The 115,343-nt window shown below is 71.2% G+C and carries 86 protein-coding genes (2 of these 86 only partly in view); 44 read left to right on the plus strand and 42 right to left on the minus strand.

The window, feature by feature from the left end; genetic code table 11:
• Positions 1-1,041: the 5' portion of an aminotransferase class I/II-fold pyridoxal phosphate-dependent enzyme gene (locus G569_RS53405; protein ID WP_169542290.1), read on the minus strand. 432 nt of this gene lie to the left of the window's left edge; only the first 1,041 of its 1,473 coding nucleotides appear in the window; it begins with the start codon at positions 1,039-1,041; its stop codon lies off the left edge, out of view.
• Between the two features lie 27 nt (positions 1,042-1,068).
• Here G569_RS53405 and G569_RS0132280 point away from each other — a divergent pair, with 27 nt between their 5' ends.
• The 3 genes from G569_RS0132280 to G569_RS59450 are packed head-to-tail and all read left to right on the plus strand — an operon-like array spanning position 1,069 to position 7,674.
• Complete coding sequence (locus G569_RS0132280) at positions 1,069-1,788, plus strand: dienelactone hydrolase family protein (protein ID WP_028066476.1); 720 nt, start codon at positions 1,069-1,071, stop codon at positions 1,786-1,788.
• Complete coding sequence (locus tag G569_RS0132285; protein WP_028066477.1) at positions 1,785-2,396, plus strand: glutathione S-transferase family protein; 612 nt, start codon at positions 1,785-1,787, stop codon at positions 2,394-2,396. Before G569_RS0132280 ends, G569_RS0132285 begins: the two co-directional genes overlap by 4 nt.
• A 40-nt stretch (positions 2,397-2,436) precedes the next feature.
• The gene (locus tag G569_RS59450; RefSeq protein WP_084285888.1) at positions 2,437-7,674 is read left to right on the plus strand and encodes a M36 family metallopeptidase; all 5,238 of its coding nucleotides are present in this window, start codon (positions 2,437-2,439) and stop codon (positions 7,672-7,674) included.
• Here the strand turns inward: G569_RS59450 and G569_RS0132295 are convergent.
• Genes G569_RS0132295 through gabT form a run of 3 tightly spaced genes read right to left on the minus strand, consistent with a single transcriptional unit; the run spans position 7,661 to position 11,638 of the window.
• Complete coding sequence (locus tag G569_RS0132295) at positions 7,661-8,494, minus strand: SGNH hydrolase domain-containing protein (protein ID WP_028066478.1); 834 nt, start codon at positions 8,492-8,494, stop codon at positions 7,661-7,663. The two genes, G569_RS59450 and G569_RS0132295, sit on opposite strands and share 14 nt — an antisense overlap.
• Positions 8,494-10,350: a primary-amine oxidase gene (locus G569_RS0132300; protein WP_028066479.1), complete on the minus strand. Its 1,857-nt coding sequence runs from the start codon at positions 10,348-10,350 to the stop codon at positions 8,494-8,496. Before G569_RS0132300 ends, G569_RS0132295 begins: the two co-directional genes overlap by 1 nt.
• 10 nt (positions 10,351-10,360) lie before the next feature.
• A complete protein-coding gene (gene gabT / locus G569_RS0132305; RefSeq protein ID WP_028066480.1) occupies positions 10,361-11,638 on the minus strand; it encodes a 4-aminobutyrate--2-oxoglutarate transaminase in 1,278 nt (425 codons plus the stop codon).
• 119 nt (positions 11,639-11,757) lie between these two features.
• On the opposite strand from gabT, the gene G569_RS53415 reads away from it, so the two are divergent.
• From G569_RS53415 to G569_RS0132330, 5 genes are all read left to right on the plus strand, one after another.
• The gene (locus G569_RS53415; protein WP_037500445.1) at positions 11,758-13,056 is read left to right on the plus strand and encodes an amidase; all 1,299 of its coding nucleotides are present in this window, start codon (positions 11,758-11,760) and stop codon (positions 13,054-13,056) included.
• Positions 13,037-14,464: a biotin carboxylase gene (locus G569_RS53420; protein ID WP_037500448.1), complete on the plus strand. Its 1,428-nt coding sequence runs from the start codon at positions 13,037-13,039 to the stop codon at positions 14,462-14,464. The genes G569_RS53415 and G569_RS53420 overlap by 20 nt, the downstream gene beginning before the upstream one ends.
• A 59-nt stretch (positions 14,465-14,523) precedes the next feature.
• Positions 14,524-15,462: a C45 family autoproteolytic acyltransferase/hydrolase gene (locus G569_RS53425; protein WP_037500451.1), complete on the plus strand. Its 939-nt coding sequence runs from the start codon at positions 14,524-14,526 to the stop codon at positions 15,460-15,462.
• Positions 15,428-16,858 (plus strand): PucR family transcriptional regulator, encoded by a 1,431-nt coding sequence (locus G569_RS0132325; RefSeq protein ID WP_028066481.1) that lies wholly within the window; start codon positions 15,428-15,430, stop codon positions 16,856-16,858. The genes G569_RS53425 and G569_RS0132325 overlap by 35 nt, the downstream gene beginning before the upstream one ends.
• Before the next feature lie 87 nt (positions 16,859-16,945).
• Positions 16,946-17,974, plus strand: a complete 1,029-nt coding sequence (locus tag G569_RS0132330; RefSeq protein ID WP_028066482.1) for a S1 family peptidase — start codon at positions 16,946-16,948, stop codon at positions 17,972-17,974.
• On the opposite strand, the gene G569_RS53430 is transcribed toward G569_RS0132330, so the two are convergent.
• Entirely contained in the window at positions 17,918-19,420 is a 1,503-nt protein-coding gene (locus tag G569_RS53430) for an APC family permease (RefSeq protein ID WP_064750495.1), read from the minus strand. The genes G569_RS0132330 and G569_RS53430 overlap by 57 nt on opposite strands.
• 179 nt (positions 19,421-19,599) lie before the next feature.
• On the opposite strand from G569_RS53430, the gene G569_RS0132340 reads away from it, so the two are divergent.
• Genes G569_RS0132340 through G569_RS53435 form a run of 3 tightly spaced genes read left to right on the plus strand, consistent with a single transcriptional unit; the run spans position 19,600 to position 24,244 of the window.
• Positions 19,600-22,050: a hypothetical protein gene (locus tag G569_RS0132340; RefSeq protein ID WP_157592461.1), complete on the plus strand. Its 2,451-nt coding sequence runs from the start codon at positions 19,600-19,602 to the stop codon at positions 22,048-22,050.
• Positions 22,047-23,591, plus strand: coding sequence for a peroxidase family protein (locus tag G569_RS0132345; RefSeq protein WP_028066484.1), 1,545 nt, complete (start codon positions 22,047-22,049; stop codon positions 23,589-23,591). Before G569_RS0132340 ends, G569_RS0132345 begins: the two co-directional genes overlap by 4 nt.
• Positions 23,576-24,244, plus strand: a complete 669-nt coding sequence (locus G569_RS53435; RefSeq protein ID WP_053227303.1) for a class I SAM-dependent methyltransferase — start codon at positions 23,576-23,578, stop codon at positions 24,242-24,244. The genes G569_RS0132345 and G569_RS53435 overlap by 16 nt, the downstream gene beginning before the upstream one ends.
• Here the strand turns inward: G569_RS53435 and G569_RS64870 are convergent.
• Entirely contained in the window at positions 24,217-25,962 is a 1,746-nt protein-coding gene (locus tag G569_RS64870) for an FG-GAP-like repeat-containing protein (RefSeq protein ID WP_028066485.1), read from the minus strand. The genes G569_RS53435 and G569_RS64870 overlap by 28 nt on opposite strands.
• 121 nt (positions 25,963-26,083) lie before the next feature.
• On the opposite strand from G569_RS64870, the gene G569_RS0132360 reads away from it, so the two are divergent.
• Complete coding sequence (locus G569_RS0132360) at positions 26,084-27,028, plus strand: lysylphosphatidylglycerol synthase domain-containing protein (protein WP_028066486.1); 945 nt, start codon at positions 26,084-26,086, stop codon at positions 27,026-27,028.
• On the opposite strand, the gene G569_RS0132365 is transcribed toward G569_RS0132360, so the two are convergent.
• The 6 genes from G569_RS0132365 to G569_RS59455 form a co-directional block, all read right to left on the minus strand.
• Entirely contained in the window at positions 26,944-27,723 is a 780-nt protein-coding gene (locus G569_RS0132365; protein WP_028066487.1) for a phosphatase PAP2 family protein, read from the minus strand. The genes G569_RS0132360 and G569_RS0132365 overlap by 85 nt on opposite strands.
• A gap of 235 nt (positions 27,724-27,958) precedes the next feature.
• Positions 27,959-30,457 carry a CocE/NonD family hydrolase gene (locus G569_RS53440; protein WP_169542291.1) on the minus strand — a complete coding sequence of 833 codons (2,499 nt, stop codon included), beginning with the start codon at positions 30,455-30,457 and terminating at the stop codon, positions 27,959-27,961.
• Positions 30,458-30,670: 213 nt separating this feature from the next.
• Positions 30,671-33,325: a CocE/NonD family hydrolase gene (locus tag G569_RS64875; protein WP_084285896.1), complete on the minus strand. Its 2,655-nt coding sequence runs from the start codon at positions 33,323-33,325 to the stop codon at positions 30,671-30,673.
• 150 nt (positions 33,326-33,475) lie between these two features.
• Complete coding sequence (locus G569_RS53450; protein WP_053227306.1) at positions 33,476-35,875, minus strand: CocE/NonD family hydrolase; 2,400 nt, start codon at positions 35,873-35,875, stop codon at positions 33,476-33,478.
• Positions 35,876-35,986: 111 nt separating this feature from the next.
• Positions 35,987-36,631 carry a hypothetical protein gene (locus G569_RS0132385; RefSeq protein ID WP_157592462.1) on the minus strand — a complete coding sequence of 215 codons (645 nt, stop codon included), beginning with the start codon at positions 36,629-36,631 and terminating at the stop codon, positions 35,987-35,989.
• Positions 36,632-36,636: 5 nt separating this feature from the next.
• A complete protein-coding gene (locus G569_RS59455; RefSeq protein ID WP_084285899.1) occupies positions 36,637-40,158 on the minus strand; it encodes a LamG-like jellyroll fold domain-containing protein in 3,522 nt (1,173 codons plus the stop codon).
• Between the two features lie 131 nt (positions 40,159-40,289).
• Here G569_RS59455 and G569_RS0132395 point away from each other — a divergent pair, with 131 nt between their 5' ends.
• Positions 40,290-40,868: an HAD family hydrolase gene (locus G569_RS0132395; RefSeq protein ID WP_028066489.1), complete on the plus strand. Its 579-nt coding sequence runs from the start codon at positions 40,290-40,292 to the stop codon at positions 40,866-40,868.
• Entirely contained in the window at positions 40,868-41,509 is a 642-nt protein-coding gene (locus G569_RS0132400) for a GntR family transcriptional regulator (RefSeq protein WP_028066490.1), read from the plus strand. The genes G569_RS0132395 and G569_RS0132400 overlap by 1 nt, the downstream gene beginning before the upstream one ends.
• Here G569_RS0132400 and G569_RS0132405 read toward each other — a convergent pair.
• The 4 genes from G569_RS0132405 to G569_RS0132420 are packed head-to-tail and all read right to left on the minus strand — an operon-like array spanning position 41,506 to position 45,457.
• A complete protein-coding gene (locus G569_RS0132405; protein ID WP_028066491.1) occupies positions 41,506-42,708 on the minus strand; it encodes an iron-containing alcohol dehydrogenase in 1,203 nt (400 codons plus the stop codon). The genes G569_RS0132400 and G569_RS0132405 overlap by 4 nt on opposite strands.
• The gene (locus tag G569_RS53460) at positions 42,705-43,442 is read right to left on the minus strand and encodes an alpha/beta fold hydrolase (protein WP_037500454.1); all 738 of its coding nucleotides are present in this window, start codon (positions 43,440-43,442) and stop codon (positions 42,705-42,707) included. Before G569_RS53460 ends, G569_RS0132405 begins: the two co-directional genes overlap by 4 nt.
• A gap of 10 nt (positions 43,443-43,452) precedes the next feature.
• Positions 43,453-44,025 carry a DJ-1/PfpI family protein gene (locus tag G569_RS0132415; RefSeq protein WP_028066492.1) on the minus strand — a complete coding sequence of 191 codons (573 nt, stop codon included), beginning with the start codon at positions 44,023-44,025 and terminating at the stop codon, positions 43,453-43,455.
• Positions 44,026-44,062: 37 nt separating this feature from the next.
• Complete coding sequence (locus G569_RS0132420) at positions 44,063-45,457, minus strand: NAD-dependent succinate-semialdehyde dehydrogenase (protein WP_157592463.1); 1,395 nt, start codon at positions 45,455-45,457, stop codon at positions 44,063-44,065.
• A gap of 299 nt (positions 45,458-45,756) precedes the next feature.
• On the opposite strand from G569_RS0132420, the gene G569_RS0132425 reads away from it, so the two are divergent.
• The 6 genes from G569_RS0132425 (at position 45,757) to G569_RS0132450 (ending at position 51,882) form a co-directional block, all read left to right on the plus strand.
• Positions 45,757-46,989: an extracellular solute-binding protein gene (locus G569_RS0132425; RefSeq protein WP_211233146.1), complete on the plus strand. Its 1,233-nt coding sequence runs from the start codon at positions 45,757-45,759 to the stop codon at positions 46,987-46,989.
• A 76-nt stretch (positions 46,990-47,065) separates the two neighbouring features.
• Positions 47,066-48,019 (plus strand): carbohydrate ABC transporter permease, encoded by a 954-nt coding sequence (locus G569_RS0132430; protein ID WP_028066495.1) that lies wholly within the window; start codon positions 47,066-47,068, stop codon positions 48,017-48,019.
• Positions 48,020-48,021: 2 nt separating this feature from the next.
• Positions 48,022-48,933 carry a carbohydrate ABC transporter permease gene (locus G569_RS0132435; RefSeq protein ID WP_084285900.1) on the plus strand — a complete coding sequence of 304 codons (912 nt, stop codon included), beginning with the start codon at positions 48,022-48,024 and terminating at the stop codon, positions 48,931-48,933.
• The gene (locus G569_RS0132440) at positions 48,933-49,994 is read left to right on the plus strand and encodes an ABC transporter ATP-binding protein (protein WP_028066497.1); all 1,062 of its coding nucleotides are present in this window, start codon (positions 48,933-48,935) and stop codon (positions 49,992-49,994) included. The genes G569_RS0132435 and G569_RS0132440 overlap by 1 nt, the downstream gene beginning before the upstream one ends.
• The gene (locus tag G569_RS0132445) at positions 49,991-51,061 is read left to right on the plus strand and encodes an ABC transporter ATP-binding protein (protein ID WP_028066498.1); all 1,071 of its coding nucleotides are present in this window, start codon (positions 49,991-49,993) and stop codon (positions 51,059-51,061) included. The genes G569_RS0132440 and G569_RS0132445 overlap by 4 nt, the downstream gene beginning before the upstream one ends.
• Positions 51,058-51,882, plus strand: coding sequence for a DeoR/GlpR family DNA-binding transcription regulator (locus G569_RS0132450; protein WP_028066499.1), 825 nt, complete (start codon positions 51,058-51,060; stop codon positions 51,880-51,882). Before G569_RS0132445 ends, G569_RS0132450 begins: the two co-directional genes overlap by 4 nt.
• On the opposite strand, the gene G569_RS53465 is transcribed toward G569_RS0132450, so the two are convergent.
• The gene (locus G569_RS53465) at positions 51,879-52,214 is read right to left on the minus strand and encodes an STAS domain-containing protein (protein WP_053227308.1); all 336 of its coding nucleotides are present in this window, start codon (positions 52,212-52,214) and stop codon (positions 51,879-51,881) included. The two genes, G569_RS0132450 and G569_RS53465, sit on opposite strands and share 4 nt — an antisense overlap.
• A 21-nt stretch (positions 52,215-52,235) precedes the next feature.
• Here G569_RS53465 and G569_RS0132460 point away from each other — a divergent pair, with 21 nt between their 5' ends.
• Positions 52,236-53,459, plus strand: a complete 1,224-nt coding sequence (locus G569_RS0132460) for an MFS transporter (protein WP_028066500.1) — start codon at positions 52,236-52,238, stop codon at positions 53,457-53,459.
• 46 nt (positions 53,460-53,505) lie between these two features.
• Positions 53,506-55,680: an MMPL family transporter gene (locus G569_RS0132465; RefSeq protein WP_028066501.1), complete on the plus strand. Its 2,175-nt coding sequence runs from the start codon at positions 53,506-53,508 to the stop codon at positions 55,678-55,680.
• Here the strand turns inward: G569_RS0132465 and G569_RS0132470 are convergent.
• From G569_RS0132470 to G569_RS0132495, 6 genes are all read right to left on the minus strand, one after another.
• Entirely contained in the window at positions 55,677-56,360 is a 684-nt protein-coding gene (locus tag G569_RS0132470; RefSeq protein ID WP_028066502.1) for a response regulator, read from the minus strand. The two genes, G569_RS0132465 and G569_RS0132470, sit on opposite strands and share 4 nt — an antisense overlap.
• Positions 56,354-56,749: a cupin domain-containing protein gene (locus G569_RS59460; RefSeq protein WP_028066503.1), complete on the minus strand. Its 396-nt coding sequence runs from the start codon at positions 56,747-56,749 to the stop codon at positions 56,354-56,356. Before G569_RS59460 ends, G569_RS0132470 begins: the two co-directional genes overlap by 7 nt.
• Positions 56,750-56,834: 85 nt before the next feature.
• Positions 56,835-59,705, minus strand: a complete 2,871-nt coding sequence (locus tag G569_RS0132480) for a helix-turn-helix transcriptional regulator (protein ID WP_028066504.1) — start codon at positions 59,703-59,705, stop codon at positions 56,835-56,837.
• 73 nt (positions 59,706-59,778) lie between these two features.
• Positions 59,779-60,501: an Ig-like domain-containing protein gene (locus G569_RS0132485; RefSeq protein ID WP_028066505.1), complete on the minus strand. Its 723-nt coding sequence runs from the start codon at positions 60,499-60,501 to the stop codon at positions 59,779-59,781.
• Positions 60,498-61,985 (minus strand): multicopper oxidase family protein, encoded by a 1,488-nt coding sequence (locus tag G569_RS53475; protein WP_053227309.1) that lies wholly within the window; start codon positions 61,983-61,985, stop codon positions 60,498-60,500. The genes G569_RS0132485 and G569_RS53475 overlap by 4 nt, the downstream gene beginning before the upstream one ends.
• Positions 61,982-62,857, minus strand: a complete 876-nt coding sequence (locus tag G569_RS0132495; RefSeq protein ID WP_084285903.1) for a cupredoxin domain-containing protein — start codon at positions 62,855-62,857, stop codon at positions 61,982-61,984. Before G569_RS0132495 ends, G569_RS53475 begins: the two co-directional genes overlap by 4 nt.
• Positions 62,858-62,974: 117 nt before the next feature.
• Between G569_RS0132495 and G569_RS59465 the strand changes: the two genes are divergently transcribed.
• Genes G569_RS59465 through G569_RS0132510 form a run of 3 tightly spaced genes read left to right on the plus strand, consistent with a single transcriptional unit; the run spans position 62,975 to position 72,911 of the window.
• Positions 62,975-66,754, plus strand: coding sequence for an OmpL47-type beta-barrel domain-containing protein (locus G569_RS59465; RefSeq protein WP_169542292.1), 3,780 nt, complete (start codon positions 62,975-62,977; stop codon positions 66,752-66,754).
• Between the two features lie 17 nt (positions 66,755-66,771).
• A complete protein-coding gene (locus tag G569_RS66155; RefSeq protein WP_053227311.1) occupies positions 66,772-72,186 on the plus strand; it encodes an OmpL47-type beta-barrel domain-containing protein in 5,415 nt (1,804 codons plus the stop codon).
• An 11-nt stretch (positions 72,187-72,197) separates the two neighbouring features.
• Positions 72,198-72,911 (plus strand): SDR family NAD(P)-dependent oxidoreductase, encoded by a 714-nt coding sequence (locus G569_RS0132510; protein WP_028066507.1) that lies wholly within the window; start codon positions 72,198-72,200, stop codon positions 72,909-72,911.
• On the opposite strand, the gene G569_RS0132515 is transcribed toward G569_RS0132510, so the two are convergent.
• The 3 genes from G569_RS0132515 to G569_RS0132525 all read right to left on the minus strand — a co-directional run bounded on the left by G569_RS0132515 (position 72,908) and on the right by G569_RS0132525 (position 75,626).
• Positions 72,908-73,336, minus strand: coding sequence for a PIN domain-containing protein (locus G569_RS0132515; protein ID WP_028066508.1), 429 nt, complete (start codon positions 73,334-73,336; stop codon positions 72,908-72,910). The two genes, G569_RS0132510 and G569_RS0132515, sit on opposite strands and share 4 nt — an antisense overlap.
• Before the next feature lie 85 nt (positions 73,337-73,421).
• Complete coding sequence (locus tag G569_RS0132520) at positions 73,422-73,640, minus strand: hypothetical protein (protein WP_028066509.1); 219 nt, start codon at positions 73,638-73,640, stop codon at positions 73,422-73,424.
• A gap of 123 nt (positions 73,641-73,763) precedes the next feature.
• Positions 73,764-75,626, minus strand: a complete 1,863-nt coding sequence (locus G569_RS0132525; protein WP_157592464.1) for a sugar phosphate isomerase/epimerase family protein — start codon at positions 75,624-75,626, stop codon at positions 73,764-73,766.
• 132 nt (positions 75,627-75,758) lie between these two features.
• On the opposite strand from G569_RS0132525, the gene G569_RS53490 reads away from it, so the two are divergent.
• Both G569_RS53490 and G569_RS53495 read left to right on the plus strand, forming a co-directional pair.
• A complete protein-coding gene (locus G569_RS53490) occupies positions 75,759-76,826 on the plus strand; it encodes a M4 family metallopeptidase (RefSeq protein ID WP_053227312.1) in 1,068 nt (355 codons plus the stop codon).
• Positions 76,827-76,828: 2 nt separating this feature from the next.
• Entirely contained in the window at positions 76,829-77,125 is a 297-nt protein-coding gene (locus G569_RS53495; RefSeq protein WP_037500457.1) for a protealysin inhibitor emfourin, read from the plus strand.
• On the opposite strand, the gene G569_RS0132540 is transcribed toward G569_RS53495, so the two are convergent.
• Positions 77,122-77,919, minus strand: coding sequence for a sulfurtransferase (locus tag G569_RS0132540; protein WP_028066511.1), 798 nt, complete (start codon positions 77,917-77,919; stop codon positions 77,122-77,124). The two genes, G569_RS53495 and G569_RS0132540, sit on opposite strands and share 4 nt — an antisense overlap.
• Positions 77,920-77,994: 75 nt before the next feature.
• On the opposite strand from G569_RS0132540, the gene G569_RS0132545 reads away from it, so the two are divergent.
• The 4 genes from G569_RS0132545 to G569_RS0132560 all read left to right on the plus strand — a co-directional run bounded on the left by G569_RS0132545 (position 77,995) and on the right by G569_RS0132560 (position 81,756).
• Positions 77,995-78,432, plus strand: coding sequence for an RICIN domain-containing protein (locus G569_RS0132545; RefSeq protein ID WP_028066512.1), 438 nt, complete (start codon positions 77,995-77,997; stop codon positions 78,430-78,432).
• Between the two features lie 160 nt (positions 78,433-78,592).
• Positions 78,593-79,552, plus strand: coding sequence for a DUF8225 domain-containing protein (locus G569_RS53500; RefSeq protein ID WP_053227314.1), 960 nt, complete (start codon positions 78,593-78,595; stop codon positions 79,550-79,552).
• Entirely contained in the window at positions 79,549-81,066 is a 1,518-nt protein-coding gene (locus G569_RS0132555; protein ID WP_157592465.1) for a Dyp-type peroxidase, read from the plus strand. The genes G569_RS53500 and G569_RS0132555 overlap by 4 nt, the downstream gene beginning before the upstream one ends.
• Positions 81,067-81,153: 87 nt before the next feature.
• Positions 81,154-81,756: an RNA polymerase sigma factor gene (locus G569_RS0132560; protein ID WP_028066514.1), complete on the plus strand. Its 603-nt coding sequence runs from the start codon at positions 81,154-81,156 to the stop codon at positions 81,754-81,756.
• On the opposite strand, the gene G569_RS0132565 is transcribed toward G569_RS0132560, so the two are convergent.
• Together G569_RS0132565 and G569_RS53505 are read right to left on the minus strand one after the other, a co-directional pair.
• Positions 81,734-82,003 carry a protealysin inhibitor emfourin gene (locus G569_RS0132565; protein WP_028066515.1) on the minus strand — a complete coding sequence of 90 codons (270 nt, stop codon included), beginning with the start codon at positions 82,001-82,003 and terminating at the stop codon, positions 81,734-81,736. The two genes, G569_RS0132560 and G569_RS0132565, sit on opposite strands and share 23 nt — an antisense overlap.
• Entirely contained in the window at positions 81,996-83,366 is a 1,371-nt protein-coding gene (locus G569_RS53505; protein WP_053227315.1) for a gluzincin family metallopeptidase, read from the minus strand. The genes G569_RS0132565 and G569_RS53505 overlap by 8 nt, the downstream gene beginning before the upstream one ends.
• Positions 83,367-83,520: 154 nt before the next feature.
• Here G569_RS53505 and G569_RS53510 point away from each other — a divergent pair, with 154 nt between their 5' ends.
• From G569_RS53510 to G569_RS0132590, 4 genes are all read left to right on the plus strand, one after another.
• Positions 83,521-84,162, plus strand: coding sequence for a B3/B4 domain-containing protein (locus G569_RS53510; protein WP_211233147.1), 642 nt, complete (start codon positions 83,521-83,523; stop codon positions 84,160-84,162).
• On the plus strand, positions 84,163-85,092 hold the full coding sequence (locus G569_RS59475) for a lytic transglycosylase domain-containing protein (protein WP_053227316.1): 930 nt from the start codon (positions 84,163-84,165) through the stop codon (positions 85,090-85,092).
• A 2-nt stretch (positions 85,093-85,094) separates the two neighbouring features.
• On the plus strand, positions 85,095-86,453 hold the full coding sequence (locus G569_RS0132585; RefSeq protein WP_028066516.1) for an adenylate/guanylate cyclase domain-containing protein: 1,359 nt from the start codon (positions 85,095-85,097) through the stop codon (positions 86,451-86,453).
• Between the two features lie 82 nt (positions 86,454-86,535).
• On the plus strand, positions 86,536-86,751 hold the full coding sequence (locus G569_RS0132590) for a hypothetical protein (RefSeq protein ID WP_157592466.1): 216 nt from the start codon (positions 86,536-86,538) through the stop codon (positions 86,749-86,751).
• A gap of 72 nt (positions 86,752-86,823) precedes the next feature.
• On the opposite strand, the gene G569_RS0132595 is transcribed toward G569_RS0132590, so the two are convergent.
• The 3 genes from G569_RS0132595 to G569_RS0132605 form a co-directional block, all read right to left on the minus strand.
• Positions 86,824-87,063, minus strand: a complete 240-nt coding sequence (locus G569_RS0132595; protein ID WP_028066518.1) for a hypothetical protein — start codon at positions 87,061-87,063, stop codon at positions 86,824-86,826.
• Positions 87,064-87,610: 547 nt separating this feature from the next.
• Positions 87,611-91,243 (minus strand): amidase family protein, encoded by a 3,633-nt coding sequence (locus tag G569_RS0132600; protein WP_028066519.1) that lies wholly within the window; start codon positions 91,241-91,243, stop codon positions 87,611-87,613.
• Between the two features lie 96 nt (positions 91,244-91,339).
• Positions 91,340-92,329, minus strand: a complete 990-nt coding sequence (locus G569_RS0132605; protein WP_028066520.1) for a hypothetical protein — start codon at positions 92,327-92,329, stop codon at positions 91,340-91,342.
• Positions 92,330-92,451: 122 nt separating this feature from the next.
• Between G569_RS0132605 and G569_RS64880 the strand changes: the two genes are divergently transcribed.
• Genes G569_RS64880 through G569_RS0132620 form a run of 3 tightly spaced genes read left to right on the plus strand, consistent with a single transcriptional unit; the run spans position 92,452 to position 94,840 of the window.
• A complete protein-coding gene (locus G569_RS64880; protein WP_028066521.1) occupies positions 92,452-93,315 on the plus strand; it encodes an immunoglobulin domain-containing protein in 864 nt (287 codons plus the stop codon).
• Entirely contained in the window at positions 93,312-93,797 is a 486-nt protein-coding gene (locus tag G569_RS0132615; RefSeq protein ID WP_157592467.1) for a hypothetical protein, read from the plus strand. The genes G569_RS64880 and G569_RS0132615 overlap by 4 nt, the downstream gene beginning before the upstream one ends.
• Complete coding sequence (locus tag G569_RS0132620) at positions 93,794-94,840, plus strand: hypothetical protein (RefSeq protein ID WP_157592468.1); 1,047 nt, start codon at positions 93,794-93,796, stop codon at positions 94,838-94,840. Before G569_RS0132615 ends, G569_RS0132620 begins: the two co-directional genes overlap by 4 nt.
• On the opposite strand, the gene G569_RS53520 is transcribed toward G569_RS0132620, so the two are convergent.
• From G569_RS53520 to gadC, 7 genes are all read right to left on the minus strand, one after another.
• Positions 94,815-97,595, minus strand: coding sequence for an amidase family protein (locus tag G569_RS53520; RefSeq protein WP_157592469.1), 2,781 nt, complete (start codon positions 97,593-97,595; stop codon positions 94,815-94,817). The two genes, G569_RS0132620 and G569_RS53520, sit on opposite strands and share 26 nt — an antisense overlap.
• Before the next feature lie 104 nt (positions 97,596-97,699).
• The gene (locus G569_RS53525) at positions 97,700-98,140 is read right to left on the minus strand and encodes a BLUF domain-containing protein (protein ID WP_169542293.1); all 441 of its coding nucleotides are present in this window, start codon (positions 98,138-98,140) and stop codon (positions 97,700-97,702) included.
• 181 nt (positions 98,141-98,321) lie between these two features.
• Positions 98,322-99,434, minus strand: coding sequence for an aminopeptidase P family protein (locus tag G569_RS0132635; protein ID WP_037500466.1), 1,113 nt, complete (start codon positions 99,432-99,434; stop codon positions 98,322-98,324).
• On the minus strand, positions 99,431-100,747 hold the full coding sequence (locus G569_RS0132640; protein ID WP_053227319.1) for a dipeptidase: 1,317 nt from the start codon (positions 100,745-100,747) through the stop codon (positions 99,431-99,433). Before G569_RS0132640 ends, G569_RS0132635 begins: the two co-directional genes overlap by 4 nt.
• A 54-nt stretch (positions 100,748-100,801) precedes the next feature.
• Complete coding sequence (locus G569_RS0132645) at positions 100,802-102,319, minus strand: MFS transporter (RefSeq protein ID WP_028066526.1); 1,518 nt, start codon at positions 102,317-102,319, stop codon at positions 100,802-100,804.
• Positions 102,319-102,777, minus strand: a complete 459-nt coding sequence (locus tag G569_RS0132650; protein ID WP_053227320.1) for a hypothetical protein — start codon at positions 102,775-102,777, stop codon at positions 102,319-102,321. Before G569_RS0132650 ends, G569_RS0132645 begins: the two co-directional genes overlap by 1 nt.
• Positions 102,774-104,237 (minus strand): glutamate/gamma-aminobutyrate antiporter GadC, encoded by a 1,464-nt coding sequence (gadC, locus tag G569_RS0132655; protein ID WP_028066528.1) that lies wholly within the window; start codon positions 104,235-104,237, stop codon positions 102,774-102,776. The genes G569_RS0132650 and gadC overlap by 4 nt, the downstream gene beginning before the upstream one ends.
• 113 nt (positions 104,238-104,350) lie before the next feature.
• Between gadC and G569_RS0132660 the strand changes: the two genes are divergently transcribed.
• Complete coding sequence (locus tag G569_RS0132660) at positions 104,351-105,592, plus strand: threonine/serine exporter family protein (RefSeq protein WP_028066529.1); 1,242 nt, start codon at positions 104,351-104,353, stop codon at positions 105,590-105,592.
• A gap of 37 nt (positions 105,593-105,629) precedes the next feature.
• A complete protein-coding gene (locus tag G569_RS0132665) occupies positions 105,630-108,374 on the plus strand; it encodes a helix-turn-helix transcriptional regulator (protein ID WP_028066530.1) in 2,745 nt (914 codons plus the stop codon).
• Between the two features lie 33 nt (positions 108,375-108,407).
• On the opposite strand, the gene G569_RS64160 is transcribed toward G569_RS0132665, so the two are convergent.
• Complete coding sequence (locus tag G569_RS64160; RefSeq protein WP_028066531.1) at positions 108,408-110,276, minus strand: methyl-accepting chemotaxis protein; 1,869 nt, start codon at positions 110,274-110,276, stop codon at positions 108,408-108,410.
• Between the two features lie 126 nt (positions 110,277-110,402).
• On the opposite strand from G569_RS64160, the gene G569_RS0132675 reads away from it, so the two are divergent.
• From G569_RS0132675 to G569_RS0132690, 4 genes are read left to right on the plus strand one after another with little or no spacing between them, the layout of a single operon-like run.
• The gene (locus G569_RS0132675; protein ID WP_037500468.1) at positions 110,403-110,936 is read left to right on the plus strand and encodes an RNA polymerase sigma factor; all 534 of its coding nucleotides are present in this window, start codon (positions 110,403-110,405) and stop codon (positions 110,934-110,936) included.
• Complete coding sequence (locus G569_RS0132680) at positions 110,933-111,817, plus strand: SecDF P1 head subdomain-containing protein (protein ID WP_028066533.1); 885 nt, start codon at positions 110,933-110,935, stop codon at positions 111,815-111,817. Before G569_RS0132675 ends, G569_RS0132680 begins: the two co-directional genes overlap by 4 nt.
• A gap of 49 nt (positions 111,818-111,866) precedes the next feature.
• The gene (locus tag G569_RS0132685) at positions 111,867-112,115 is read left to right on the plus strand and encodes a hypothetical protein (RefSeq protein WP_028066534.1); all 249 of its coding nucleotides are present in this window, start codon (positions 111,867-111,869) and stop codon (positions 112,113-112,115) included.
• The gene (locus tag G569_RS0132690; RefSeq protein ID WP_028066535.1) at positions 112,112-112,723 is read left to right on the plus strand and encodes a hypothetical protein; all 612 of its coding nucleotides are present in this window, start codon (positions 112,112-112,114) and stop codon (positions 112,721-112,723) included. The genes G569_RS0132685 and G569_RS0132690 overlap by 4 nt, the downstream gene beginning before the upstream one ends.
• Here the strand turns inward: G569_RS0132690 and G569_RS53530 are convergent.
• Together G569_RS53530 and G569_RS59480 are read right to left on the minus strand one after the other, a co-directional pair.
• A complete protein-coding gene (locus tag G569_RS53530) occupies positions 112,720-113,754 on the minus strand; it encodes a fatty acid desaturase (RefSeq protein ID WP_053227321.1) in 1,035 nt (344 codons plus the stop codon). The genes G569_RS0132690 and G569_RS53530 overlap by 4 nt on opposite strands.
• A 33-nt stretch (positions 113,755-113,787) precedes the next feature.
• Positions 113,788-115,343: the 3' portion of a CHASE2 domain-containing protein gene (locus G569_RS59480; protein WP_053227322.1), read on the minus strand. Its footprint extends 142 nt past the window's final position; only the last 1,556 of its 1,698 coding nucleotides appear in the window; its start codon lies beyond the right edge, outside the window — the gene reads right to left on this strand; it ends in the stop codon at positions 113,788-113,790.

The raw sequence follows: 115,343 nt of genomic DNA on the forward strand, positions 1-115,343 counted from the left end.
CAGCGCGGCGGCCATCTCGTAGCCCGTCGCGCCGGTGCCGCGCACGTCGATCACGAGCCGGAGGGGATCTCGTGCGGCGACGCCCGGCCGGCCGATCTCCTCGTCGCCGACGACGCGGCAACCGGGGATCTGGTCGATCGCCTCGGCGGTCCGGCGGGACGCGGCGATGGTGCCGCTCAAGAGCGCCTCCCCGTGGAGGACCAGCTGGCGGCGCGCGCCGTCGAGCGACAGCATCAGCAGCGAGGACGGCGAGGTCGAGCGCATCAGCCGCAGCGTGCGTGCGATCGCGTCGGGGTTGATCCGTCCGCTGTCGCCGACGTGCAGCAGCGCCGACTGCGTCAGCGAGCCCGCGATCTTGTGCACCGAGGTGAGCATCGCGTCCGCGCCGACGCTGAGCGCGTTGGGCGGGAGCTCGGAGTGGAAGCCGAAGTGCGGGCCCCAGGACTGGTCGACGACGAGCGGCACGCCGAACGAGTGCGCCACGTCCGCGCAGCCGGCGACGTCGGCGGCCATGCCGTAGTACGTCGGGGAGACGATGAACGCGGCCCGCGCTCCCGGCGTCGCCTCCAGCGCCGCGCGCAGCGAGTCGGGGGTGACCCCGTGGGCCATGCCGAGCTCGGGCTCGTACTCGGGCGCGACCCACGTCGGGAGGCCGCCGCTCAGCACGAGGCCGTCGATCACCGACGCGTGCGCGTTGCGCTGCGCGACGACGGGCGCGCCCAGCGGCGCCAGCGCCAGGCAGAGCGCGTGGTTGCCCTGCGTGGCGCCGTTGGTCAGGAACCACGACCGGGCGGCGCCGTAGGCCTCGGCCGCCAGCTGCTCCGCCCGCTCGTACGGCGTCGGCGACTCGCCCAGGTCGACGCCGTGGATGTCCTGCGGGATGTCGAGCTTGAGCGTCTGCCAGCCGATCGCTGTGCGCACACCGAGGTCGGCGCCGTTGCCCGCCTTGTGGCCGGGCACGTGGAAGCGGGTGGAGCCGCGGAACCCGTACGCGACGACGGCGTTCAGATACGGCGCCTGCGGCTGGTCGGGGGAGGCCATGTCGCGGAGCATGGCAGGATTCCCGCCGTGGTCCTCACACGCGAATACGTCGACGTGCCGGTGGGCGAGCGGGCGATGCGCACCTTCGTGGCCAAGCCCACGGCGCCCGGGTCCTATCCCGGCATCGTCTTCTACACCGACATCTTCCAGCTGACCGAGTCCAGCCTGCGCTGGGCGGTCCGGCTGGCCGGCTACGGCTTCCTGGTCGCGGTCCCGGAGATCTACCACCGCGTCGAGCCCGCGGGAACGGTGCTGGGATTCGACGACCCGGGCAAGGCGCGCGGGCAGGCGGACGCGGAGGCGATCACGACCGCCGAGTTCGACGAGGACATCGCCGCGGCGCTGGACTGGCTGGCGTCCGTGTGCCCCAGCGTCGGCGCCGCCGGCCACTGCACGGGCGGGCATCTCGGGTTCCGTGCCGCGTTCGACCCCCGCGTCCGTGGCAGCGCGCTGTGGTACCCGACGGGCCTGCACGACGGCAAGCTCGGCAAGGACAAGACCGACTCGCTGGAGCGCGTCGCGGACATCTCCGGCGAGCTGCTGTTGATCTTCGGTTCGCGCGATCCGCACACGCCGTCCGCGGCGCGCGAGACCGTGCGAGCCGCGCTCGACGGCGGGCCGGCGTTCCGCTGGCTCGAGTTCGACGCCGAGCACGCGTTCGGGCGCGACATCGGTCCGCGGTTCGACCCCGAGGCCACCGACCTGGCGTTCGCCGAGACGGTCGCGTTCTTGAGGAGGACGCTGTGATCCTCTACGACCACCCGGTCTCCGCGAACTGCCTGAAGGTCCGCATCCTGCTCGCCCACCTGGGGCTGTCGTATGAGCGCGTCACGGTCGATCTGTTCGCCGGCGAGACCCGCCGTCCCGAGCACCTCGCGCGCAACCCCGACGGACGCGTCCCGGTGCTCGAGCTCGACTCGGGCGAGCTGCTGCCGGAGTCGGCGGCGATCCTGCTCTATCTGGCCGAGGGGACGCCGTACCTGCCGGACGACCGGCTGGCGCGCTTCCGCGTGCACCAGTGGCTGTTCTTCGAGCAGAACCAGATCGAGCCGGGGATCGCGGTCGCGCGCTTCATGGCCGCGGTCGGGCGGGTGAAGAAGCACCCGGAGGTCTTCGGCGAGCGGCTGCGCCAGGGGCGGCGCGGCATGGAGACGCTCGAGCGCGGGCTCGTCGCCGACTTCATCGCGGGGGATTACAGCGTCGCCGACATGGCGTTGTATGGCTACGTGCACTGCGCCGACGAGGCGGGCGCGGACCTGAGCGAGTATCCGCGGATCAACGCCTGGATCGAGCGTGTCGAAGCGCAGCCGGGCTTCGTCAATGACCTTCAGCCGATCACGTGGACGGATAGCTGATCGCGGCACCGGGGCGCAGCGTCGATAGTTCGTGGCTCGAATGGGAGGAAGGTGCGCGCTAGGGGTCGCGCTCGCCCTCCTGGCCTTCCCCTTGGCCGGGGTCGCGCAGGCCAGGGAGCGGGCGGATCGCACGGAGTGGCAGAAGCGGCTCGGCCGCCAGGGCGTGATCGACCTGGACCGGCGCACGGGTACGCCGCGGGTGCTCGCGCGCCTGGACGGGACGCTGACCGGTGCGTCGGCGCGCTCGCCTGAGTCGGTCGCTTCGTCGTATGTGCGCGCGAATCTCGCGTCGTTGGGTCTGAGCGCCGGGGACGTCGTCGGTCCCCCCGTCATCGAGTCCCAGCCGGGCGGCGTGACGTCGATCGAGTGGCGCCAGACGGTCGACGGGATCCCCGCGGCCGACCACGCGTTGCGGGTGAACGTAGGGCGCGACGGGCGGGTGCTGAACGTGCTCGGATCGCCCGCACATGACTTGACGGTGCCGACGACGACGCCGTCCGTGGACGCGGGCGAGGCGGTCCGGGCCGTCCAGGACGACGTCGGCTCGCACCGGTCGCTGGTGCGTCTCGGCGCGCCCCGGGGTGCGCGGCGCACGACGTCGTACGGGCGGGACACGTCGGCGTCGCTCGTCACATTCGACGGGCGCCTGGCGTGGCGCGTCCAGTACCGCGCCGACGCCGACGCGGTCTACGACGCGACGGTCGACGCACGCACCGGGAAGGTGCTGCGGCGGGTGAACATGGTGTTCAGCGACTCGCCCGCGTCGGTCTGGGAGCGCTTCCCGGGCAGCGGGGCCGGCGGGACCGCGAGGACCGTCGATCTGGAACCCTGGCTGGCCGCGTCGGCCACCACCCTCGACGGCTCGAACGTGCATGCGTACAGCGACCTCGACGACAACGATGTCGCGTCCGCCTCGGAGGAGGTCACGCGGGTGGGCGGCGGGTTCAACTTCCCGCTGCAGGCGGTCGGCGGGACGGGCTGCGACGCGGCGCACCTGTGTGCCTGGAGCTCCGCCTCGGATCGGACTTTGAATCGACAGCAGGACGCGGTCCAGGCCTTCTACTTCGCCAACCGCTTCCACGATCACCTGGCGTCGCTCGGCTTCACCGGCTCGATGGGCGCGTTCGAGGGCGCCGACGACCTGCTGCTGGAGACGATGGACGGCGCGAGCACGGGCCCGGACGGCAACCACCTCAACAACGCGAACATGTTCACGCCGCCCAACGGCTCGCACCCGCGGATGCAGATGTACCTGTGGAGCTCGCCGTTCCGGCGCATCTCCAGCGGCAGCGACGCCGCGATCGTCTACCACGAGTACACCCACGGGCTCTCGAACCGGCTCGTCCACGACGCCGACGGCTACGGCGCGGTCAACTCCGCGCAGGCGGGGGCGATGGGGGAGGCCTGGAGCGACTTCTACGCGATGGACTTCATCGTCGACCAGTTCCCGGGATTGGACACGGGCGCGGTGGGCGAGGTCGTGATGGGCGCCTACACCGACCTGCCCGGCTCCTCGTCGAAGCTGCGCTTCTCACCCCTGGACTGCCCGCCGGTCGGCGCCGATCCGGTCGCCTGCCCGGGGCGCCCGGTTCTCGGCTCGGGCGGGTTCACGTACGGCGACTTCGGGCGGATCGCCGGCGGCGCGGAGGTCCACGCCGACGGCGAGATCTGGGCGCAGACCCTCTGGGACCTGCGCACCGCGGTGGGGCCCGCGAAGGCCCGGGCGCTGGTGACGACGGGGATGTCGTTGCTGGCGCCCGAGCCGTCCTTCCTGGACGCGCGCAACGCGATCTTCCTCGCCGACCAGACGCTGTACGGCGGCGCCGACGCTTTGACGCTGTGGGCGGTGTTCGCGGGGCGGGGGATGGGTTTCTACGCCGCCGCGTTGAACGGCGACGACACCGCGCCGGCCGAGAGCTTCGCCCTGCCGCCCGCGGCCGGTGGGGCGGTCGGGACGATCACCGGGCGGGTGACGAACGCGATCGGCGGGGCGGGCGTGGCGGGCGTGACCGTCGGACTTGCGGGCGGCCTCGGCACCGTGAGCGCGGTGACGGGCGCGGACGGCCGCTACACGATCGCCGACGTGCCGGCCGGCTCCTATCTGAAGGTCACCGCCGGTGGCAGCGGGTGGGAGGGACCGGTCACCGCGCTGTCGCTCGGGGCGGGCGCGACCTTGACCTACGACGCCGTCGTCAAGCGCGACTGGGCCGCGAGCAAGGGCGGCGCGACGATCACCGGCTCCAACGGCCGCGAGTGGTCCGACTACGGCTGCGGCCCCAACGCCGCCGTCGACCAGTCCCAGGTGCTCGGCTGGTCGACGACCGCGGGTTCTGACAAGAACCTGATCGTCCAGTTGCCGGACACGATCAATGTCACCCAGTTCGGGCTCGACCCCACCGAGACCTGCGGCGACGGCGCCGATGCCGCCACCGCCGGCTACCGCGTCGAGACCTCGGCCAACGGCACGACCTGGACCGTCGCCGCGACCGGAACCTTCACCAGCGCGAACCGCCGCACGCTGAACCTGGTCGCGCCCTCCGCGGGCGCGAGCGGCGTCCGCTACGCCCGCCTGACGCTGCTCTCCTCCCAGGGCGCGGGCGCCCAGTTCAAGGACCTCTCCGAGTTCGCCGTCTACGGCACACCGTTCACGCCTGCCGACACGACCCCGCCCGACACGACGATCGAGTCGGGCCCGTCGCCGTTCGTGTTCTCGTCTGACGACCCCGCGGCGACGTTCGAGTGCAAGGTCGATGGCGGCGCGTATGCGGCGTGCACGTCGCCGGACGCGCGGACGTTCGCCGACGGCACGCACACCTTCTTTGTCCGTGCGAAGGACCCGGCGGGCAACGTCGACCCGACGCCCGCGTCGAGGACCTTCACGGTCGACACGACGCCGCCGGAGACGACGTTGGCCGCGGGCGGGCCGCCGTTCGCGTTCAGCTCCAATGAGCCGGGGAGCTTCGAGTGCAAGCTCGACGATGGCGACTTCGCGACCTGCACGTCGCCGTTTGCGCCGACGGTCGCCGACGGCGCGCACACCTTCTCCGTCCGCGCACGTGACGCGGCCGGCAACGTCGATGCCACCCCGGAGACGCGGGCGTTCACCGTCGACACGACGCCGCCGGAGACGGAGATCACGAGCGGGCCGGCGGGTGCGACGAGTGACGCGTCCCCGTCGTTCGGCTTCGCGTCGGAGGCGGGTGCGACGTTCGAGTGCAAGCTCGACGGCCCGGGCTCGACGACCGGGACGTACGCGAGTTGCACCTCGCCGCGGGCCTATAGCGCGCTGGCCGACGGCACGTACGTGTTCTCGGTCCGGGCGACGGATGCCGTGGGCAATGTCGATGCGACGCCGGCGACCCGGTCGTTCACGGTCGAGACGACGGCGCCGGACACGGGCATCACGAGCGGGCCCACGGGGCTCACGAACGGGGCGTCGCCGTCGTTCGCGTTCACCTCGACGGAGGCCGGATCGACGTTCGAGTGCAAGCTCGACGGGCCGGGCGCGGCGACGGGCACGTACGCGGCGTGCACGTCGCCGCGCGCGTACGCGTCGCTGGAGGACGGCGACTACACGTTCTCGGTGCGGGCGACCGACAGCCTGGGGACGCCTGACGCCTCGCCGGCCACGCGCACGTTCACCGTCGACACGACGCCGCCGGACACGACGATCGACTCCGGGCCGAACCCGTTCCGGTTCTCGTCGCCGGAGGCGGGCGTGACGTTCGAGTGCAAGGCCGACACCGGCGCGTACGCCGCGTGCGCGTCGCCGCACGTGGTGATGTGGACGGAAGGGACGCACACCTTCGCGGTGCGGGCGAAGGACCCCGCGGGGAACGTCGACCCGACGCCCGCGACACAGACGTTCACGGTCGACACCACAGGGCCGTCGATCACCGGCCTGGTCGGCCCGGCGAACCGCACGAAGAACACGACGCCGACGTTCACGTTCGGCGCCGACGAGGCGGGCGCGACGTTCGAGTGCAAGCTCGAGGCGCTCGAGGTGCCCGGGGCGTTCGAGCCCTGCACGTCCCCGTTCACCTACCCGGCGCTGGAGCAGGACGCGCGCTACACGTTCACGGTCCGCGCCCGCGACGCCGCCGGGAACGTCGGGGCGGACGCCACGTGGGCGTTCACGCTCTTCACCACGGCACCGGAGACCGGGATCAGCAGCGGCCCGGAGGGAGTGACCCGCAACGCGACTCCGGTGGTCGAGTTCGCCTCCTCGCCGCCCGGCGCGACCTTCACCTGCACGCTCGACGGCGAGCCGATCGTGCCGTGCACGAGCCCGCTCACGCTTCACCCGCGCGCGGACGGCGAGCACACGTTCAGCGTCGCCGCCACCGACGACCTCGGCAACGTCGACGCGACGCCGGCGGTGCGGCGCTTCACCCTCGACACGACGGCGCCGGACACGTTCCTCGACGCGACGCCGCCCGCGACCGTGCACGCAGGACTGTTGACGTTTGCCGTGCGCGCGAGCGACGGGACGGTCGCCTGCGCGCTCGATGACAGTGAGTACGGCTCGTGCGCGATGATCATCCGGGCCGAGGCGCTGACGCCGGGCGAGCACGTCTTCCGCGCCCGCGCCGAGGACGCGGCGGGCAACATCGACGCGACGCCGGCCGAGTTCCGCTTCACGGTCGTCAACGGCGCGCCCACGGCGACGCTGGCCTTCGATGTCACCAGCGGCCCCGCGCCGCTCGCCGCCCAACCGACGATCGGCGGCACCGATCCCGACGACGACCCGCTGACCTACACGCTCGACTTCGGCGACGGCCAGGTCGCGCGCGGCACGCTGCCGAGGCCGCTCCTCCCGCACCGCTATGAAGTGGCGGGCGTGTACACGGTGCGCCTGACCGTCAGCGACGGCCGCGTCACCGCGCACGCCGAGCAGGAGGTCGTCGTCACGACGCTGCAGGGCGTCACGCCCGCATCGCTTGCGCTCGAGCTCAGCGCCCGGCGCGTCGACCTCGGCACGTTCATCCCGGGCGTCGCGCGGGACTACACGGCGGGTCTGACCGCGACGACGACCGGCAGGGGAACGCTGACCGTTGCCGACACGGGCGCGGAGGCCGGCTACCTCCTCGGCCCCGCGGGTGCGTTGACGCAGCCGCTCACGGTCCGCGCGACGAACGGCGCGTTCACGGCATTGACCACCCCGGTCGTGGTCCCGAACGCCGTCGAGTTCCGCCAGTCGATCGCCGCGGACGAGGTCCTGCGCCCGGGCGCCTACACGAAGGCGCTCACCTTCACGCTGACCGTCACGACTCCGTGAGCGCCCGCAGCACGTACGGGCCGAGCGTCGCCGAGTAGGTGCCGGTCATGTGGTTGGCGTCGCGCACGACGAGCGCGCCGCCGATGACCGGGTAGCAGCGGCGGTCGCAGAAGAAGGGGGAGAGGTCGAGCACCTGGCGCCCGGTGTCTCGCGCGGCGCGGACGGCGGGGTCGCGTGGCAGGCCGAACCGGCGCGGCACGGCGCAAGCGGGCCCGGGTGCACGCTCGCGCCGCAGTGCCCGCCGGATGCACGTGTCGGTGTCACCACGGAAGCGCGGCGTGTCGCGGAGGACGATCACGCGCCGGTCGCCCAGGGCGGCCCATGCCTCTGCGTAGCCCCGCACCGACGCGGCGAAGCGCGTCTCGCCGCGGCGCGGTACCACACCGGAGCCGGTGGACAGGCCGGCGACGAACACCGTGCGGATCTCCGGCCTCGCGGCCAGCCAGGCGAAGACGTCCTCCTTCCAGCGCGCGCACTGCGTGCGGCGCGGCTCACGCAGGTCGCGCAGCGCCTTCTGCAGCGGACAGCTCGAGCGGGTGATCGAGACGCCGCTCCACCCCCTGGCCGTCGCGACGTGCTCGAACGCCGCCCGCCAGTGACCCGCGTGGCTGTCGCCGACGAGCGCGATCGTCTCGCCCGCCTTCGCTCCGAAGCGGCAGATCGCCGGCGGACCGGGATCGATCGACCGGCACGGCGAGTTCGGCAGCGTCCGCGCTTCCGTCAGCGACGGTGTCACGGTCCGGGTGGGGTTCGAGCACGGCACTTCGGGGTCGCGCGCGGCGGCCCCGAAGCACATCGCCGCGGCCAGCTCCAGCAACATCAGTGTTCGCAGTGCGAAGGCTGCGGCGGGACGTCCAGCGTCGGGTTGCGGTCGAAGAAGCCGAACGGCTTGAGCCAGAAGGACACCGTGTCCACGGGCATGATCGGCCAGTCCTCCATGCGCGTGATGTGGTGGATGCCGAAGACGTACCAGAGCACGACGTCGGTGTCCTCGATCGAGCGCCCGGCGGCGGTCCACGTCGGTAGCCCGTCGTCCGTGTCGGACTGGTTCGGGAACGGACCGCACGGCCAGCGCTCCGCCGCGTCATACGGGGTCACCCACAGCGTGTGGCGCAGCGCCTCGGCGGTGCGCAGCACGGGCGAGTCCTCCGGGAGCATGTGTGGCAGCGTCGCGCCGGGGACGAGCTTGTACGCGACCGGCGTGCCGACGTGATTGAGCGAGCTCGGGTTGGTCACCTTCCACCCGCGCTGCGTCTCCCACTTGTAGTCCTGGAAGCCCTCGGTCGTCAGCGTCTCGGCGGTCTGCTTCAGACCGAGCCCGTAGGGGTCCGCGTCGCTGTAGCCCGCGGCGCTCGTCTCGACCATCTGCACGGTGTTGTCCGGGCCGTCGACGTCGAGGTCCAGGCGGGCGATCAGAAAGTGCTGGTGGAAGGGCGCGTAGGTGCGCTGGTCGACCATCGTGCCGTGCTTGGCCGGCTCGCCCTCGGGCAGGTGGCCGACGACCATGATGCCCGTCGCCCGCACGTGGCACTCGATCGAGCCGTCCTGATAGAGCCGCCAGTAGACGAGGTACTCGTAGTTGGCGACGGTCACGTGGACGGAGATCACGAGCCTGCGGGCGCGGCGGACCTCGGCGCCCTCGGTGTGGTCGACGTGCTTCCACAGCACGCCGTCGTCCTCCTCGTGGATGCAGACGGCGTTCTTGATGACGTACGGCTCGGCCGCCGTGTCGTGCAGGACGGCGTCGACGTAGCGGATCTCGCCGAGGCAGTCGCACCCGAGCTCGAGCGACTGGGTCATGAAGCCGAGGCCCCACTCGCCGATGTCATACGCCGTGCGGCGGAAGTGGTCCGGCGACGGGTCGCGGTACGGGACGACCATCTCGGCCAGCGAGATCCGGTGGGCGACGCTGCGCCCGCCGAACGCCAGCGTGTGCAGGACGAGCCCCTCGCGGTGGTTGAACCCGAGCCGCAGCGACCAGTTCTGCCAGCGCAGCGCGTGGCCGTCGAGGGTGAACGAGACGCCCTCGGGCTGGGTGATCTCGACGGCCTTCAGGTCTTGGCGCTGCTTCAGGTTCGGCACGAAGCGCGGGACGTACTCGCCCATCGTGCCGGCGGGCTTGTCGACGCTGGACGTGTCCTCGATCTCCAGCAGCTCCATCGTGTTGAGGTCGACGACGCAGTGCAGCCCGTTGACCGGGTTCGCGTATGGGTTCGACCCGGGCTCGCTTCGATACCACGTGTCCGTCCAGCCGACCCGCCGGTCCGCGTACTGCTCGGGCACGAGGAAGCCGCGGTAGCCCCAGACGTCGAACAGCACGTTCGACATGTCGGTGATGCCACGCTTGGCCAGCGCCTCGATCAGCCGCGGCTCCGCCCGCATCGCCTCGTCGCACTCATGCCACTCGTCGGGCGTGAGGTTGGGCTGGATGCCCGCCAACTCCTCCCACGACGTGGTCGTGTCGCCCGTGAGCGACACGACCGCGCGATAGGCCGCGCCGCCGTCGCGGTTCCAACACACCACGATCGCCTCACGGGCGTCGCTGGTTACGCCTTTCTGCGGCTCCTTGAGCTCGATCGACGCGAAGCGCCAGCGCTCGCTGACGCCGTGGTCGCGCCGCAGGACCGCGGCCGCCTGGCGGAACTCGTCCGCGGAGAGGGGATCGAGGGCGTGCATGGGCGAATCCTCACACCAACGCCGCCTCGAGGATCTTCAGGCCCTTGTTGAGCTCCTCGTCGGTGATCGTCAGCGGCGGGAGCAGGCGGATGACGTTGCCGTACAGGCCGCAGGCGAGCAGGAGCAGGCCCTCTCCGCGGGCCTTGGCCACGGCGGCGCCGACGAGCTCCGGCGCGGGCGTCTTGGTCTCGCGGTCGCGGACGATCTCGAGCGCCAGCATCGGCCCGAGGCCGCGGACCTCGCCGATCGCGTCGACGCGGGTCGCCATGTCCTCCAGCGCCGCGCGCAGGTTCGTGCCGAGCTCCTCCGAGCGGGCGCGCATGGCCGGGATTTGGTCGAGGACGACGGACGCGGCGGCGCAGGAGACCGGGTTGCCGCCGAAGGTCCCGCCGAGCCCGCCCGGGTCGACGGCGTCCATGATCTCCGCCGGGCCGGTGACGGCGGCGAGGGGGAGGCCGCCGCCGAGCGACTTGCCGGACACCAGGAGGTCCGGCTGGGCGTTCTCGTAGTGCTCGATCGCCCAGGTCGGGCCCGTGCGGCCGACGCCGGACTGGACCTCGTCGTCGATCCACAGGATCCCGTGGCGGTCGCACAGCTCCCGCAGGCGGGCGGGGAAGTCGGCGGGCATCTCGATGAAGCCGCCCTCGCCCTGGACGGGCTCGAGGATCACGGCGGCGACGGTCGCCGGGTCGACGTGGGCGAGGAAGAGCTGCTCGAGCGCGGCGATGCTGTCGTCGCTGGTGATCCCGCGGTAGGGATACGGGGCGGGCGCGCGGTAGACCTCGGGCGCGAACGGGCCGAAGCCCTTCTTGTAGGGCTTGACCTTGGAGGTCAGCGTCATCGTCATCAGCGTGCGGCCGTGGAAGCCGCGGTCGAAGCTGACGATCGCGGGGCGGCCGGTCTTCGCGCGGGCGATCTTGACGGCGTTCTCGACGGCCTCGGCGCCGGAGTTGAAGAGGATCGACTTCTGGTCGGTCCCGCGACACGGCGAGAGCTCGCCGAGCTTGCGGCAGACGTCGACGTAGGGCTCGTAGGCGGCGACCATGAAGCACTGGTGCAGATAGGCGTCGACCTGCGCGTGGATCGCCTCGACCACCGCTTCGGGGTTGTGGCCCAGGTTCTGGCAACCGATGCCGCCGGCGAAGTCGAGGTAGTTGACGCCGTCGGCGCCTTGGACGTGCGCGCCCTCGGCGGCGACGGCGACGATGGCGGGCGCGGACACGCCGCGCGCGACCCAGCGCTCGCGGTCGGCCAGCAGCGTGTCGGGCTGGATCTGCGATGCGGTCATGTCAGGCAGTCTCCCCCTTGTGCGCGTATGGGACCATCCGTGTTCCGGACAAAGCGCTCGCCGGGCTTTGGACTTCCCACCATTCCGGGCGCGGCGGCGCGTCGGCAGTCTGACCCGCCATGGAGATCTGGGAGCTGGGTGCCGTCGAGTTGGCCGCCGCGCTGCGAGCGCGGGAGCTGTCCGCGGTCGACGCTCTGCGGGCGGTGCTCGAGCGCGCCGACGCGATCTCCGCGCTGAACCCGTTCGCGCTGCGGCTCGAGGAGCAGGCGCATGCGGCGGCCGTCACCGCCGACATCCATCTCGGCGCCGGTACAGGCGGACCGCTGTGCGGCGTGCCCCTTACCGTCAAGGACTCCCATTACATGGCGGGTGTGCCGACGACCCACGGGTCGAGCGCGGTCCCGCCGTACGTGCCGGACGAGACCGTCTGCGCGGTGCGCCGGCTCGAGGCCGCGGGCGCGGTCGTCTACGCCAAGACCACCACACCGGAGTTCTGTTACGCGGGCACCACGCCCGGGACCCTCAATCCGCACGACCCGTCGAGGACCCCCGGCGGGTCATCGGGCGGAGCCGCGGTCGCCGTCGCCGCCGGGGCGGGCCCGCTGGCCCTCGGCGGCGACGGCGGTGGCTCCATCCGCATCCCAGCCGCCTTCTGCGGCATCGTCGGCTTCAAGCCCACCTTCGGCGCCGTCCCCCGCGAACCGTCCTCCCAGGGCTGGAAGACCCTCGTCTCCTACGGCCCGATGGCCCGTTCCGTGCGCGACGCCCGCCTCATGTTCGACGTCCTCGCCGGCCCGGACCCCTACGACCGCCACTCGGTCGCCGTTTCTAAAGAGGAGCAGGCCGTCTCTAGATTTGCGATGTGCGATTCGCTCGGGGCCGTCGAGGAGGACGTGCGGCGGGCGTTCCGGAGCGTGTGTGCGGAGGTGGGCGCGGTGGAGGACTCCGCCGGGCTGCCCAACAGCGCGGAGACGTGGGTGGCGATCGCGACCGCCGAGGCGCGGTACGCGGACGCGGAGGCCTTCGAGCATCCCGAGCTCGGGCCGTACGCGCGGGCGTTCCTGCAGGCCGGGGACGCGGTGAGCGCGGAGACGTACATCCGCGCGCAGATCCATCGCGAGCACATCCACCGCGCGTACGCGGAGCTGTTCGAGCGCTCCGGCCTGCTGCTCACGCCCACGGTCGGTTGCGAGGCCTTCGACGCCACGCTCACCGCCCCGCCCACGGTCCCCGATTGGGGTGCCTTCCTTTTCGACGCCAACCTCGCGGGCCTCCCGGCCTGCGCGGTTCCCCTGGGCCGCGGGGACGACGGGCTGCCCATCTCCATCCAGATCACCGGTCCGCGGGGCGCCGACGGCGCTGTCCTCGCGGCGGCAGAGCACATCGAGGAGCTGCTCAATGTTGCGCGGTACGTCTGACCTGCGGGGCTTCTTCCGGACCAACCGGACGCCCATCTACTTCATCTCGCCGACAGCGTTCAACCTGCTCGGCATCGACCGCTGGGTGCGTGGGTTCTCCTACGTGAACTACTTCGACAGCTTCGCCGGCGCGCACCCGCAGGTGTTCGTCCCGCGCGAGCGCCCGTACCGCGAGTTCACCTCGATCGAGGACATCAACAACTACCTCCTGTCGCACAAGGAGGTGCTCGACCACGTCCGCGGCGGCCTCGCGCTGTTCGTCTTCTTCGACGAGGAGACCGAGAAGCTGTGCGACGAGATCGGGCTGAAGATCGCCCTGCCGAGCGCGGAGCTGCGCCACCGGCTGGACTCCAAGATCGTCACCACCCAGCTCGGCGACGAGGCCGGCGTGCCGTCGGTCCCGAACCGACTGGGTCGCGCGCAGTCCTACGAAGAGCTGCTCGAGCTCGCCGAAGGCCTCGGCGACGACCTCGTCGTCCAGACGCCCTACGGCGACTCCGGCAAGACCACGTTCTTCATCAAGGGCGAGCGTGACTGGAACGAGTACGCCGAGGACCTCGTCGACGAGGAGCTGAAGGTGATGAAGCGGATCAATTGCCGCGCCGCCGCGGTGGAGGCCGTGATCACCCGCCACGGCACCGTCGTCGGCCCGGTCATGCGCGATCTGACCGGCTACCCCGAGCTGACCCCGTACCGCGGCGGCTGGTGCGGCAACGACATCTACGAGGACGCGCTCACGCCCGAGCAGCGCGACCGCGCCCGCGTGCTCACCGAGCAACTCGGAGACCGCCTCGCGATCGAGGGCTACCGCGGGTTCTTCGAGGTCGACTACCTGCTCGACGTCGACACGGGCGAGCTCTACCTGGGCGAGCTCAACCCGCGCCTGAGCGGCGTGACCTCGATGACCAGCGTCAGCGCCGGCGCCTACGCCGACATGCCGCTCGTCCTCCTGCACCTCGCCGAGTACCTCGACCTCGACTACGAGCTCGACGTCGCCGAGCTCAACGAGCGCTGGCGCCACACCGCCGCCGCCGACGAGTGGAGCCAGCTGATCATCAAGGAGACCCGCGCGGACGTCGAGCTGCTGACCGCCGCGCCGGAGACGGGGATCTGGCGCCTCAACGACGACGGCACCGCCACCTACCGCGGGCGCGGCAACGACTGGCACGCGATCCACGACGAGGCCGAGGCCTTCTACCTGCAGGTGCTGGGGGAGGGCGAGTACCGCTACCCCGGCGCCGATCTCGGCCTGCTCGTCGCCCGCTCGCGCATGCAGACCGACGACAACGAGCTCACGCCCAAGGCCCGCGCCTGGATCGACGCGATCCGCGACCAGTTCCAGGGCATCCCGCTCGCTCCGGCCAAGGTCGTCGAACGTCCCCACGACGCTCTGGCGTTCAAGGCCTGAAGTGGCCGCGGCCGTGGGTGCGCCGCACCCACGGCCGCAACCATTAGCCTGGGAGCCGCATGGATGCGGCGCTCACCTTCACGGCAGTCGAGGACGAGTTCGCGGCACGCTGGGCGCGGCTCTGGCCCGCCCTGCACGACTGGTACCTGCGCGACGGCGACGCCGCGCGGCCGTCCTACCTCGAGGCCCGGCACGCGCTGCGCGCCCACATGCCCGAGCTCGCCGGCTTCTGGGAGACGTGGAGCGCGGGCATGGGGGACCTGGAGGCGCGGGCGCTCTCGCTCTACGACCCGCCGCCGCTCCTGGCCGGCTGCTCGCAGGCCGTGGTCGGCGGCGAGCTGATCCGCAACTACGACTACGACCCGGCGCGGATCGAGGGGACGATCGCCCGCACGACGATCACGCGCCCGGTGCTCGGCATGAGCGACTGCGTGTGGGGGCTGCTGGACGGGATCAACGACGCGGGGCTGGCGGTCGCGCTCGCGTTCGGCGGGCGCAACGCGCACGGCCGCGGCTTCGGGATCACGATCGTCGTCCGCTACCTGCTGGAGACCTGCGACACGGTCGAGCAGGCGGTCGCGACGCTCGCGCGGCTGCCGATCCACGCGCCTTACAACCTCACGCTCGCCGACCGCGCCCACGCGGCAACGGTGTTCGTCGGCCCTGACCGCCCCGCGCGCGCGGTCCAGCCGCCCATCGCGACCAACCACCAGGAGCACGTCGACTGGCCCGAGCACGCCGCGCAGACGCACAGCGTCGAGCGCCGCGACGCGCTGCTGGCCGACCCGGACTTCCTCGCCGCCCCGCTCTATGCGACGAACTTCGCCCGCGGCTTCGGCACGCTCTACACGGCGGTCTATCGGCCGGCCGCGAGCACCGTGACCTACCGCTGGCCCGGCGTGTCGTGGGACCACGCGCTGCACGCCTTTACGCCCGGGGCGCTGACCGTCAGACTCTCGGAGGGTGCAGACCGCCACGTCGGCGCTCGTCCTCGGTGACCTCGTCGCCCAGGAGGATCTCGGGCTCACCCTGCTGAGCGGGGGAGCAGGCGCGCTCGACCGTGAGGTTGCGGGCGCGCACTCGATCGACGTCGAGGAGCCCACCCGCTTCCTCGAACGCCACTGGGTCATGCTCACCGCCGGTATGCGGTTGAAGGGCAGCGTCGCGGCCCAGAAGGCGCTGATCCGAGAGCTCGACGAGGGCGGGATGGCCGCGCTCGGCATCGGCATCGACCTCGTCTTCAAGCGCGTCCCGCCCGCGCTGCTCGACGAGGCCCGCGAGCGCTCCTTCCCCGTGCTCGCCGTCCCGCTCGACACCGCGTTCCGTGACATCGTCGGCTTCATCAACCGCTCGCTGCTGTCGAGCGACCTGCACACCTACCAGCGCCTGAACGCGATCCAGCGCCACCTCGTCGACGCGCTGAAGGAGCCGCGCCCGCGCGAGGTGATGGTCGAGCGGCTGGCCCGCATGCTCGACGCGGGCGTCGCGGTGATCTGCGACGGCCGCGTCGACGTCGCCTCCGGAACGCTGCCCGACGACGTGATCGCCCGCGTCGACGAGCGCGAGTTCGAGCACGACGGCTGGCACGTCGTCACGGCGCCGATCGGCGACACCGGCTGGCTGGCGGTCGCGAGCCGCGGCCGCATGCTCGCGGCTCGGTTGGCGCGCCCCGCGGCGCAGGCCGCGGTGCCGTTGCTGGCCGCGACCGAACGCCTCGGGGACCTGGCCCGCGACCAGGAGCGGGCGGTGCGGAGCGCATTGCTCGACGAGGCGCTGGAGGGGAGCCGGGACACGCGCGCGCTGGCGGCGCGGGCGGCGTCCTTCGGGCTGGACTTCACGGCGCCCGCGAGGGTCGTGGTGGCGACGGTGCCGCGCGACGGCGCCGCGGGTGACGCGATCGCGCGGGCGGCGGGCGACGCCGGCGTGCCGCACCTCGTCTCCGCCCGCGGCGAGCTTGCGATCGCGCTGGTGCAGGGCGTCGTCGCGCTCACAGGGCTGCGGGCCGGGATCGGGCGTCCCGTCACCACGATCGGCGACGTTCCGCGCTCCTACCGGGACGCGCTGCTCGCCGTCGAGCGGGTGACCGAGGGGCAGCTCGCGTACGAGGACTTCGACCTCGCCACGCTCCTGCTGGCCGAGGTTCCGCCCGAGCACATCCGGCCGCGCGTCGACGAGCTGCTGGCACCGCTGAAGGCCAACCCGCCGCTGCTGGAGGCGCTGGTCGAGTACTTCGCTCGTGACATGGACGTCAACGCGACCGCCGAGGCGATGCACGTCCACCCGAACACGCTGCGATACCGCCTCGGGCGGGTGGAGAAGCTGCTCGGCCGCAGCCTGCGCCGGCCGGCGACGATCGCCGAGCTCACGCTCGCGCTGCAGGCGCCCACGGGTTAGCCGCACCCTCAGCGACGCAAATCGCCAGCCCTTAGGTGCGCGTTCTCTTCACTGACGCGACGGTCGCCCGCCACGACCATCGATGGCATGACCATCCGACTCTGTATCGCGCTCGCCGTCGTGGCGACCTGCGCCGCGGCCGCACCGGCCGGCGCGGTCATCGGCGGCGAGCCGCTCGACAACCAGGACGTGCCGTGGTTCACGTCCGTATCGGGCTGCGGCGGCACACTCGTCGCACCCGACCGCCTGCTGACCGCCGCGCACTGCGTGGGCGGGATCGCGCCCGCTGACATGGCGCCGACGGTCGTCAACGGCCAGACGCGCACGATCGAACACGTCGCGATGCACCCCGGCTACCGGCACAAGAACGGGGACAACTACCTCGACGACGTCGCGATCGTCCAACTCGACCAGCCCGTGACCGGGGTCGCGCCGGTGCAACTCGGCGACTCGTCCGAGAACGCCCGCATCATCGGGTTCGGCAACATCTTCGCTCCGGGCACCGGCCACAGCGAGGCCGACATGCTCAAGGGCGGCCTGCACCAGGCCACTCTGCGGCAGGTCTCCGACGCCGATTGCGCCAAGGTCTACAAGACCAACACGCCGGGCAGCGGTGAGCACTTCAACGCCGCTCGCATGCGCTGCGCGGTCGACGTCGACGGCAAGCAGCCGCTCAACTCCGGCTGCTTCGGCGACAGCGGCGGCGCGCTGGTCGTGGGCACCGACCAGGCACCGGTGCAGCTCGGCGTCACCAGCTGGGGCGGGGATCGGTGCGGCGCGGACCACTCGCCGTCGGTCTTCGCCGACACGGTCCGCTACCGCGACTTCATCCTCGACCCGACCCCGACCTGGGGCCCGACGGAGCACACCGATGTGACCATCAAGAGCTCGAAGAGGTCACTGCGCTGCTCGGTCGCCGAGCGCGAGCCCGGCACCAAGCTCACCTACGTGTGGAAGCACCGCGGCCACCATCGCCCGCTCGAGGTGATCGGCACCGGTTCCACCCACAAGGTGACCAAGAGCGACGCGGGCACGCGCCTGTCCTGCTTCGCCTACGCCTCAAACGACGGCGGGGAGATCCTCGCGGGCTCCGACAGCGTGATGGTCGCGAGCTGAGCCGAGGGCGTCCGGCGCGGCGGCGGACGGCTTGCGGGCGAAGAACTCGCGATGCCCCGCCAGGCGCCAGATGAACATCAGCACGACGCCCAGCAGCAGGAAGCCCACCCCGATCACCAGCGGCGAGCCGATGCCGAAGTAGGTCGTCGAGCCGGCGTCGGCCCGCCCGAGGTCGAAGCAGGAGCGGATGAAGACGAACGCCAGGATCGCCCCGCCCACGAACGGCGCCACACCCGCCAGCAGCAGACCACTCAGCGAGTGGGTCAGCGCGCGCCGGTAGTACCACGCGCAGGCGAAGCCGGTGAGCCCGTAGTAGAAGGCGATCATCAGGCCGAGCGCCGCGATCGAGTCGAACAGGATGTTGGTGGAGACGACGGTCAGGCCGACGTACCAGGCGATCGAGAGCCCGCCCATGATCCAGGTCGCGACGTGCGGGGTGAGGTAGCGCGGGTGCACCGCGGCCAGCGCGGCGGGGGCGGCCTTGGCGCGGGCCATGCTCAGCGCGGTCCGCGAGGTCGGCAGGATCGTCGTCTGCGTGGAGGCGGCGGCGGACGTGAGCACGGCGACGATCATCACCTTGCCGAGCGCGGCGCTGCCGAACACGTCGCCCGCGAGCAGGCCGAGCACGTCGCCGGACGAGTCACCCGCGAGGCGGTCGACGCCACCGAACGCGATCGCCGCGGTGGCGACGATGACATAGATCCCGACCAGGATCAGCACTGACATCACGGCGGCCTTGCCCGGCACGGTCTCGCAGTCCTCGGTCTCCTCGTTGACGCACACCAGCGAGTCCCAGCCCCAGTAGATGAAGATCGCCACCAGCAGGCCGGACGTCAGCGCGCCGACCGAGCCTACGGCGAACGGGTTGAACCAGGACGCGGACGGTGTGGCCGCGCCGTCGCCGAGCCCGACGCGCACCAGCGCGACGACCGCGAACGCGGCCAGCGTGACGATCTCCGCCGCCAGCAGCCAGCGCTGCGTGCGCGCGTTGACCTCGACGCCGATCACGCACACGGCGGTCATGATCGCGATCCAGACCACGCCGACCGCGGTCACGGCCAGCGTCGACGGCGCCTTGACGCCGAGCAGCAGGAAGGAGTACAGACCGGCGATCTGGGCCAGGTTGGCCATCACGATCAGGTCGGCGACGATGATCGCCCACCCGCCGAGCCACCCGGTCCGCGGCCCGAACGCCCGCGTCGCCCACGCGAACGTGGTACCCGCGTCAGGATCGGCCTTGTTGAGGTACTTGTAGCCGAGCGCGACCAGCAGCATCGGCACGAAGGAGACGATCAGCACGCCCGGGGCGTGCACGCCGACGCCGGCTACGGCGACGATCAAGCCCAGCACGGCGGCCAGGCTGTAGCCAGGGGCGGTCGACGCGACGCCGATGACGACGCTCGACGCGTACCCGATCGCATTGCGCTTCAGGGGCGCGTTCTCCATTGCTCTCTCTCCCTACGACAAGGTGCGGGAGCGAAGCTAAGGCCGCGCCAGGGGGTGCGCCTTTGGAGTTCCTACGAGACCTTGGCGGCGCCTTGGAGCGATTACGGCGGTTATCCGCCGTAGAGACACATGTTGGCACGCGAATAAAGCCCTTCAGCGACCCGTAGCTTGCCGCCACCATGCGTTTGACCCGACTCCTTGCCATCGCCGTTCCGCTGCTGATAGCCACATCCGCCGCCCCCGCCCAGGCCGGAATTCACAACCCCTGGATCGGCCTCGGCGGGCTGAACTCCGCCAACGGCGCCAACTGGGTGCGGGAGTACGCGTTCTCCCTGGCGCAGCCGACCACGCTGTACGCCGCGACCGAGAACGACGGCGTGTGGCGCTCGACCGCCGTCGGCCTGACCGGCTGGGAGGACATCAGCAAGGGCCTGAAGGCCAACTACCCCGGTGCCAACCACGTCCGCACCGTGTACGCGTCCGGCACGACGATCTACGCGGGTACGTCGGTCGGCCTGTTCAAGTCCATCGGTGGCAGCGACAACTGGCAGCCGGTCGCCCAGGGGCCCGAGATCGACCCGAAGAAGCCGACCAAGCTCAACCAGGCCGTCCAGGCCGTCTTCTCCGGTCCTGCCACGACGATCGCGGGCGTCGCCAGCGGCGGCGTGTACCGCTCGAACGACGGTGGCAACACGTGGACCCCGCCCGCGCCGGGCAACGGCATGTCCACGTCGGAGTCCGTGTGGAGCTTCGCGTCGTTCGTCGACGGCGTCATCTACGCCGCGACCGGCAGCGGCGTCTACGTCTCGACCAACTTCGGCTCGACCTGGACGCTCAAGAGCGACGGCATCACCGGCACGGTCCTGCGGGTGATGGCCGACGACAAGTGGCCGAACATCTACTACGCGTATGGCACCGACGGCGTCTTCCGCAGCTACAACCTCGGCCTGACGTGGACCAAGCTCGTCGGCAAGCAGGGCTACGACCTGCCCGCCGGCCAGGTCCGCGCGCTGCGCCAGTTCTCGGGCGACAAGTTCACCCGCCTCTACGCCGGCACCGAGAAGGGCGTCTACGTCGGCGAGACCTCCAACAGCCCGCTGCCGGGCGCGATCAAGTGGAAGCCGGTCGCCCCGGGCGTCCTGACGAACTCGATCGTGTGGGCGCTCGCGAACTTCAAGAACACGCCGGGCACGCTGCTCGCGGGCACGCAGAACAACGGCGGCTACGGCATCACGTTCGTCGCGCCGATCCCCAAGACCAAGCCGGCCGTCACCGGCACCCTGCAGGTCGGCAAGACGCTGACCGCCACCGATGGCGACTGGGAGGGCACCGAGACGATCGAGTACGCCTACCAGTGGCAGTACTGCACCGGCACGACCGCCGGGACCTGCCATGACATCACCGATGCCACGGACAAGACGTACGTCCTGACGGGTGACGAGCAGGGCGATCGCATGCGCGTCATCGTCACCGCCTCCAACGACTTCCCGACCTTCGACTTCGACAAGGTCGCCTCCGACATCACCGGCACGCTGGTCCAGCCGGCCGCGGGCACGGTCGCGGGCTCCACGTCGGCGCCGGCGCCGTCGATCTCGGTCAACGGCCAGCCGCAGCCGGGCAAGCCGGTCACGGCCAACCCGCCGTCGTTCATCCCGGCGGCTGCGACGTTCAGCTACCGCTGGTACCGCTGCGATCAGAACAACGTCCTCGACTGCGAGCCGATCCCGGGCGCCGTCGGGCCGGGCGCGTACGTCCTGACCGACGAGGACGTCGACTCCCGCGTCTGCGCGACCGCGACCGGCACCGCCTCGGGCGCCAACCCGGGCTCGACCACCAGCGAGTGCGGCGCGCGTTCGAGCATCGTGCTCGCCCCGGACCCCGTCCAGACCGGCCCGACCTCGATGTCCGGCGACGCCTACGTGGGCGGGACGCTGGTCGCCGGCGTCGGCGCCTGGAAGTACCCGGGCACGACGTTCACCCGCCAGTGGGAGTCCTGCGAGGCCGACGGCTCGAGCTGCGCCACGATCTCGGGCGCCAAGAGCGCGAGCTACGCGGTCAAGGCCGCCGACAAGGGGCACCGCCTGCGCGCGCGCATCAACGCCGACTCCAACGGCCCGAACAACCTGCCGGCTCCGAAGGAGGTCCTGACGCCGCTCAGCGCCGTGGTCACCGACCCGCCCCCGCCGCCGGCCGATCCGACCCCGCAGCCGACCGTGACGCCGGACCCGCAGCCCAGCCCGCAGCCGACGCCGGTCCCGACCCCGCAGCCGGACACGGTCGCCCCGGTGATCAGCTCGATCAAGGCCGTCTCGGCCAGCCTGAAGCCGGGCGCGCAGCTCAAGCTCAACGTCGGTCTGAGCGAGGGCGGCACGCTCAGCGTCGAGGTCCAGCGCGTCCGCGCGGGCCGCAAGTCCGGCAAGACCTGCAAGCCGGGCGCGAAGAAGGGGAAGAAGTGCACCGCAATCTCGAAGGTTGCGAGCTACAAGCTGGGTGTGGGAGGGTCAGGGACTGTGACCCTGCCCAAGAAGAAGCTCGCCGCCGGTGACTATCGCGCCGTCGTGACCCCGATCGACGCCGCCGGCAACAAGGGCGCGGCGAGAACGATCTCTTTCAAGGTGCGCAAGAAGTGACCCGCAGCCGCGAGCGCGACGGCCTGAAGAATGAGCTGCAGTTCGCTGCGCTGACCAACTTCGAGCCGGTCTGGGAGTTCCTGCACTCGCGCCCGCGGCTGCGTCGTTTCACCAACCACGCGCTGATCAACTCAGCCGTGCTGACGATGCCCACGCGACCGAACCCGCTGAGCACGTTGGCTCCGTACACATCCTGGTCCTCGCTGACGGACCGGACGTTCTCGAGCCGCCACCTCCCTGCGGTGGCGGCTCGGGACCTGCCCGACCCCGAACGCGTGGCGGACCTCTTCACCCGCGCGGGCGACGGCACGCCGTGCCCGAAGTCGACGGTGCTCTTCGCCTACTTCGCACAGTGGTTCACGGACGGGTTCCTGCGCTCGGACCGGCACGTCGAGCGCGACCCGCGCCGCAACGACTCCCGCCACGAGATCGACCTGCTGCCCCTGTATGGCGTGACACCGGCGTGGACCGAGCAGCTACGCGCCCACGAGGGCGGGCGGCTGAAGTCGCAGACGATCGGCGGCGCCGAGTTCCCGCCCTACCTCTACGACGCGGGCGTCAAGAAGCCCGAGTTCTCGGAGATCCAGGTCGTCCGCCCCGACCAGATCCCGCCGGACCGGTTCGACACGCTGTTCGCGGCGGGGAGTGACACCACGAACTCGCAGGTCGGCTTCACGCTGCTGAACACGCTCTTCCTGCGCGAGCACAACCGGGTCGCGGGCGCGCTCGCCGACGCCTACCCGGGCTGGGACGACGAGCGCCTCTTCCAGACCGCCCGCACGATCATGATCGTGCTCCTGATCAAGATCGTGATCGAGGAGTACATCAACCACATCACGCCCTACCACTTCCGGTTGGCGGCCGACCCCGCGCCGTTCAAGAACGAGCGCTGGTATCGCCCGAACTGGATGGCGATCGAGTTCAACCTGCTCTACCGCTGGCATGGCCTGATCCCGCCGATGCTGCACGGCGAGCCCGTGTGGAAGACGATCTTCAACCCGGCGATGGTCGTCGAGCGGGGCGTCGCGGCGCTGATCGACGACGCCTCCCACACCCGCGCGAACCGCGTCGGCGTCATGAACACCGACCCCGCTCTGCGCGTCGTCGAGCTGGCATCGATACGCGAGGCCCGCGCCGTGCAGCTCGCGCCCTACAACGACTACCGCGCGCTCGCCTCGTTCCCGCGCGTCACCGACTTCGACCAGATCACGGGCGATGAGCGGGTGCAGCGGGCGCTGCGCGACCTCTACGGCCACGTCGACCGGATCGAGTTCTTCCCCGGCCTGTTCGCCGAGGACGCGCGGCCCAACTCGGTGCTGCCGTCGCTGATCGGCCGGATGGTCGGCGTCGACGCCTTCTCCCAGGCGCTGACGAATCCGCTGCTGGCGCCGCGCGTGTTCAACGAGGAGACGTTCTCGCCGCTCGGGATGGAGATCATCGCGGGCACGCGGCACCTCTCAGACCTCCTGCACCGCAACATCCCCGAGTCCCCGGGCCGGTACCTCGTGACGATGACCCGGGAGGGTTGGCAGCGCGTCTGAGCGAGTACGCGTCACTGGCGGACCTCTACGAGTTCCTGACGCCGCCGGCGCTGCTCACCCCCGAGGGGAACGTTGCGGCGTTCGCGCCGTGGCTACCGCCGGCGCCGGCGCGGGTGCTCGACTGTGCGTGCGGGATCGGGCTGCTGGCGGCCGGGCTCGCGCACGTGGGCTACGACGCGCACGCGTCCGACATCAGCCCCGACATGGTCGCCCGGACCCGCGCGCTCGGTGTCGCGGCGGAGGTCCGCTCGTGGGATGAGCTGCCGCCGTCCGGCGACTTCGACGTCGTGCTGTGCGTCGGCAACTCGCTCGCCCACGCGCGAGATCGGCGGGTGGGGCTGCGCGCGATGGCGGGTGCGCTCAAACCCGGCGGAACGCTCCTCGTCACGTCCCGCAACTGGGAGCTCGAGCAGCCGGGCGGGACCGAGGTCGTCGAGCGCGACGGGCGCCGCGCCACCATCACCCGCGTGTGGACGCCTGGGCGGCCCACCCGACTCGAGCTCACCGTCGACACCGTCACCGAGGTGCTCACGGTCTGGCCGTTCACCCACGCCGAGCTGCTCGACGACCTTCGCGCCGCGGGCCTGGAGCCCACGGACAGCACCCACACCTCCGACTGCGAGCGCTATCTCCTGCGTGCGCACGTCCGGTAGGTGCGGATGTCGTTCCCGGGCTTGGCCGACAGCACCACGTGGTAGATGCCCTTGGCCTGGCCGGACAGGCTCACGCGGACGGATCTGCCGGCGCGCCGCAGCTGCCTGACGAAGCGGCCGTTGATCGCGATCGTCACCGTCGCGCCGCGCAGGCGGCGCGGGATCGTGATCGTCATCGCCCGCCGGCTCGCGCACGTGGATGTGGTCGTCGGCGGGACCGGTGACGTGGGCGGGGGCGTGGGGGCGGCCGGCGGGCCTGCGTCTGGCGGGGCTTCGCTTCCAGGGGCGGGCGTCGGAGTCGGGGTGGGGGTTGGCGTCGGCGTCGCGGTGGGTGCGCCGGTGCCGGACAGCGACACGGTGTAGGTCCCGCCGTTGGTCGGGACGGAGAGCGTGCCGGCATGCGCTCCCGCGAACACCGGGGCGAACGCGACGCTCACCGTGCAAGGGGCGAGGAGCAGCAGGTGGCTGCACGTCTCGTGGGCGATCGCGAAGCCCGCGCCGGACACGCTCACGCCGCCCACGTGCAGCGCCGCGGTGCCGGTCGAGGTCACCGTGAACGCCCGCTCGGTTCCGGGCGCGAGCTCTGCTGTGGCGGGCGGGTCGACGTAGGCGGACGGGACGGCGCGGTTGAGCAGCACCGTGACGTCGTCGGTCTCGTGCTGCGTCGTGACGAGGTCGGGGCGGCCGTCGTGGTCGAGGTCCGCCACGACCATGTGCCGCGGTCCGTACCCGACGTACTCGTCCATGGAGGTGAAGTGGCCCGCGCCGTCTCCCAGCAGGATCGTCGCGTAGAACGAGGAGTGCCCCAGCGCGATGTCGGCGTCGCCGTCACCGTCGAAGTCCGCCGTCGCGGCCGAGACCGGGCCGTCCGGGACCGGCACCGTCGCCAGCGTCTGCGCGAAGGCGCCCGCCCCGTCGTTGCGCAGGATCGTCACCGCGGCTGGGGCGCCGGCGGTGGCCGTCGCGATGTCGGGGCTCGCGTCGCCGTCGAAGTCGGCCGCGACGATGTTGCCCGGGTGCGGACCCGTCGGATAGGACGCGGTGGTGAAGGCGCCGGTGCCGTCGCCGAGCATGACGCCGACCGAGTCGGTGGCGGGCTGGTTCGTGACCACGTCGAGGTTGCCGTCGCCGTTGACGTCGCGGGCGGTCACTTCGACGGCGGCCATCGCGGTCGCGACGGGGGTGGCGAAAGCGCCCGCGCCGTCCCCGCGCAGGAACGAGACGGTGCCGGCGCCGGGGTTGGAGACGACGAAGTCGGCCTTGCCGTCGCCGTCGAAGTCTCCGATCGCGGGAGCGTAGGGCTGCGGGCCGGCGGCGACCTCAGGCGCGGACGTGAAGCCGCTGCCGGTGTTGAGCCCGACGTCGACGCTCGTGCCTGTCGAGCGCGGTGCGACGATGTCCGGCCGTCCGTCGTGGTTCAGATCGCCCGCGGCGATCCGCGCCGGGCCGCCACCTACGGCGAAGCTCGCGATGTCGCTGAACGCATCGTCGTTGGAGCCGCGCATGCGGACGGGGCGCATGACGGCGACCCGCCGTCCGACCCGGTCGGCGACCGCAAGGTCGTCGACGCCGTCGCCGTCGAAGTCCGCGACGGCGAGCGCGGACGCATCGGCGCTGATCGGCACGCCGTTGCTGGTGAACCACGAATCCGCCGAAGCGGGCGCCGCGGCGGCGAGAAAGAGCACAACGCCGGACAGCGCGACGAGGAGGCGGGACATCGCCCGGTGAATCGGCGGGTCCCGACGAGGCTTGAGCATCCGGGTCCCGCTGCCGATGAACTGCCCGATGACGCCATCGCTTCGTCTCGCCGTTAGGTGGCCCGGGTAGCCTATGCGGCGAATGTCCGAGTTGGCATCCGCCCTCGAGCGTGCCTTCGACGGGCTGGTCGATGCCGTCGGCGGCGTGTCGCCGGGCTGGCTGGTCCTCGGCGTGGCGCTTCACCTGCTCAACCAGGTCGCCCGCGGGCGTGGGTGGCACGCGGTCGTGACGGCCGCCTGCGACGCTGACGTCAAACCGCGCCGGCGCGACACGGTGGCCGCGTGGGTGGCGGGCGCGGGCGCCGGCGGGGTCGTGTCCGCCCGCGGCGGCGACGCGGTCCGCGTGCTGCTGCTCGCCCGCACGAGCCCGGGTACCAGCCGCGCGCTGCTGACCGGCACGCTCGTCGCGGAGTGCGCGGGGGAGACCGCGCTGGGCGCGGCGCTGCTCGCGCTCGGGTTGGCGGTCGGCGTCGGCCCGGACCTCGGGCCGTCGGCCGCGACCGGCCTCTATGCGCTCGCGGCGCTGCTGGCGGCGTTCGGCGTCTACCTGCTCGCCCGCCGCTCCACCCGCGTCAAGGGCTTCATCACCAAGGCCGCGCACGGGTGCGCGTTGCTGCGCTGCCCGAAGGCCTACTCGCGGCGCGTGCTTCCCTGGCAGCTGGCCAGCCGGCTGTGCCGGCTCGCCGCGCTCGCCTGCTTCCTCGCCGCCTTCAGCCTTCCCGCCACGCCCGCCGCCGTCCTGCTGGTCGTGTTCGCCCAGTGCAGCGGCCGCCTGGTGCCGTTCTCGCCCGCCAGCGTGGGCGCCGGCGCCGCGATCCTCGCCGCGACCTTCGAGCCCGTCACGGGCCGCGCCGTCTCTACCGAGAGCGTCGTCGCGTTCTTCGTCGGCACCAGCACGGTGCTGACCGTGGTCGGCACCGTGCTCGCTCTGGCGATCTGCGTTCAGGCCTCGGCGAAGGCGGGCCCGAGCCCGGCGTTGCTCGGCCGCTTGATGCGGATCCGCGCCGCCACCGCGCCGAGGCCGTAGCCCGCGGCGCTGGCGACGACGCCGGCCGCCATGTCGAACACGAAGTGGTTGCCGGTGGCGACCACCGCGAGGCCGATGACCGGGCCCCACAGCAGCGCGAGGAACTTCAGCGCCGGGTTGCGCAGCGCGGCGAAGAGCGCGAAGCCGACGGCGACCGCGAAGCCGACGTGCAGGCTCGGGACCGCCGCGAGCTCGTTGTAGAACGAGGTCGAGAAGTTCGAGTCCATCGCGACCGTGCCGCTGGAGGTGATCGTGTCGACGATCCCGATGTCGGCCAGCCGCGGGGGAGCGACGGGGAACAGGCCGTAGACCGGGACCGAGATCAGCCACGTGGCCAGGATCGTGTTGCGCAGCGTCGCGTAGATCGCCGCGTTCCGCTTGTAGAGGAAGATCAGCGCGGCGGGGATGACGCCGAGCTGGGCGATCAGGTACAGCCGGTTCAGGACCCACATGACCCAGGTGCCGTCGAACGCGTGCTGCACCGTCGCCTCGACGCCGGTGCCGGTCGACTGCTCGAGGTTGACGATCCAGCGCGCGTGCGACTGCGCGTCGGGGAGGTCACCGATCGTCACGAAGCGCGCGGCGCTGTAGACGAGGTAGGCGAAGAGAAAGAGCCCGATCTGCGCTCGGGCCCTGGGGGAGAAGGGGAGCCGGAGTGCGCTCGTCGGACGGGGGAGTGGCGTGGCGGCGAGCATGCACTCAAATTACGCACGCCACCCGCCTGCAACCACGAGGCAGGCTCCCGAATCTCAGGTGGGGCTAAAGGCCCACCGGGGGTGTGGATAACCCCCGCCGCAAACCTAAACCCCACCTAAGGTGTCTGACCCCTTATCGCGCCTTTAGGAACCGTCGTCGCCCCGCAGAGGGCGCTACATCCGCCGGGCGAGATTAAGCCCACCTAAAGTGCCAGGCACCATAGGTGGGCTTTATCTACGGGGTGGTGGTGGAGAGGGTGAACGTCAGCGTGGTGCTGTACGTGCCCGTGCGCAGCGCGTCGGTCTGGCCGATGTGCTGGGTGAAGCCGATCGTCACCGGGTCGTTGGAGACCGGTGCGGTCCAGGCCGACTTCGAGAACGAGACGGCCAGGGCCGACGGCAGCGAGAACGCGCCGTTGGTGAGGTGGTCCGGGCCGGACACGCTCAGTGCGGCGTCGCCGGCGGACGAGATCACGTTGGCGGTGGTCGACGCCGTGTAGTCCTTCGCCACGCCCGGCGCGAACGCGCCGAAGGAGGCCGGGGCGCCGAGGGTCAGCGACAGCGTCGCGGGCACGGAGCCGTTGACGTCGCCGCCCGCCTGGTTGACGAACGAGACGGTGACGTTGAACGACTTCGTCGTCGCGTTGCCGTTGGCGTCGGTCGCCGTGCAGGTCACGTTCGTGGTCCCGACCACGAACTTCGAGCCGCTCGCCTTGTCGCAGGTGACCGTCGGGGCGGCGTCCTGCGTGTCGGTGGCGGTCGCCGTGTAGCTCACGGTGGTGCCGGTGGCGTCCGTGGAGTTCGCGGCGACGTCGGCGACGGACAGGTCCGGAGCCGTGGTGTCGGCGACGAAGCCGCCGGATGCCGTCGCGGCGTCGGCGCCGCCCGTGATCGGCAGCGAGACCTTCGAGGCCTTGGTGTCGACGGTGACGACGGCCTTGGTGGTGCCGGCGACGCCCATCGAGTAGTTGGCCAGCAGGATCACGCCGATCTGGTGGCCCGCCGGGAACGTGTAGTCCGTCGGCAGGATGCGGAACTTGAACTCGTACTTCTGACCCGGGACCACCGGCGTGGCGTCGCCCGCCGTCAGCGAGTCACGGTTCGAGGAGTCCAGGATGCCCTTGGAGACGCGCCACTGGGTGACGTTCTGGACGGGCTTGGTGACCTCGAGGTAGCACGCGCTGTCGACCGCGTTGCCGCCGGCGTCGGTGCTGCTGTCGCCCCAGCAGGTGCGGTTCGTCCCGGTGGTGACGCCGTCGGAGCCGCCGCGACCCACCCGCGAGGAGGGGCCGTAGTCGACGAGCAGCGCCGCCAGGTTGGACTGCGTGGTCGAGAGCGAGGCCTGCAGATCGATGATCGGCGTGCCGGAGATGTGCAGGTCGCTCTTGAGCTTGGGCGAGAGGAACGCGAGCCGGTTGGCCTGCGAGCCGTTGGGCGTGTTGATCGCGTTGGTCTCCGACAGCGAGTTGTCCGTGAACGCGAGGCTGTCGGTGCCGCCGCCGGAGCTCAGACCGAGCGAGCCGGACTGGCCCGCGGCGCGGCCGCTGAGGTAGACGTCGGTGTTGACCGTGCCCGGGATGGGCCAGTCGGCGTACGTCTTCCACACGTTGCCCTGCGGCTGCTCGATGTCCACGCGCGGCTCGTTCATGATGCCGTTCTGGACGCCCTGCAGCCAGTAGTCGAACCAACGCTGCAGCGTGTCGACGAACTCGGTGCGGCGATAGTCGAACGGATCGACGTGGCCTTCCTGCGACAGCCAGAGCTTGCGCGGGACGTTGTTGGCCGCGAGGCCCGCCCACCATTCCGCCATCTGGTCCGGACGCACGTTGTCGTCGTTGATGCCATGCGACTCGAAGACCGCGGCCTTGACCTTGTTGACGTTCAGGCGGTAGTTGCGGTCGGCCCAGAACGGGTTGATGTCACCCGTGTCGTCGCCGTCGACGGTGTTCAGGTAGTTGAACACGTTCGTGCACGGCGTCCGGTGATCGGGCGGCAGCACGCCCAGCAGGGTCTGCGAGACCACGCCGGTGATGCTGTTGTCGAGGCTGCGCGGGTAGTGGGTGTTCTCCCGGATGCCACCCATGCGCGAGTAGTCGTACCAGGACGAGATCGCCGAGATCGGGACGATCGTCGTCAGGCCGTCCACGCCGGTCGACGCGACGCCGTTGGCGAACGTGCCGTCGTAGGACTTGCCGATCATGGCGTTCTTGCCGTTGTCCCAGTCGTTGTGCACGACCGTCTGGCCGTCGGCCGACGTGAAGCCGTCGATCCGGCCCATCAGCCAGTCGATGACGGCCGCGAAGCCGGCGACGTCGCCGGGGCCGCCGTGCAGCGGGCAGCCGGTCGAGAACGCCGTGCCGATCGAGTGCGCGAGGATGACCGCGTACCCGCGCGGGACGAAGTAGTTGTCGTAGAAGAGCGGGAACTTGTCCAGCACGCCCGCGGCGGTCGTGTGGATGTACTGCGTCTCGTTGCCACGCCCGAGCGACGTGTAGTACGGCGAGTCGTCGATGATCGCCGGAACCTTCAGGTTCGGCCCCGACTCCTTCGGGCGGATGATGTCGATCGCGACGCGATCGGTGACGCCGTTGGCGTCCTGGTCGACACCCGCGACCGGAATCCACACCCGCTCGCGCTTCGCGTCCTGATAGCTGAAGACCGGCGCGGTCTTCCCGTCCGCGCCAATCGTGATGGCGGGGTCGGCGGCCTGAGCGGCGCCGGCTCCGAGGGTCAAGGCCAGCAGCGTCAATGCGCCGGCAGCAAGCCCCCTTGCCCCATTCCTCAAGTGAACCTCCATGTGTTGCAGCAGACCCAGCCACCGCAACCAGCGGCGGCCTTGCGCGCGCAACGATAGGACCGGTTCACCACCTTTTGACCACGTTTGGGCGTGGATGAGACTAAACGTGCGAACCGGCCATGAGAGGCCGGTTCGCACGTTATGAGAGCGCTACGGCGTGGTGGTGCTCAGCGTGAAGGTGAGCGTCTTGGAGTACGTGCCGGTGCGCAGCGGCTCGTTGGCCGCGATCGACTGCTTGAACGTGATCGGGACGACCTCGTTGGAGGTCGGCGCGGCCCACGTCTTGATGACGCCGAGGCCCTGCAGCGGCGAGGCCAGGGCGAACGCGCCGTTGACGAGCTTGCCCGTGTTGGTGGCGCTCGGGTCGGCGACGCTGAGCGTCGCGTCACCCGCGGTCGAGAGCACGGTCGCGGTCGTGCCGGCCGTGTAGTCCTTCGCCACGCCCGGGGTGAACGCGCCGAACTGGACCGGGGCGCCCAGCGTCAGCGCCAGCGTCGCCGGGACGGACCCGCCGACGGGAGCGTCGATGCCGACGATCACGTTGAACGACTTCGTCGACGTGTTGCCGTTGGCGTCCTTGGCCGTGCAGGTGACGACCGTGGAGCCGATCGTGAACTTGCTGCCGGACGCCGGCGTGCACGTCACGGTCGGGTGCGGGTCCTCGTTGTCGGTCGCGGTCGGCAGCGTGTAGTTGACGACCGTGCCGCTCGCGTCGGCGGTGTGCGCGGTGACGTCGGGCGCAGCGCCGAACGTCGGCGCGACCGTCTCGGCGTCGGTGCCGCCCGCGGCGGCCAGCGCGGCGTAGCCGCCCTGGACCGGCAGGAGGACCTTCGACAGCTTCGTGTCGATGGTGATGGCCTGCGCCGGCGAGGCCGACGTGGGCGTGCCGCCCGAAGCGCCGCCGCCGAACAGGTTGCCGACGATCACGACGCCGATCTGGTGACCGGCCTTGAAGATGTGCTCGGTCGCGAAGGTCGGGAACTTCAGGTGGACCTTCTCGTTGGGCGTCAGCGGCGTGGCGTCGGTGTAGAACAGCGAGTTGCGGTTCGAGGAGTCCAGCGTGCCGCGCGTGACGCGCCACTGCGTGACGTTCTGCGTGGGCTTGGAGACCTCGAGGTAGCACGCGGTGTCCGTCTCACGCGGCGACGCGGTGCAGGTGTCGCCGATGTTGCAGGACGGGCCCGGCGTGCCGGTCAGGGCGTCGTTGCTCGTGTCGCCCCAGCAGGTGCGGGTCGTCGTGTTCGAGATGCCCTCGCCCGAGCGCGTCACCTGGGTGCCCGCGCCGTAGTCGACGAGCACGGCGCCGTAGTTCTCCTGCGTGCCCGGGACCGACGCGACGAGGTCGATAGACGTCTGGCCGGAGATCCGGACGTCCTTGGTCAGCGCCTTGGACAGGAACACGCGGCGGTTGGCGTTCAGGACCGTCGGCGTGCTGATGACCGTGGTCTCGCTCGGGTAGCCCGCCGTGCCGGTGAACGTCTGCGTGTCGGCGTCGCCGCCGGACGAGCCGCCGAGCGTGCCCGGCGCGCTGGCGTCAGCCGTGCCGCGGAGGAACACGTCGACGTTCTCCGTGCCCGGGATCGGCCAGGACGCGTAGTCCTTCCAGACGTCCTTCTCGTCCTCGATCGTCACGGCCGGCTCGTTCTCGATGCCGTTGTTGACGCCGTAGAGGTAGTGGTCGAACCAGCGGTTCAGGGTGTCGACCCAGACCGACCGGCGCGACTCGAACGGGTCGGTGTGACCGGCGCGCAGCAGCCAGAGCTTGGTCTTGACGCCGTTGGCCTTCAGGGCCTGCTGCCAGTTCCACTCGTGGTCCATGCGGACGTTGTCGTCCTGGAAGCCGTGCGTGGCGAAGACGGCGGCCTTGACCTTCGACGCGTCCTTGACGTAGTCGCGATCGTTCCAGAACTTGTTGATGTCGCCGTGCGCGTCACCGTCTCCGGTGTCCACGTTCGCGTCGTTGGAGATGTCGCTGTTGACCGTCGTGCAGACCGGGCGACGATCCGGCAGGTTCACGCCGGGCGGGTTGTTCGTGCCGCCCGCGGTCGTGATGTTGCCGTTCAGGCCCGCCGGGTAGTTCGTGTTGTTGCGGATGCCGCCGGTGCGCGAGTACAGGTACCAGGACGAGATCGCCGAGACCGGCACGATCGTCTTCAGCCCGTCGACGCCTGTCGAGGCGACGCCGTTGGACAGCGTGCCGTCGTAGGACTTGCCGATCATCGCGCTCGAGCCGTTGTGCCAGCTCGCGACGACCTCCTCGGCGGTCAGCGACGCGGACTTGTATGCCTTCACACGGCCGTTGAGCCAGTCGATGACGGACTTCTCGCCGGCGATGTCGCCCGGGCCGCCGTGCAGCGGGCAGCCGTTGGTGGTGTAGCCCGTGCCGTTCATCTGCGCGAGGATGTACGCGTAGCCGCGCGGCACGAAGTAGTTGTCCAGGAACAGCGGCCAACGGTCGTTGACGCCGTCGTTGTTCCAGTCGGCCATGCACTGGGACTCGTTGCCGCGGCAGACCGTCGTGTAGTAGGGCGACGGGTCGATGATCGCCGGCATCTTGTTGGTCGAGCTGCCTTCGCTCGGCCGGATGATGTCCGCGGTGATCCAGTCGTCGGACCCGTTGCGGTCCTGGTCGATCCCCGGTTGCGGAATGTACACACGCTCGCGGATCGCGTTCTTGTAGTTGTAGACGGCCTTGGTCTTGCCGTTCTCCAACACGGGACCGGACTGCGCCTGCGCGACGCCGCCGCCACCTAGAGCCAAAGCCGCCAGCGCCAAAGCGCCCGCGGCGACCCCTCTAACCCTCATAGACCCTCCATCCAGACCCCAGCCACCATCCACAGGTGGCCAATGGAGAAGACATTAAGCGCTCATCAGCGTGGCGGCGAGTCGAAAACCTGTGCAGATGGCTAAACGCGTGGGGGCACCGGACACACGTCCGGCGCCCCCACGGCGTGCTTACGGGGTCGTGGTGCTCAGCGTGAAGGTGAGCGTCTTCGAGTAGGCGCCGGTGCGCAGCGCGTCGTTCGCGCCGATGGCCTGCTTGAAGGTGACCGGGACGACCTCGTTGGACGTCGGGGCGTTCCAGGTCTTGACGACGCCGAGGCCCTGCAGCGGCTGCGGCAGTGCGAAGGTGCCGTTGACGAGGCGGCCGGTGGCGACGCTGGACGGGTCGGCGACGGTGAGCGTCGCGTCAGCGGCGCTGGAGATCACGGTCGCCGTCGTGGACGCCGTGTACTCCTTGGCCAGACCCGGCGTGAACGCGCCGAACGAGGCCGAAGCGCCGAGCGTCAGCGACAGTGTCGCCGGGACGGTGCCGCCGACCGGCGCCGTCGGGTCGGTGAACGCGCCCGCCGCGGCCAGCGCCTCGTAGCCGCCCACGACCGGCAGCGTGACCTTGGTCGTGCGGGTGTCGAGCGAGACCGCCACGTTCTGGTTGCCGGTGGCCGAGGCCATGCTCGTGTTGGTGCCCGCGACGATGATCGCGATGCGGTGACCGGCCTTGAAGATGTGCTCGGTCGGCATCGTCGGGAACCGGTAGCGGTTGACCACGCCCGGAGTGACGGTCGTCGCGTCCTGGAACCACAGCGAGCTGCGGTTGGACGAGTCGCGGATGCCGCGCGTGACGCGCCACATCATCTGGTCGTTGTTGGTGCCGGTCTGGTCGGACGGGATCGTGATCTCCGGCTTGGTCACCTCGGCGTAGCAGGCGGTGTCGATCTCCTGCGCGGACGCCTCGCAGGCGGCGCCGATCGTGCACTCCGGGCCGCCGGCGCCCGTCGCGCCCCAGCAGGTGCGGTTGTTGCCCGTGACGATGCCGTCGCCCGAGCGCGTGACCTGGTTGAACGGCGTGTCGCTCTGGTCGGCGATGATCACGCTGAGGTTCGACTGGTCGGCGCCCAGCGCGGCCGCGAGGTCGGCCTGGGCGGTGCCGGAGAGCCGCACGTCCTTGGTCAGCGGCGCCGTCATGTAGACGCGCTTGTTGCCCTGGTTGGCGACCTGCGACGTCAGGTTGGTGAGCGTGTTCTCGCTCGCGCCGTTGGCGGTGAAGCCCTGCGTGTCGGCGACGCCGCCGCCGGCGAAGGCGCCGACCGTGCCGACGGTGTCGGTCGAGGCGCGCAGGTAGAGATCGACGTTCTGGGTGTTCGGGATCGGCCAGCTGGCGTACTCCTTCCAGACGTCCTTCTCGTCCTCGACCGTGACCTGCGGCTCGCTCATGATCCCGTTCGGGACGTTGTAGAGCCAGTAGTCGAACCAGCGATGCAGGGTGGTGACCCACTCGGCCCGGCGCTGCTCGAACGGGTCGGTGTGACCGGTGCGCAGCAGCCACAGCTTGCGCGGGACGTTGTTCGCCTTCAGGCCCTCCCACCACAGGCCCATGTGGTCCATGCGGACGTTGTCGTCCTGGAAGCCGTGGATCGCGAAGACCGCGGCCTTGACCTTGCTGACGTCCTTGTTGTAGTCGCGGTCGCGCCAGAAGGTGTTGATGTCGCCGTGCGTGTCACCGTCACCGGTGTCGGTGTTGGCGTCGTTGTTGATGTCGTTGTTGATCGGCGTGCAGATCGGCAGCCGGTTCGGCAGGTTGACGCCCGGGCGGTTCGGCGTGCGATTGGTGATGCCCGGGTTGAGGCTGCCGCCGGGGTAGTTCGTGTTGTGGCGAACCCCGCCGGTGCGCGAGTAGTTGTACCAAGCCGAGATCGCGGAGATGGGGACGATCGTCTTGAGCCCGTCGACGCCCGTGGAGGCGACGCCGTTGGCCAGCGTGCCGTCGTAGGACTTGCCGATCATCGCGCTCGAGCCGTTGTGCCAGTCGGCGACAACCTCGGTCGCGGTCAGCGACGCGGACTTGTAGCCCTTGACGCGGCCGTTGAGCCAGTCGACGACCGACTTCTCGCCCGCGATGTCGGTCGGCCCGCCGTGCATCGGGCAGCCGTGCTGCGTGTACGCCGTGCCGTTCATCTGAGCGAGGATGTAGGCGTAGCCGCGCGGCAGGAAGTAGTTGTCGTAGAACAGCGGCCAGCGGTCGTTGACGCCGTCGTTGTCCCAATCGGCCATGCACTGGGTCTCGTTGCCGCGGCAGCTGGTCGTGTAGTACGGCGAGGGATCGATGATCGCCGGCATCTTGTTGGTCGAGCTGCCCTCGCTCGGCCGGATGATGTCGATCGTGATCCAGTCGTCGGCGCCGCTGCGGTCCGCGTCGATCCCCGGCTGCGGGATGAAGACACGCTCGCGGATCGCTGCTCGATAGTCGTAGACGGCCTTCGTCTTGCCGTTCTCGAGCACAGGGCCGGTCTGCGCCTGCGCGACGCCGCCTCCGCCCATGGCCAGCGCCGCGAGCGCGAGCGCACCGGCGGCCATCCCCCTAAACCTCATGCAGAACCCTCCGTCTCTGGAACTCCTCTTCCAGGAGAGTGACGTGGGATTTAGGTGAAGTACATATGAGAGGCGTGGAAACGCCTCAACGCAGCGTCAGTCGTCGGAGGGCGGGGGGGAGAAGACGATCTTCTTGAGCTCGTCGATCACGCGCCCACCGAGCCGCAGCGAGGTCATGAAGCCCTCCTGGCCGAGCTCGCCGGCGTCGAGCGCGGTGCGCAGCTCGCCCAGCGCCTCGCGGGCCTCCTCAGGCACGCCGTCCTTGGCGATCTCGACCAGCACGAGGTGCCGCGGGCGCCGGTGGACGGCGGCGAGGCGGACGAACCGCTCACGCTCGGCGGCCTCCATCGTCTCCAGCGGGACCGTCACCGAGTCGCCGGCCGCCAGGCGCTTGGTGATCGCCGCGTCCAGCAGCTGCGCCGTCTTGGCCTCGAGGTCGGCCTCCGGGACCTTCCCGCGCAGCAGCCCGCGGACCTTGTCGGCGGAGAGGATCGAGCTCTGCTCGTCGATCACCCGCTTGACGAACCGCGCGCGCAGCTGCGGGTCCGCGCACGCGATCAGGACGAGGCTGCCCGGGTTGTACCGCATGCGGTCCGAGGGGGCGAGCACGCGGCCGCGCACGCTCACGTCCAGCTTGCGCGGCGGGCGCTCGGCCTCGCCGGCGCGGCGCGGCCGGTCCGAGGACCATCCGCCTCGCTCGTTGTCGGAGATCTTGACGCTGCGCGGCTGCGAGGAGGACATGCCCATCACGATGGCAGAACCACGGGCGAGTTCATGTCCGTTTGGATATCCGTCGCGGTCAGCGCGCGGTTATAGATGCGGACATCGTCCATCAGGCCCGCGAACCACTCGCTCCAGATGGCGTTCCCGCCGAGCTTCAGCGGCCCGGTCGAGACCGTCATCGACCCGCTGACCGCCAGCGACTTCACCTGCACGCCGTTGACGTAGAGCCGCAGCGTCGCGCCGTCGTAGGTGGTCGCGAGGTGCGTCCAGGCGTTCGCCGCGATCGCCGTGGTCGCGCGCACGTCCTTCTGAGCGCCCACGTACGCCTGCCCGGTGGGGAGGCCGCCGCTCGTGTTGGCGTACATCGCGTACGTCATGTGCGTCGGCTGCTCCTTGAACAGCACGGTGCGCCAGCTCGAGCCGAGCGCGCTCGGCTTGACCCACGCTTCGAGCGTCATCCCGGTCGTGAGGTCGAGGTCGGCCTGGTCGTCGATGCGCACGAAGTCGTTGACCCCGTCGAACTGCAGCGCGCCGCCGGTGCGGCCGGAGCCGGACCACACCGGGCCGTTCAACGCGCCGTTGTGCCCCTTGCCCGACGCGTCGCGCAGCGTGCTGCCGTTGCCTTCGTCGAACGCGTAGGCGGCGACGAGCCCGGCCGGCGCGGTGTTCGCGACCGAGAAGTTGCCCGTCAGCGTCAGGCCGCCCGCCGGGACGGTCACGGTGTGCGATTGCAGCCCGCCGTCCGACCAGCCGTCGAACCAGTAGCGGGTCGTCCCGACGTACTGCGGTGAGGTGGTGTCGACCGTCCGCTGGAAGCCGACCAGCTCGTCGTAGGCGAGCGTGGCCGTCTGACCGATGCCGTCCAGCGTCCAGGCGAGCCCGCTCGGCGCCGTCGACACGGTCACGCGCGCCTTCTGCGGCACGAGCGTGACCGAGGTGGAGGTCTGGATGCCGTCGGAGTCCGTCGCGGTCAGGACGAGCTCGAAGTTCGTGTCGCCTTGGAAGCTGTGGCCGCTGGTCGGGACCGTGAAGCTGCCCGAAGCGCCGGTGGCGTCCAGGAACGGGTGGATGTGCCCGTCGTGGTGGAAGACGATCTTCCAGCTCAGCGCGGAGCCGGTCAGCGGGCCGTCGTCGGGGTCGGTCGCGCTCCCGGAGAACGAGATCGTGTCGCCCGCCTTGAAGGTGCGGCCGTCCGACGGCGACGCGATCGTGGCCGTGGGCGGCGCGCCGACGGTGATCGTCAGCGGGTCAGAGCTCGCGCTCAGCGTGCCGTCCGAGACGGTCAGGCGCGCCGTGTAGCGCCCGGCCGCCGTGTACGTGTGGTCCGGGTCGGGCTCGGTGGACGTCGTCCCGTCGCCGAAGTCCCAGCTGTAGGTCAGCGGCTGGCCCTCGGGGTCGTAGGAGCCGTCGCTGGTGAACGCCACCGGGTACGGCGCCGCGCCGCGGGCGGCGGTGAGCGCGGCGCGCGCGACGGGCGGCTGGTTGGAGCTGACGTTGCGGATCCGCCGGATCGCGCCCTGGCCGGCGATCTCGAACGGGCCGGCGTCGACGTAGTAGAGCGCGCCTTCGGGGCCCTGGGTCAGCCCGACGATGTCGCCGTACGGGCCGTCGAGGCTGCCGTCCGGCGGCTCGAAGCTGCGCACCGAGGCCACGTTGCCGTTGGCGTCGAACGTCAGCCGCTTGATCCAGTTCTGCGCGTAGTCGGCGAAGAAGTAGTCGCCCTGATACTCGCTCCCGAACTGGCTGCCGCGGTACACGAAGCCGCCCGTGACCGACGCGTCGTGGCTGACGTGGCGGTACGTGTAGACCGGGTTGGTCATCCCCGAGGTCGAGCACGTGCCCTCGCAGGTCGGCCAGCCGTAGTTGGCCCCGCGCACGCCGACGTCGAGCTCCTCCCAGTCGTTCTGGCCGACGTCGGCGATGATCATCCGGCCGGTGGGCGGATCGATCGTGAAGCGGAACGGGTTGCGCAGGCCGCGCACCCAGATCGCGTCGACATTCGGGCCCGAGCCGTCGTAGAACGGGTTGTCGGAGGGGGCGCTGCCGTCGCGGTTGATCCGCAGGATCTTGCCGTTCGCGCTCGTCAGCGACTGGGCGCTGGGGGCGTCGAGGTGGTCGCCGACGGAGAAGTACAGCGTGCCGTCGGTGCCGAAGTTGAGATCGCCGCCCTGGTGGTAGACGTCCGCCGCGACGGGGTTCTGCCAGAGCACGGTCTCCGAGGACGCGGGTGCGCTGTTCCCGGTCGCGGTGAAGCGCGACACGCGGTTGCGCATCTGCGTGCCGTGCGTGTAGTAGACGTAGAACTGCCCGTTGGTGGCGAAGCCGGGGTCGAGCACGAGCCCGAGCAGGCCGCGCTCGTAGTCGTGGGACACGCTCGGAAGCTGCAGGAACGGCTGGGGGTCGACGCGGGTGGCGCCCGGCTGGGCGACCCAGACGGTGCCGTCGCGCTCGGCGATCAGCATCCGCCCGTCGGGCGTGAACTTCATCGCGGTCGGCTCGTCGAGGCCGAGGATGAGCTTGTCGTTGACGAACTTCGGGCCGGCGTTGGCCACGGACACGCTGACGGCCGCGCTCGTCGTGCGGTTGCCGGCGGCGTCGCGGGCGATCGCGGTGATCGTGTGTTGGCCCGCGGCAGCGGTCGCGCTGTCCCAGTCGGTGGCGTAGGGGGCGACCGTGTCCTCGGCGCCGGCGTCGACCCCGTCGACGCGGAACTGGACGCCGGCGACGCCGCGGTCGTCGCTCGCGGTCGCGGCCAGCGTGACGGTGCCGGAGACCGGGCCGGCGGCGGGGGAGGTGATCGAGACCGTGGGCGCCGCGGTGTCCGGCGGCGGCGTCGTCGCGCCCACCGGCGTCGCCATGTCAGCGCCCACCTCGGCCGCGCTGAGCGCCCGGTTGTAGACGCGGACGTCGTCGACGACGCCGCGGAAATACTCGCCCCAGACGGCGTTGCCGCCGATCCGCAGCGCGCCGGTGGGCGCGGCGAGCGACCCCGTCTGCGCGCGGGTGGAGACCTCGACGCCATTGACGTAGAGCTTCTGGTTCGCCCCGTCATACGTCGTCGCGAGGTGCGTCCATACGTTCAGCGGAAGTTGTGCGGCGCCGGCGGCGTTCTTCTCGCCGCCGATGTTGACCTGGCCGGTCGGGCGCGCCGAGCCGTTGTTGGCGTAGAGCGCGTAGCCCATCGCGCTGCCGCTGGTCTGCTTGAACAGCACGGTCCGCCACGAGCCGCCGTCGGTGCCGAGGGTGTTCGGGTTCACCCAGGCCTCGAGGGTCATGCCGGTCGTCAGCCGCAGCGAGGCGCTGTCCGCGATCGTCACGTAGCCGTTGCCGGCGAACGAGAGGCCTTGGCCGTTGCGGCCTGTGGTCCACGTCGTGCCCGAGGCGGTCCCGGCGTTGCCGGTGCCGGAAGCGTCGGCGACGGCGGTGCCGAACCCCTCGTTGAAGCCATATGCCGCGACCAGCCCGCCGTCAGCCGCCAGCGCGCGTGGGACCGCGACGCATAACAGCGTGAGCAGGCAGGCGCTGACCAACGCCAACCGTCCCATTTGCCCCCCTGTAGTTCCTCGACCGGCGCGGAACTATGCACGAAAGGCGCGCGAGCGGCTTGGCGGGCCTGCACTGTAAGACTGTCTGACAACCCTTGTGTCCGACTGTCTGACAATGTAGGTTCTGTTGCATGGAGGAGGAGATCGAGGTCGTCGCGTTCGCCTGCCGCGGCACCCTGCTCGATTGGACAGGCGCGATCGAAGCGGTGGCGTACGAGCTGGCTCGCTGCAACGGCGAGAGCCCGCTCGACAGAGGCGCCGCCCTACGCCGGCGTGTGGAGACGCTGGCCGGTGGGCACGGGCTCGCGAGAGGATTCGAGCGGCTGGCCCGTGAACGTGGATATCGCGGAGAAGAGAGCGGCGAGGAGTCGCTCGCCCGCGTGGTCGCCCTGGCGCGTCCCCTCCGTGGCGCGCGCGAAGCCGTCGCGCTTGCGGTCCGGTCCGGGAAACGGGTGGTCGCCGTTTCCCGGGCCGAGCACCCCGGAGCCCTTTACCTGTTCGGCGGCGCGTTCGACGCCGTGGTCTCGGACCCGCGCGAGCTCGACGAGCCGCTGGACTCGATCCTGTATGTCAGCGCCGCCGAGTGGCGGCGCGCCGAGGCTCGGCGGCGCGGTATGCGTGCTGTCGCGCCAGAAGGTCTCGCCGCGGCCCTCGCTCTCCACCCATTGGTGGCGGCGCGGACCGCAATGCCCACTATCTTGGCGGCCTGATGAGTGGGCTCGCCGTCCGACCGATCTCGACCACCGAGGCCGTCGTCGTCTCGCTGCGAGCGCGCATCCTCGACGGGAAGATCGAAGCGGGCGTGCGCCTTCCGGAACTCGAGCTGGCGGCGGAGTTCGGCGTCGCCCGCCCGACGGTCCGCGCGGCCATCCAACAGCTCTGCCACGAGGGTCTCCTCGTGCGCGAGCCCAACCGAAGCGCGAACATCCCGGTTCTGACTCGTGATGAAATCCTCGATCTGTTTTCAGTGCGCATCCCTCTGGAGTGCCTCGTGGTGCGCGCAGTGCTCGAGCGCGGCGCGCCTCTCGCGCCGGCACGCGAAGCAATTGCGGGCATGGAAGCCCTCCCCGACGACGCCGGCTGGAGCGAGGTGGTCCAGGCCGACGGCGCCTTCCATCAGGCGCTTGTCTCGGCCGTAGGCTCGCCCCGCCTGGAGCGGCTCTACGGCTCGCTCAGCGGCGAGATCCGCCTCTGTGTGGCCCAGCTGCGTCCGAGCTGGGCCTCACCCTCGGAGATCGGCGTCGAGCACCACGAGGTCCTCGCGGTGCTCGAGTCGGGCGACGTCGCCGCCGCCGAGGCCCGTATGACGGCGCACTTGGAGCGCGCCGTCAACGACCTCACCAACGGCTAGGCCGTTGCCATCCCCACGGCCCGGAGGCGCTCCGGGTCACCGTGCCACGCGGCCTCGAGGATCGCCTCGAGGTCGTCGACGTCCAGCGGGCGGGGGTTGTTGTCGATCAGGCGCTTGATGCCGACCGACGCCTCCGCCATGCCGCGCAGGTCCTCCTCGCCGACGCCGATCTCGGCCAGCGAGCCGGGGAGGCCGATCTGCAGGCCGAGCGCGTGGACGCACTCGACGGCGTCTCCGCCCATCAGCGCGGAGAGCTCGGCGATCTCGGCCGGGCGTGCGGGGCGGTTGAACTCCATCACGTAGGGGAGGAGCAGCCCGGTGCCGAGCCCGTGGGAGGTGTGGGTGAGCGCGCCGACGGCGAACTGCAGCGCGTGCGCGGCGCTCACGCCCGAGTTGCCGAACGCGATGCCCGCCAGCAGCGAGCCGTAGAGCATCCCGGTGCGGGCCTCGAGATCGGACCCGTCGGCGACCGCGCGGGCGAGGTTGCGGAAGATGTGACCCGCGGCCTCCAGGGCCAGGGTGTCGGAGAGCAGATTCTTTCCGATCTGCGGGCGGCCGAGCACCAGGTCCACGGACGGCTGCTCGCGCGCGGCCATGTAGGCCTCGATCGCGTGCGACAGGGCGTCGATGCCCGAGTGTGCGGTCACGACGGGCGGAGCGCCGACGCTCAGCAGCGGGTCGCAGATCGCGTGGCGCGGGATCAGGAACGGGCTCGCGACGCCGATCTTCATCTCGGTCGCGGGGTCGGTGATGACGCTGACGGGCGTCGCCTCCGAGCCGGTGCCGGCGGTGGTCGGCAGCGCGATCAGCGGCACGACGGGCCCGGGCACGGACTGGACGGCGTAGTAGTTCTCGAGCGGCCCGCCGTGGGCGAGCAGGAGCGCGGTGACCTTCGCGAGGTCGATCACCGAGCCGCCGCCGACGGCCACGATCACGTCGGGCTCGATCGACTCCCCGAGCGCGACCGCGGCGTCGACCGCCGCGCGGGGGACATCGACGACCGCGTCGGAGAAGACCGTGGCGTCGAGGTCGGTCAGGGAGTCCAGCACCGTGGCGAAGCCCGGCGTCCGCGCGATCACCGGGTCGGTGATGACCAGGACCCGGCGGCCGTGGCCGGCAGCGACCCGGCCGGCGGCCTCGGCCATCCCGGCCCCGAACAGCACCTGCGAGGGCGCGCGTAGGACGGCGAAGTCGGTCATCGGTCGGTCTCCAAGAAGGTGGTCAGCAAGCGGTTGAATGCGTCGGTGTGTTCCAATGGTGAAGCGTGGCCGCAACGGCCGAAGACGTGGCCGCGCGCGTCCGGCAGCGCCTCGATGAGCCCGAGGAAGCTGTCGCGCAGCGGCACGATGCGGTCCTGCGCGCCGTGGACGAGCAGCACCGGGGCGGTGATGGACTCGAGCTCCGGCCCGGACAGCGACAGGTCGTCGACCCAGCGCTGGCGCGGCGCGGGGAACAGCTCGCGGTACCAGGGCTGGGCGGCCATCGCGGCGGAGCGCGCGGCGACCACCGCATCGCTCGGCGCCAAATAGGTGATCAACTCCGCGACCGCAGCCGCGGACGGCGCCGCCCACAGCGTGTCGAGCCCGTCGGGCAGCGGCATGCCGAAGCCCATCGAGCCGACCGCCACCACGCGCGTGACCGCGCGCGGGCGCACGTGCGCCAGTGACAACGCAATGGCCCCGCCCGCCGAGTTGCCCACGACCGCGAACGTCTCGTGGCCGAGTGAGTCCATCAGCTCCAGCGCCTGCGCCGTCCACGCGGCGCGCAACGACCCGCTCGGCCGGGGCGACTCCCCGAACCCGAGCAGGTCTGGCGCGATCACGCGAAAGCGCGGTGCGAGCGCGGCGATCAGCGGTGTCCAGGCGGCGGCCGTCGTCCCCGGACCGGAGCCGTGCAGGAGCAGCACGGGCGGCCCGGAGCCTTCGGCGAGCATCAGCGGAGGCTCAGGCCGGGACGGCGGCGCGCTCGAGCACGTTCATGAACGCGCGCGACCACTCGGGCATGTCCGGCCAGCCACGGCACGAGACCATGTTGCCGTCGACCACGTCGGGCGCGTCCACGAGGATCGCGCCGGCGTTCTCCATGTCGCCCCACAGCGGCGGGAACGCGGCGGTCTTGCGCCCGCGCAGCAGGCCATAGACAGCCGGGACCTGCGGTCCGTGGCAGATCGTGCCGACCGGGAGGTCGTGCTCGAAGAAGTACTCCGTGATGCGGCGCACGTCGGCGTCGAGGCGGATGTACTCCGGCGCGCGCCCGCCCGGGATCACCAGGCCGACGTACTCGGACGGGTCGACCTCGGAGAACGCCAGGTCGACCGGCAGCTTGCGGCCGTTCTTCTCGGTGTAGGCGTCCGAATTGGGGTCGAAGTCATGGATCACGAGCTGGACCTCGCGGCGCGTGAGCGCAGCGACGTCGGCGATGTAGCCGGCCTCGCGGATCCGGTAGATCGGGTACATCGCGTCGAGCTCTTCGGCGGCATCGCCGACCAGCACGAGCACCTTCTGTTGGGTGGACACTGAAACCTCCCCCTTGTCGAGATGAAAGAATCTGCAGCTAATCGAAGGCGAAGTACTTCGGCTCGAGGAACTCGAGCAGCCCGTGATGGCCGCCCTCGCGGCCGATCCCGGACTGCTTCGTGCCCCCGAACGGCGCCGCGGGGTCTGACACGACGCCACGATTCAGACCGACCATGCCGGTCTCGATCTCTTCGCCGACCGCCATCGCGCGGCGCAGGTCACGGCTGAAGACGAAGGCCACCAACCCGTACTCGGTGTCGTTGGCGAGCGCGATCGCCTCGTCCTCGTCGCTGAAGGTCATGACCGGGGCGACCGGGCCGAAGACCTCCTCGTCGAGGATCGCCGAGCCGGGCTGCACGCGGTCGAGGACCGTCGGCGGATAGAAGAAGCCGGGGCCGGCGAGCCGCTCGCCGCCGCAGCGCACGCGGGCGCCGCGGTCGAGCGCGTCGGCCACCAGGCGCTCGACCTTGTCGCGCGCCGCGGCGTTGATCAGCGGCCCGAGCTGGGCGCCGTCCTCGAAGCCGTTGCCGACGCGGACCTGAGCCATCGCCGCGGTCAGCCCGGCCGTGAACTCCTCTGCCACCGACTCGTGCACGAGGAAGCGGTTGGCCGCCGTGCAGGCCTCGCCGCCGTTGCGCATCTTGGCCGCCATCGCACCCGCGATCGCGATCTCGATGTCAGCGTCTCCCAGCACCAGGAACGGCGAGTTGCCGCCTAGCTCCAGCGAGGCGCTGATGACCTGCGGCGCACACAGTTCGAGCAAGCGCCGCCCGACCCCGGTCGAGCCGGTGAAGGACAGCTTTCGCACGCGCGGGTCACTGAGCACCGCCTCCGCGAAGGGCGCCGGGTCGTCCGTGCAGACGACGTTGACGACCCCCTTCGGGACCCCCGCCTCTTCGAGCAGCTCGCCGATCGCGATCGCCGTGAGGGGGGTTTCTTCGGCGGGTTTCAGAACCACCGTGCAGCCGGCGGCCAGCGCCGGCCCGATCTTGCGGGTCGCCATCGCGGCCGGGAAGTTCCACGGCGTGATCAACAGCGAGATGCCGATCGGCGCGTGCGAGACGAGCATGCGGTTCGTACCGCCGGGTGCGGTGGCGAAGTCCCCGTTGGCGCGCACGGCCTCCTCGGAGAACCAGCGCAGGAACTCGGCCGCGTAGGCCGCCTCACCGCGCGCCTCGGCGAGCGGCTTGCCCATCTCGCGCACGATGATGCGTGCGATCTCGTCGTTGCGCTCGACCATCAGGTCGAACGCGCGACGCAATGTCTCGGCGCGCTCGCGCGGCGCGCGCGCGGCCCAATCTTCGGCCGCCGCCGCAGCGGCGTCCACGGCGGCGATGCCGTCGTCCGGGGTCGCGGACTCGATCGCGTCGATGACGGATTCGTCGGACGGATCGAGTACGGGAAACCGGCGTCGCTCGGTGGCGATGACCATGGCCGGACAGTAGCGCGGGATTGATAGACAATGCAAGAAATTGCCAAAGGTGTTGACAAGGAATGCAAAGAGGGCGTAGGTTTTTGCAAGCCTCGTGCAAGGTTCGTAGTGCAGCCGGTCATCGGAGTAGGGCCAACCCTCTTGGAGGAGGAGTAATGAAGGGGAGACTTCAAGTCTCGGCAGCGGTCGCCGTTGCCGCGGCAGCGTTCACGGTTGCCGCCTGCGGTGGTAGCGACAGTGGGGGAGGCGGCGCCACGAAGGCATCCGCCGACGCCACGACCAAGCTCAGCGACAAGCCCATGACGCTGACGTTCCTCTGGTTCGATTGGCCGCCGGCCAAGGCGCTGGAGGAGCTGGGCAAGGAGTACACGAAGACCCGCCCGAACGTGACGGTCAAGGTCAACGTCGTCCCGAACCCTCAGTGGCACGACGCGATCTTCACCCAGTTCGCCGCTCGTAAGACGAACTTCGACATGCCGATCCTCGACTCGCAGAACATCGGCGAGGCGGTCACCAACGGGTCGATCCTCGACCTGACGGACTTCGTCAAGAAGAACATCGACACGTCGCAGTACGATCCGTACTTCCTGGCGGCCTACGGCCAGTACCCGCAGAACACGACGGGCGAGGCCAATCCGGACGCCAAGACCTACGGGCTCCCGCTGCTCGGTGACACCTGGTCGATGATCTGGCGCAAGGATCTGATGGGCGACACGCCTCCGGCGACGTGGGAGGACATGATCGCCGCGGCCAAGAAGTGCCAGGACGAGAATCCGGGCATGAGCGGCCTCGGCTTCCATCAGGCCGGCACCGGCGACGCCGCGGCCGTGACGTACAACGTCATGAACGCGCTCTACGGCGGCGAGCTGTGGGACCAGAAGGACCGCAAGATCGCGGGCATCGTCAACAACGCGGCCGGCCACAAGGCGATGGACGTCCTCGTCAACCAGATGGTTCCGCTCACGCCCAAGGGCTCGAGCAACTGGTTCATCGACGAGGTCAACGCCGGCATCTCGCAGGGCAAGATCTGCGTCGGCTTCCAGTGGATCGCCGCCATGGGCGGCCTCCTCGACCCGGCCTCGTCGAAGCTCGGCAAGACCAAGGACGAGATCCTCAAGAAGCTCGCCTTCGCCCCGCTGCCCAAGCAGGTCACCGACAAGGTGCCGCTCGGCGGCATGGGCCTGCACGTCTCGAAGTACATCCCGGCCGACCATCAGGCCGAGGCTCTGAACTTCATCAAGTGGTTCCAGTCCCCCGAGGCCCAGAAGAAGTGGGCGCAGCTCGGCGGCGTTCCGGCCCGCAACGACGTCCTCAACTCGCCCGAGTTCCTCGAGGCGCAGCCGTACAACAAGGTGTTCACGGAGTCGGTTCCGCGTCTGAAGGACTTCTGGAACCTGCCCGAGTACGCGAAGCTCCTGAACGTTCACTCGACCGAGGTCAACGCGGCCATCTCCGGCACGGAGAAGCCTGACGCTGCCCTCGACAAGCTCGCCAACGACGAGCAGGCCATTCTCGACGAGAGCGGCCACTAAGCAGCGATTCAAGGACGGCCGGGCTCATCTCAGGTGAGCCCGGCCGCCTGATCTCTCTCCCGCCACACAACCACTCATGGCCGACACGCTCCAAACCCCACCCACGGCGCCCCCGCCGGTCGAGAAGCTCGAAGCCCCGCCCGCGGCGAAGCGCTTCGCCTTCCTGACCGACCGCTGGCTCGCCGGCCTCTTCATCACGCCGGCGCTCGCGCTGCTGGTGTTCCTCTCGATCTGGCCACTGATCCGGTTGGTGTGGCTGTCGTTCACCGACTATTCGGTGACCCGAGACGTTCCCGCGAGCTTCATCGGGTTCGACAACTACATCGACGTGCTGACGTCGCCCGTCACGCAGAAGCGTGCGGTCACGACGCTGATCTTCGTCGTCGGCGCCGTCCTGTTGCAGACGCTGCTCGGGTTCGCGATCGCGTTCCTGATCTCGCGGCGCACGAAGGGCCGCGGCGCGCTGACGACGATGTTCCTGATCCCGATGATGCTCTCGCCGATCGTCGTCGGCCTGTTCTGGAAGTTCATGCTCGACGTGCAGTTCGGCGTCGTGAACTCGTTCCTGAACTCGCTCGGCTTCGGCTCGGTCGAATGGCTGACGAGGCAGCGATTGGCGCTCTTCTCACTGGTCATCGTCGACACCTGGCAATGGACGCCGTTCATCATGCTGATCGCGCTCGCGGGGCTGACGGCGGTGCCCAAATACCTCTATGAGGCGGCGGAGATCGACCGCGCCTCGGAGTGGTTCAAGTTCCGCCGGATCACGTTCCCGCTCGTCTGGCCGCTGCTGCTGATCGCGATCATGTTCCGCGCGATCGAGGCCTTCCGGCTCTTCGACCTGGTCTACATCCTCACGGGCGGCGGCCCGGGCGGCACGACCGAGACGCTGTCCTACAACGTCTACAAGGTCGCCTTCTTCGGCTTCGACACCGGCCGCGCCTCCGCGTACGGCATCTTGATGGTGATCGTGGTCACGATCGCGGCGCAGTTCTACCTGCGCTACCTCAACAAGCTTCAGGAGCGCTAGAGATGGCCGCGCACATCCAGCCCGCCGGCGTCGCCGACGCCGGGATCGCGGGCGAGACCGCGGCCCCGCCGCCCATCCGCCGCAAGCGCAAGCTGAGCAACGGCTTCGAGATCGTGGTGCTCGCGATCTTCGCGATCGTGATGCTGTTCCCGGTCGTCTGGATGCTCGAGACGGCGCTGAAGGAGACCAAGGACATCTACGCCGTCCCGGCCAAGCTGATCACCGGCTGGACCCCGACGCTGGAGCACGTCAAGGACGTCTTCAGCTCGGACTCGCCGGTCTTCAAGGGCTTCAAGAACTCGATCATCGTCGCCGTCTCCTCGACGGTCATCGCGACGGTGCTCGGCGTCCCGGCCGCCTGGGCGTACTCGCGCTTCCAGATCAAGGCCAAGAAGGACCAGTTGTTCTTCATCCTCTCGACGCGCTTCATGCCGCCGGTCGTCGTGGTCATCCCGGTCTTCCTGATGTTCCGCGACCTGTCCCTGCTGGACACGCGGCTCGGCCTGACGCTCGTCTACGCGGCGTTCAACCTGCCGTTCACGATCTGGATGATGAAGGGCTTCATCGACGAGGTCCCGGCCGAGTACGAGGAGGCCGCGATGCTCGACGGCTTCTCGCGCTTCGAGGCCTTCTGGCGGGTGACGATGCCGCTGCTGATCCCGGGCATCGCCGCCACCGCCGTGTTCGCGCTGATCTTCTCCTGGAACGAGTTCGTGTTCTCGATCTTCCTGATCACCGACCCGGACACGCGGACCGCCCCGGCGGCGATCGCGGGCCTGATCGGCGGCACGACGATCGACTGGGGCCTGGTGGCCGCGAGCGCGATGATCTTCGCGATCCCGGTGCTGCTCTTCGCGTTCCTCGTGCGCAAGCACCTCGTCGCGGGCGTGACCCTCGGGGCGGTGCGTCGCTGATGGCCCAGGTTCTCGTCCAGCAGCTCAACAAGACGTTCCCCGACGGCACCGTCGCCGTCGAGCGCCTCGACCTCGAGATCCGCGACGGCGAGCTGTTCGTCATGCTCGGCCCGTCGGGCTGCGGCAAGACGACGACGCTGCGGATCATCGCCGGCCTCGAGGAGGAGACGGCGGGCACCGTCACGATCGGCGACGAGGTCGTCACCGGCCTGCGCCCGTCGCAGCGCGACATCGCGATGGTGTTCCAGTTCTACGCGCTGTATCCGCACCTCACCGTGCGCGACAACATGGCGTTCCCGCTGCGCGCCGCGAAGGCGCCCGAGTCGGAGATCAACGAGCGCGTCGCCGAGGCCGCCCGGATGCTCCAGCTCGAGCCGTACCTGCAGCGCAAGCCGAGCAAGCTCTCCGGCGGCGAGCAGCAGCGCGTCGCGCTGGGCCGCGCGATGGTGCGCCACCCGAAGGCGTTCCTGATGGACGAGCCGCTGACCAACCTCGACGCCGAGCTGCGCGCCGACATGCGCGCCGAGGTCAAGCACGTCCAGCAGCGCTTGAACACGACGATGATCTACGTCACGCACGATCAGACCGAGGCGATGGCGCTGGGTCACCGGATCGCGATCCTCAACAAGGGCAAGCTCGAGCAGCTCGGCGCCCCGATGGAGGTCTACGAGCGCCCGGCGACGCTGTTCGCGGCGCGTTTCATCGGCTCGCCGCCGATGAACCTGGTCGAGGCCGAGGTGACCAACGGGCACCTGACCGCGGCCGGCGGGCTGAAGATCGGCGCGCCCGAGGGGCTGCAGCGCGGCCAGAAGGTCATCGCCGGCGTGCGGCCCGAGCGCTTCAGCGTCGCCGCCGACGGCGACGGCGCGCGTGGCCGCGTCGTCTCCAAGGAGGCGCTGGGCGACGAGACGATCTACGTCGTCGAGACCGAGGCCGGTCTTCTGAACGTGCGCATGCCGCCGACCGCCCGCTTCGACGAGGAGCAGGCCGTGACGGTCACCCACGTCGGCGCTCCCCCGCCCGCCTATGACCCGCAGTCCGAGCAGGTGATCAGCAAATGACCCCCTCAGCGATCGTCGCGAGCGGCGTCTCGAAGTCCTTCGGCGACGTCGAGGCCCTCAAGCACCTCGAGCTCGACATCGCGGAGGGCGCGTTCTTCGTGCTCCTCGGCCCGTCGGGCGCGGGCAAGACCACGACGCTGCGGGTGATCGCCGGCCTCGAGTCGCCGGACACCGGCTCGGTGCACCTGCACGGGATCGACGCGACGCGGGCGACGCCCGCCGAGCGCGACCTGGCGATGGTGTTCCAGTCCTACGCGCTGTACCCGAAGCAGACGGCGGGCGAGAACATCGCCTCGCCGCTGCGTGCCCGCAAGCTCTCCAAGGCCGACATCGACGCGCAGGTCAAGCGCGTGGCCGAGCTGCTGCACATCGAGGAGCTGCTCAACCGCCATCCGGCGCAGATGTCGGGCGGCCAGATGCAGCGCGTGGCGCTCGGGCGCGCGCTCGTGCGCGACCCGCGCGCGTTCCTGATGGACGAGCCGCTGACGAACCTCGACCTGAAGCTGCGGGTCGAGATGCGCACCGAGCTCACCCGCATCCACCGTTCGCTGGGCCGGACGTTCCTGTACGTCACCAACGACCAGGTCGAGGCCATGTCGATGGCCGACCAGGTCGCGGTGCTGCGGGAGGGGACGATCCAGCAGGTCGGCTCGCCGACCGAGATCTACGACCACCCGGCGAACCGCTGGGTGGCCACATTCGTCGGCTCGCCTCGCATGAACCTCCTCAAGTGCAAGGCGAACGGGCGACTCGAGGGTCAAGGGTGGTCGCTCCCGAATCCCGGTTTCGGGATTCAGGGCGACCGCCCGGCGCTCTTCGGTGTGCGCTCGGAGGACCTCTCGCTCGACGTGCGCGAGGAGTCGTCCGCGCTGGCCGGCACGGTCTACGCCGTCGAGCCGCTCGGCGACCGCACGCTCGTCGACGTCGAGATCGGCGACCAGCGAATCGTCATCAAGGCCCCACCCACGGCCACTTTCAAGATCGGTGAGGAGGTGCGGGCGGCGGTCGACATGGACCGCGTGCACCTGTTCGACGCCGATTCGGAGTCGGCGATCGCGAGGTCGTGATCGACGCCCCGCTCCCCCCAGTTCTGCGGCGGGCGCGGATCCTCGAGCGTGTCCAGCGAGACGGCGGCGCGTCGCTCGCGGAGCTCGCGTCCGAGCACGCCGTCTCGCCGGTCACGGTGCACCGCGACCTGGAGCTCCTCTCTGGCGAGGGGCTCCTGGAGCGGGTGCGCGGTGGGGCGCGATCGCTGCCCGACACGCGGCCGAAGATCGAGACGGCGTGGAACGCCCGCGTGCGCGAGGCGGCGAACGAGAAGGACTCGATCGCCGTCCGGGCGCGCGAGCTGGTCGAAGACGGCTCGACGATCTTCGTCGACGCGTCCTCGACGGGCCTGGCGCTGGCGCGGGCGCTCGAGCTGCGCCCGCCGACCGAGCTGACGCTGGTGACGAACTCGCCGGCGATCGCGCTCGGGCTGACGGCGGACACGATCCACGTGATCGTGCCGCCGGGCGAGCTCAACCAGCACATGCGGGTGCTCACCGGGCGCTGGACGGTCGACTTCCTGGTCGAGCTGAACATCTCGGTGGCGTTCATCTCCGCCGCCGGGATCACGCTCGAGCACGGGTTGACGACCTCGCGCTCGGCGCTGGCGGACACGCTGAACGCGGCCGCGGGGGCGGCGAAGACGAAGGTCGGCCTGCTCGACTCGAGCAAGTTCAAGCGCTCGTCGCTGCTGACGGTGCGCTCGGCGCAGTCGCTGGACCTGATCATCACCGACGACGGGCTGGACTCGACGACCGTCGCCGAGTTCCGTGCGGCGGGCGTGAACCTCGTCGTCGCCGATCGCGTCGCCGCGTTCGACGAGGACTACGACGCCGACTAAGCGGCGTCTTCGAACGGCAGGATGCTCAACGTCTGGGTCAGCTCGAGCAGGCGCTGAACCGGCGGCTGCAGCGGCCCGCGGAGCTTGACGTTCGGGTACTCGCGAGCGGCGCCCAGCAAGGTCCGCAGCCCGGTCGAGTCCATGAACGCGAGCTCGGAGAGATCCAGCACCGCCGCGCGGCCTTCCAGCCGCCCCAGCGCCTGGTTGAGCTGCGGCTCGGAGACGAGATCGAGCTCACCGGAGACGCTGAGCACGACGCCGTCAGCGCCGTCCTCGACGGTGACGTCGAAGCGAGGTGGCCGGAAGGCCCCCGGATCGGGCTCCGCGCTCATGGTCCTGCATGATGCCAGGCAGTGACCCTCGTCGCTGCTGAGATTCCCGTCCGCCGGAACACGCTGCTGCTCGCGATCGCGATGGCGGTGTACTCGAGCGTGCTCCAGCTCGTGGCCGCGGTCTCGTCGCTCACGTTCGTGCTGGTGACCGGGGTGGAGGGACTGCTCGGGCTCGGCCCGGCGATCTTCCTCGTCGCGTCCGGGCTCGCGGCCGTGCCCGCCGGGCGGCTGATGGACCGGATCGGGCGCCGGCCGGTCGTTTCCGCCGGGTACCTGAGCGCGGCGGTCGGCTGCTCGCTGACCGCGCTGGCGACGAACCTCGGGTCGGCGCCGCTGCTGATCGTCGGCTTCGCCCTGACGGGCGCCGCCAACGGCACGGCGCTGCTGATCCGCACCGCGGCGGGGGACATGTACCCCGCCGAGCGGCGGGCGCGCGGGATCTCGTACGTGTTGTTCGGCAGCGTGTTCGGGGCGATCCTCGGGCCCGCGGTGTTCGGGCCGCTGTTCTCCGGCCGCGAGGTCGACGCGGGGACGCTGACCGTCCCGTGGCTGGTCGCGGCGGGGATCAGCGTCGTCCCGGCCGTGCTGGTCTGGTTCGTGCGCCCGGACCCGAAGCAGATCGCCGAGCTGCTCGCGGAGGACAGCGGGCCGGCATTGCCCGCCGCGCCGTTGAAGGTGATCCTCCGCCGCCCCGGCGTCCGGCCCGCGATGCTCGCGGCGCTGGCGAGCTTCGGCGTGATGGTGTCGGTGATGAACCTGTCCGGCTATGTGGTGGTCGAGCACCACCATCACGCGCAGGCGGACATCTTCCCCGTGATCGGCGCCCACGTGCTCGGGATGTACGCGCTGGTGCTGTTCGTGGGCGCGCTGATCGACCGGATCGGCCGCGGGCCTGCGCTCGGCGGAGGGCTCTGCGTGATGGCCGTCTCGACGTTCGGGTTGATGTTCTTCGACAGCGTCTTCGCCACCGCGGTGCTGCTGTTCGGGCTCGGCGTGGGGTGGAACCTGAGCTTCGTGGCGGCGACCGCGCAGATGGTCGATCTCACCAGTCCGTCCGAGCGTGGGCGGTTGGTCGGCTTCAACGACCTGCTGTCCGCGCTGTTCGGTGCGTCGCTCGCGCTGCTCGGCGGGTTCGCGCTCGACGTGCTCGGTGTGGCGGCGCTGGCGATCGGCGCGACGGCGATCGTCGCGGCGCCCGTGGTCTGGCTGCTCGGGCACCGGACGCCGCAATCAGTGCCTTCATGAGTACTCTGTGGCGCCTCCCCACTCTCCGAGCTCCCCAGGAGAACAGATGTCTGAGCTTCTCGCGCGCCTCGCGCGCACCTTGACCCACCGCTGGAAGATCAGCGCGGTGGGTGCGTTCCTGGTCATCGTCCTGATCGGCATCGCCGCCGGTGCGGGCGGCAAGGCCGCCGACGACTTCTCGGCGCCCGGCACCGAGACCCAGAAGGCGATCGATCTCTTCAAGGCCCACAGCCCGGCGTTCGCCGGTGCCGACTCCACGCTCGTCTTCAACGTCGACCAGGGCAAGATCACCGATCCCGGCCCGAAGGAAGCGGTCCAGACCGCGTTGGCGAAGGTCAAGACGCTCAAGGGCGTCGTCGACGTCGGCGACCCGTTCGCCGAGGGCGGGACGATCTCGCCCGACGGCCGCCTCGCGTCGGTCGACGTCCGCTACAGCACCGATCCGAGCGCGATCAAGAAGCCCGATGGCGAGGCGCTGATCGCCGCCGGCGAGCTCGCGGAGAACAACGGCGTGCACTTCTCCGCCCGCGGCATGCTGATCGACGTCGGCTCCGAGCAGGACGCCCCGGTCGGCGAGCTGATCGGCGTCTTCATCGCGATCTTCCTGCTGACGTTCCTGTTCCGCTCGTGGGTGGCGATGGTGGCCACGCTCGTCGGCGCGCTGATCGGCGTGGCCATCGGGCAGACCCTGCTGATCGCGCTCGCGGCACCGCTGGACCTGCCGGCGTTCGCATCGGTGATCGCGTCGATGCTCGGGCTCGGCGCGGGCATCGACTACGCGCTGCTGATCATCGGGCGCTACCGCGAGCAGGTCGCGGCGGGGGACAGCCGGCGCGACGCGTCGGCGAAGTCGGCCGCGACGTCCGGCGCGTCCGTGGTCGCCGCCGGCCTCGTGGTGATGCTCGCGATCGCCGGCCTGCTCGTGATCGGCATCCCGTTCATCGGCAAGCTCGGCCTCGCCGCGGCGATCGCGGTCGGCGCGGTCGTCGTGTCGGCGATCACGATCCTGCCGATCATGATCGGCGCGCTCGGCCGCTGGCTGACGCCCAAGAAGCCCGAGCACGTGCTGCCGTCGCCGGCGTTCGCCCGCTGGGGCGAGATCGTCACCGCGCGCCCGTGGCTGTCGATCGCGGGCGGCGTGCTCATCCTCCTGGTCTTCGCGGCGCCGGTCACCCAGCTGCGGCTCGGTCAGCCCGACGACGGCAACCAGCCGGCGAGCAAGCTCCAGCGGGTCGCCTACGACCGGCTCTCGGATGCGTTCGGCCCGGGTTCGAACGGCCCGTTCCTGCTCGCGGTCGACATCCCGAAGGGCGGGGCGGACAACCAAGCGCAGCTCGACACGCTGCAGAAGGCCGTCGCCGGCGCCTCCGGCATGGCCCAGGTCGCGCCCGCCGCGATCAGCCAGGACGGCGAGATGGCGACGATCTTCGCCATCCCGAAGACCGCCCCGCAGGATCAGGCGACGAGCGACCTGCTCGCGGACCTGCGCCAGAACGTCATCCCCAAGGCCGTGTCCGGCACGCCGCTGAAGGTCTACGTCGGCGGCAACACGGCCGGTTTCGAGGACTTCTCGGACAAGGTCGCCTCGCGCCTGCCGGTGTTCATCGCGGTCGTGATCGGCCTGTCGGTGCTGCTGTTGATCATGGCGTTCCGCTCGCTCTGGATCCCGCTCGTGTCGGCCGTGTTCAACCTCTTGAGCGTGGGTGCCGCCTACGGCGTGGTGACGGCGGTCTTCCAGGAGGGCGTGGGCGCGAGCCTGCTCGGCGTCGAGTCCGGAATCCCGATCGTCTCGTTCATCCCGGTGATGATGTTCGCGATCCTGTTCGGCTTGAGCATGGATTACAACGTCTTCCTGCTCTCACGCATCCACGAGGCCTACAACGAGGGCGACCGCCCGCGCGAGAGCGTCATCCACGGCCTGTCGCGGATCGGCAAGGTGATCCTGTTCGCCGGCCTGATCATGGCCTCGGTCTTCCTGGCGTTCGTGACGCAGCCCGACGTGATCGCGAAGATGTTCGGCCTCGGCCTGGGCCTCGCGGTCCTGATCGACGTGCTGATCGTCCGCATGGTCATCGCCCCGGCGGTGGTCACCCTGCTGGGTGACCGCGCGTGGTGGCTGCCGAACTGGCTTGACCGGATCCTCCCGAACGTGTCGTTGGAGGGCCACTTGGTGGAGGGACTGGACGCCAAGGAGGATCGCGAGCTCGCCGGCGTCGCTTAGAGGTCCATGTCGCCGGTGTGGCCGGGCCGGACGAAGCCGCTCTCGTAGGCGAGCACGACGGCCTGGACGCGGCTCCTGACGCCCAGCTTGGTCAGGAGCCGCGTGACGTGGGTCTTCACGGTGGCCTCGCTCAGGCCGAGCTCGTCGGCGAGCGCGGCGTTGGACATGCCGTGGGCGAGGCGGCGGACGATCTCCTGCTCGCGCGCGGTCAGCGTGAAGAAGCGCGGGCGGAGGTTGGTGCGGACGCCGCCGAGCTGCGACTCGACGAGGCGCTTGGCGATCGGCGGCGCGAGCAGCGTGTCGCCGTTCGCGACGGCGCGGACGGCTTCCGCCAGGCGGTCGGCGGCGGCGTCTTTGAGGAAGAAACCGGTCGCGCCCGCGCGAAGCGCGCGCAGCACGAGGCTGTCGTCGTCGTGGGACGTGACGACCAGGATGCGCGCTCGGCTCCCGGCCGCGACGATCCGTTTCGTCGCTTCGATCCCATCCAGGACCGGCATCGCGAGGTCCATCAGGACGACGTCCGGGTGGCTGTTGAGGGCGAGCTCGACGCCCGCGGCGCCATCGCTCGCCTCACCTGTGACCTCGAGGTCGGGCTGGGCGTCGAGCAGCGCCCGCATGCCGCTGCGGACGAGGACGTGATCGTCGACGAGGACGATGCGGGTGGGGCGGCGCGTCACCACGTGGCCGGCACCGCCTGCACGCCGCCGACGGCCAGCAGCGCCGCCCGGTCATCCGGGTCCGTGGCCGGGTCGGCGGCGATCGTGAGCAGTTCCTCCAACCCGGCGGGTGCGAGCAGGACGAGCAACCGCGAGCGCGCGTGGGCCCGCATGCGACGCGGCACGCCGCGGTCGAGCGCGCGCGCATCGCCGCTCTTGAGCGTCACCCGCTCGCGGTCGGCGACCACCTCCACCTCGCCCTCGAGCACATAGAGCACCACGTCCTCCCGGTGCCCCACATGGGCGGGGATCTCCATCCCTTCCTCCACGCACGCCTCCACGAGCGCGTACTGCCCCTGCGTCGCCCACCCGGCCACGGGCACGACGAGCCTGATCGCGTTCTCCTGAGTCATCGCCGCCGACTCTCTCGCCGCCGACCCGCGACCGCATCAGGCATTCACCCGAACATCGACCCCAACATAAAGGGGCCTGACCCCTTTATGTTTCCAGCGCTTCGGGGAGTTGGGAGCGGCCTTTGATGCCGAGCTTGGTGTAGGTGCGGCCGAGGTGGACCTCGACGGTCTTGAGGGAGACGAAGAGGGCTTCGGCGATCTCGCGGTTGCGGAGGCCGCGGACGGCGAGTTCGGCGACGCGGCGCTCGGAGGCGGTGAGGGCGTCGACGCCGCTGAACGCGAGCCGCTGCGGGCGGGCGCCGGCGACGACGAGCTCGTCGTGCACGCGGGCCTCGAGCGCGGTGGCGCCGCAGCGGTGGGCGCGGTCGCGGGCCTCGCGCAGCGGCTCGCGGGCGTCGGTGCGGCGGCCGGCGCGGCGCAGGGCGGCGCCGTAGTCGGCGAGCGCGGTGGCGAGGACGAGCGGGAGCGCGGCGTCGCGGGCGGCGGCGACGGCGGCCTCGAGGTGCGGGAGCGGGTCGGCCGTCGGCGCGGTGCGGCCGGAGCGGGGGACCGGGTCGGCCGTCGGCGCGGCGCGGCCGGAGTGGGGGAGCGGGTCGGCCGTCGGCGCGGTGCGGCCGGAGCGGGGGACCGGGTCGAGTTCCAGCGCCGCGCGGGCGAGGTGGGCGATCGCCTCGGCGCCGCGGGCGCCGCGGGCGCGGGCGGCGGCGATCTCGCGGTCGGCGGCCTCGCGCGCCTCGACGCTACGGCCTAACGCCGCAAGTACTTGCACCCGCAGCAGATGGTCGTCCTCGCGGATGCCGATCGTCCAGTTGCGCGCGGTGTCGACCGCGAGCTGCAGGTCGAGCTGCTCGAGCGCCTCGAGCGGGCGCTTCTCGGCCAGCAGGACGCGGGCGGTGATCGCGTACAGGCCGATGATCGCCCCCGCCGCCGCCTGGTCGGGCAGCCCGTCGACGATCTCGCGCGCGCCCGCGACGTCGCCGCGGTCGAGCAGGGTCGCGGCCAAGGTGCCGGAGGCGGCGGTGATCGCGATCGGCTGGTCGCCGCCGAGCTCGAGCGAGAGCCGTGCGAGGTCCTCCGACCGGCGCAGGCTGCCGAACCGCCGCTCCCAGCGCGCCTCCAGCCACGCCGCCGCGCCGGCGCTGGTCCGCGACCCGGACCGGTTCGTCAGCTCGCTCATCGCCCGGATCGCCGCCAGCGCCTCGGGCGCCGCCTCGACCGCCAGCAGCGACTCGATCCCCCACAGCGTGGCGAACCGCTCGACCCCGAGCCGCGCGATCACCCCGGCGTTCTCGAGCGCCCGCCGCGTGAGCGGCACGACATCCTCCTTGCGCGCGCCCGCGAGAGCGCGCGCGTGCGCGAGATGCAGCTGCAGCGTGGGCCGCACGGCGGACGCGTCGGCGGCGCTGCCGGCCGTCGCCTCGATGCGGGCGAGCAGGGCGACGGACTCCTCCGCGTCCTCGTCGGAGTAGAGGAACGCCTCGACGAGCTGCTCCTCGAGCTCACCCGCGAGCTCGGGCGGTGCGCTCTCCAAGGTCGCGCGCAGGCGAGCCACGGCGGCGCGCGGCTCGCCGCGCAGCAGCAGCGCGGTCGCCGCCAGGCGGGTGGCCTCGGCCGCGATCTCCGGCGAACCGGTGGCGGCGGCCTCGTCGAGCGCGGGGAGGGGGTCGACGCCGGTGCGGAACTGCGCGAGCCCGAGCGAGAGGAGGATGCCGGGGTCGGTGGGCGAGGCCCGCTGCAACAGCCGCAGGGCGACGTCCGGCGCGCCCTCGGCCAGCGCGCGGCGACCGGCGGCGGCGAGCACGCCCGCCGCCCACGGGTCCGGCTCGGGCTCGGCGGCGAGCAGGTGGGCGGCCACGACGCCGTCGTGGGCGCCGTCCTCGGCCAGCAGGCGGGCGGCGCGGCGGTGCAGCCCCGGTCGCTCCGCCCCGAGGTCGGCGTCGACGATCTCGAGCACCATCGGGTGGATGAAGCGCCCCTCGGCGGCGTCGATCAGGTCGGCGCGGGCGAGGACCTCGAGCTCGGCTGCGGCTGCGGCCGTGCCCAGCCCGGAGAGCGCGCCCACACGGCGCACGCTCGTCGCGTCGCCGAGCACGGCGGTGGCCCGCGCGACCGACAGCGCTCCCGGGGAGAGCCGCCGGATCCGGGCCGACACGGTCCGCGCGAGCGTTCCCGGCACCGTGGTACGCACGTCGTCGGCCTCCTCCGCGCTGCCCGCGAACGGCGCGGCGCGCAGCAGCTCGGTCAGCAGGAGCGGATTCCCGCGCGTCGTCTCGAAGCACGCCTCGACGAACTCGGGCGAGGCGTCGATCCGCGAGCGCACGAGCTCACCGACCCCGTCCGCCGACAGCGCCGCCGGCCGCAGCAGCCGTGTCGCCGGCGCCACGGCGAGCCCGTCGAGCAGCTCCTGCTCGGCCCCCGGCTCGGCCGGTCGCGCCCCCAGCGCCAGCAGCACCGGCAGATCCTCCACCCGCCGCGCGAGCGCGTCGAGGAAGCGCAGGCTCGGCGCGTCGGCCCAGTGCGCGTCGTCGACCACGGCCAGCAGCGGCTGCTCGGCCGCGAGGTTCGCGCACAGCCAGTAGAGCCCGTACAACGTCGAGTGGCTCGCGTCCTCGCCGGAGCTCACGGCAGCGCCGAAGACCGGCTCGGCCAGCGCCGCCGCGCCCGCCAGCAGCGCGGCTCGTCGCGAAGCGTCCGCCCGGTGCAGCTCAGCGTCGAACAACTGGCGGACGACGCCGAAGGCGAAGTCGCGCTCCAACGGCGCACCGGTGGCGCCCAGCACGCGCATCCCGCTCGCCGCCGCCTGCGCCCGCAACACCCGCAGCAGCGCGGTCTTGCCCTGCCCGGCGGGCGCCTCGAGCAGCGCGACCGACCCGTTCGCCGCCCGGGCCGCGGCCAGCAGCCCCGTCAGCTCGTCGAGCTCGGCCCCGCGCTCGAGAAGGGAGTCGGGAACCGTCATCCGCGCAACGATGGTACGGGGAGCGACGGCGGCCGCGACGCGCGGCGGCCGCCGTGCTTGTCACCCCCCGGGTTCAGCGAACGGTGACGCGGAGCGTGCGGGGCTTGGACTCGTTGCCCGCCACGTCGACCGCGACGAGCGTGATCGTGTACTTGCCCGCCTTCAGGCCGCGCGCCGTGAGGGAGAGCGTGCCCTTCCCCGTCACCGCGTAGGTCTTGAAGATCTTCTTCCCGCGCGAGAACACGACGCCGGTGACGGCGTCCTCGGAGACCTTGAAGCGCACCTTCGCGCCGCGGGTCGCGCGCTTGGCCGACAGCGCCGACAGGGTGGGCTTGGTCGTGTCCGTCGCCACCGCCGTCTCGACCGGGACATCCGCGGCGACATCGTTGGTGAACGCCTGCTGGCTGAGCGGGACCGGCGTCGGCGTCGGGGTCGCCACGGGCGTCTTTGACACCGTGACCGACCCGAGCATCGTGTCCTTGTGGACCGAGCAGTAGAAGTTGTACGTCCCCTCGTTCTCGAAGACGTACGACGCGTCGGGCGCCGGCACGCCGAGCGGGGAGAAGAAGCCCGTCCAGTTGGCATCGGCCGGCGTCGACCCGTTCGCCGCGACGTGGTGCGCCTGCACCGTGCCCGCGAACGTCCACGTCACCTTCTGGCCCGGCTCGATCGACACGTTCGGCTTGTCCCACACCAGCGCGTCGGTGCCGTGGATGACCTGGTCCTCGGCCAGGGCGGGGGAGGCGAAGGCGCCGCACGCCGCCAGCGCCGCGATGCCACAGATCGAGAGCCTCACTTGGACACCTCCAGCTGCAGCATCATCGCCTTGTCGCCGTGCTCGAGCGAGTGGCAGTGGAACACGTAGCGGCCCTCGTACGGGATGAACCACGGCTTGACCGTGACGGTCTCGCCCGGCAACACGCCCACGGTGTCCTTCCAGCCCCGCTCGCCGGGGTGGATGACGCCCGAGGAGCGCTCGACGACGCGGTAGAGCATCCCGTGCAGGTGCATCGGGTGCACGCGGTTGGACGGGTTGTGCCACTGCCACAGCTCGGTCGTCCCGAGCCGCGGCGCCACGTCGATCCGGTTGGGATCGAAGCCGCGGTTGGCGATCTGCCACTGCACGCCGCCCTGGGTGAGCAGCGAGAGATCCCACTTCCGCGTCGCGTTGGGCTCGGGCAGCTTCTCGAGCGTGCGCATGCGCCCGCGCGGGAGCCGGAACTCCTCGACGCCGCCGCCGTCGACGACGTCGAAGCGCATCACCGCGCGCGTGCCCGGCGACTCGCCGGCGGTGTTGGTGAGCACGATCTCCGAGCCCGGCTTGAAGCTGCGGAAGTCGAGCAGGACCTCGATGCGCTCGGCCGGGTGCAGCGGGAAGTCCGTGCGCGCGACCGGCGACTCGAGCAGGCCGCCGTCGGAGGCGACCTGCAACATCTGGCGGCCGTTGCCCAGCTTGAGGTTGTACGAGCGAGCGTTGGACGCGTTGAGGAAGCGCAGCCGGTAGATCCGCCGCTGGACGGCCAGGCGCGGCGAGATCGCCCCGTTGACCAGGATCGTGTCGCCGCGGAAGCCGAGGTCGACGTTCTCCGCGTAGCGGAACGAGCCGTCCTTGTTGAACGCGTGGTCGGCGATCACCAGCGGGATGTCGTACTCGCCCGAAGGCAGCCCGAGCTCCGCCTCGCGGTCATCCGCGAGCAGGTACGTGCCGACCAGGCCGTAGTAGAGCGTCCGCGCGGTGCGGCCGTGCGCGTGGTCGTGGTACCAGAGGAACGCCGCGTCCTGCTTGTTCGGGTACGTGTAGTTGAAGCTCTGGCCCGGGTTGATGACGTCCATGGGGTGGCCGTCGTGGGCCGCCGGCACATAACCGCCGTGGAGGTGCACGTTGCTGTCGAACGACAGGTTGTTGTGCTGGCGGACGATCGACGGCCGGTCCTTGGACGCGTAGATCGTCGGCCCGGGGTAGATCCCCTCGTAGCCGTAGATCGGGGTCTCGAACCCGGTCAGGATCTCCGCCAGGCCCTCCTTGATGTCGACGTCATAGACATCGACACCGTTCTTGGTCGAGACCGGAGCGAGCGCCGGAGCGATCGGCAGGTCGCGCTGGAACGGGGTGAACAGCGACTGCGTCTGCGCGCGCCGGGCCGCCGAGGTGACGACCTTCGGACCCTTGAGCGACGACGTCGTGCCGAACGTGCAGACGAGCGCGATCGAGTACGAGCCGTTGCGCAGGAAGTCCCGCCGCGACCAGGCGTCGTGCGGAGGACGGAAAGCACCCTTCATCGCGTCACCCGCACTTTCGCGCTCTGGACAGTGGCCTTGTTGCCGCGCGCGTCACGCGCTTCGACCTGGACCGTGTAGCGCGCCCGGACGAGCTTGGAGCTGCGCACGGTGAAGGCGCGAGAGCCGGCGCGCGCGGAGAGCGTGAGCGTCCGGATGGCCTTGGACCCGCGCTTGAAGCGGATCGTGACCGTCGAGTTCTCCGACAGCGCGAACGAGACCCGCGCGCCATGCGCGACGGCCTTGAGCTTGAGCTTGGAGATCACCGGCGGAGTGACATCGGCGCGCGAGGTGCCGAGCGGGGCCGGCGTGGTGCGGTCGGCGCCGACCGGGGTGGGGGTGGCCGTCACGGTGGGCGTGGCGGTCGCCGTCGCGGTCGCGGTCGCGGTGGCCGTCGCGGTGGCCGTGGCCGTCGCGGTGGCGGTCGCCGTCGCGGTGGGCGTCGGCGTCACCGGGTTACCGGTGACGGTAACCGTACCGGTCATCGCCGCGTGCACCTGGCAGATGAAGTTGTACGACCCCGGCTGCGTGAACGTGTAGGAGCCGGTACCCGAGGAAGCGATCGGGATGATCACTTTCTCGTTCCATTCAGGGTCAGGGCCTTCCTTGCCGACGGCGTTGTGGAACTGACCGTCGCCGCCGTTGACGTCCCAGGTCACGGTGTCGCCCGTATTGACCGACACCGCGGGCTTGTCCCAGGCGGTGCCGCTGGCCTTGATCGTGACGTCAGCACGCGGTTCCGCCGCCGCGGCGACGCTCACGCCACCGACCACGGCGCCCACGGCCAGCAGACCCATTACGGCACGCAACGCGCCGCCCCTTCGCTGAACCATGTTCTCCTCCTGCACGATCTCCCCCTGCTGCTCCCGATCCATCAGGTACTTCGGACAACTAGCAAACCAAAGACTCGACCTTTTTTCCAGATGAGTGGTAGCTTACGCCAAGTCGTTGAAGAATGCCGCAGGGGGAGAAATGGAGGGCGGATGCGGTCCTTGAGGACGTCGCTGGTGGTTGGGGTGCTGTTGCTGTGCTCGATGGCGGTGGGCACGGCACAGGGTGCGCCCATGCGCGAGAGCGCGTTGGACGTGGGGTCGTGCGGCGTCGACGAGTTCACCGGCACGACGCTCGACACGGCGCGCTGGAAGACGATCGTCCGGCCGAACGCGGCCGGCTACGGCGTCGCGGACGGGGTGCTGAAGCTGCGCGCGCTGACCGGCGACATGTACGGCGATCGAGCCACTGCGCAGAATCTGATTCTCCAGGACACACCCAATGGTGCGTGGACTGCGACTACTAAGCTCGACTCGAAGGCCTTCACCCGCGAGGGTCAGCAGGCGGGTCTGATCGTCTACAAGGACGACTCGACCTTCAGCAAGTTCACGGTCATCAACAAGGGTGCCCAGGGACGCTGGTTCGAACACATCTTCACCGCCGACAAGGTCGCGCGGCTGGAGATCGGGACCGACACGACGCCGCCGCTGAACGACTCGTTCCCGGCGCTCGTGTACATCCGTGTCATCTCCGACGGACAGACGATCCGCGGCGAGTACTCCGGCGATGGCATCACGTGGTCGCCGATCGGCCGCCCGGCGAAGATCGGCTCGGGCGTCAAGCTCGGCCTCTACGCGGCGGACAACGCGCAGGACGGACCTGAGGTCCCGTTCGAGTTCGTCTCGCTCAACGCCCAGAGCGACGAGTTCGCGGGCACCGAGATCGAGAAGTGCCGCTGGTCGCAGATCGTGCGCGAGGCCGCGACCGGCTACCGCGTGCAGAACGGCGCGCTCGAGATCGACACCGGCGCCGACGAGATCGACGGCACCGCCCCGAACCTGATCGGCCAGCCCGTCCCGGCCGGCAACTGGCAGGTCGAGAGCAAGATCGACCTGACCACCAACGCCGAGGGCCAGCAGGCCGGCCTGCTCCTCTACAAGGATTCGAACAACTGGATCAAGACGGTCCTGGTCGACAAGAACGCGACGAGCCAGATCGAGTTCGTCCGCGTCAAGGACGGCGGCTACCAGCTCGACGCGCCGTTCAAGGTCGACGTGCCCAAGAACCTGACGAGCTTCTACCTGCGGATGCGCGCGAGCGGCGGCACCGCCAACGCGCAGTACTCGACCAACGGCACGACCTGGACCGACGTCGGCAAGTCGCGTGACATCTCCGACCTGGGCGCCGGCTACCTCGGCCCGGTCGCGCTGCGCGGCGACGCGGTCAACCCGGTCACGGCGAAGTTCGACTACGTCCGCGTCGCCCCGTCGCCGGTCGAGCCCTGCACCGCGCCCGGCGCGCCGGAGTCCGGCTACGAGCGCCTGTGGAACGGCGTCGACATGGCCGCGACGACGCAGGCCGGCCCCGGCGGCTTCGACATCGTCAACGACGGTGGCACCGAAGGCTGCCGCCTGGTCAGCCGCGGCGGCCTGGGCCTGCTGTGGTTCAACGCCAAGACCTACGACAACTTCGTCCTGCGCACGCAGTGGAAGTCGTCCAAGGACACCGACAACTCCGGCATCTTCGTCCGCTTCCCGAACCCGGGCACCGACCCCAACGTCGCGATCAACCAGGGTCACGAGATCCAGATCCGCGAGGGCGTCGCCGGTGACGGCGAGGACCAGAAGACCGGCTCGATCTACAACTTCAAGCGCGAGACGGCGCGTGCCGCCAAGCCCGCGGGTCAGTGGAACGACTACGAGATCCGCTACGAGTCAGGCGTCTACACGATCACGCTCAACGGCACGGTCGTGAACACGTTCACGAACACGACGACGCAGGCGCGCTCGGCCGGCTACATCGGCCTCCAGAACCACGGCGCCAGCGACGAGGTGTCGTTCCGCAACGTGCGGATCCAGCCGCTGGTAACCGCCGCGACGAACATCTTCACGACGATCGGCATCACGACCAACTCGACGCGGGCGAACGGGCAGATCTACCCGCCCACGAACCCGTACTCGCTGCCGGCCGAGCAGATGCCGCCGTCGAACACGGTCGGCGTGGCGCCGAGCGACTCCGCCGACGACGTCCCGCTGCGGATGCCCGACACGACCGGCACGAAGCCGAACTTCGCGGCGATGCGCGGACAGGTGTTCACGCTGCGCGCGGGCGACCAGAAGGCCTACTCGAAGCTGCACTTCTTCGGGACGACCTCCGACGGCGGCCCCGCGGGCGGCAACTTCACGCTGCGCTACTCGGACAACACCACCGCCACCGTGAACATCCAGTTCCCGGACTGGTGCGGCAACGGCACGGCGACGGCGCATTACGCGATCGGCAAGCTCAACGGCCGCTACCGCGCCAACAGCACGGGTGACACCGCGGGCTGTGGCATCTACCACTACCCGATCGACAACCCGCAGCCGACCAAGACGCTCGTCGGGGTGACGCTGCCCAACGCCACGACCGGCACGACCGGCGCCAACACGCAGGCCTACCTGATGGCGCTCACGCTCGAGACCACCGGGCCGGTCTACACGACGCCCGACCTCTCGGGCCAGGTCGCCTTCCCGGACGACAACAAGGCGCCGACGACGACCGCCACGCTCGACCCCGCCGCGCCGAACGGCAACGACGGCTGGTACAAGGGCGCGGTCCGCGTGACGCTGAACGGCGTCGACGAGCAGGGCGGCTCCGGCGTCGAGCAGATCATGTACCGGATCGACGGCGGCGCGCCGCAGAGCTACACGGGCGCGTTCAACTACACGACCGAGGGCTCGCACACGCTCGAGTACCGCTCGATCGACGGCGCCGGGAACGCGGAGACGTACAAGCCGCTGACGCTGAAGGTCGACACGCAGGCGCCGACGACGAGCACGCAGGTCGTTCCCGGCCTGCCGCTCGGCGGCGACGGCTGGTACGACAGCGCCGTCACGGTGCGCCTGAGCGCCGTCGACGGTGCCGGCTCGGGGATCGCCGCGGAGGGCACCGAGTACAGCCTCGACGGCGGCGACTGGACGGCGTATGACGAGCCGGTCGAGATCGCCGACGCGGGCGTGCACACGCTGCAGTACCGCTCGGGTGACGTCGCCGGCAACGCCGAGGTCGCCAAGTCGTTGACGCTGAAGGTCGACGCGACGGCGCCGTCGACGGCGATCCGCATCAACGGCGAGGAGCCGGTCGAGGAGTACACGTCGGCGGTGCGGGTGGCGTTCACCCGCTCTGACGCGGACGGCTCCGGCGCGGTCAGGACCGAGTACCGGGTCGACGGCGGCGACTGGGAGGACTACGACGAGACGGGCGCCTTCGACGTCGAGGGCAACCGCGGCCACAAGGTCGAGTTCCGCTCGATCGACGTCGCCGGCAACGTCGAGAACTTCAAGTCGCTGATCTTCGTCATCCGGCCGCCGGTCATCCCGGCCGCCACGCCGACGCCCACGCCCGCACCGATCGTGGTCCCGCAGGCGGTGCCGGCGCCGGCGCCCAAGCCGTATGCCTCGCTCGAGGACGTCAGCTCCAAGCTCTCGACGGTCGCCGCATTGCGCGGCGGCAAGTTCGCGGTGCACGTGAGCTGCCAGGCCGTGCGCAGCGGGACGCTGAGCCTGACCGTCTCCAAGTCGGTCGCGCGCAAGCTCAAGCTCAAGAGCACCACGCTCGCCAAGGGGTCGCTGCGCTGCGGCGATGAGGGCCGGGCGACGCTGACGCTCAAGCCGAGCTCGACGGTCAAGGCCGCGCTGGCCAAGGCCAAGGGCTCGATCACCGCGACGCTCACGCTGCGCCTGAACGGTGCGGATGGGGTCGTGCGAGACACGCAGTCCGTGACGTTGAAGGGGAAGTCGTGAAGTCCAGGGGGAGGAACATGAAGAACACGCTGCGAGCGCTGCTCGCGAGCGCGGTACTGCTGTGCGCCTTCGCGGCCACCGCGCAGGCTCAGAGCGTCAAGGTGCTCGTCTTCCACGGGCCGCCCGATGCCACCACCACCGCCGGCGTGAACGCGATCAAGGACCTCGGGACAGCCGGCGGCTTCGGCGTCGACGAGGCCGCGGCGGCGACGGACCTGAACCCGGCCAACCTCGACAAGTACCGCGCCCTGGTGTTCCTCAACACCGCGGGCGACCTGCTCAACGCCGAGCAGGAGAGCGCCGTCCAGCGCTTCGTCGAGCAGGGCAACGGGTTCCTCGGCATCGGCTCGGCCGCCCAGGGCGAGTCCGGCTCCTTCTTCGACGGCCTGATCGGCGCCCGCCCGACCGCGGGCAGCCCGACGGCCACGACTGCCAAGACGGTCGCCGTCGGTGACCGCGTCCATCCGGCCACGCGCGACCTCCCCGCCCTGTGGGATCGCTCCGACGTCTGGTACCAGTGGACCGCCCGCGTCACCGGCACCGTGCACGTCGTCGCGCGCTATCGCACGGTCGGCGCGCCTTCCGGCGATGCCACCAAGGACGGGACGACCGACAACGACACCCCGATCTCGTGGTGCCGCGACTACCGCGGCGGCCGCTCCTTCTACACCGGCATGGGCCGCACGGCCGCGGCCTACGGCGAGGCCGACTTCAAGAAGCACCTCGCCGGCGCGCTGGCGTGGACCTCGGGCCTGACCCGCGGCAACTGCAAGGCCACGATCAACAGCAACTACAAGGCCAAGCAGATCATGAGCGCCGGCGCCGAGTCGACCGGTCTCACGACCGCCGGCGAGTCGCACGGCCTGACGGTCGCCAACAACGGCTGGGTCATGTACATCGGCCGCGGCGACTGCCGCACCGACGCCGAGCGCGGCGCGCTCGTCAACCTGCCGTCGCTGGGCCGCATCCTGACCCACGACAACCCGAACGTCGGCATCGGCTGCGGCACGGTGCACATCTACGACCCGAAGGCCGACACCGGCGCGATCAACAGCGGCGTGACGCTGGCCGGCAAGCTCGCCGTCTACGGCGACGGCGGCCAGGGCGGGGAGAAGACCTCCGACGCCGACCACAAGATGGAGTACGGCCTGCTCGGCATCGCCGCCGCGCCGGACTTCGCCACCACGGGTCACATCTACCTGCAGTACTTCCCGACGTTCAACCCGAACACGAAGCCGGCGGGCCTCCCGGTCGAGCGCCGGATCTCGAAGATGTCGCGCCCGCGCATCTCGCGCTTCACGATCAACCGCACCACCAAGAAGCTCGACCTCGACTCCGAGGTCAAGATCTTCGAGTACGACGCCCAGATCTACTCCTGCTGCCACGTCGGCGGCGGCATGGGCTTCGACTCCAAGGGCAACCTGTACGTGACGACGGGTGACACCAACTCGTCGCAGGGCTCCAACGGCTACTCGGGCAACAACCCGTCCGCCAAGTGCCCGATCGGCGACAACAGCGTGCCGGTCAGCGCCAACTGCGGTACCGCGAACTACTCCTACCAGGACGCGCGAAGGACCGCGGGCAACACCAACGACTACAACGGCAAGATGCTGCGCTTCCATCCGGATCCGACGATCCCGGACGGCGCGAAGCCCACGGTCGGCGAGGGCACCACGTACACGATCCCGGACGCCGCGGCCCCGAACGGCCCGAACCTGTTCGACGGCACCGAGGGCGGCGGCGGCAAGACCAAGCGCGAGATCTACGCGATGGGTCTGCGTAACCCGAGCCGCCTGTCGATCGACCCCAAGACCGACGTCCCGTACACGGCGTGGGTCGGTCCGGACGCCGGCGCCCCGAGCGTCACGCAGGGTCCGTCGACGTACGAGAACGCCGCGCAGATCACGCGCGCCGGCAACTATGGCTGGCCGTACTGCATGGGCAACAAGCAGGCTTACCGCGACCGTCCGGTCGACGCGAACCTGCGCACCGACAGCCCCTCCGGCTACGTGCCGGGCGGCCCGGCGACGGGTGGCACCGAGGGCTGGTACGACTGCGACAACCTGCGCAACGACTCGCCGAACAACACCGGCCTGGTCGTGTTCCCGCACCAGACCGGCACCGGCGCCGACGCCGGCAAGGTCCGCGGCAACAACGTCTGGTACTCGCGCGGCAACCCGGGCTCCAACAACGGCTGCCCGAGCTTCCCGCGCCCGCGTGGCGCCAACGCGGCGCCCGACTACAGCGCCACGCCGACCCAACTGTGCCCGTACGCGCAGGACAACGGCATGACGATCATGGACGGCCCGGTCTACCGCTACGACGCGGATGCGGCCGACCAGTCCAAGCGCTGGCCCGCCTATTGGGACGGTCGCTGGTTCCTGCACAACAACGGCGGTGCCTCGATCAAGCACGGCCTGCTGCTCGACCAGAGCACGGCGGCCACCGGCGGCCAGCCGATCTACGCCGACTCGCTGCGCGACACGCTGGCGTGGAACGGGTCCTACATGGACTCCAAGTTCGGCACCGACGGCGCGCTCTACGTCCAGACCTACGACGGCTTCTTCCGCGCGGGTCCGAACGTGGGCATCTACCGCTACGACTACGTCGGCGGCTCGTCGACCCCGAACGCGGCGCCGCGCGCCGTGCCGATCGGCGACTTCAGCGTCCGCTTCTCGGTCGGCAGCTCCGGCGGCGTGTCCTACAAGTGGGACTTCGGTGACGGGCAGAGCTCGACCGATGCCAACCCGACGCACAAGTACGCCGAGGCCAAGCGCTACACGGCCAAGCTGACCGTCACCTACGGCGACGGCGGCACCGACGCCAACACGATCGACGTCGACGTCCTCGCGACGGCCGACGAGATCGCGCCGACCACGACCGCGACGTTCAACCCGGCGACCCCGGGCAACGGCGGCACGTACACGCGGCCGGTCACGATCACGCTCACCGCGGCCGACAATGCCGGCGGCTCGGGCGTGGACATCACCGAGTACCGCGTCAACGGCGGCGAGTACCAGATCTACGCCGGTCCGGTCACCCGCAGCCAGCCGGGCGACTACACGGTCGACTACCGCTCGGTCGACAAGACCGGCAACGTCGAGACGGCCAAGACCGTCACGTTCAAGATCGCGATCCCGGAGAACTGCCCGACGAACCTCAATGACGAGTTCGCCGGACCGACCCTGGATCCGAAGTGGCAGATCCTGCGCGGCGATGCCAACTACCGCGTCTTCGACAGCGGCCGCCTGAGGATCACCGTCCGCAACGGCGACATGATCGGCGCCACCGCGACGGCGCAGAACGTGCTCCTGCAGCCGGCCCCGGCCGGCAGCTGGCAGGCGACGACGAAGCTGGACGTCTCGACGCTCACCACGTCGGGCGACCAGGCCGGGTTCATCCTCTGGCAGCGCGAGAACCCGAACACGTTCGCGAAGATCACCTACATCTCCAAGGGCACCACCCAGCAGTACGAGTGGGTGGCGACGCGCAACGGCGCCTCGCAGATCTCGACCGGGCCGTCGATCTCGGCGCGTCCGACCGACGTCTACCTGCGCCTGAGCTCCAACGGCTCCGGCACCTACATCGCCGAGGGCTCCGTCGACGGCGAGAACTGGCAGCAGATCTCGTCGCCGATCACCGACCTCGGCGACCCGTCGACCCTGAAGGTCGGCCTGAAGGTCTCCAACACGCAGAACTCCACCACCCGCAACGCCGGCTTCGACTACTTCCGTGTCGACTGCTCGGACAAGATCGCTCCGGTGACCACGGCCAAGCTGGACAAGGCCACGCCGGACGGCAAGCTGGGCTGGTACTCGACCGCTCCCAAGGTCGAGCTGACGGCCAACGACGGCGTCGGCGAGGGCGTGGACAAGATCACCTACAAGGTCGACGGCGGCGCCGCTCAGACCTACGAGGGCCCGTTCACCGTCGACGGTGAGGGCGAGCACGTCATCGAGTACTTCGCCTCCGACAAGGCGGAGAACGTCGAGACGGCGAAGACGGTCGCGTTCCGCGTCGATGCCAATGCCCCGGAGACCACGGGCACGGGCGAGATCGACGAGGACAAGGGCGAGGCGACGGTCACCCTCGACGTCGACGACGGTGAGAAGGGCTCCGGCTCGGTGCTCACCGAGTACCGCGTCGACGGCGGACCGTGGAAGGTCTACGAGTCCAAGGCCGAGCAGATCTTCGACGGCTCCGCCGCGTCGATGGCGCAGTGGAAGCAGGCCGGCGCGGGCAACTTCAACCTCGCGACGGACGCGTCGGGCAGCTACCTCGACCCGGTCGGCGGTCTGGGCATGCTCTGGTACCCGAAGCCCTACGGCGACTACAAGCTGTCGCTCCAGTGGCGTGAGGGCCAGGGCACGAACGGGTTCTCCAACGGCGGCGTGTTCGTCCGCTTCCCGAACCCGGAGCAGAACCCGCGGACCGACGAGTGCGCCAAGGTCGGCTCGGCCGCGACCGACAACGCCTGGGTGGCCATCTACTGCGGCCACGAGCTGCAGATCTACGACGGCAACACGGGCGAGACGCGCAAGACCGGCTCGATCTACACGTTCGACAACAACGACATCACCCAGATCGGCCCGGCCAAGCCGCGCGGCGAGTGGGAGGACTACGTCATCACCGCCAAGGGCCAGCACATCACGATCGCCCGCAACGGCACCGTGATCAAGGAGTTCGACAACACGCCCGGCAAGCAGTCCGACCGCTCGGGCGACCCGTCGACGACGCTGCGCCAGTTCGCGCAGGGCTACATCGGCCTGCAGAACCACGGCGGCGCCGACCGCATCCAGTACCGCAACATCCGGATCGAGGACCTCTCGGCCGGTGCCCGCGGTGTGGTGGAGGCCAAGCCGTTCACGATCACGGGCCGGGGCCCGCACACGATCGAGGCCCGCTCGACCGACGCGGCCGGCCATCAGGAGGCCAAGAAGACGTTCTCGTTCGAGATCGGGTCCGTGACGCCTCCCGGCGACACCGGCAACGGTGACAACGGCAACAACAACCAGCCGCCGATCGTGCTGGTCCCGCAGGTCGTCAGCCCGATCATCCCGGCGATGGCCCAGTCGACCGCGACGGCGACGTTCGGGACGATCACCTCGAAGATCACCCGCGCGACGTTCGCCAAGAAGGGTCTCGCTGTGCCGGTCACCTGCACCGGCGCGATGGACGGCACGGCCAAGCTGACGGTCACCTCGGCGGTGGCCAAGCGGCTGAAGCTGAGCCGGACGACGCTGGCCTCGGCGGATGCCACGTGCTACGGCCCGCACTCGATCAAGGTGGCGCTCAAGCCGTCCTCCTCGCTGGCGAAGGCGCTGGCCCGCAAGGGCGGTCCGAAGAGCGTGAAGCTCACGCTCAGCGTCGAGATGCACGTCTTCGGCAAGGCGCCGCAGACGCTCAAGAAGTCGATCACGCTCAAGCGATAGAACAGGGGGCGATGACTCGCCCCCTGACCATCGTCACCGGCGGCAGCCGCGGCATTGGAGCCGCGGTCTGCCGCCGGCTTGCGTCTGAAGGCCACGACGTCGTGTTCTCCTATGTGGCGGCCCAGGCGCGGGCGGCCGAGGTCGTGCGCGACGTGCGCGCGGCGGGCGTGCGCTGCGAGGCGGTGCGCGCCGACGTCGCCGACGCCGCCGATGTGGACGCGCTGTTCGATGCCGCCGGGGCCGTCACCGGCCTCGTCAACAACGCGGGGATCACCGGTCCCGTGGGTAGGCTCGTGGATGTCGACCCGGCCGAGTTCGCGCGTCTGTGGGCCGTGAACCTGACGGGTGTCCTGCTGTGCTGCCGGCGCGCGGCGCAGGTCATGGCCCCGGGTGGGTCGATCGTGAACATCTCGTCCGGCGCGGCCACGCTGGGCGGGCCCGGGGAGTACGTGCACTACGCGGCGTCCAAGGGCGCTGTGGACACGATCACGATCGGGCTCTCGAAGGAGCTCGGCCCGGACGGCATCCGCGTCAACGCCGTCGCCCCCGGCGCCGTGTGGACCGAGATCCACCTCGATCCGGAACGACCGGCGCGGGTGGGTGCGCAGACGCCGCTGGGCCGCGCGGGTGAGCCGGACGAGATCGCCGGCGCGGTCGCGTGGTTGCTCAGCGCCGACGCCTCCTACACGACCGGCGCGATCCTGCGGGTGGCGGGCGGACGTTAGAGGGTTCCGCGGGGCGCGAGCCAGACGCTCTCGAACGTGAGGTCCGTGCGCTCGGCGATCAGGTCGTAGTCGTGGTCGTAGTGCAGGACGCCGAGCCCGTGGCGGTCGGCGAGCGCCGCGACCAGCAGGTCGACCGGCGGGAGGCGATGGTGGCCGACGCGGGCGAGCTGGCGCTGCGCGTCGAGCGCCCGCTGCTCGACGGCGTCGTCGATCGCGAAGCGGGGGAGGGCGAGCAGCTCGTCCAAGAGCGCGTCGTGGTCGCGCGCGTCGCGGGCGGAGTAGCCGGCCTCGAGCAGGAACGGCAGGCAGGTCGCGATCTGGCCGGCCTCGAGGGCGTCGGCGAGCTCGCTCGAGCGCGAGTGGGGGAGGCCCGGCGCGGCGAGGCGCACCCAGGCCGAGTTGTCGAGCAGGAGGGGACCGGTCATCGCGGCGCGGCGTGGGCGCGGCGGGCCGCGGCTGCGGCGGGCGGCGCCGTGTCGGCGGCCGATCCAGGCGGGGCGGCGGGCAGCGTCACGCGGGACGGGCCCAGCCCTGGCGGCGCACCTCTTCGGCGGCGGCCGGGTCGAGCGGGAGGTCGCGGCGGCGGATGCGGTCGGCGAGGCGGGCGCGGCGGGAGGCGATCCCCTCGCGTTCGGCGCGCACGCGGGCGAGCTTCTCCTGGGCGCCGAGGATCAGCAGCTCGGAGAACTCGATCCGTTCGCCTCCCAGCTCGTCGCGCAGCTCATCCAAGGCCGCGCGGACGGGCGGGGTCTCGGTGATCGCGTGGCGGGGATGCTTCGTCGGGATACGGGTCAGTGTAACACCGGTGTGGCACCGACCGGGAGCGGAGTCCCGGCCGGTGCGCACGTACCCCTACGGAGCGGTGGTGGAGAGGGTGAACGTCAGCGCCTTGCCGTATGTGCCGGAGCGCAGGACGTCGGTGGCGCCGATCGCCTGGCGGAAGCCGATCGTCACCGGGTCCTGGTTGACCGGGCCGGTGTACGTCAGCAGGTTCGTCGCGGTGCCGGTCGTCTCGGCCAGCGCAGCGAACGCCTGCGTGGGGTTGGTCGCGTTGACCGCGCGGACGTTCAGCGGCGCGGGCAGCGAGAACGTGCCGTTGACCAGGTGGCCGGGGGCGGTCGCGCTCGTGTCGGTCGCCGAGAGGACGGCGTTGCCGGCGGTCGAGGTCACCGTCGCGGCGACCGCGGTCTCATAGCTCTTCGCCACCGTCGGCTGGAACGTGCCGAAGCTCCCCGGCTGCGACGGGAGGCTGAGCGCGAGCAGGCTCGGGACGTTCCCGCCCACCGTCGAGATCGCCTCGCCGGTGCTCGTGCCGGCCAGCAGCACGCGGTCCATCGCGTCGTCCGAGCTCGACGTGAACTGCAGCCGCGCGACCGACGTGTAGTTGGTGCGGGTCGGCTTGAAGCCGACGTTGACCGTGCACGTGCCGGCCGGCTTGGCCTCGTTCTCCGTGGTCGCCGGGTCGTCGGCGACGCCGGCCGCGAGCGCGCCGCTCGTGCAGTTGTGGCTGACGATCGCGAAGTCGTCGCGGGTGGTGTTCCCGCCGTCGTCGGCGTTGGCCGCGAGCGCGACCGCGGTGATCGTCAGCGGCGCGTCACCGTCGTTGGTCACGAGGACCGGGACCTGGTTGGCCGCCGCCGCGGTCCCCGCCGCCACCGACGGGAACTGGACCGGCGCCGCCTGCAGCACGCCCACGGGCGCGCCCTTCATCGCCAGCGCGCTGTTGGCGGTGTTCGTGAACGGGTTGAAGTTCGTCGGCCCGCCCAGCGCGACCGGGTCCCGCTCGGCGAAGTAGTACTTCACGCGGTTCTTGGCGGCGGCGAACATCGGGGCGAAGTTGATCTCGCCCTGGCCGAGCTCACGCTGGTCGTTGTTGCCGCACGACGTGCGCGCGTTCACAAGATCCTTTACGTGAAAGGACACGACGCGGCCGGGGAACTTGTTCATCAGCCGCAGCACCTCGGCCTCGCCCTGCGCCCGGTTGCCGGGCTCGCCGGCGGCGCCGCAGACCGCCCAGCCGATGTCGATCTGGGCGACGACCCAGCGCGGGTCGGTGCGCTCCATCACGATCTCCCACGCGGACTTCAGCACGCCGTTGTCGACGTGGCGCGGCACCCACTCCGGCTGGTGGTTGTGGAAGTAGGCCGGCCCGAGCCCCGCCTCGACCGAGCGCTTTCCGAGCCGGTTCAGGACCTGCGCGGTGTTGAGCGTCGCCGCGTACGTGCTGAAGGCGGCGTTGCCGCCGGGTAGGCCGGACTCGCCCACGTGATCCTGACCGAGGATCTTCGACGCCAGGATCTGGTTCTCCCAGTTGGCCTCGGTCAGGTTGCCGTGGCGGCCCGGGAAGCGGATGCCGTACTTGTCTCCGAGCGCCCGCAGCGCCTGCAGGCCGGCGACGTTGAGCGCCGTCGCGGGGTTCGTGCCCGGGAACAGCGCCGAGTTGTAGTTGTAGAGCTCGACGTCCTTGATCCCCCGCGACTGCAGGAACTGGAAGACGCGCTCGACGCGGCCGTCCTGCGTGGTCGGGGCGGGTGGGTTCGGGTCCCCGCCGCCGTTGGAGATGTAGCCGCTGAAGTTGTAGAGCTGGATGCCGCTCTGCCCGACCGGCGCGCCCTCGCCGAGGGACGCGGGACGCTGCGCCTGGGCGGCGCCGGAGCATGTCAACAACGCACCGGCAGCCGCGAACGCGACGCCGGCTTTGGCCAGACCCTTCAAAGTTCCCCTCTCCTCCACTGGCTGGCTTGGAATACCGGCGCAGACCCGAGCAGAAGGTATCGCACTCTCATCAAGAAGTCATGGAGTTCTCACGTATCGTCGACAGAACTCGGCGTCCGGTAGCGTCGCCTCATGTCCTGCTTCATCGCGCCGCCGGATCTCCTCGCGTACGTCATCGAGCAAGGCGAGCCCGCGGAGCGTGACGCCGCGCTTCGGACGATCGCCGCCTCGGCCGCGCTGCGCACCAAGCGCCAGCTCGTCGGCTCCTTCATGCGCACGCTCGACGTGGACGTCGCGCGCTTCGATCTCCTGCCGACCGCGACCACGAGCCAGCGAACGGTCTACGACGCACAGCACGGCGGGCGGCTCCAGCTGCCCGGCAAGCTGGTCCGCGCGGAGGGCGATCCGCCGTCGGACGACGTCGCGGTCAACGAGGCCTACGACGGCGCGGGGACGACGTACGACTTCTACCGCGACGTCTACGAGCGCAACAGCATCGACGGCCGCGGCCTCGAGCTCGTCTCCTCGGTCCACTACGGGTCCCGCTACGAGAACGCGTTCTGGGACGGCGCGCAGATGGTCTACGGCGACGGCGGCGGCCAGTTGTTCAACCCCGGCGCCTTCACGCACGCGCTCGACGTGATCGGCCACGAGCTCACCCACGGGGTCACGCAGTACACGGCCGGCCTCGAGTACAGCAAGCAGTCGGGCGCGCTCAACGAGAGCTTCTCCGACGTCTTCGGCGTGCTCGTCAAGCAGTACGCGGCGCACCAGGTGGCCGACTCCGACGAGGCGAAGTGGCTGATCGGCGCCGGCTCGCTGGTGACCAAGTGGGGGCGGGCGCTGCGGTCGATGAAGTCGCCGGGCACGGCGTGGGAGGGCGATCAGCAGCCCGACCACATGGATCAGTACATCGATCTCCCCGACGACAACGACCCCAACAACGACAACGGCGGCGTCCACATCAACTCCGGCATCCCGAACCGCGCGTTCTACCTCGCGGCCACCAAGCTCGGCGGCTACGCGTGGGAGAAGGCGGGGCGGGTCTGGTACGTCACGCTGACCGACAAGCTGCAGCCGAAGTCGGTGTTCGACGAGGCCGCGCAGGCGACGGTCGAGGTGGCACGCGAGCTCTTCGGCGGCGAGGTCGAGCAGGCGGTGACCGAGGCGTGGACCGAGGTGGGGGTCCTGTCGTCGTGAGGGTGTCGATCGTCCGCGGCGGCGGGGTGGCGGGGGTCGCGACGCGCACGCAGCTCGCGGCCGACGCGCTGCCGCCCGAGGCGGGCGAGCGGTTGCGCAAGCTGGCGTCGGAGGTCGCCCCCGCCGACGACGCCGGGGGCCGCCGCCCCGACGAGCTGCTCTACAAGGTCGAGGTCGACGGCGTCACCGCGACCCACACGGAGACGACGCTGCCCGAGTCGGTGCGGGCGCTGATCGAGTTCGTCGACGAGCGCCCGGAACGCGATGACGCGATTCTTAAAGGGGTCAGGCCCCTTTAGGTTTCGAGCGGGCGGGCGGGGTCGCGGCTCCAGAGCGACCACGAGCCGGGGAACAGGCGGCCGCCGCCGAGGCCCGCGTGCTCGAGCGCGATGAGGTTGTGGCAGGCGGTGACGCCGGAGCCGCAGTAGGAGATGACGGGCTCGCTGCCCGTGATGCCGACCTCGGCGAACTTCTCGCGCAGCGTCGCTTTCGGCAGGAACCGCCCGGCTTCGTCGAGGTTCTCGCGGCACGGGAGGCTCTGGGCGCCGGGGATGTGGCCGAAGCGCGGGTCGAGGTCGTCGGCGGCGCCGTGGAAGCGGTCGCGCTGGCGGGCGTCGATGACGACGTGGGTGCCGGTGTCCGCGGCCTCGTCGATCGAGGCCAGCGCGGCCTCGGGCCACGGCCTCGCGCTGAACCGCGCGCGCGTGCGCTGCGGCGTGTCGGTCTCCAACGGGCCGTCCCAGGCCTGGATCCCGCCGTCGAGCAGTGCGCCCTGACGACCGGTGGCGCGGAGCATCCAGACGAGCCGCGCGGCCATCACGCCGCCGGCGTCGTCATAGGCGATGACGGTGTCCTCGTCGCCGATGCCGACCTCGGCCATCGCCGCCGCGAAGTGCTCGGGCGTGGGAAGGGGGTGGCGGCCGCCGAGGGCCGGGTCGAGGTGGGCGGCGAGCGCCTCTCCGAGGTCGACGAACACCGCGCCGGGGATGTGGCCGGCGTCGTAGGCGTCGCGCCCGACACGGCCGTCCAGGTAGGAGCGCACGTCGGCCACGACGGCGCCTTCGGGGATCTCTGACACGACGGGATCGATCACGCTCCAGGACGCTAACAGGGGTGTGGCAGGGGGTTCCTCCCGCGGCCGCGACCCGCGCGGGCGTCCTTTTCGGGCATGAAAGCCCTCCTCATCACCGCCCTGGCGACCGCGCTGCTCGTCTTCGCCAGCACCGCGAACGCCGCCACCACGAACGTCCGGATCGCCAACCCCGTCGCGTCCGGCAAGCTGCTCACCGCCCTCCCTTCCGGCGCGGTCGAGATGCGCTTCGCCGGCGGGCAGGGCCAGGTGTGGGCGAAGACCGGCGTCGCCCCGGGCTTCGTCAGCTTCGCGTCGCTCGGGCGCTGCCTGACCGGCCGCTCGCCGTCGCTCGTGACCGTCGATCCGTGCACGGGTTCGCGCAACCAGCAGTGGCGCACCGACAGCGACGGGTTCGTCTTCAACCGCGGCCTCGGGCTCGCGCTGGAGGTCGGCACCTCGCCGATCGCGCCCGGCGTGCGGCTCGCGCCGTTCACGGGTCTGGCGAATCAGCGCTGGCTGCAGAAGCCGGCCTGATCACGTAGCGAAACGCCGGGTCGACGTCGAGCTCGTCGTCGTACTCGATGTCGGCCGTGGCGTGCGGCCGTGGGCGCCGTGGCGCGTCGTCCGGCTCGAACAGTTCGTTCATATTGCGCTGGAGGGAGCCGCCGGGCGCGGTGATACCGTCGCGCGCCTCATGCCGCTGGTGGCGCGCTTCGACACGCCGGGCTCACTGCGCGACGCGCCGCCCGGCTCCGCGTTCTACGACAACTGGCACCGGCGGGTCGCGCGGCTGCTCAAGGACCGCACGCCCGCCAACGGCGGCGAGTTCGTCGATCCCAGCGTGGTCGCTCTGAAGCCGGTGGGGGAGCCGACCTACGCGTGGACCGGCTTCCCGCGGCCGCACCTGGTCGTCAACCACCGCGACGACCGCGAGGCCGCATTCAAGGCGGGCGAGGACCGGCTCGCCCAGCACGAGTACCTCGAGTGGCACGTCACGCGCGACGCGCGCGGGCGGATCACGAAGGTCACGTTCACCACCGAGACGCCCGAGTACTGGGAGGCGCTGGCCGAGAACGAGCCGGCCGTCCTGCTCGCGCGCTACCGCGAGCTCGTCTCGCCGCAGGTGCAGATGGCGGACCTCTTCAGCGGCGGGCGCTACGTGCGCGACAACGTCTGGAACCACGGCCGCGGCATCGTCCACTACGTGATGAAGATCAACGGGATCGCGCCGCTGATCAACGCCGAGCAGGACTCGCCGATCCGCGGGCGCGTCACCGACAACTACGACGCGCTGCCGCTGAGGTTCGCCAACGGGACGCCGCTCTATACGGCCGCCGACGCGCGTTTCTCGCTCGACATCGGCGTGCTCCAGCGGCAGGGCTTGTCCTTGACGGTGCGCGAGCCGCTCGGGCTCTACATGATCGAGTGGGACGACACCGGGTTCACGCGGCCCGACGGACGGCCAGTGGGCGACTACTGGCGGGTGGTGCGGGGGCGTCCCGGCGCCGCGTTGCGGCTCGAGTACGCGGTGCCGGCGTCGGAGGGCTTCGTGGTGTCCGACGTGCGGATCGGCGGGCGGCCGATCCGCTACGGCGGGCAGCTCGCCGAGCAGATCACCGTGATGGCGGGCGGCGTGGCGGGGCGGCGGGCTTGAGGCCGGAGGTCGAGGCGGTCCTCTCCCGTCTGGCGGCGATGTCGCCGGTGCTGCCGGCCGGGATCGCGCCGAACGCGGTCGGTGCCGTGGGCGAGCCGGGCGAGCCGGTGTACGACGCGGCGTTCCTGGGCGACGTCCAGGGCAACGTCATTCCGGGCTTCAACAAGGACCACCAGCACTTCCTGTTCCTGAAGCTGCGCGACGCCGCGCGGGCACGGCGCTGGTTGGCGCAGCTGGCGCCGAAGCTGACGACCATGGGCGAGGCGCTGGAGTTCAAGCGGGCACATCGGAGCGCGCGCCAGCAGACGGGGAGGCGCGAACCGCCGCTGAACTCGGTGTGGGTGAACGTCGCGTTCTCGTATGAGGGGATCGCGGCGCTGGCGGGGCGGGCGGAGGCGGCGAAGTTCGGCGAGCGCAGCTTCAAGGACGGGCTCGCGGCGCGGTCGGCGTATCTCGGCGATCCGCCCGGCGTGGCGCGCGGGTGGCCGGTCGCGGACGTGCTCGTGATCGTGGGTGCGGACGAGGTCGCCGATCTCGACGACGCGGTGGCGTCGCTGCGGCCGGAGGGCGTTCGCGTGGTGTTCGAGCAGCGCGGGGACACGCTGCCGGGCGGGCTGCGCGGCCACGAGCACTTCGGCTTCAAGGACGGGATCTCGCAGCCGGGAATACGAGGTCGCGCCCAGGACGAGTTCATCACCCCGCGCTTCCTCGCCGCGGGCGACCCGCATGCCCGGCTGTTCGCCAAGCCCGGCCAGCCGCTGCTCTGGCCGGGGCAGTTCCTCCTCGGCGAGCCGCGCCAGGACACCCAGGACGTCTACGCGCCGGCGGCGGGCGCTACGAACTTCCCAGCGTGGGCGCGCCGCGGGTCCTACCTGGTTGTGCGGCGCCTGCGGCAGGACGTCGAGGCGTTCTGGAGCTTCGTGGTCGATCAGGCGGGCGGCGGCGACCCGATCGCGTATGCGGCGACGCTGGTCGGGCGCTGGCCGAGCGGGGCGCCGCTCGCGCGCGGCGCCGACGACGCCGCGTTGGCCGGCGACGAGCTCGCCAACAACCACTTCCTGTTCGAGGACGACACCCGCCCGTCGGTCCTGCGCCCGGTCCCGGGCTACGCCGGCGACTCCTATCCGGCGGCGCGCGGCGACGTCCTCGGCGCAACGTGCCCGCACTTCGCCCACATCCGCAAGGTCAACCCACGCGACGCCGGCACCGACATGGGCACCCCCGCCGACACCCTGCTCCGCCTGATCCTGCGCCGCGGCATCCCGTTCGGCCCGCCCCTGATCGGCGGCGGCGACCCCGCCGCCGAGCGCGGCCTGATGTTCCTCGGCTACGGCGCCACGATCGAGGACCAGTTCGAGTTCATCACCCGCCGCTGGACCAACTCCGCCCTGCACCCCCGCTTCGGCGGCCGCGACCCCCTCATCGGCTCTGACCGCCCCTGGGTCACCCCATCCGGCGGCGGCTACTTCTTCGCCCCACCGATCAGCGCCGTCGCCGACGTCCTCGCCACCTAAAAGGGAGCAGGCCGTCTTCAAGGTTCAGGGTGCGGGATCAGGGGGCTCACCGAGGTCGGGGAGGGGGCGATCGCGGATCGTGGGGGCATGCCTCCCCAGCATCTCGTCCAGCTCGCCCAGGACCGCCGTCGCTACGAGCAGCTCGTGGCGTCGCGGTTCAGCACCTTGTCGATCCAGGACGCCGAGGATGTCGTGTCCGAAGCGCTGATCGCGGTCGCCGACCGCATTCCCGAGAACGCCGGCCGAGCGTGGTTCGCGCGGGTCGTCATCAACCGCGCGGAGGACTTCCGCCGCGCCCGCGACGGGCGCCCGCGCAAGGGTCCCGGGCGCCGCCAGGTCCCGCTCGAGGCGGCGTTCGACCGGCCTGCGCCGGCGCCTGAGGACCCGCACGACCGCGAGCTCGCCCACGCCACCGTCCACCGCGCGCTGCGGCGCCTGCCCGCCGAGCAGCGCGCGCTGCTCGCCCGCCGCCACCTGGGTGGCGCGACCCGCGGTGAGATCGCCGGCACCTTGGGCCTCACCCTCTCGCAGTACGAGAGCCGGCACACCGTGGCGTGGTCCGCGCTGCGCCACGTCGTCGCGGCCGAGGAGCCGACCCCGCGCTGCCGCCCGGTCCGCCGTGGGCGCGTGTCACCCGCCCACGCCGAGGCGCACCTCGTCGAGTGCCTCAACTGCCGGCTTGCCGCGTGACCTCGTCCGCCAGCGCCCGCAACGGCGCGACCGCCTCCGAGCCGTCGTCATGCCAGGCGACGGTGTGGCGCTCGTCGCCGTCCTCGACCGTCAGCTCGTAGCGAGGCAGGTCGGCGCCCGCCACCTCGGGCGGCGGGGTGGCGAGGAGCTCGCGCACGGTCGGGTCGAGCCGGTCCACCTCCAAGCGGACCGGCTCGTGCTCGATGCCGGCGAAGCCGCCGCTCTGCCTGAGGGTGAGCCTAGGCAAACGGCCCCTTGGCGAGCGCGTCGATCTCGGCCATCAACTCGTCATTGTCGCCGACGAACTCGGGCAGCTGCATCGTCCCGCAGCAGGTCGAGCGGTCCTGCGTGGCGCCCGGCTCGTCCGCGAAGGCGGCCTCCAGCTCGGCGGACTCGTCGCCGCCGTTCATCGAAAGCGCGGTCGGCGCGACCACCTCACGGAACGAGAACGCGTTGACGAGCGCCTGCCGGTAGCCCGCGGGCTTGCCGTCGGCGACGACGATCCCGAGCATCTTGTTGACCACGTGCGCGTACGTCGCGGCGGTGTTGGGCGCGGCGCGCAGCCCGCGGATCAACACCGAGGCGAGGTAGGCGGCGACGTCGTGCAGCACCACCGCGTCGTCGCGGACGTCCGGCTTGCGCTCCATCGCGAACAGGTCGGCGAGCACGTCGAACATCCCGCCGGTGAACACCTGCGAGATCGCATGGACCTCCGTCCCCACCTCGGAGAGCTTGAGGTTGTTGTCGGCGTTGCGCAGCCCGTTCGGCCGGCCGAGCGCGAGGCCGAACTGCTCCGCGAGATCGGAGAGGAAGTTCTTCGCGTGCAGGTCGGCCTTGGTCTGGGCGATCAGCGCCTCGCACTGGTCGAGCTGGTTGAGCGCGAGGAAGATCGCGGTCAGGTCGCCGAAGGACTCGTGCAGGCCGCCGGTCTGCGGCGGATTGTTGGCGAGCAGCCAGCCGGGCTTGAGCGCGTCGAGGATCGCGTGGCCGGTCTCGTGGGCGACGATGTCCAGCGACCGGCACGTGAACACCTGCGCCGGAGGCGTGCCCGCGTTGAAGAAGAAGAACTTCAGCGCCTTGTCGGAGCGCGAGTAGAACGCGTTCTGCGTCACACCCGCCCGTGGGAAGACGGTGAGCGGGTCCGCGTTGCCGCCGCTGTTCCACTGCCACGGCAGCGTCGTGCCGCCCATCCCGCGCTCGTACATCGTCAGCGTCATGCGCACGATCGCGAACGTGTGCACGGCGTCGAACGCCTCGGCCGAGGTCGTCGGGTCGACGAGCAGGTCGCCGAACACGTTCGGGGTCACGACCGGCAGGCCGGCGATCGCGATCCGGGCGTCGCGCGGACCCGCGAACACCCGCTTGGGCAGGAACGCCTTGCGCACCGCGATCTCCGCCACGGACGGGTCCTGCTTGTAGACGAACACGCGCGCGCCCGGCGTGGGGACGGGCACCGCGGGTGCGGCGGCGCGGATCGGGCCGGCGAGCGCGGGTCCTTCCTCGACCATCGGCGGCGCGACGTAGTGCTCGACGACCATCGAACGGAGCCGCTCGCGCGCGTGGCGTTCGGCGAAGTCCTTGGTGGGGAGCGGAACCTCGGGCAACTGCATGGGGGTCCTCCTTGAGCCTGGGTGCGGCGCTCAGTGATGGTCGCGCGGTGAACAATCGGGGTTCAGACGTCCTTCACGACGCCGCATGAGAGCCCGACGCACCGAAATCGACCGTGTCCGCACGCTGACATCGCCGCCCGATAGAACCCTGGCCGTGATCGATCCGTCCGTTCAACAGCGCTTCCCCGACTACACGGCCGCGGTCGTCGTGGCTTCAAATGTGCAGAACGGGCCGCCGGACGGCCATGGCGACGAGCTGCTGCGCGCCGCCGAGGCCTCGCTGCGCGCCCGAGCACTCGCCAAAGCTGCCGACGATCCCCACATCGCCGCGTGGCGAGCCGCGTTCAGCGCCTTCGGGGCGAAGCCGTCGCGCTTCCCGTGCTCGGCCGAGGCGCTGGCCTCGCGGGTGCTCAAGGGCGGCGAGCTCCCGCGCGTGAACCGGCTCGTCGACATCTACAACGCGATCAGCGTCACGCATCTCGTGCCGGTCGGCGGCGAGGACGCCGACCGCATCGCGGGGACGCCTCGCCTCGTGCTCGCCGACGGCAGCGAGCTCTTCGACGGCCCGGACGGGCCCCCGAAGCCCGGCGAGGTCGTCTGGCGCGACGACGAAGCCGTCACGTGCCGGCGCTGGAACTGGCGTCAGGGCCGCCGGACCGCGCTCACGGACGAGACGTCGCGCGCGCTGTTCATCCTCGACGCGCTCGCGCCCGCCTCACCCGAGCCCGCGCTGGCCGACCTCATCGCCGAGCTCGAGGCCGGCTGGCCCGGGTGCGCGATCGAGAGACTCGTGTAGGTGATCGGCCTGCTCGCCCTGCTGCTGGCGCTGATCGCGCCGGCGGGCCCCGGAGAGGCGCCGCGGGGCGCCGTGGCGGCGCGCGCCGCCGCGGCGCTGCCGGGTCTCGGCGCGGCGCCGCGGGGCGCCGCGGCGGCGCGCTCCGCCGCGACGCTGCCGGGCCTCGGCGCGGCGCCGCGGGGCGCCGCCGAGCCGCCCGCGCCCGACGCGCGCCTGCCACGCGCGCCCGGCGACCTCGCTGACGCGTTCACCGCCACGACGCGTGCGTTGCGGGCCGCGGCATGGGACGGCAGCGGCGCGGTCCCGCCCGATGTCACGCTGCTCGCGCTCCACCACCAGCGCGTCCTGCGACTGATGGCCGAGAGGCGCACACTCGGCGACGCGACGCTGAAAGCGCTCCCGCGCGACGTGCTCGGCGAGGCGCGCGACACGGTCCTCGCCCGCCGCGCGCTCGATGCGATCCCGCGCGGCAAGCCGCCAAGGGTCCGGGTCGCGCAAGCCGCGCCCGCGAGCACGCTCCGCGCCGCCTACGAGGAGGGACAGCGCCGCTTCGGCGTCGACTGGTCGGTGCTCGCCGCGGTCAATTTCGTCGAGTCAGCGTTCGGGCGCGTGCGCAGCGCCAGCGAGGCGGGTGCGCGCGGCCCGATGCAGTTCCTCCCCGCGACCTGGCGCGAGTACGGGATGGGCGGCGACATCGACGACCCGCACGACGCGATCCTCGCCGCCGCCAACTACTTGCACCGCTCCGGCGCATCGGAGAGTCTCGACCGTGCGTTGTTCGCCTACAACCACTCCAGCGACTACGTCCGCGCGGTCAAGCGCTTCGCGGCGCGTATGCGCGCGGACGAGCGTGCCTTCCGCACCTACTACGCGTGGCAGGTGTACGTGCGCACGCCCGGCGGCGGGTCGCGCCGCATCACCGGCCCGTGACGATGCGGCTGGCGCCATGGGCGATCGGGCTCGGGCTGCCGCTCGCGCTCGTCATCCTGCTGCGCTCGGCGCCGACGCTCGACGCCCGCTGGGAGGTCGATCCCGTCCACTTCTGGATCGTGCTCGCCGCCGGGGTCGTCAACGCGGGGCTGGCGATCGCGATCAGCGAGGCGGGGCGGAGGCGGCGTGACGCGCGGCTGCTGCTGATCGGGCTCGCGTTCCTCGTCAGCGCCGGCTTCCTCGGACTGCACGCGCTGGCGACCCCGAACGTCGTCGTCGACGGCGGCAGCGCGGCGTTCGTCCTCGCGACGCCGGTCGGGCTCGTGCTGGCGGGCGCGTTCGCGGCCGCGTCGGCGGTCGAGTACGGCCTGGCCGCGTCGCTGCGGATCGTCGAGCTCGGCCGCTGGCTGCTCGGCGGCGTGCTCGCGCTGCTCGCCCTGTGGGGGATCGTCTCGGTCGCCGGGCTCCCACCGCTGCACGACCCGGTCACGCCCGACCAGGTCGAGGCGCCGCTGAGCGCGCTGGCCGCGGTCGGCGTCGTGTTGTACGGCTTCGCCAGCTGGTCCTACTTCCGCGTGTGGGCGCGCCGCCGCACCGGGCTGGCGTTCGCCGTCGCGTTCGCGTTCGGCCTGCTCGCCGAGGCGCTGATCGTCTCGGTGCTGTCGCTTCCCACGAGCTGGCGGCTGAGCTGGTGGGAATGGCACGTGCTGATGACGATCAGCTTCTTCACGATCGCCGCCGCCGCGAACTCCGAGTGGTACGAGGAGCGCTTCAGCGGCCTGTACCTCGACGAGACGCTCGCCGGCCGCCGCGAGGTGAGCGTCCTGTTCGCCGACCTGAGCGGCTTCACCCCGTTCAGCGAGGCGCGCGGGCCCGAGCAGGTGCACGCGATGCTCGTCACCTACTTCGGTGAGCTCGCCCCGATGATCGACCGTGAGTTCAACGGCGAGGTCCAGGACTTCGTCGGCGACCAGATCTTCGCGATCTTCAACAAGCGCGGCGACCAGCCCGACCACGCCCTCCGCGCCGCCCGCGCGGCGCTGGAGCTGCAGCGTCGCGCGGAGGCGCTCCGCGCCGACCACCCCGAGTGGCCGCGCTTCCGCGCCGCGGTCAACACCGGCCCGGTGCTGGCCGGCGTGGTCGGCGACCGCGGCCACCGCATCCACGGCGTCTTCGGCGACACCGTCAACCTCGGCGCGCGCCTCGAGGGCAAGGCGCCTCCGGGCGGCGTCGTGATCGGCAGCGCCACCTACGCGGCGCTGGACGGACCGGACGTGACCGCGCTCGAGCTGATGCAGGTCAAGGGCAAGTCCCAGCCCATCCAGGCCTACGTCCTCAACGGAGTCAAGACTTCCGCATAGGTTCGCGCACGCGGAACAAAGTTAGGTTCGTGTTCGTCCAGCGAAGGAGGAACACCATGCGGAGTCGCCTGTTGGTGTGACGATGGCGTTCGTGGTCGCGTGCGGCGGCGGCGCTGCCGTGGCCGGCGCGTCCGTCAATCCGATCGCTCACGCCGCGTGCAAGCAAGCCAGGATCGGCGGTCAGTCGAAGTGCATCGCCCGTGGCCAGTACTGCGCCCGGCGCTACCAGCGCGACTACCGCCGGTACGGCTTCTCTTGCTCAAAGGTCGACCGCAACGGCCGCTACCACCTGACGTGAGTCGGGGGTGGTCAGGATTTGCGTCCTCAGAGGACGCTTTTCCTGACCACCCCCGTCCCGAACGCGCTCGGGTCAGTTCTCGAGCGGGTCGTTCGGGATCGTCGCGACGCCGGTCGAGCAGTCGATCGAACCGCTGCCGTCGCCGAAGATGATCGTGCCGACGAAGTTCCCGCAGGCGGACTTCGTCTGCTTGGGCGTCAGCTGGACCTTGACGGTCGGCCCGCTGGCGCTCGCGGCGCCGGCGGTGGCGCCGACGGAGCCGGCGGCGAGCAGGAGGACGAGGGCGGCGCGGCGGATGTTGGTCTTGAGCATGAACGCCCTATCCGCAGCATCCCGCGTCCCGGATCACCGTTTCTACACATGACGGACTCGGGGTGGAGAAGTTCCACCCCGAGGTGGATGTCAGAAGCGGTCCGGGTGCGGGAAAGTCATCTCACGATGACCCGCCAGTTCACATTCCCGACGGTGACCGAGGTCCCCCGTGGACCGGCACCGAAGCGTCCTCCGCGCCAGCGCTGAAGCGACGTTCCCGGGGCCGGCCGCCGCCGGGTTCAGAACCACGGAAGGCGCCCGCTGTTCGCGGGCGCCTTGGGCGCTGCCGGCGGCTGGGGCTCGGCGGGTTCGTCGGTCAGACCTTGAAGCCCAGGCGCCAAGTGCTCGGGCTCGACTTCCAGCTGCTCGTCATCACCACTTGTACCCCCACTTGTAGCCGTACTTGAACCCATCCACCGTTCCAAACTTGAAGCCCATCGTTGATTCCCTTCGTCGACCGTGTCGTTCCTGACGCTGGGAAGCATCGCCGGGCCCGGCTACGGGGCGGTAACGCCGCGGTAAGGCCGCGTCACCGCCCCGTGGGGGCTCAGGGTGTGGTGGTGGAGAGCGTGAACGTCAGCGTCCGGCTGTAGCTGCCGGTCCGCAGCGCGTCACCCGCGTCGATGTGCTGCTTGAAGCCGATCGTCACGGCGTCGTTGGACACGGGCGCCGACCAGGTCGACTTGCTGAAGGAGACCACGAGCGGCGACGGGAGCGTGAACGTCCCGTTGGCCAGGTGGCCGGGATCGCTGACCGTGAGCGCCGCGTCACCTGCCGACGAGATGACGGTGGCGGTCGTCGAGGCCGTGTAGTCCTTCGCCACGCCCGGGGTGAAGGCGCCGAAGGAGGCCGGCGCACCGAGCGTCAGCGACAGCGTGGCCGGGACGGTGCCGCCCACGTCGCCCTCGACCGCCGTCGCGTTCGGGCCGGCGGCGTACGGCGTCCCCACGTCACCCGCGTTGCAGGCGTACGGGTGGTAGAAGGCGCTGCCCTCGACGCACCGCCACATGCTCTGGTTGGTCATGCTCGGCGCACCGCTCACCGGGCCGAACTGGCCGGGTCCGACCATGTAGGGCGGACCGGCGTCACGGATCTTCGTGGCCTGCTCGAACGCGAAGGCGTCGGCGAGCAGGTCCGCCTCCGAGCCCGCTGCGCCGATCAGCACGACGCCGATCGGGTCCCCGCCGGTGGAGCTGTCGCGCACGCCGTAGCCCGCGGGCACGGTCAGGACCGGGTAGCCGGCGCGATCGGCCACGCCGACCAGCGCGTTGCCGCTCGGCACGAGGATCGCCGAGCTCGTCGCGAGGATCGCGTCGAGCACGGCCTTGGAGTCGGCCTTGCCCTTGGCCAGGTTGCTCGCGTAGGTGGCATCGTCGCCGGCCGCCGCGGTGAGGCCGCTCTGGCCGAACTTCAACCCCTCGACCGGATGTGCCGTGTCGTAGTCGATGACCGACTGCAGCCCCTTGAAGTCGCGGTGCAGCTCGTACCCGACGATGCTCGGCGCGGTGGTCGCCGCGCCCGGCGTCACGGTCGTCGTGGTGGCGCCGGCCGTGGTCAGCGCCGTCACCGCCGCCGGGTACGGCGCGGTGGTGTTGGCGATGACGGCGATCTTCTTGCCGGCCAGCGCGCCGGCCGACAGGCCGGTCGTGTAATCGTGGCCCGTCAGAGCGCTGAGCGCGGCGGCCGTGTCGAACACGGTCTGCCCGATCGGCCCGGGCGCGTCCTGGGACGTGGCGACCGGGAGGACGCCGTCGTGGCTGACCAGACCGACCGTCGGCTTGAGCGCGACCGCGCCCGCGTTGCCGGCCGGGGCGATCAGCTGCGCGGCGTCGGTCCCCGTCTCCAGGCCGACGGCCAGCGGCGCGAAGCCCGCCGAGACCGCCGCGGCGGAGCCGCCGGACGAGCCGCCGACGTTCTTGTTCGTGTCCGACGGCAGGAGCACCTGACCGCCCAGCGAGGAGTACCCCTGCGGCATGTTCGTGTCGAACACGCCGCCGAGCTCGGTCACGTTGGTGTCGCCGAGGATCACCGCGCCCGCGGCCTTGAGCTTGGCGACGAGCGCCGCGTCGGCGGCGGGCTTGGCGTCCTGCAGCGCGATCGAGCCCGCGCTCGTCGCGAGACCGGTGACGTCGATCGAGTCGTCGACCAGCACCGGGATGCCCTCCAGCGGGCCGCGGACGCTCCCGCTCGCGCGGCGCGCGTCGCTCGCGGCCGCCTCGCTCAGCATGCTCGGGTTGATCGCACGCACGGCCTGGATCGCCGGGCCGTTGGCGTTCGCCAGCGCGATCCGCGTGAGCTCGGCCTTCACGAGCTGCTGCGAGGTGAGCGTCCCCGCGGTCAGCTTGGCCTGCAGCGCCTGGGCCGAGGTCGTCTCCAGCGGGAAGCCGAGGATGGTCTTCGTCCCGCCGAGCAGTGACATCACCGACTGATAGTCGGGGTTGCAGTGCCCGCGGTCGGCGTAGGGCTCGGCGGGAAGCGTGCGCGCGCAGCGATACGACGCAGGGTTGACCTCGCCGACCGGCTTACGCAGCTTCGTCGCCTGCTCGATCACGTAGCCGACGCCGATCAGGTCGCGCTCGCCGTACGGGCCGGCGAAGACGTCGACGCCGAGGTTGCGCCGCTGCGTGGTCGTGTAGCCCATCGGGACGACCAGCTCCGGGTAGCCGGCCTGCGGAGTGCTCGGAGCGGAGCCGATGATCGCGATCACCGGGTTGACGGTTCCGTCCGGGCAGGTCGTGGTGCCGTTGGCGACGCCCGCGGGGGTCGTCGAGTTGGTCGTCACGCCCGCGCCCGGGCAATTCATCATCGCGTCGACGGCCGAGTGATAGGCGGCCTTGCGCAGGACGAGGTTGGTCTGGAACTGCGTCTGGTTGGTCAGGCCGAGCGACGTCGGCGCCATCGGGTTGGTGATCGTCGTGTCGTCGGCCAGCGACTCGCTGGCGTGGGCGGAGTTGCCGTCCTTCGCGCCCTCCTGCGGGTTGGTGTTGTCCACCGCGACCTCGTCGACGAGGTTCTTGACGGGCGCGTTGGGGCCGAGGCCCTTGTAGTACTCGTCGATCGTCGCGTGCTGCTCCCAGCCGGACGGCAGCGGCGCGAGCGTGGCGACGGTGGTCGTCGGGTCGGGCACCAGGATCGCGCCCGCGTCCTGGAGCGCCTTGACCGCGGCGGCGTTGGCCTGCTGCTGCGCGGTCGGCGTGCACGTCGGCTGCGGCGTGCACTCGGTGTTGTTGTAGCCGATGCGCTTGCCCTTGACGTAGTTCAGGTCCAGGGCGCTCGAGTAGTCCGGCAGCGTCCAGCCCGCGGCGGGCCTCGGGATGTCCGGCCCGAAGTAGTTCGGCCCCATCAGGTCCAGGTACTCCTGATTGGCGGTCGGGTTCGAGCCGGGGACCTCGGCGATCGACTGCAGCGTGATCGCGGCGTCGGCGACCGTGCGGACCATCGGTCCGGCCGTGTCCTGGGACACGTCGATCGGTGCGATGCCATAGCCGGGCACCAGCCCGACCGTGGGGCGCAGCCCCACGAGTGACTGCGACGTCGACGGGCTGATGATCGAGCCGCTGGTCTCCGTGCCGATCGTCAGGGCGGCCAGGCCCGCGTCACCCGCGGCGCCGGAGCCGGACGAGGACCCGCTCGGCCCCTGGGCGGCGTCGTTGGCGTTGAGCACCTGGCCCGTCAGGTTGCTGAAGCCCGACGGTTGGCTGCCGAAGCTGTTGGCCCACTCGGAGAGCCCGAGCTTGCCGAGGACGATCACCCCGTGCGCCTTGAGCTCCTTGGCCACGCCGCTGTCGTTGGGTGGGAACGAGTTGCGGAGCGCCCAGTCGCCCGCGGACGTGTACATCGGGGTGGCATCGATGATGTCCTTGAGCAGGATCGGCAAGCCCATCGCCGGGCCGAGGTTCTTGCCGTGTGCCCGCGCGTAGTCCGAGTCGGCGGCCTGCTGGAGCGCCTCGGGGTTGATCTGCGTGACGGCGTTCAGGCCCGGGCCGGCCTTGTTGATCGCCGCGATGCGGGCGAGATAGGCGCGGACGAGCTGCACCGAGGTGACCTGGCCGCTCTGCAGCAGCTGCTCGGCCTGGGCGCCGGACAGGTTCTCGAGGTCGAGGACTGGGTCGGCCTTGGCGGCCGAGGTACATGCCAGCAGCCCGGCGGTGGCCAGGCAGGCGGCGACGAAGCGACGCAAGTGCGTCTCCTATGGCGAGGTGAACAGGGAGGACCGGCGGTTCCGGACCCTATGTCGCGCTGTTCACCGCCCGGAATGGACGCATGGGCCAACCGGTTACCGACCGCCGGTCGATCCCTTCATTTTCAACTCAGGAGAGCCGGCGACGCGCTCCTCGGTGCCGGCGAGCACACCGCGTGCCCAGCGCTCGCTGAAGCCCGCGAGGATCGCGATCGCGATGAAGAAGTGGGTGCCGGCGGCGCCGTCCGGGACCTGGAGCGGGATGAAGCCGCTCTGCAGCAGCACGTAGACGACGGTTCCGGAGAGCGCGCCGAGCAGTGGCCGCAGCGCGCCGGCGGCGACGAGCGGGCCGCGGCCGGACTCGGCGTTGGCGAAGAGGGTGTGCAGGCGCAGGTTGCCCGAGGTCATGCCATAGAGCACGCTCAGGAGGGCGCCCATGCCACCGGCGATCAGGCTCGTCAGGTACATGCCGGCCTCGTCGCGGAGGTCGGGGAGCGCGGCGAGCCCGAGCGAGAGCAGGGCGCCGACGCCGGCGATCACCGTGAGTCCGCCGATGACGCCGCCGAGGTACCGCATCTGCGCGCGGCGCTGGGCGGCGCGGCGGAAGTAGCCCTCGGCGCGGTCGAGCGCGGCGGTGAGGTACTCGATCCGCGTGACCTCGCCTTCGACGTGGTTGGCGGCGTTGCGGTCGAGCTCCTTGAACAGGCCCGAGATGACGCCGTAGAGCATGCGCAGGCAGAGCGCGCGGTCACGGCCGGCGTCGAAGGTCAGGTCGACCTGGCGGTAGAGCGAGATCGCGCGGAACAGCAGCTCCTCGACGTCCTGCTCGAGGCGGACGTCGGGCGCGGCCGAGATCTCCAGCCGCTCGCGTCCACGGTCGGTGACGAGCGCGACGGCGACGGCGATCCAGCTGCCGTAGTAGCGCTCGAGCACGTCGTTCTGGGTCTCGAACGCGCGCACGAGCATCGCCGTGCGCTCGGTTTGGGGTCCGCTCCCGACGCCGATGGCGTCCTCGAGCGTGACGGTGCGGCGGAAGCGTCTCTCCGGTGTTGACTCGGTCAACGTCGCTTCGAACAGGTGCTGCATCGTCGCGAGCGTCCTCCTTTCGCAAAACCGCTGCAATCACCCCAAAGGACCAACCTCCTCACCCGCAACCTCGACGTTCGGTCAGTCGCCGGTCCTCCGACAGTGGAAAGATGCGGGCCGTCATGGACGTTTGTTCGACGCGAGTCGGCGCCGTCGTGATCGGGGTGGGGCTGCTGCTGGTGATGCCCGCTTCGGCGCGCGCGGAGGCCCAGCCGGTCATCACCAAGCCGCCGGCGATCTCGGGGTCGCTCAACGTCGGCCAGACGGTGACCGCGAGCGCGGAGTGGACCGGCGACCCGGCGCCCACCGCCGCCTGGGCGTGGCTGCGCTGCACGAAGCCGACGGGGTCGTGCTCCGCGATCAATGGCGCGACGACGACCAGCTACGTCGTGGCGGCGACGGACCTCGGGGCATACCTGCGCGTGCGGGTGAAGGTCACCAACCCCCAGGGCTCGGTCACCGCGCAATCCAAGATCACGACGGTCATCCTCGACGCGCTCCCGACCCCGACCCCGACGCCCACGCCCACGCCGACGGAGACCCCCACACCCGAGCCGACGGCGACGACCGTCCCGGAGCCCGCCCCGACCCCCGTGCCCACCGCGGCGCCCCCGGTCGTGGTCGCTCCCGCGACACTCGTGCCGCTCGCGTTCGACCCGTTCCCGACCGTTCGCATCAAGGGTCACGTGACCGCCACGGGCACACGCGTGACGCTGTTGAGCGTGCGGGCACCCCGCGACGTCCGGATCGACGTCGACTGCAAAGGCAAGGACTGCCCGACCCGTCACTTCCGCTCGCCGACGGGCCATCTCCGGCTCGGGAAGTTCGAGCGACGCTGGCGCGCGGGCACACGGCTCACGATCCGGGTGACCAAGCCGGGCTACACCGGCAAGTTCACCCAGTTCGTGTTCCGGCGCGCCACCGCACCCAAGCGCGTTGACCGCTGCTTGGCGCCCGGCGCGACCAAACCGATCCCGTGCACGTGAGGTTCCTGGCGGTCGGTGCGGCGCTGGTCGCGACGTTCGTGGCGGCGTTCGCGCTGACCTCGCGCTCACGCGACGCCGGCTCGCCGTCGGATCAGATCGCGCGGTCCACGCCGGAAGCGGTCACCCCGCTGCACCGGGTCCCGCCCCTGCCGGCCGTGGCGGGCGCCGATGGCGCGGCGCAGGCGAGCCGGGAAGCCGCCGCCCGGGAACGGGACGCGCGCCGGGCGCACGCCGCCGCGGAGCGCCGCGCCGGTGCGCGCGAGCGAGTCGCGGCGCGGCGTCGCGCCGATGCCGCCGCACGCCAGCGCGCCGAGGCGCGTCTCGCCCCGCCTCGGTCCACGGCGATGGCGACGGCGACCGCTGCCCCGCCGCCGGTTGCGACGGCGGCGCCGCCGACGCGCTCGACGCCGGTGACCACGCGCCAGCGCAAGAAGCCCGCGCCGAGCTTCGACGACTCCGGCTACTTCGAGTCCGACCGATGAGGGACCCGGTGAAGCTCATCGGCGCGGCGCTGCTCGTGATCGGGCTCGGTGCGGTCGCGGGCCGCGTCGCCGTCGCCGACCACGACGCCGGATCGACCTTCCGCGTCGGCGGCGCGGACGTGACCGTCGCGAGCGGATGGCAGCGGGTCGGCCCGGACAAGCTGGCCAAGGGCCACGAGCGGCTGCTCGTGACGCTGATTCCCGCGATGGAGTTGCCGGCGCTCGGCACGACGGCGACCGGTACCGCCGCGGCGTCACCGGTGCCGCGGGTTCCCGGGACCGGCGCGCCGGGACGCGCGCGCCTCGGGGGCTACGACGCGTGGCGCTACGGCGCCGCGCGGGTCCTTCCGACCACGAGCGGCGCGCTGGTCGTCGAGTGCCGCTGCGCCGACGCGGTCCGCGCGGTGTCGGTTCCGGGCGCCTCGGTCCTCGAGCCCGCCCCGGACCTCGCGCTGCGGCTGCGCGCGCCGTCCGCGCTCGCGCGGCTGGACGCGATCCGCACGAAGGAACGCGCGGCGTGGACGCCCGCCTCGGCAGCGCGGCTCGCCGCGGCGCACCGCGCGGCGCTCGACGACCTCGGCACGCTCGCGCCGCCCGCGCTCTCCCGGGCGCTCAAAGACTCCGCGACCGCCTACCGCGAGCTCGCCCGGACGCCGTCCACGTCGCCGACCGCGCTGACCGCCGCCGACCACGAGCTCGAGACCGCCGTCGCGGGGCTCGCCCGCACCGGTGCGCCGCGGGCGCAGACGCCGACCGCGGTGGACGGCGGCGGAGTCCCGTGGCTCGTGCTCATGGCCCTGGTCGCGGTGCTCGCCGGCGCGCTCGCGCCGATGGCGGTGCGCCGCCTCAACGCCCGGCGGCGGCTCGCGCCTCCCGCGCCGGTCGTCGACGCGCCACCCGCCAAGGCCTGCGTGCTCAAGCGGCGCACGCCGATCTCGCCGCCGCCCACGTACGGCCGCTGGAACGAGGCCCCGCGCGGGCCGGGCGCCGTCCCGCAACAGGACGGCGCCCCACCGGTCACGGCGTCGTCGTCGACAGCGTGAACGTCAGCGTCTTGGAGTAGGTGCCGGTGCGCAGCGCGTCGCCGGCATCGATGTGCTGCTTGAACGCGATCGTCACCGGGTCGTTGGACACCGGCGCGGTCCAGCTCGACGTGCTGAACGACACCGAGAGCGGCGACGGCAGCGAGAACGAGCCGTTGACCAGGTGGCCCGGGTCGCTCACCGAGAGCGCCGCGTCACCCGCCGTCGACACCACGTTCGCCGGCGTCGTCGCCGTGTAGTCCTTCGTAACGCCCGGCGTGAACGCGCCGAACGAGGCCGGAGCGCCCAGCGTCAATGACAGCGTCGCCGGGACCGAGCCGCCGACCGTCCCCGGGGTCGAGGTCGCGAACGGCAGCTTCGGCGCGACCGCCGGCTGCACGTGCCCGGACGCCTTGGCCTCGAACGCGTACGCCATCCCGAGCAGCTTGAGGTCGTCGAACTCCTTGCCCTGCAGCTGCAGGTTGATCGGCTGCCCGTGGTCGTTGACGCCCGCCGGGAAGATCACCGTCGGCACGCCCGCGGCCGAGGCCTGCGGGTCGCGGCGGCCGAAGCTCGGCTGGATCGAGTCGTTGAGGTGGATGTCGCTCAACTGCCCGGGGAACACGACCGCGTCGACGCCCTGCGCGTCCATCCACGCCGCGAGCTGACCGCGGTACGTCGCCCGCGCGGCCTGGAAGCCCGCGACCTGCTCGGGCGTCATCGCGCCGGTGCCCGTGTACGGCGACGTGTTGCGGAACTGCGGCAGCCGCAACGGGCTGCGGATGATCGACGGCACGTCGGTGTACGGGTTGTCGGGGTGGGCGAGGACCCACTGCCGCCAGCCCTCGAAGCCCTTGTCGCCCGGGGTCGACGCCGGCCCGCTGGGCGGGTCGGTGATCGGCTTGACGGTCGCGCCCGCCTCGACGAAGTGGGCGAACTGCGCGCGCATGGCATCGCTCGTCCCGGTCGTCCCGAACGGGTCGTTGAACGCCGACGCGGGCACGCCGATGACCTTCCCCGCCAGCGCGTCGGTCTTCAGCGCGGGCGTCCAGTCCGTGGGCCGGTGCCCGTTGGCGACGTCGTCGAGCGGGTCGGCCGGCGCGTCGATCGCGGTCGCGTTGAGCAGCAGCGCGAGGTCCGGCAGCGTGCGCGAGATGATCCCCGCGTAGTCCTGCACGTAGGTCAGCGGCATCACGCCGTCGGTCGACTGCATGCCGTCGGTGCCGCGCAGCGAGACCAGCGACGCGGCGCTCGACGGTCCCCACAGCGAGTCGCCGGTCTGCGTGCCGAGAGCGGCAGCGGCGAAGCTCGACGCCACGGCGACCGCGGAGCCGCCGGACGAGCCGATCGACGACTTCGACGGGTCGAACGCGTTCCAGACCTGCCCGGAGGCACTCGGTGAGAAGTGCCCGTCGGTCGCGAACTCGGCCAGGTTGGCCTTGCCCATGATGATCGCGCCCGCCTCGCGCAGCTTGGCGACGATCCACGCGTCCTTCTTGGGCTGGTAGCCCGCGAAGACCAGCGAGCCGCCCGTGGTCGGCATGTCCTTGGTGTCGAAGATGTCCTTGGCCAGGATCGGGATGCCGAGCAGCGGCCGCGTGTCGCCCGCGGCGCGGGCGTCGTCGGCGGCCTTGGCCTGCGCCATCGCGTCCGGCGCCACGGTGATCACCGAGTGCAGGCCGAGCGGCCCGCCGTCGTACGCGGCGATCCGGTCCAGGTATGCCCGCATGATCTGCTGCGCGCTCGTCGCACCCGAGGCCATGTCGGCCTTCAGCTGCGTGACCGACTTGCCCACGACGTCATACGGCGAGCTCGTGGTCGCGCCGAGCGAACGATCGCGCACGACCGGACCGAGCGAAGGCGCGGCAGCGCCGCCACACGCGGGCACCGCGAAGTTCACGACACGACACGACGCACCCGCCGCGAGGTCGCTCAGCACCGGCGCGGTGGCCAGCGCCGCCGCCTTCGCACCCACGGCGGCGACCTGCGAGCCGGCCGCGGGCGTCGCCCCTCCACCCGCCGGCGCGCGCGTCTCGCTCAGCCCGGTGACCACGAAGTGCACCAAGGCCCGCGTCTCGCCCGCCGGGATCGTCAACGTGTTCACGAACCCGGGATGGTTGGCCTCGTCTCCGGACGCGGGCAGCGCCACGGTGAACGGGTCGCGCAGGAAGTCGCCGACGCGGTCGACCGCGCCCGCCACGGTCGCGCTCGTGCCGTTGACCGTCGCCGACCCAGCGGCCGCACTCGGCGAATAGAACGACGCCCAGCCGTCCGCCGCCGTCAACGCGCCGTCACCGGACGCGGTCGCGGCGATCGCGCTCTGGTTGGTGCCGGTGTTGTAGCCGACCTGCCCGCCGAAGGCGACCTCGATCGTGACGGGGGAGGACGTGGTGTTCGTGAACGAATCCAGGAAGCGAGCCCACGACTCGCTGGTGTTGAACAGCAGCGAGCGCTTGACGGCGACGCCGCCGATCTCGACCGCCGCCTTGCTCGAGAACGCCGTCGCGCTGTCCGGCGTCAGCCCGAAGCCGCGCAGCAGGATCCCGTTCAGCCGCGGACTGCCCGGCACCTTCATGCGGATGCCGCCGTAGCCCTGCAGCGAGTTGGTGCCCGTGTTGTGGATCGAGCCCGTGTCGACACCCGGGACGAGCGCGTCGTTGACGTTCCAGGTGTCGCCGTTGGTGTTGGTCACCGTCGTCCAGCCCCAGGCAGGGGACGACGAGGCGGCGACGAGCGCCGCCACGGCGACGGCCAGCCGCCGAGTACGTGCGTGCAAAGAACCCTCCAGTTCCGACTCCAGACCCTCGCGGCGCGACGCTATCGCCGGAACCGAGCCGCTCCCTTGTACCGCCGGTCGAAGCCGGATCGGACCTCCGGTCCTTACTGCCCGAGGGTCTCGTGCGTGATCGAGTCACGCATGAACGCAAGCACCTCCTCCTGCTCGCTGGTGACGTGCGCGTCGGGCGACACCGCGACGATGCGGCCCTTGGCGGCGTTGCTCACCAGACGCAGGTCGGGCCCGCCGTCCTCGGACACGCGGGCCATGGCCCAGCGGCCGAACGTACGCTCGTCGACGGTGCCCTCCTCCAGAACCGAGACGTCCTCATGACGCGGGTCCTGGGCGATCGACTCGTACAGTTCGCGGACCGCCGCCTCCTCACCCTCCAGCGTTTGCGCGAACGCGTCTTCGGTGATCACGAGGGCCCCGGTCACGCCGAGCCGCCGATTGTTCGTGCGCGCCGTGGTGAAGATCGCGCCGAGCTGTTCGGTCCGATCGGCCTCGGCGATGCGGCTGTGGCTTCGATAGATCAGCCGGAACACCGGCCCTGTCGCGTTGCTCATGGATCCATCCGGTACCAGCGAGCAGGGGGTCACGTCCAGATCGGGGGCCCGATTCCACGATTGCTGCGTGAAGCTGACGTGTTCGAACTCACACCCGCACGGCGGCCGCCGCGACGAGCATCCCGGGCGTGAGACGTGCCGAGCGCGAACACGGTCTCCTTCAGGCGACGATGTGCATGTCGTGGCTGGTGTTGTTGAGCCGCCGTCCGCCGTCCGCGGTGGCGACGACGATGTCCTCGATCCGCACCCCGAAGCGGCCCGAGAGGTAGATGCCGGGCTCGATCGAGAAGCACATCCCGGGCTCGATCAGGCGCTCCTCGCCCTCGACCATGTACGGGGGCTCGTGTGTCGTGATGCCGATCCCGTGGCCGACGCGGTGGATGAAGCGATCGCCGTAGCCGGCGTCCGAGATCACCTTGCGCGCGGCGCGGTCGATGTCCTCGCACGGCACGCCCGGCCGGACCGCCTCGAAGCCCGCCTGCTGCGCGCGTCGCACGATCTCGAACACCTCGCGCTCCTCCTCCGTGGGCTCGCCCACGTGGACGGTGCGGGTGGTGTCGGAGCCGTAGCCGTCCTTGAGCCCGCCGAAGTCCAGGACGACCATGTCGCCCTCCTGGATCGTCCGCTCGCCCGCCTCGTGGTGCGGGTTGGCGCCGTTCGGGCCCGAACCGACGACGGTGAAGTCGACCTGCGAGTGCCCGTGGGCGCGCAGTGCCGCGGCGAGGTCGGCCGCCACCTCGTTCTCGGTCCGGCCGGCGAACCGGACCTTGACGATGTCGTGGAAGCTCTCGTCCGCGGCGGCCCCGGCGGCGGCGAGCCGCTCGATCTCGTGCGCGCCCTTGACCGCCCGCAGCATCGGGAGCTCGGCGGTCATCGAGACGTACCGGGACTCCGGGAGCCGTGCCTGCAGGCCGAGCAGGTGCATCGCCCACGCCGAGTCCGAGATCGCGTAGCTCCCCTTCGGGTCGAGCAGCGGCGCGGCGGCGTCGTAGGGATCGGTGCCGTCGGTCCAGTCCGAGATCGTCGTCGCGGCCGCGCCCACGGCGGCCTCGGCGTCAGGGCGTTCGAGGATCGGGACGAGCAGCTGCGGGTCGCCGTCCTGCCGGCAGACGAGCACGGTCAGGCGCTCGGTGATCGCGGTCGGCTGGTAGGCCGTCATGTAGACGAGGTCCGGCCCGGGGGTGATCAGCACCCCGGTCAGCCCCGCCCGCCCGGCCTCGGCGACCGCGCGGCGCATCCGCTCCGCATAGTCGGCGGTGGTGAACTCGATCATCGCGCGCCGTACTTCTCGAGGAACAGGGCCTCCGACAACGCGAGGAGCTCGATCTCGGACGGGTCGACGCTCTCGTTCGGAGCGTGGATCAGGCAGCGCGGCTCCTCGACGCCGAGCAGCATGATCTCGGCGTCCGGGTAGGCGTCCGCGAGCACGTTGCAGAGCGGGATCGAGCCGCCCTGGCCCTCGGTCGTCTGCTCGTGGCCGTACGCCTCCTGCATCGCCGCGCGCATCGACGTGTAGCCCGGGCCGTCGAGCGAGCCGATGAACGGATCGCCGACCGCGACCCGCTCGATCGTGCAGCGCAGCCCCCACGGGACCCGGCTGCGGAGGTGCTCGACGAGCGCGTCCTGGGCCTGGAGGCCGCCGATGCCGGACGGGATCCGCAGGCTCACCCGCGCCGAGGCCGAGGACTGGATCGCCGCGGAGGAGCCGATGACCGGCGGGACGTCGATGCCGAGCACGGTCGCCGACAGCCGCGACCAGAGCATGTCCGACACCGAGCCGTCCCCCATCAGCTCGACCCCGTCGAGCACGTTGGCGTCGGCGCGGAACTGCTCGGCCGTGTACTCCACGCCCGTCCAGCGCCCGTCGTTGGCGAGCCCGTCGATCGTCGTGTTGCCGTGCTCGTCATGCAGCGTCGCCAGCACCTGGATCAGCCCCAGGACGGGGTCGGGCGCGGGCCCGCCGAACATGCCGGAGTGCATCGGGCTGCCGAGCGCCTCGAGCTTGATGTCGATGCTCGTCATGCCGCGCAGGGTCGTGGTCAGCGTCGGCACGCCGACGGCGAAGTTGCCGGTGTCGACGACGAGGATCGTGTCGGCGCGCAGCAGCTCGACGTTGTCCGGCACGAACTCCTCCAGGCCGCCCGTGCCCTGCTCCTCCGAGCCCTCGCAGATGAGCTTGATGCCGCACGGGAACCCGCCATTGGCCTGCTTCAAGGCCCGCAGCGCCGTGAGGTGCATGACGATGTTGCCCTTGCAGTCCGCCGAGCCGCGCCCGTACCAGCGGCCGTCGCGCTCGGTCAGCTCGAACACCGGGACGGTCCACGCGTCCTCGCCCAGCGGCGGCTGCACGTCGTAGTGGCAGTACAGGAGCACCGTGGGCGAACCCTCCGGCCCGGGCGCGTACCCGTGGACGCACTTGGACCCGTCGGGGGTGACCGACGTGGCGACGTCCTGCAGGCCTTCGGCGGCGAACGCCTCCGCCACCCAGTTCGCCGCCTTCTCGCATTCCTCCGGCGGGAACTGCTTGGGGTCGGCCACCGACTGGAACGAGACGAGCTCCGCCAGGTCGTCCCGTGCGCGGTCCATCAAGCCTCCGACCGCGGCGCGTAGTTCCTCAACGGGCACAGGTTCTCCTTTTCGTCATGCGGGAACGGCCGACGTGGACGTCGACGTGGACGTTGCCGTAGGCGGCGGCACCGGGATCGTGTGCAGGCTCGCCGCGGCCGCGGCGGCGCGGTCGACGGCGCGGCCGTGGTCGCGCGCACGCAGCCGTCGCAGCAGCACGACGAGCGCGATCCCACAGGCGCACCAGATCGCCATCGTCAACGACGCGGCGCCGAGCCCCGCGGCCAGCGCGTCCGCCTTGGACTCGCCGTCCTGCACGTGGCTGTTGATGACCGAGTTGAAGATCATCGCGATCGCCGCCACGGCGACCGAGCCGCCGATGTAGCGGGCCATGTTCGAGATGCCGGAGGCCTGGCCGACCTGATCGGCGGACACAGCCGCCGTCGAGCCGGACGAGGCCGGGCCGTTGGCGATGCCGAGGCCGACGGCCAGCGCGATCAGCGGGAGGACGAACGCGCCGTAGGCCCACGAGGACTGCACGAACGCGAGCCAGGCGAACCCGGCCGCGGACAGGATGAACCCGAGGGCGACCGCGCGAGCACCGCCGATCTTCGTGGCCAGCGGGGCGATCGCCGGGGTGATGGCGATCATGCCGGCCGCGGCGGGAAGCGTCGCCAGGCCTGCCTGGAACGCGTTGAAGTCCAGGGCCGCCGGGTCCTGGAAGTACAGGCTGAGCACGTACATCAGCCCGTTGATCGTCCCCGCCACGATCAGGATCGCGAGCGTCGCGCCGACCAGCACCTGGTTGCGCAGCAGGTGCAGGTCGACGAGCGGCGCCTTGGCCCGCTGCTCGACCCGCACGAACGCGAAGGCGGCCAGGATCGAAACGGCGAAGCAGCCGAGCGTCGCCACCGAGGTCCAGCCCCAGTCGACGCCCTTGCTGAGCGCGAGCACGAGGGGTGCGAGCACCAGCGCGATCAGCACCGAGCCCAGGTAGTCGATCGAGCGCGAGCGCGTCGGGTCCGACGACTCCGCGACGCGGCTGAGCGTGATCGGGACGCAGATCGCGGCGATCCCGGCGTCGATCCAGAACAGGCCCTGCCAGCCGGTCGCCTCGACCAGCACGCCGCCGAGCAGCGGGCCGAGCGCACCGCCCGCCGCGGAGGCCGCGCCCCAGAAGGTGATCGCCTTCAATTGCCCTTTGCCCGAGGAGGCGACCGAGAGCAGGCTCATGCCGCAGGCGAGGATCGTGGCTCCGGACGCGCCCTGGATCATGCGGCCGCCGACGACGCCCGCGGCGCCGGTCGACAGCGCGATCAACACGCACGAGGCGATGAAGAGCGCGAGCCCCGCGAGGAAGACCTTCCGGCGCCCCAGCACGTCGCCGAGGGCGCCGGACGTGACGATCACGGCGGCGCCGACGAGCGAGTAGCCGGTCACGGCCCATTGCAGCTGGGCGACGGGTGCGCCGACGTCCTCGCTGATCGACGGCAGCAGGATCGTCACCGCCGACGTGTTGGCGTTCACCACCAGCGCGGAGACGCAGGCGGCAAAGAGGACCCCGCCGGCAGCGGGGCGGTCGGGCCCAGGCATCAGGTCTTGATCACGTTGTCGGTCTTGAGCTGGTCGATCTTGTCCTGGTACTGCTGCGCCTTGTCGGGGCAGTACGTCTGGAGGATCAGCAGCTCACCCTGAAGGATCCGGGCGTCGACGATCACCGGCCGGCGCCCGATGTTGGCGCCGTTGGAGAGCTGGTCGAGGAGGTGCGCCTTGCCCAGCGCGTTGAGGGGGTTGGCGCAGACCGGGCCGCCATCCGTACCCAGCGCGCGGACGATCAGATCCTGGTCGGGCGCGGTCAGCCCCGCCTGCTGGTATTTCTGCGTGAGGTCCTGCGCGAGGCGCTCGGACTGGCGGTTCTCCGGCCCGCCGTTGTAGGTGAACAGGCCGATGATGGCCAGCACCACCACGACGACGCCGATGATCCAGTACATCGTCGAGAGGTTGCGCTCGACCTCCTCCTTCTCGTGCGGGTTCTGCTCGATCGCGGTCACGACTTCACCTCCGCGTCCGCCTGCTGCCAGCTCGGCTTGCGGAACTTCAGGAACAACCAGGGCGGGAGGAGCCCGAGCAGGACGGTGCCGCCGAGGATCAGCGCCACGTACGCGCCGGTGCTGCCGTTCTCGAACTGCGACGGCGGGACGAAGCCGATCAGGATCGCCGCCGCCGAGGCGAGGAAGCCGACCACGCACAGGAAGCTGAGCGCCGGCGCCTTGTAGCCGCGCTTGACGTCGGGCTGGCGGCGGCGCAGGTTGACCGCCGCGATGAACATCAACAGGTACACGATCAGGTACACCTGCGTGGTCATCACGCTCAGGATCCAGTAGGCGCTCGAGACATCCGGAATGAGCGCGTACATCAGCGCGATCACGGTCGTGATCGCGCCCTGCACCACGAGGATGTGAACGGGGATCTCGTGCTCGTTCATCGCCTGGAAGAACGGCGGCAGGTAGCCCTCGCGACGGGCGATCAGCAGCAGGCCCTTGGACGGCCCGGCGAGCCACGTGAGCATGCCGCCGGCCGACGCGCAGATCAGCGCGATGGCGACGATCGGCACCAGGAACGAGAGGTTGAAGTTCGCGAAGAACGCGCTGAAGGCCTGCATCACGCCGGCGGTCAGGCTCAGCTCCTGCGCCGGGATCACCCAGCTGATGGCCAGCGCGGGGAGGATGAAGATCAGCAGCACGAGCCCGATGGCGAAGAACATCGCCTTCGGGAACTCGCGACCCGGGTTCTTCAGCGAGCTCACGTGGACCGCGTTCATCTCCATCCCCGAGTAGGAGAGGAAGTTGTTGACGATCAGCACGAGGCTGGCGATACCGGTCCACTCCGGGAACAGGTGGCTCGCGTTCATCGGCGCGGCCGACGTGTTGCCCTGCAGCAGGTAGACGATGCCGAGGATGACGAGGATCGCGCCCGGGATCAGCGTCCCGATCAGCAGCCCGCTGGACGCGAGCTTGGCGATCCCGCCGGTGCCGCCCCTGGCCGACACGAACACGCCCGCCCAGAAGACCACGAGGATGACGACGCCGGTATAGACCCCATTGGTCGCGAGATCCGGATTGAACACGTACGCCAATGTGCTGGCCACGAACGCCAGCAGCGTCGGGTAGTAGAAGATCGTCATCGCGAACTGGCACCAGACGGCCAGCAGACCCCACCTGGCGGACATGCCTTCGCTGACCCAGCGGAAGACCCCGCCGCTCCACCCGGACGCCAGCTCGGCGGCGACCAGCGCCTGGGGGAGCAGGAACACGATCGCCGGCACGATGTACAGGAACACGCACGCCAAGCCGTAGACGGCCATCGTCGGCGCGCTGCGCAGGCTCGCCACCGAGGACGTCGTCATGAACGCCAGCGTCAGCCACGTGATGTACGTGGGTTTGACGAGCGCCACTCTGGCCGGCTTGACCGCGGCTGGTGCCTTGCCCGCCGGCACGTCCATCGATGCCATTTCGAAACGACCTCCCTCGACGCTGGTGACTCGAACCGTTGCGCGGTCAGGGAGAGCCGCATCATCCATATGGGGTGATTCGGTCCACTTAGGGCCTTGCCAGCGTGTTGGCGGTGGCGGTCACGCGGTCAGAGCCGGCGGTCCAGTTCATCGTCGAACTGGCCTCGGCGCTCAACGAGGCGGGCGAGTCGGTCACCCTCAACCAGCGGCGAATGGACCGCATCGCCGCGGCCTACGACGCGGGCGACGCGCAGGTCGCGGTGATGCCGAACATGGTCCTGGCCGCGGGCCGGCATGGGGCCGCCGTGCTCGCGCACGGGGCCGCCAGCGGCGACCCGATCCAGCGGCTCGATCGCGCGGGCGCGATCGAGGACGTCGCCAAGCTCGCGGAGCGGGGGGCGATCGACCCCGACGACGGCTTGCGGCGGCTGGACGAGATCGCCGTGATGCGGCATCGGTTCGGCGCTACCGGCGTGATCGTGGGGCACGCGGTCCTGACCGTCGGCCTGGCGCTGATCCTGCAGCCCACTCCGGTGGCCCTCGGCATGGCGGCGGTCTTCGGCGCGTTCGTCGGCGCGCTGAAGCTCTACGCGCGCCACACGCAGACGATCGGCGTCCTGCTGCCGGTCGCGGCCGCCACGCTGGTCAGCGCGCTGGCCTTCTGGTTCGCGCCGGACCGGACGATCGACGCCTCGATGCGCGTCCTGATCCCGCCGCTGGTCACGTTCCTGCCGGGCAGCCTGCTCACGACCGCGACCCTCGACCTCGCCGCCGGCGAGGTGATCAGCGGCTCCAGCCGACTCGTGGCCGGAACGATGCAGCTCGTCCTGCTCACGTTCGGGATCGCCGCCGGCGCGACCATCGCCGGGGTCTCGCTCGACGAAGCGATCACCAACGAGGCCAAGAACACGCTCGGCGACTGGGCGCCGTGGCTCGGTGTCGTGGTCTTCGGCGTCGGCTGCTTCGTGCACTTCTCCGGCCCGCCACGCGCGCTCGGCTGGCTGCTGCTGGTGCTGTTCTCGGCCTACGCCGGCCAGCAACTCGGCGGGCGGCTGGTCTCGGAGACCCTCGGCGGGTTCTTCGGCGCGCTGATCGTCACCCCGGTCGCCGCGTGGGTGGCGACCCGCCCGACCGGACCGCCCGCGCTCGCCACGTTCCTGCCCGCCTTCTGGATCCTCGTCCCGGGCGCGGTCAGCCTGATCGGGATCGCCGAGTTCGTCGGCACCGGTCGCGAGTCCGGTCTGGACCACTTCTTCAACGCCCTCGACGTGTTCATCGCGATCTCGGTCGGGGTGCTCGTCGGAAATGCCTTGGTTCTCCGCTATACAGCACGATCTGTACGTAAAGCACATTGACTCGTGGCTGTGATTTGTCTACCGTCGCCCGCGATTCATGGCGAAGCGTGGAGCGCAGGGAGTGCTGCTGGGCCGGCGTCAGGAATGCGCCGCGCTGGACCAGTTGCTCGTCGACGTCCGCGAGGGGCGCAGCCGCGCGATGGTGATCCGGGGCGACGCCGGCGTCGGCAAGTCCGTGCTGCTCGACCACGTCGCCCGGCAGGCGAAGGGGTTCACCGTCGTGCGCGCGTCCGGGGTCGAGTCCGAGATGGAGCTGGCGTTCGCGGGCCTGCACCAGTTCTGCGGGCCGCTGCTCGCCCACCGGGAGCGGCTGCCGGCGCCGCAGCGCGACGCGATCGCGACCGCGTTCGGCCTGAGCGCGGGCGGCTCGCCGGATCGCTTCTTCGTCGGTCTCGGCGTCCTCGGGCTGTTGTCGGAAGCGGCCGAAAGCGTTCCTGTCGTGTGCCTGGTGGACGACGCGCAGTGGCTCGATCGCGTGTCGGCGCAGACGCTCGCGTTCGTCGCCCGCCGCCTCGTCGCCGAGTCGGTCGCGATGGTCTTCGCCGTCCGCGACGACAACGGGCACGACGAGCTCGAGGGCCTGCCTTCGCTGGTCGTCCGTGGTCTGCCGGACCGCGACGCCCGCGCGTTGCTGGACTCGCAACTGCGCGGTCCGCTCGACGACGGCGTTCGCGACCGGGTCGTCGCCGAGGCGCGCGGGAACCCGCTGGCGCTGCTGGAGCTCCCGCGCGGGATGAGCGTCGAGGAACTCGCGGGCGGCTACACGATGCCGTCCGCCGAGCCGCTGGCGGGCCGGATCGAGGAGAGCTTCGTGCGGCGGCTCGACGCGCTGCCCGAGGAGACCCGGCGGCTGGTGCTGATCGCCGCCGCCGAGCCGGTCGGGGATCCGGCGCTGGTCCTGCGCGCCGCGGCCCGCCTCGACCTCGATCGCGGCGCCGCGGAGCCCGCCGACGCCGCCGGGCTGCTCAGCTTCGGCGCCCACGTGCGGTTCCGCCATCCGCTGGTCCGCTCCGCGGTCTACCGGGCCGCGTCGCAGGAGGACCGCCAGCGCGCTCACCGGGCGCTCGGGGAGGCCACCGACCCGGACCTCGACCCGGACCGTCGCGCCTGGCACCGCGCGCAGGCGGCGACCGGCCCGGACGAGGAGGTCGCCGCCGAGCTCGAGCGCTCCGCCGGGCGGGCGCAGGCGCGCGGCGGGTTCGCCGCGGCCGCGGCATTCCTCGAGCGCGCGGTCGAGCTCACCCGCGACCCGGCCCAGCGCGCCCGCCGCGCGCTCGTCGCCGCGCAGTTCAAGCACCAGGCCGGCGCGCCCGAGGCCGCGCTCGCGCTGCTGGCGATGGCGCAGGCCGGGCCGCTCGACGAGCTCCAGCACGCCCGCGTCGATCTCGTGCGCGGCCAGATCGCGTTCGCCGTCAGCCGCGGCACCGATCCTCCGCGGCTGCTGCTCAGCGCCGCGCGGCGGCTCGAGGCGCTGGACGACCGGCTCGCGCGCGAGACCTACCGGGATGCGCTCAATGCGGCCTGGTACGCCCGCCGCTCCGATGGCGACGCCGGACCGGTGGAGGTCGCCCGCGCGGTGCAGGCGATGCCGCCGGCGGCCAACGGTGCCCGCGCGACCGACCTGCTGCTGAAGGGGTCCGCGCTCCTGGTCACCGACGGGCCGGCCGCGGGGGCGCCGCTGCTGCGGCGCGGGCTGACCGCCTTCCGGAGCGCCACGATGCCGACCGACGAGCGGCTGCGCTGGATGTGGCTCGCCTGCCGCTCCGCGCACAACATCTGGGACGCCGAGCTGTGGGACGCGCTCTCGGAGGAGTTCCTGCGGCTGGCGCATGACGCCGGGGCATCGAGCCTGCTCGGCCATGCGTCGGCGATGCGCGCCGGTGTGCGCCTGTTCGCGGGCGAGCTGAACGCCGCGTGGTCGCTCGTGGGGGAGGAGGAGGCGATCCAGAAGGCGATGGGCATCTCGCGGCCGTCGTACCCGGGCGTGTCGGTGTCGGCCTGGCAGGGCCGCGAGTCCGAGGTGCGCGCCCGTGTCGACAGCAACACGGGCCGGGCGGCGCAGGTGGGCGAGGGGCAGTGGTCGACGCTCGTGCACTGGGCGAGCGCGACGCTCTACAACGGCCTCGGCCGCTACGAGGACGCGCTCCACGAGGCCGAGCGCGCCGTCGAGGCCCCGCGCGAGTACGGGATCGCCAGCTGGGCGCTGCCGGAGCTCGTCGAGGCGGCCGTGCGCTGCGGCCGGCCGGCAGCAGCCGAGCCGGCGCTCGCCCGGTTGTCGGAGCTCACCCGCGCCGGCGGCGCCGACTTCGGGCTCGGCATGGAGGCGCTCTCCCGCGCGCTCGTGGAGGAGGACGAGGCGCTGTTCGAGGAGGCCGTCGCGCGCCTCGACCGCCGCCCGACCACGGCGTTCCTGGCCCGCGCGCACCTGCTCTACGGCGAGTGGCTGCGGCGCGAACGCCGGCGGGTGGACGCCCGCGCGCACCTCGGCGCCGCCCACGAGCTGTTCGCCACGATGGGGGCGGCCGGGTTCGCCGACCGCGCTGAGCGCGAGCTGCGGGCGACCGGAGCGACCGCCCGCAAGCGCACCGTCGAGAGCCGGGACGAGCTCACGCCGCAGGAGCTGCAGATCGCTCGGCTCGCCCACGACGGACTCTCCAACCCCGAGATCGCCGCCCGGCTGTTCATCAGCCCGCGGACCGTGGAGTACCACCTGCACAAGGTCTTCTCCAAGCTCGACATCGGGTCGCGCAACGAGCTCACCCGCGTCTTCTCGCGGGCGTGACGGGGCGGCCTCGACGGCCGCCCCGTGTGCTGTCTAGACCGTGATCTTGAACTGGCGGACGAGGCGCTCGAGGTCCTCGGCCGTGGTGGCGAGCTCGGAGGCGGAGGAGGAGATCTCCTGCGCCGACGCGCTCGTCTGCTCGGTCGAGGCGGAGACCTGCTCGGCGGAGGCCGAGGAGGACTGCGCGACGTCGGCGACCTGGACGATGTCGCCCTGCATCTGCTCGGCCTCGGCCGAGATCTGCTGCACGGACGAGGCGATCTCGACCACGCGCTGGGACATGTGCTCGACGGAGGCGCCGATGCGCTCGAAGGCGTCGCGGGCCTCGGCGACCGTGTTGACGCCCCGGTCGGTGAGCTTGCCGCTCTCGGCGACGACCGAGACGGCCTTGCCGGTCTCGCGCTGGATCTCCTCGATCAGCGTGGAGATCTCGGCGGCCGCGGCCTGGGAGCCCTCGGCCAGCTTGCGCACTTCCTCGGCGACGACGGCGAAGCCCTTGCCCTGCTCGCCGGCGCGGGCGGCCTCGATGGCGGCGTTGAGGGCGAGCAGGTTGGTCTGCTCGGCCAGGCCGGTGATCGTGTCGACGATGCCGCCGATCTTCTCGGAGCGGGCCGACAGCTCCTGGATCGCGCTCGAGACCTCCTGGGAGGCGTCGGCGACCTGGCGCATCGCGTCGGAGGCCGAGTTGGCGGCCTCGACGCCGTGCTCGGCGACCGCGCGCGCCTCGTCGGCGGCCTTGGCGGTCTCCTCGGCGGTCTGGGCCGAGACGCTGGCCGCGCGGGCGGCCTCGGCGGCCGACGAGCGGGCGGACTCGACGACGCGGACCTGCGTCTCGGCGCCGCGGGCGACCTCGCCGACGGCGGAGGCGATCTCCTCGATCGCGCGGGTCGTCTCGTCGGACGTCTGCGCCATCTGCTGCGACGCGGCGGACACCGTGCCGGCGGAGATCGACACGTGGCCGATGGTCTCGCCGAGCTTGGTGCGCATCGCGTTGTAGGACTCGACGGAGCGGCCGGCGTTGGAGAGCATCGCGTTGAAGGTGGTGCTGAGGCGGCCGAGCTCGTCGTCCGCGGTGACCTCGACCGGGGTGGTCGTCGTGGCCACGGTCTGCGTCAGGTCGCCCTCGGCGCAGGACTCGAGGCCGGCGGACAGCGACTCGAGGTCCTTCTTGTTGAGCGACTCGAGCCGCTTCTGGAGCGCGTGCACCGGCCGGGTGACCGAGCGGGTGACGATCACGGCCAGCGCGAGCGCGACGAGCACGCTCAGCAGCGCGGCGATGAGGATCGAGCGCTTGGTGGCGGCGATCGCGTCTGACGCCTTCTTGCCCTCGCCGCCCGCGTAGGCGATGACGCCCTTGGAGCTCGCGGCGACGCCCGCGGCGATCTGCGGCTGGAGCTTGAGGATCTGCTCCGTGTAGAGCGTGCGCGAGGTGGTGCGCTCCTCGACGTTCTTTACGGTCTCCTCGCGCGAGGCCTGGATCGCCTTCTTCTGCAGGCCGACCAGCGCCATGTATCCATCGCGCAGCTTCTTGACGCCGTCGGCGGCCTTCACCGTCTCCGGGTCCGTCGCCTGGCTCAGGACGGCGATCATCCCTTCGAACGCCTTCTGGTCCTGCGCGGTGAGGGCGTCGAACTGCTTGGCGACCTTGTCCTGGCTGGCCAGGTCACCGTCATAGACGTAAAGGTGCTGGGCCACGAGCTGGCCCTCCTCCGGCGCGCGGGCGGCGATGCCGTCCACGGTGGCGGTGTACTGCGGGACGTCGACGGCGAGGCCGTGGACCTTGGTGTCGAGGTTGCCCGTCGACTTGAAGGCGACGACCGAGACGACCAGCAGCCCGAGCGCGAGGGCGCCGAAGGCAATACCGAGTCGGACGGCCAGACGCAGATTGCGGAGCTTCTGCATGGGGTCCTTGGGGTGAGGCGGGGTACGGGACGAAGTGCTCCCTGAGTGATCGGCACGGAAGGTCTTCAAGTTGACCTTTCATTTATGGGTCACAATCGCGACTTCTCATCCGATGGTGGTCAGTACATGCGCGACACCGACGAAGCGCTCCTGCAGTCGGGGGACCTCGAGGATTTCGGGCGGTTCTACGACCGCTACGTCCGTTCGCTGCTGGCGTTCTTCCAGCGGCGGACCGGGAACCCGGAGGTCGCCGCGGACCTGACCGCGGAGACGTTCGCCGCGGCCCTGGTCGCCCGCAAGCGCTACCGACCGCAGAGCGCGGGCGCGGCGGCGTGGCTGTTCACGATCGCCCACCACAAGCTGAGCGACTACCGCCGCCGCGGGCGCGCCGAGGGCCGGATGCGCTCGCGCCTGGGGATGGAACCGGTCGCGGTGGCCGCCGAGGACGCCGAGCTGATCCGCTGGCTCGGTGACGAAGTGGCGGCCCAGATCATCGACGAGCTGCCGGTCGAGCAGCGCGAGGCGGTCCGCGCCCATGTGCTCGAGGACCGGGACTACGCGGAGATCGCGCGCGCCGAGCGGGTCCCCGAGGCGACCGTGCGCAAGCGGGTCAGCCGCGGCCTGCGCCTGCTGCGAAACCGAGTCGGAGGAACCCTGTGAGCAGCGACTACATCCCCCGCCTGCGGGCGGAGCTCCTCCGCGCGGGTGCGCGCGGGCGGACGCGCCGCCGCGTCTCGGTGGCGCTGCGTCCGGTGGTCGCCGTCGGCGCGATCGCCGCGCTGGTCGCGGCCTTGCTGATCTTCCTGCCGGGCCCGGCGAGCGACGAGCGGCCGGCGGACAGCGGCACGACGGTCCGGCTCGGCTATCTCGTCTCGCCGGCGGAGGCCGATCACGCGGCGGTGATCCTCAGGGAGCGGCTCGAGGCCGCCGGCATCCGTCCGGCCCAGGTCATCCCGGCCGGCGGGCGCATCGACGTCGTCGTGCCGGCGACGGCCCGCGACGCGCTGCCCGCACTGGTCCAGCCGGGGCGGCTGGCGATCTACGACTGGGAGGCGAGCGTGATCGGCGGGACCGATCCCGTCTCGTCGTCGGCGGCCCACGCCCGGGCGGCGTCGGCTTCGGTTGGACTCGCGGTGCGCACCGAGACCGACAGCGAGAAGTGGTTCGCGCTGGCCGGCCGTCCGCCGATCGGGAACGCGGACGTCGCGGGCGCCCACGTCGCCACCGACCCGACGACCGGCGACCCCGTCGTCATCGTGTCACTGACCGCGGAGGGGCGGCGCACGTTCGGCGTGATCACCCGCAAGCTCGCCCAGCGCGGCGCCGACCAGGCTCTGGGCGGCGACCCGCTCGAGACCAGCCAGCACCTCGCGATCGCGGTCGACGACCGGATCGCGGCGCTCCCCTACGTCAACTGGCGCGTCAACCCGGACGGGATCGACGGCGCCGCGGGTGTGCAGCTCCCGGCCCCTGAGTCGGCTCGCCTGCTGGCCGCGATGCTCAGCGCCGGCCCGCTCCCCGAGCTCACGCCTGACCCATAGGTCCAGGAATCGGTTGCGTTGCGCGTGACCTGAGTGAGAGAGTCGCGCCGTGAGCGATCACGGTGCGGCGATCGAGGCCGCGCTCAAGGAGCAGCTCGAGCCGCTGGCGGAGAAGGTCGCTGCCCAGTTCGTCCTGAAGACCGCCGAGAGGGAACGGCCGGCGGGGATGCTCAAGACCGCCGGCGAAGCGGTCGGCCTGATCGCGGGCGTCGTCGCCCTCGGGTACGTGCTCGGTGGGATCGTGATCGCGCTACGACTCCTTTCGCCGGCTACGAGGCCGAGCAGGCGTTCCCGGTGATCGGAGCGGTGCCGCGCGAGGTCATCATCTCCCTCGGCTTCCTCGAAGTCCTCGGTAGCGCCGCGCTCGCGGGGATCGTCGTCGCCTTGATCGCCGAGCTCTTCGGTCTGCCGTCGGCTCGACCGGATCGACGTCCGATGTCACAGACCCCCGACGTCCGCAACTGGCTGATCGCGGCCAGTTGCCTGGTGACGGTGGTGTTGATCGCGGTCCCCGCGTTCGCGAACGGGTTCGAGTGGCGCTTGCTGTGGCAGGCCGTCGCGCTGCCGCTCACCATCCTGCTGCTCCTCGTCGGCTGGGAGCGTCTGCGTGCAGCAGGCGGCGCGCGCGGAGTCCGCGTCGTCTTCGTGTGGGTCGTCTTCACGGCCGTCGCCGTCCCGAACACGATGATGAGCGCCGCGCTTCTGCGGTTTCAGGACGTCCGGCTCTGCGTCGACGGCTACGAAGCGCCGTTGAACGGCAAGCAGATCGCGGTGACGCCGGACATCGCCGTAGTCACGGGATTGGACATCGGGCCGCCTCGGGCGATCGTCACGTTCCCCGGCGATGCGGTGAAGCGCGTCGACAGCGGCGGACTCGACGCCGCCACGACCTGTCCGGCGCCCTAGCGGGGCACGGCGCGCGGAGCCGCCAGCGCGGTCACCGTGTGCGCGCGGCGCGGGAAGCGCACGAGCCGCCCGTTCGACTCGTCCCAGAGCTTGAGCCGAAGCGCGGCGAACCCTGCGCGCACCGTGACCACCGGGGTGACGGCGAACATCGGGTGCGACTCGTGCGCGGCGCGCAGGCGGTAGTTGGGGATCTTCGCGCTGAGGTGGTGGACGTGGTGGTAGTTGGCGTTGCCGACCGCCCACGCGAGCGGGCGCGGCAGCTTCAGGAACGAGCTGCCCCGCAGCGCCGCGAGCTCGAACCGCCACTCGCCGCCGGACTGGAAGTAGGTGTCCTCGTATTGGTGCTGGATGTAGAGCATCCAGGCGGCGATCGCGCCGCCGGCGACGAGCGTCGTGCCCTGGATGAGGAGGAACGCCGGCCACCCGGCGAGCGTGCCGAGCCCGACCACCCACGCGACGAGCGCGACGTTCGTGGCGATGACGCTGCCGAGGATCGGGCGGGTCATGCCACGCTGTGGGAACCGGCGCTCGAACAGGAACACGAGGCTCGGGCCGACCAGCAGGAGCAGCAGCGGATTGCGGTACAGGCGGTAGCCGAGCCGCTTGAGCCGCGACGCCCGGCGGTACTCGCTCAGCGTCATCGTGTAGATCTCGCCCGGCCCGCGCTGGTCGAGGTTGCCCGTGTTCGCGTGGTGGAGGCTGTGCTGGCGCTGCCACCACCGGTAGGGCGTGAACAGCATGAAGCCGAGGACGTGTCCCCACCGCGCGTTGGCGTCGCGCGAGGCGAACATCGAGTTGTGGGTCAGGTCGTGGAAGAAGCTGTACATCCGCACCAGGAACACGGTCGCGACCAGGCCGAGGCCGATCGCGAGCCCGGCCCGCGGTCGCACCAGCGCGGCCACGGCCCAGACGCCGAGGTAGGGCACCAGCACGCCGACGAGCTGGCCGAGGCTGCGCGCGCGGTCAGGGCGCAGATAGGGAGCGAGGTCCTGCTTCCATTGCTTTCGCGGGGGGATGTCTACGTGGGTCACGACAGCTCATTGCGTGCTGTCGTGTCACGTGGATCACCGCGAGGCGGGGACCGCGTCGGCGCCGGCGCCGGTGCGGCGGCGGATGACGGTCAGCAGCGCGTCGGCGACCGCGGGGTCGAAGTGCGTACCGCGCAGCCGCTCGATCTCCGCGCACGCGCGCTCGACGCTCCACGCCGGCTTGTAGGGACGCTCGTGGGTGAGGGCGTCGAAGACGTCGCACACGGCCGCGATCCGGCCTTCGAGCGGGATCTGCTCGCCGGCCAGGCCGTGCGGGTAGCCGGTGCCGTCCCAGCGCTCGTGGTGGGTGTCGACGATCGTCTCGGCCACCTGGAGCACCGGTGACGGGGAGCCTTCGAGCAGCAGCGCGCCCTCGACGACGTGCCGGCGCATGGTCTTCATCTCGTTCGCGGTGAGGCTGCCGGGCTTGCGCAGGATGTCATCGGGCACGCCGATCTTGCCGACGTCGTGCAGGACCGCCGCGTAGCGGATGATCTCGGCGCGGGTGGAGGGGAGACCGAGCTCGAGCGCGACCTCGCCGCACATGCGGCTCATGCGGTCGATGTGCTCGCCGGTGTCGTCGTCGTGCAGCTCGGCGGCGCGCGCCAGCCGCACCACCACTTCGAGCTGCGTCTCGGCGAGGTCCTTCGTGCGGGCGTGGACCGCCGCTTCCAGCTCCGCGCTGTAGCGGGTGACGCGCGCGCGGGCGGAGCGTTCCGACACCGCTCGGGCGAGCAGCGAGGTGGCGAGCGCGAACGCGAGCGTGACGAGTGGCACCGCGACCGTCACGACGACGTCGCTGTCGAACGCGAGCTGCGCGCCGACCGCGTACACCGCGCCCGCCAGCACGGCGACGACGCTGCCGCGGACCGGGCCGAACGCCTGGACGCTGAGCGGCGCGACGAGGCCGAGCGTGACGGCGATCAGGAACGCCACCCAGTCGGGGATCTCCTTCAGCGGGTTGCCGTGCAGGGCGGTCCAGATCGCGTTCGCCTGGATCTCGGCCCCGGGCATCTGGCGCTCGCCGGGCGCGGAGGTGGGGTGGACGTCCTGCAGCGCCGGCGCCGTCGCGCCCACGACGACGATCTGGTTGCGCAGCTTCGCGTCGTCGACCCGTTTGTTCAGGACGTCCGCGAAGGAGTATGTCGGGATCGTGCCGGTCGGGCCGCGGAAGTCGATCAGCGCGGTGTCGGGCTCCATCGGCTTGCCGAAGAGCGCCGCGATGGTCGCGAGGTGGGTGTCCTCGCGGGCATAGCGGCGGATCGAGCCGCCCGGGTCCGTCGGGAACGTGCTGGCCGCCGCCCGGGCGCCGGCGTCGGCCAGGTTCTCGTCGCCGCCGAGGACGCGGGTGTGGCCGTTGTCATCGACCTCGCCGGTCGCCAGGATCACGTCCTTGGCCCGGTCGACGGCGTCGTAGAGCGCGAGATCGTCGTCCTGGTTCTCGGATGGCTCGGTGAACTGGACGTCGTAGACGATCCGGCGCACGCCCGCCTGGCGCAGCCGGTCGACCATCCGCGCGTGCAGCGTGCGCGGGAACGGCCACTGCTCGTCGAGCTCCGAGAACGAGCGCTCGTCGATCCCCACGACCGCCA

Origin of the sequence: Solirubrobacter soli DSM 22325 (assembly GCF_000423665.1) — a bacterium.
GTDB lineage: Bacteria > Actinomycetota > Thermoleophilia > Solirubrobacterales > Solirubrobacteraceae > Solirubrobacter > Solirubrobacter soli.

Bases quoted from the DNA above. Each gene is read 5' to 3' on its own strand.
- G569_RS0132675 (WP_037500468.1), top strand. From the start codon at position 110,403: ATGCGCGACACCGACGAAGCGCTCCTGCAGTCGGGGGACCTCGAGGAT.
- G569_RS0132595 (WP_028066518.1), bottom strand. From the start codon at position 87,063: ATGCTCAAGACCAACATCCGCCGCGCCGCCCTCGTCCTCCTGCTCGCC.
- G569_RS53465 (WP_053227308.1), bottom strand. From the start codon at position 52,214: ATGAGCGCGGAGCCCGATCCGGGGGCCTTCCGGCCACCTCGCTTCGAC.
- G569_RS0132360 (WP_028066486.1), top strand. From the start codon at position 26,084: ATGTCCGAGTTGGCATCCGCCCTCGAGCGTGCCTTCGACGGGCTGGTC.
- G569_RS64160 (WP_028066531.1), bottom strand. From the start codon at position 110,276: ATGCAGAAGCTCCGCAATCTGCGTCTGGCCGTCCGACTCGGTATTGCC.
- G569_RS0132430 (WP_028066495.1), top strand. From the start codon at position 47,066: ATGGCCGACACGCTCCAAACCCCACCCACGGCGCCCCCGCCGGTCGAG.
- G569_RS53460 (WP_037500454.1), bottom strand. From the start codon at position 43,442: ATGCTCGCCGAAGGCTCCGGGCCGCCCGTGCTGCTCCTGCACGGCTCC.
- G569_RS53490 (WP_053227312.1), top strand. From the start codon at position 75,759: ATGTCCTGCTTCATCGCGCCGCCGGATCTCCTCGCGTACGTCATCGAG.
- G569_RS53415 (WP_037500445.1), top strand. From the start codon at position 11,758: ATGGAGATCTGGGAGCTGGGTGCCGTCGAGTTGGCCGCCGCGCTGCGA.
- G569_RS0132585 (WP_028066516.1), top strand. From the start codon at position 85,095: ATGCGGCTGGCGCCATGGGCGATCGGGCTCGGGCTGCCGCTCGCGCTC.
- G569_RS64880 (WP_028066521.1), top strand. From the start codon at position 92,452: ATGGACGTTTGTTCGACGCGAGTCGGCGCCGTCGTGATCGGGGTGGGG.
- G569_RS64870 (WP_028066485.1), bottom strand. From the start codon at position 25,962: ATGTCCCGCCTCCTCGTCGCGCTGTCCGGCGTTGTGCTCTTTCTCGCC.
- G569_RS0132445 (WP_028066498.1), top strand. From the start codon at position 49,991: ATGACCCCCTCAGCGATCGTCGCGAGCGGCGTCTCGAAGTCCTTCGGC.
- G569_RS64875 (WP_084285896.1), bottom strand. From the start codon at position 33,325: ATGAGGGTTAGAGGGGTCGCCGCGGGCGCTTTGGCGCTGGCGGCTTTG.
- G569_RS59450 (WP_084285888.1), top strand. From the start codon at position 2,437: ATGGGAGGAAGGTGCGCGCTAGGGGTCGCGCTCGCCCTCCTGGCCTTC.
- G569_RS0132560 (WP_028066514.1), top strand. From the start codon at position 81,154: ATGCCTCCCCAGCATCTCGTCCAGCTCGCCCAGGACCGCCGTCGCTAC.
- G569_RS0132395 (WP_028066489.1), top strand. From the start codon at position 40,290: ATGGAGGAGGAGATCGAGGTCGTCGCGTTCGCCTGCCGCGGCACCCTG.
- G569_RS0132635 (WP_037500466.1), bottom strand. From the start codon at position 99,434: ATGATCGAGTTCACCACCGCCGACTATGCGGAGCGGATGCGCCGCGCG.
- G569_RS0132620 (WP_157592468.1), top strand. From the start codon at position 93,794: ATGAGGGACCCGGTGAAGCTCATCGGCGCGGCGCTGCTCGTGATCGGG.
- G569_RS53430 (WP_064750495.1), bottom strand. From the start codon at position 19,420: ATGGAGAACGCGCCCCTGAAGCGCAATGCGATCGGGTACGCGTCGAGC.
- G569_RS0132465 (WP_028066501.1), top strand. From the start codon at position 53,506: ATGTCTGAGCTTCTCGCGCGCCTCGCGCGCACCTTGACCCACCGCTGG.
- G569_RS0132665 (WP_028066530.1), top strand. From the start codon at position 105,630: ATGGCGAAGCGTGGAGCGCAGGGAGTGCTGCTGGGCCGGCGTCAGGAA.
- G569_RS59455 (WP_084285899.1), bottom strand. From the start codon at position 40,158: ATGGGACGGTTGGCGTTGGTCAGCGCCTGCCTGCTCACGCTGTTATGC.
- G569_RS0132510 (WP_028066507.1), top strand. From the start codon at position 72,198: ATGACTCGCCCCCTGACCATCGTCACCGGCGGCAGCCGCGGCATTGGA.
- G569_RS53500 (WP_053227314.1), top strand. From the start codon at position 78,593: ATGCCGCTGGTGGCGCGCTTCGACACGCCGGGCTCACTGCGCGACGCG.
- gabT (WP_028066480.1), bottom strand. From the start codon at position 11,638: ATGACCGCATCGCAGATCCAGCCCGACACGCTGCTGGCCGACCGCGAG.
- G569_RS0132420 (WP_157592463.1), bottom strand. From the start codon at position 45,457: ATGGTCATCGCCACCGAGCGACGCCGGTTTCCCGTACTCGATCCGTCC.
- G569_RS0132400 (WP_028066490.1), top strand. From the start codon at position 40,868: ATGAGTGGGCTCGCCGTCCGACCGATCTCGACCACCGAGGCCGTCGTC.
- G569_RS53505 (WP_053227315.1), bottom strand. From the start codon at position 83,366: ATGCAGTTGCCCGAGGTTCCGCTCCCCACCAAGGACTTCGCCGAACGC.
- G569_RS53450 (WP_053227306.1), bottom strand. From the start codon at position 35,875: ATGGCCGCCGGTGCGCTCGCGCTCGCGGCGCTGGCCATGGGCGGAGGC.
- G569_RS0132590 (WP_157592466.1), top strand. From the start codon at position 86,536: ATGGCGTTCGTGGTCGCGTGCGGCGGCGGCGCTGCCGTGGCCGGCGCG.
- G569_RS66155 (WP_053227311.1), top strand. From the start codon at position 66,772: ATGAAGAACACGCTGCGAGCGCTGCTCGCGAGCGCGGTACTGCTGTGC.
- gadC (WP_028066528.1), bottom strand. From the start codon at position 104,237: ATGGCATCGATGGACGTGCCGGCGGGCAAGGCACCAGCCGCGGTCAAG.
- G569_RS0132495 (WP_084285903.1), bottom strand. From the start codon at position 62,857: ATGGATCGGGAGCAGCAGGGGGAGATCGTGCAGGAGGAGAACATGGTT.
- G569_RS0132440 (WP_028066497.1), top strand. From the start codon at position 48,933: ATGGCCCAGGTTCTCGTCCAGCAGCTCAACAAGACGTTCCCCGACGGC.
- G569_RS53425 (WP_037500451.1), top strand. From the start codon at position 14,524: ATGGATGCGGCGCTCACCTTCACGGCAGTCGAGGACGAGTTCGCGGCA.
- G569_RS0132480 (WP_028066504.1), bottom strand. From the start codon at position 59,705: ATGACGGTTCCCGACTCCCTTCTCGAGCGCGGGGCCGAGCTCGACGAG.
- G569_RS0132365 (WP_028066487.1), bottom strand. From the start codon at position 27,723: ATGCTCGCCGCCACGCCACTCCCCCGTCCGACGAGCGCACTCCGGCTC.
- G569_RS0132295 (WP_028066478.1), bottom strand. From the start codon at position 8,494: ATGTTGCTGGAGCTGGCCGCGGCGATGTGCTTCGGGGCCGCCGCGCGC.
- G569_RS53475 (WP_053227309.1), bottom strand. From the start codon at position 61,985: ATGAAGGGTGCTTTCCGTCCTCCGCACGACGCCTGGTCGCGGCGGGAC.
- G569_RS0132515 (WP_028066508.1), bottom strand. From the start codon at position 73,336: ATGACCGGTCCCCTCCTGCTCGACAACTCGGCCTGGGTGCGCCTCGCC.
- G569_RS53420 (WP_037500448.1), top strand. From the start codon at position 13,037: ATGTTGCGCGGTACGTCTGACCTGCGGGGCTTCTTCCGGACCAACCGG.
- G569_RS0132300 (WP_028066479.1), bottom strand. From the start codon at position 10,350: ATGCACGCCCTCGATCCCCTCTCCGCGGACGAGTTCCGCCAGGCGGCC.
- G569_RS0132340 (WP_157592461.1), top strand. From the start codon at position 19,600: ATGCGTTTGACCCGACTCCTTGCCATCGCCGTTCCGCTGCTGATAGCC.
- G569_RS0132385 (WP_157592462.1), bottom strand. From the start codon at position 36,631: ATGTCCTCCTCGCAGCCGCGCAGCGTCAAGATCTCCGACAACGAGCGA.
- G569_RS0132605 (WP_028066520.1), bottom strand. From the start codon at position 92,329: ATGCAGCACCTGTTCGAAGCGACGTTGACCGAGTCAACACCGGAGAGA.
- G569_RS59460 (WP_028066503.1), bottom strand. From the start codon at position 56,749: ATGACTCAGGAGAACGCGATCAGGCTCGTCGTGCCCGTGGCCGGGTGG.
- G569_RS0132425 (WP_211233146.1), top strand. From the start codon at position 45,757: ATGACGCTGACGTTCCTCTGGTTCGATTGGCCGCCGGCCAAGGCGCTG.
- G569_RS0132645 (WP_028066526.1), bottom strand. From the start codon at position 102,319: ATGCCTGGGCCCGACCGCCCCGCTGCCGGCGGGGTCCTCTTTGCCGCC.
- G569_RS0132435 (WP_084285900.1), top strand. From the start codon at position 48,022: ATGGCCGCGCACATCCAGCCCGCCGGCGTCGCCGACGCCGGGATCGCG.
- G569_RS0132640 (WP_053227319.1), bottom strand. From the start codon at position 100,747: ATGGACCGCGCACGGGACGACCTGGCGGAGCTCGTCTCGTTCCAGTCG.
- G569_RS0132545 (WP_028066512.1), top strand. From the start codon at position 77,995: ATGAAAGCCCTCCTCATCACCGCCCTGGCGACCGCGCTGCTCGTCTTC.
- G569_RS0132405 (WP_028066491.1), bottom strand. From the start codon at position 42,708: ATGACCGACTTCGCCGTCCTACGCGCGCCCTCGCAGGTGCTGTTCGGG.
- G569_RS0132330 (WP_028066482.1), top strand. From the start codon at position 16,946: ATGACCATCCGACTCTGTATCGCGCTCGCCGTCGTGGCGACCTGCGCC.